General features: G+C 53.1%; 106 protein-coding genes and 2 tRNA genes (1 of these 108 only partly in view). 64 read left to right on the top strand and 44 right to left on the bottom strand.

Translation table 11 applies throughout. The features are described 5' to 3' along the window. The first annotated feature begins 43 nt into the window (after positions 1–43). The 4 genes from hemC to RAL90_RS14630 are packed head-to-tail and all read left to right on the top strand — an operon-like array spanning position 44 to position 5,059. Positions 44–1,021 carry a hydroxymethylbilane synthase gene (hemC, locus tag RAL90_RS14645; RefSeq protein WP_306251936.1) on the top strand — a complete coding sequence of 326 codons (978 nt, stop codon included), beginning with the start codon at positions 44–46 and terminating at the stop codon, positions 1,019–1,021. Between the two features lie 8 nt (positions 1,022–1,029). Further along, positions 1,030–1,728, top strand: coding sequence for a uroporphyrinogen-III synthase (locus RAL90_RS14640; protein WP_306251934.1), 699 nt, complete (start codon positions 1,030–1,032; stop codon positions 1,726–1,728). Positions 1,729–1,778: 50 nt separating this feature from the next. Next, positions 1,779–3,461, top strand: a complete 1,683-nt coding sequence (locus RAL90_RS14635; RefSeq protein WP_306251932.1) for a COG4223 family protein — start codon at positions 1,779–1,781, stop codon at positions 3,459–3,461. Positions 3,462–3,505: 44 nt separating this feature from the next. After that, positions 3,506–5,059: a heme biosynthesis protein HemY gene (locus tag RAL90_RS14630; RefSeq protein ID WP_306251930.1), complete on the top strand. Its 1,554-nt coding sequence runs from the start codon at positions 3,506–3,508 to the stop codon at positions 5,057–5,059. Here the strand turns inward: RAL90_RS14630 and RAL90_RS14625 are convergent. Together RAL90_RS14625 and RAL90_RS14620 are read right to left on the bottom strand one after the other, a co-directional pair. Then, positions 5,040–5,834, bottom strand: coding sequence for a glutaminyl-peptide cyclotransferase (locus RAL90_RS14625; RefSeq protein ID WP_306251928.1), 795 nt, complete (start codon positions 5,832–5,834; stop codon positions 5,040–5,042). The genes RAL90_RS14630 and RAL90_RS14625 overlap by 20 nt on opposite strands. A gap of 65 nt (positions 5,835–5,899) precedes the next feature. Further along, the gene (locus RAL90_RS14620) at positions 5,900–6,175 is read right to left on the bottom strand and encodes a hypothetical protein (protein ID WP_306251926.1); all 276 of its coding nucleotides are present in this window, start codon (positions 6,173–6,175) and stop codon (positions 5,900–5,902) included. Positions 6,176–6,268: 93 nt separating this feature from the next. Here RAL90_RS14620 and RAL90_RS14615 point away from each other — a divergent pair, with 93 nt between their 5' ends. Then, positions 6,269–7,909 (top strand): O-antigen ligase, encoded by a 1,641-nt coding sequence (locus RAL90_RS14615; protein WP_306251924.1) that lies wholly within the window; start codon positions 6,269–6,271, stop codon positions 7,907–7,909. Between the two features lie 31 nt (positions 7,910–7,940). Beyond that, positions 7,941–8,744: an SDR family oxidoreductase gene (locus tag RAL90_RS14610; RefSeq protein ID WP_306251922.1), complete on the top strand. Its 804-nt coding sequence runs from the start codon at positions 7,941–7,943 to the stop codon at positions 8,742–8,744. Positions 8,745–8,848: 104 nt separating this feature from the next. On the opposite strand, the gene RAL90_RS14605 is transcribed toward RAL90_RS14610, so the two are convergent. Next, positions 8,849–9,058, bottom strand: a complete 210-nt coding sequence (locus RAL90_RS14605) for a hypothetical protein (RefSeq protein ID WP_306251920.1) — start codon at positions 9,056–9,058, stop codon at positions 8,849–8,851. A 307-nt stretch (positions 9,059–9,365) separates the two neighbouring features. On the opposite strand from RAL90_RS14605, the gene RAL90_RS14600 reads away from it, so the two are divergent. Continuing rightward, the gene (locus RAL90_RS14600) at positions 9,366–9,734 is read left to right on the top strand and encodes a hypothetical protein (protein WP_306251918.1); all 369 of its coding nucleotides are present in this window, start codon (positions 9,366–9,368) and stop codon (positions 9,732–9,734) included. 64 nt (positions 9,735–9,798) lie between these two features. Here RAL90_RS14600 and RAL90_RS14595 read toward each other — a convergent pair whose 3' ends face one another. Further along, positions 9,799–12,102 carry an NADP-dependent malic enzyme gene (locus RAL90_RS14595; protein WP_306251916.1) on the bottom strand — a complete coding sequence of 768 codons (2,304 nt, stop codon included), beginning with the start codon at positions 12,100–12,102 and terminating at the stop codon, positions 9,799–9,801. Positions 12,103–12,229: 127 nt separating this feature from the next. On the opposite strand from RAL90_RS14595, the gene RAL90_RS14590 reads away from it, so the two are divergent. The 5 genes from RAL90_RS14590 (at position 12,230) to rimI (ending at position 14,928) form a co-directional block, all read left to right on the top strand. After that, positions 12,230–12,814, top strand: coding sequence for a NifU family protein (locus RAL90_RS14590; RefSeq protein WP_306251914.1), 585 nt, complete (start codon positions 12,230–12,232; stop codon positions 12,812–12,814). Positions 12,815–12,878: 64 nt separating this feature from the next. After that, the gene (locus tag RAL90_RS14585; protein ID WP_306251912.1) at positions 12,879–13,094 is read left to right on the top strand and encodes a dodecin; all 216 of its coding nucleotides are present in this window, start codon (positions 12,879–12,881) and stop codon (positions 13,092–13,094) included. A 5-nt stretch (positions 13,095–13,099) separates the two neighbouring features. Next, positions 13,100–13,714, top strand: coding sequence for a malonic semialdehyde reductase (locus RAL90_RS14580; RefSeq protein WP_306251910.1), 615 nt, complete (start codon positions 13,100–13,102; stop codon positions 13,712–13,714). 15 nt (positions 13,715–13,729) lie between these two features. After that, positions 13,730–14,398, top strand: coding sequence for a tRNA (adenosine(37)-N6)-threonylcarbamoyltransferase complex dimerization subunit type 1 TsaB (gene tsaB, locus RAL90_RS14575; protein WP_306251908.1), 669 nt, complete (start codon positions 13,730–13,732; stop codon positions 14,396–14,398). Between the two features lie 92 nt (positions 14,399–14,490). Beyond that, complete coding sequence (gene rimI, locus RAL90_RS14570) at positions 14,491–14,928, top strand: ribosomal protein S18-alanine N-acetyltransferase (RefSeq protein WP_306251906.1); 438 nt, start codon at positions 14,491–14,493, stop codon at positions 14,926–14,928. On the opposite strand, the gene RAL90_RS14565 is transcribed toward rimI, so the two are convergent. Beyond that, positions 14,900–15,298, bottom strand: a complete 399-nt coding sequence (locus RAL90_RS14565; protein ID WP_306251904.1) for a hypothetical protein — start codon at positions 15,296–15,298, stop codon at positions 14,900–14,902. The genes rimI and RAL90_RS14565 overlap by 29 nt on opposite strands. Before the next feature lie 131 nt (positions 15,299–15,429). Between RAL90_RS14565 and RAL90_RS14560 the strand changes: the two genes are divergently transcribed. Continuing rightward, a complete protein-coding gene (locus RAL90_RS14560) occupies positions 15,430–15,846 on the top strand; it encodes a Fur family transcriptional regulator (RefSeq protein WP_306251903.1) in 417 nt (138 codons plus the stop codon). Positions 15,847–15,980: 134 nt separating this feature from the next. Further along, positions 15,981–16,337, top strand: a complete 357-nt coding sequence (locus RAL90_RS14555) for a DUF4870 domain-containing protein (protein ID WP_306251901.1) — start codon at positions 15,981–15,983, stop codon at positions 16,335–16,337. Between the two features lie 57 nt (positions 16,338–16,394). On the opposite strand, the gene bfr is transcribed toward RAL90_RS14555, so the two are convergent. After that, complete coding sequence (gene bfr / locus RAL90_RS14550; protein ID WP_306251899.1) at positions 16,395–16,886, bottom strand: bacterioferritin; 492 nt, start codon at positions 16,884–16,886, stop codon at positions 16,395–16,397. 103 nt (positions 16,887–16,989) lie between these two features. Further along, positions 16,990–17,211, bottom strand: coding sequence for a bacterioferritin-associated ferredoxin (locus tag RAL90_RS14545; RefSeq protein WP_306251897.1), 222 nt, complete (start codon positions 17,209–17,211; stop codon positions 16,990–16,992). Positions 17,212–17,325: 114 nt separating this feature from the next. Here RAL90_RS14545 and miaB point away from each other — a divergent pair, with 114 nt between their 5' ends. The 7 genes from miaB (at position 17,326) to metK (ending at position 24,802) form a co-directional block, all read left to right on the top strand. Further along, the gene (miaB, locus tag RAL90_RS14540; protein ID WP_306251895.1) at positions 17,326–18,726 is read left to right on the top strand and encodes a tRNA (N6-isopentenyl adenosine(37)-C2)-methylthiotransferase MiaB; all 1,401 of its coding nucleotides are present in this window, start codon (positions 17,326–17,328) and stop codon (positions 18,724–18,726) included. After that, positions 18,726–19,772 (top strand): PhoH family protein, encoded by a 1,047-nt coding sequence (locus RAL90_RS14535; protein WP_306251893.1) that lies wholly within the window; start codon positions 18,726–18,728, stop codon positions 19,770–19,772. The genes miaB and RAL90_RS14535 overlap by 1 nt, the downstream gene beginning before the upstream one ends. Continuing rightward, positions 19,705–20,268: an rRNA maturation RNase YbeY gene (gene ybeY / locus RAL90_RS14530; protein WP_306251891.1), complete on the top strand. Its 564-nt coding sequence runs from the start codon at positions 19,705–19,707 to the stop codon at positions 20,266–20,268. The genes RAL90_RS14535 and ybeY overlap by 68 nt, the downstream gene beginning before the upstream one ends. Then, on the top strand, positions 20,268–21,251 hold the full coding sequence (locus RAL90_RS14525) for a hemolysin family protein (RefSeq protein ID WP_306251888.1): 984 nt from the start codon (positions 20,268–20,270) through the stop codon (positions 21,249–21,251). The genes ybeY and RAL90_RS14525 overlap by 1 nt, the downstream gene beginning before the upstream one ends. Before the next feature lie 9 nt (positions 21,252–21,260). Then, the gene (lnt, locus tag RAL90_RS14520; protein WP_306251885.1) at positions 21,261–22,973 is read left to right on the top strand and encodes an apolipoprotein N-acyltransferase; all 1,713 of its coding nucleotides are present in this window, start codon (positions 21,261–21,263) and stop codon (positions 22,971–22,973) included. Positions 22,974–23,060: 87 nt separating this feature from the next. Beyond that, positions 23,061–23,492 (top strand): helix-turn-helix domain-containing protein, encoded by a 432-nt coding sequence (locus RAL90_RS14515; RefSeq protein ID WP_306251883.1) that lies wholly within the window; start codon positions 23,061–23,063, stop codon positions 23,490–23,492. A gap of 143 nt (positions 23,493–23,635) precedes the next feature. Continuing rightward, positions 23,636–24,802 (top strand): methionine adenosyltransferase, encoded by a 1,167-nt coding sequence (gene metK / locus RAL90_RS14510; RefSeq protein WP_306251881.1) that lies wholly within the window; start codon positions 23,636–23,638, stop codon positions 24,800–24,802. Here metK and RAL90_RS14505 read toward each other — a convergent pair. Next, positions 24,799–25,095 carry a hypothetical protein gene (locus tag RAL90_RS14505; protein ID WP_306251879.1) on the bottom strand — a complete coding sequence of 99 codons (297 nt, stop codon included), beginning with the start codon at positions 25,093–25,095 and terminating at the stop codon, positions 24,799–24,801. The genes metK and RAL90_RS14505 overlap by 4 nt on opposite strands. Positions 25,096–25,177: 82 nt before the next feature. Between RAL90_RS14505 and trmB the strand changes: the two genes are divergently transcribed. The 5 genes from trmB to infB all read left to right on the top strand — a co-directional run bounded on the left by trmB (position 25,178) and on the right by infB (position 31,510). Then, the gene (gene trmB, locus RAL90_RS14500) at positions 25,178–25,891 is read left to right on the top strand and encodes a tRNA (guanosine(46)-N7)-methyltransferase TrmB (protein ID WP_306251877.1); all 714 of its coding nucleotides are present in this window, start codon (positions 25,178–25,180) and stop codon (positions 25,889–25,891) included. Positions 25,892–25,994: 103 nt separating this feature from the next. Next, a complete protein-coding gene (gene rimP, locus RAL90_RS14495) occupies positions 25,995–26,516 on the top strand; it encodes a ribosome maturation factor RimP (protein WP_306251875.1) in 522 nt (173 codons plus the stop codon). 67 nt (positions 26,517–26,583) lie between these two features. After that, a complete protein-coding gene (nusA, locus tag RAL90_RS14490; protein ID WP_306251873.1) occupies positions 26,584–28,182 on the top strand; it encodes a transcription termination factor NusA in 1,599 nt (532 codons plus the stop codon). Further along, entirely contained in the window at positions 28,139–28,822 is a 684-nt protein-coding gene (locus RAL90_RS14485; RefSeq protein WP_306251871.1) for a DUF448 domain-containing protein, read from the top strand. The genes nusA and RAL90_RS14485 overlap by 44 nt, the downstream gene beginning before the upstream one ends. A 96-nt stretch (positions 28,823–28,918) precedes the next feature. Further along, positions 28,919–31,510 (top strand): translation initiation factor IF-2, encoded by a 2,592-nt coding sequence (gene infB / locus RAL90_RS14480; protein ID WP_306251870.1) that lies wholly within the window; start codon positions 28,919–28,921, stop codon positions 31,508–31,510. Between the two features lie 34 nt (positions 31,511–31,544). On the opposite strand, the gene RAL90_RS14475 is transcribed toward infB, so the two are convergent. Beyond that, positions 31,545–31,796, bottom strand: coding sequence for a DUF1674 domain-containing protein (locus tag RAL90_RS14475; RefSeq protein WP_306251868.1), 252 nt, complete (start codon positions 31,794–31,796; stop codon positions 31,545–31,547). 72 nt (positions 31,797–31,868) lie between these two features. On the opposite strand from RAL90_RS14475, the gene htpX reads away from it, so the two are divergent. The 3 genes from htpX to RAL90_RS14460 all read left to right on the top strand — a co-directional run bounded on the left by htpX (position 31,869) and on the right by RAL90_RS14460 (position 34,698). Beyond that, positions 31,869–32,771: a zinc metalloprotease HtpX gene (gene htpX, locus RAL90_RS14470; RefSeq protein ID WP_306251866.1), complete on the top strand. Its 903-nt coding sequence runs from the start codon at positions 31,869–31,871 to the stop codon at positions 32,769–32,771. Positions 32,772–32,846: 75 nt separating this feature from the next. Further along, the gene (locus RAL90_RS14465; RefSeq protein WP_306251864.1) at positions 32,847–33,746 is read left to right on the top strand and encodes a DUF3445 domain-containing protein; all 900 of its coding nucleotides are present in this window, start codon (positions 32,847–32,849) and stop codon (positions 33,744–33,746) included. 31 nt (positions 33,747–33,777) lie between these two features. Beyond that, positions 33,778–34,698 (top strand): glutaminase, encoded by a 921-nt coding sequence (locus tag RAL90_RS14460; protein WP_306251862.1) that lies wholly within the window; start codon positions 33,778–33,780, stop codon positions 34,696–34,698. Positions 34,699–34,710: 12 nt separating this feature from the next. Here the strand turns inward: RAL90_RS14460 and polA are convergent, their stop codons facing one another. The 4 genes from polA to mdh form a co-directional block, all read right to left on the bottom strand. Beyond that, positions 34,711–37,503, bottom strand: coding sequence for a DNA polymerase I (gene polA, locus RAL90_RS14455; protein WP_306251860.1), 2,793 nt, complete (start codon positions 37,501–37,503; stop codon positions 34,711–34,713). Between the two features lie 60 nt (positions 37,504–37,563). After that, positions 37,564–38,880, bottom strand: a complete 1,317-nt coding sequence (locus tag RAL90_RS14450; protein ID WP_306251858.1) for a polyhydroxyalkanoate depolymerase — start codon at positions 38,878–38,880, stop codon at positions 37,564–37,566. A 312-nt stretch (positions 38,881–39,192) separates the two neighbouring features. Beyond that, on the bottom strand, positions 39,193–39,783 hold the full coding sequence (locus tag RAL90_RS14445) for a peroxiredoxin family protein (protein ID WP_306251856.1): 591 nt from the start codon (positions 39,781–39,783) through the stop codon (positions 39,193–39,195). Between the two features lie 146 nt (positions 39,784–39,929). After that, positions 39,930–40,892 carry a malate dehydrogenase gene (gene mdh / locus RAL90_RS14440; RefSeq protein ID WP_306251853.1) on the bottom strand — a complete coding sequence of 321 codons (963 nt, stop codon included), beginning with the start codon at positions 40,890–40,892 and terminating at the stop codon, positions 39,930–39,932. Between the two features lie 164 nt (positions 40,893–41,056). Between mdh and RAL90_RS14435 the strand changes: the two genes are divergently transcribed. Together RAL90_RS14435 and RAL90_RS14430 are read left to right on the top strand one after the other, a co-directional pair. Then, positions 41,057–42,103 (top strand): DUF3667 domain-containing protein, encoded by a 1,047-nt coding sequence (locus RAL90_RS14435; protein WP_306251851.1) that lies wholly within the window; start codon positions 41,057–41,059, stop codon positions 42,101–42,103. Next, positions 42,100–42,552, top strand: coding sequence for a DUF3291 domain-containing protein (locus RAL90_RS14430; RefSeq protein ID WP_306251848.1), 453 nt, complete (start codon positions 42,100–42,102; stop codon positions 42,550–42,552). The genes RAL90_RS14435 and RAL90_RS14430 overlap by 4 nt, the downstream gene beginning before the upstream one ends. Positions 42,553–42,559: 7 nt before the next feature. On the opposite strand, the gene RAL90_RS14425 is transcribed toward RAL90_RS14430, so the two are convergent. The 3 genes from RAL90_RS14425 to RAL90_RS14415 all read right to left on the bottom strand — a co-directional run bounded on the left by RAL90_RS14425 (position 42,560) and on the right by RAL90_RS14415 (position 45,690). Further along, the gene (locus RAL90_RS14425) at positions 42,560–43,537 is read right to left on the bottom strand and encodes an isoaspartyl peptidase/L-asparaginase family protein (protein ID WP_306251846.1); all 978 of its coding nucleotides are present in this window, start codon (positions 43,535–43,537) and stop codon (positions 42,560–42,562) included. Between the two features lie 11 nt (positions 43,538–43,548). Then, entirely contained in the window at positions 43,549–44,070 is a 522-nt protein-coding gene (locus RAL90_RS14420; protein WP_306251844.1) for a hypothetical protein, read from the bottom strand. Positions 44,071–44,265: 195 nt separating this feature from the next. Next, positions 44,266–45,690 carry a sodium:alanine symporter family protein gene (locus RAL90_RS14415; RefSeq protein ID WP_306251842.1) on the bottom strand — a complete coding sequence of 475 codons (1,425 nt, stop codon included), beginning with the start codon at positions 45,688–45,690 and terminating at the stop codon, positions 44,266–44,268. Positions 45,691–46,078: 388 nt separating this feature from the next. Between RAL90_RS14415 and putA the strand changes: the two genes are divergently transcribed. Continuing rightward, complete coding sequence (gene putA / locus RAL90_RS14410) at positions 46,079–49,192, top strand: bifunctional proline dehydrogenase/L-glutamate gamma-semialdehyde dehydrogenase PutA (protein ID WP_306251840.1); 3,114 nt, start codon at positions 46,079–46,081, stop codon at positions 49,190–49,192. A 9-nt stretch (positions 49,193–49,201) separates the two neighbouring features. Here putA and RAL90_RS14405 read toward each other — a convergent pair whose 3' ends face one another. The 3 genes from RAL90_RS14405 to RAL90_RS14395 form a co-directional block, all read right to left on the bottom strand. After that, the gene (locus tag RAL90_RS14405) at positions 49,202–50,704 is read right to left on the bottom strand and encodes a M20 family peptidase (protein WP_306251839.1); all 1,503 of its coding nucleotides are present in this window, start codon (positions 50,702–50,704) and stop codon (positions 49,202–49,204) included. Positions 50,705–50,725: 21 nt separating this feature from the next. Beyond that, a complete protein-coding gene (locus tag RAL90_RS14400) occupies positions 50,726–51,253 on the bottom strand; it encodes a tetratricopeptide repeat protein (protein ID WP_306251837.1) in 528 nt (175 codons plus the stop codon). Between the two features lie 62 nt (positions 51,254–51,315). After that, positions 51,316–51,759 carry a hypothetical protein gene (locus RAL90_RS14395; protein WP_306251835.1) on the bottom strand — a complete coding sequence of 148 codons (444 nt, stop codon included), beginning with the start codon at positions 51,757–51,759 and terminating at the stop codon, positions 51,316–51,318. 116 nt (positions 51,760–51,875) lie between these two features. Between RAL90_RS14395 and RAL90_RS14390 the strand changes: the two genes are divergently transcribed. Together RAL90_RS14390 and RAL90_RS14385 are read left to right on the top strand one after the other, a co-directional pair. Further along, positions 51,876–53,048 carry a PQQ-dependent sugar dehydrogenase gene (locus tag RAL90_RS14390; protein WP_306251833.1) on the top strand — a complete coding sequence of 391 codons (1,173 nt, stop codon included), beginning with the start codon at positions 51,876–51,878 and terminating at the stop codon, positions 53,046–53,048. Positions 53,049–53,256: 208 nt separating this feature from the next. After that, positions 53,257–56,640 (top strand): autotransporter outer membrane beta-barrel domain-containing protein, encoded by a 3,384-nt coding sequence (locus RAL90_RS14385; protein ID WP_306251831.1) that lies wholly within the window; start codon positions 53,257–53,259, stop codon positions 56,638–56,640. 82 nt (positions 56,641–56,722) lie between these two features. Here the strand turns inward: RAL90_RS14385 and RAL90_RS14380 are convergent, their stop codons facing one another. Together RAL90_RS14380 and RAL90_RS14375 are read right to left on the bottom strand one after the other, a co-directional pair. After that, the gene (locus RAL90_RS14380; protein ID WP_306251830.1) at positions 56,723–57,586 is read right to left on the bottom strand and encodes an alpha/beta hydrolase; all 864 of its coding nucleotides are present in this window, start codon (positions 57,584–57,586) and stop codon (positions 56,723–56,725) included. 75 nt (positions 57,587–57,661) lie between these two features. Further along, complete coding sequence (locus RAL90_RS14375; protein ID WP_306251828.1) at positions 57,662–57,916, bottom strand: PGPGW domain-containing protein; 255 nt, start codon at positions 57,914–57,916, stop codon at positions 57,662–57,664. Between the two features lie 237 nt (positions 57,917–58,153). Between RAL90_RS14375 and ada the strand changes: the two genes are divergently transcribed. Continuing rightward, the gene (gene ada, locus RAL90_RS14370) at positions 58,154–59,215 is read left to right on the top strand and encodes a bifunctional DNA-binding transcriptional regulator/O6-methylguanine-DNA methyltransferase Ada (RefSeq protein WP_306251826.1); all 1,062 of its coding nucleotides are present in this window, start codon (positions 58,154–58,156) and stop codon (positions 59,213–59,215) included. 9 nt (positions 59,216–59,224) lie between these two features. Here the strand turns inward: ada and RAL90_RS14365 are convergent, their stop codons facing one another. After that, the gene (locus RAL90_RS14365; RefSeq protein WP_306251824.1) at positions 59,225–61,024 is read right to left on the bottom strand and encodes an acyl-CoA dehydrogenase C-terminal domain-containing protein; all 1,800 of its coding nucleotides are present in this window, start codon (positions 61,022–61,024) and stop codon (positions 59,225–59,227) included. A 103-nt stretch (positions 61,025–61,127) separates the two neighbouring features. Here RAL90_RS14365 and RAL90_RS14360 point away from each other — a divergent pair, with 103 nt between their 5' ends. The 4 genes from RAL90_RS14360 (at position 61,128) to RAL90_RS14345 (ending at position 64,958) form a co-directional block, all read left to right on the top strand. After that, a complete protein-coding gene (locus RAL90_RS14360; RefSeq protein ID WP_306251822.1) occupies positions 61,128–62,063 on the top strand; it encodes an L-threonylcarbamoyladenylate synthase in 936 nt (311 codons plus the stop codon). 61 nt (positions 62,064–62,124) lie between these two features. Then, positions 62,125–63,033, top strand: coding sequence for a hypothetical protein (locus tag RAL90_RS14355; RefSeq protein WP_306251820.1), 909 nt, complete (start codon positions 62,125–62,127; stop codon positions 63,031–63,033). A gap of 76 nt (positions 63,034–63,109) precedes the next feature. Further along, a complete protein-coding gene (locus tag RAL90_RS14350) occupies positions 63,110–64,513 on the top strand; it encodes an FAD-binding oxidoreductase (RefSeq protein WP_306251818.1) in 1,404 nt (467 codons plus the stop codon). A 34-nt stretch (positions 64,514–64,547) separates the two neighbouring features. Continuing rightward, positions 64,548–64,958 carry a DUF2780 domain-containing protein gene (locus RAL90_RS14345; protein WP_306251816.1) on the top strand — a complete coding sequence of 137 codons (411 nt, stop codon included), beginning with the start codon at positions 64,548–64,550 and terminating at the stop codon, positions 64,956–64,958. 52 nt (positions 64,959–65,010) lie between these two features. Here the strand turns inward: RAL90_RS14345 and RAL90_RS14340 are convergent, their stop codons facing one another. Then, complete coding sequence (locus RAL90_RS14340; protein ID WP_306251815.1) at positions 65,011–65,349, bottom strand: glycine zipper domain-containing protein; 339 nt, start codon at positions 65,347–65,349, stop codon at positions 65,011–65,013. Between the two features lie 328 nt (positions 65,350–65,677). Here RAL90_RS14340 and RAL90_RS14335 point away from each other — a divergent pair, with 328 nt between their 5' ends. From RAL90_RS14335 to RAL90_RS14325, 3 genes are all read left to right on the top strand, one after another. Next, positions 65,678–66,457, top strand: a complete 780-nt coding sequence (locus RAL90_RS14335; protein ID WP_372340482.1) for a 3-hydroxybutyrate dehydrogenase — start codon at positions 65,678–65,680, stop codon at positions 66,455–66,457. Between the two features lie 16 nt (positions 66,458–66,473). Next, positions 66,474–66,716 (top strand): patatin-like phospholipase family protein, encoded by a 243-nt coding sequence (locus RAL90_RS14330; RefSeq protein WP_306251812.1) that lies wholly within the window; start codon positions 66,474–66,476, stop codon positions 66,714–66,716. A gap of 81 nt (positions 66,717–66,797) precedes the next feature. Continuing rightward, positions 66,798–67,532, top strand: a complete 735-nt coding sequence (locus tag RAL90_RS14325; RefSeq protein WP_306251811.1) for a patatin-like phospholipase family protein — start codon at positions 66,798–66,800, stop codon at positions 67,530–67,532. Between the two features lie 11 nt (positions 67,533–67,543). Here the strand turns inward: RAL90_RS14325 and RAL90_RS14320 are convergent, their stop codons facing one another. The 3 genes from RAL90_RS14320 to RAL90_RS14310 all read right to left on the bottom strand — a co-directional run bounded on the left by RAL90_RS14320 (position 67,544) and on the right by RAL90_RS14310 (position 69,738). Then, a complete protein-coding gene (locus RAL90_RS14320; protein ID WP_306251810.1) occupies positions 67,544–68,020 on the bottom strand; it encodes a YciI family protein in 477 nt (158 codons plus the stop codon). A gap of 100 nt (positions 68,021–68,120) precedes the next feature. After that, a complete protein-coding gene (locus RAL90_RS14315) occupies positions 68,121–68,798 on the bottom strand; it encodes a DUF938 domain-containing protein (protein WP_306251809.1) in 678 nt (225 codons plus the stop codon). Positions 68,799–68,805: 7 nt separating this feature from the next. Further along, on the bottom strand, positions 68,806–69,738 hold the full coding sequence (locus RAL90_RS14310) for a radical SAM protein (protein WP_306251807.1): 933 nt from the start codon (positions 69,736–69,738) through the stop codon (positions 68,806–68,808). Positions 69,739–69,922: 184 nt separating this feature from the next. Between RAL90_RS14310 and RAL90_RS14305 the strand changes: the two genes are divergently transcribed. Then, positions 69,923–69,996 (top strand) — tRNA-Gly (locus RAL90_RS14305). A 146-nt stretch (positions 69,997–70,142) separates the two neighbouring features. Beyond that, positions 70,143–72,263 (top strand): S9 family peptidase, encoded by a 2,121-nt coding sequence (locus tag RAL90_RS14300; protein WP_306251805.1) that lies wholly within the window; start codon positions 70,143–70,145, stop codon positions 72,261–72,263. Positions 72,264–72,272: 9 nt separating this feature from the next. On the opposite strand, the gene RAL90_RS14295 is transcribed toward RAL90_RS14300, so the two are convergent. Beyond that, positions 72,273–74,147 carry a hypothetical protein gene (locus RAL90_RS14295; protein ID WP_306251802.1) on the bottom strand — a complete coding sequence of 625 codons (1,875 nt, stop codon included), beginning with the start codon at positions 74,145–74,147 and terminating at the stop codon, positions 72,273–72,275. Positions 74,148–74,271: 124 nt separating this feature from the next. Here RAL90_RS14295 and RAL90_RS14290 point away from each other — a divergent pair, with 124 nt between their 5' ends. Then, on the top strand, positions 74,272–76,200 hold the full coding sequence (locus RAL90_RS14290; protein ID WP_306251800.1) for a S9 family peptidase: 1,929 nt from the start codon (positions 74,272–74,274) through the stop codon (positions 76,198–76,200). Between the two features lie 31 nt (positions 76,201–76,231). Here RAL90_RS14290 and RAL90_RS14285 read toward each other — a convergent pair whose 3' ends face one another. Beyond that, on the bottom strand, positions 76,232–78,127 hold the full coding sequence (locus RAL90_RS14285; RefSeq protein WP_306251798.1) for an ABC transporter transmembrane domain-containing protein: 1,896 nt from the start codon (positions 78,125–78,127) through the stop codon (positions 76,232–76,234). A gap of 433 nt (positions 78,128–78,560) precedes the next feature. On the opposite strand from RAL90_RS14285, the gene RAL90_RS14280 reads away from it, so the two are divergent. From RAL90_RS14280 to obgE, 5 genes are all read left to right on the top strand, one after another. Continuing rightward, positions 78,561–81,152 (top strand): zinc-dependent metalloprotease, encoded by a 2,592-nt coding sequence (locus tag RAL90_RS14280; RefSeq protein WP_306251796.1) that lies wholly within the window; start codon positions 78,561–78,563, stop codon positions 81,150–81,152. Positions 81,153–81,303: 151 nt separating this feature from the next. Beyond that, positions 81,304–81,948 carry a 50S ribosomal protein L21 gene (gene rplU / locus RAL90_RS16375; protein WP_372340384.1) on the top strand — a complete coding sequence of 215 codons (645 nt, stop codon included), beginning with the start codon at positions 81,304–81,306 and terminating at the stop codon, positions 81,946–81,948. Between the two features lie 6 nt (positions 81,949–81,954). After that, complete coding sequence (rpmA, locus tag RAL90_RS14270) at positions 81,955–82,218, top strand: 50S ribosomal protein L27 (RefSeq protein ID WP_306251794.1); 264 nt, start codon at positions 81,955–81,957, stop codon at positions 82,216–82,218. 71 nt (positions 82,219–82,289) lie between these two features. After that, the gene (locus RAL90_RS14265; protein WP_306251792.1) at positions 82,290–82,835 is read left to right on the top strand and encodes a GNAT family N-acetyltransferase; all 546 of its coding nucleotides are present in this window, start codon (positions 82,290–82,292) and stop codon (positions 82,833–82,835) included. Continuing rightward, positions 82,832–83,872, top strand: coding sequence for a GTPase ObgE (gene obgE, locus RAL90_RS14260; protein WP_306251790.1), 1,041 nt, complete (start codon positions 82,832–82,834; stop codon positions 83,870–83,872). Before RAL90_RS14265 ends, obgE begins: the two co-directional genes overlap by 4 nt. Before the next feature lie 20 nt (positions 83,873–83,892). Here the strand turns inward: obgE and RAL90_RS14255 are convergent, their stop codons facing one another. Then, a complete protein-coding gene (locus RAL90_RS14255) occupies positions 83,893–84,867 on the bottom strand; it encodes a complex I NDUFA9 subunit family protein (protein ID WP_306251788.1) in 975 nt (324 codons plus the stop codon). Positions 84,868–85,137: 270 nt separating this feature from the next. Here RAL90_RS14255 and RAL90_RS14250 point away from each other — a divergent pair. The 10 genes from RAL90_RS14250 (at position 85,138) to hsdR (ending at position 100,999) form a co-directional block, all read left to right on the top strand. After that, a tRNA-Leu gene (locus tag RAL90_RS14250) sits at positions 85,138–85,224 on the top strand. A 194-nt stretch (positions 85,225–85,418) separates the two neighbouring features. Then, positions 85,419–86,606: an integrase arm-type DNA-binding domain-containing protein gene (locus RAL90_RS14245; protein WP_306251786.1), complete on the top strand. Its 1,188-nt coding sequence runs from the start codon at positions 85,419–85,421 to the stop codon at positions 86,604–86,606. A 67-nt stretch (positions 86,607–86,673) separates the two neighbouring features. Then, positions 86,674–87,387 (top strand): hypothetical protein, encoded by a 714-nt coding sequence (locus tag RAL90_RS14240; protein WP_306251784.1) that lies wholly within the window; start codon positions 86,674–86,676, stop codon positions 87,385–87,387. Positions 87,388–87,561: 174 nt separating this feature from the next. Continuing rightward, complete coding sequence (locus RAL90_RS14235) at positions 87,562–87,780, top strand: AlpA family transcriptional regulator (RefSeq protein WP_306251782.1); 219 nt, start codon at positions 87,562–87,564, stop codon at positions 87,778–87,780. Further along, positions 87,770–88,210: a helix-turn-helix domain-containing protein gene (locus RAL90_RS14230; RefSeq protein WP_306251780.1), complete on the top strand. Its 441-nt coding sequence runs from the start codon at positions 87,770–87,772 to the stop codon at positions 88,208–88,210. Before RAL90_RS14235 ends, RAL90_RS14230 begins: the two co-directional genes overlap by 11 nt. A gap of 175 nt (positions 88,211–88,385) precedes the next feature. Then, positions 88,386–94,388 carry an ExeM/NucH family extracellular endonuclease gene (locus RAL90_RS14225; RefSeq protein ID WP_306251778.1) on the top strand — a complete coding sequence of 2,001 codons (6,003 nt, stop codon included), beginning with the start codon at positions 88,386–88,388 and terminating at the stop codon, positions 94,386–94,388. A 227-nt stretch (positions 94,389–94,615) separates the two neighbouring features. Next, positions 94,616–95,716 carry a tyrosine-type recombinase/integrase gene (locus RAL90_RS14220; RefSeq protein WP_306251776.1) on the top strand — a complete coding sequence of 367 codons (1,101 nt, stop codon included), beginning with the start codon at positions 94,616–94,618 and terminating at the stop codon, positions 95,714–95,716. Positions 95,717–95,930: 214 nt separating this feature from the next. After that, positions 95,931–97,379 (top strand): N-6 DNA methylase, encoded by a 1,449-nt coding sequence (locus RAL90_RS14215; RefSeq protein WP_306251774.1) that lies wholly within the window; start codon positions 95,931–95,933, stop codon positions 97,377–97,379. 229 nt (positions 97,380–97,608) lie between these two features. Further along, entirely contained in the window at positions 97,609–98,577 is a 969-nt protein-coding gene (locus RAL90_RS14210) for a restriction endonuclease subunit S (RefSeq protein WP_306251772.1), read from the top strand. 109 nt (positions 98,578–98,686) lie between these two features. Beyond that, complete coding sequence (gene hsdR / locus RAL90_RS14205; protein ID WP_306251770.1) at positions 98,687–100,999, top strand: EcoAI/FtnUII family type I restriction enzme subunit R; 2,313 nt, start codon at positions 98,687–98,689, stop codon at positions 100,997–100,999. 159 nt (positions 101,000–101,158) lie between these two features. Here the strand turns inward: hsdR and RAL90_RS14200 are convergent, their stop codons facing one another. Beyond that, positions 101,159–101,620, bottom strand: coding sequence for an ABA4-like family protein (locus tag RAL90_RS14200; RefSeq protein ID WP_306251768.1), 462 nt, complete (start codon positions 101,618–101,620; stop codon positions 101,159–101,161). A gap of 113 nt (positions 101,621–101,733) precedes the next feature. On the opposite strand from RAL90_RS14200, the gene RAL90_RS14195 reads away from it, so the two are divergent. Beyond that, positions 101,734–102,318: a hypothetical protein gene (locus RAL90_RS14195; protein ID WP_306251767.1), complete on the top strand. Its 585-nt coding sequence runs from the start codon at positions 101,734–101,736 to the stop codon at positions 102,316–102,318. 27 nt (positions 102,319–102,345) lie between these two features. Here the strand turns inward: RAL90_RS14195 and fabB are convergent, their stop codons facing one another. The 3 genes from fabB to RAL90_RS14180 all read right to left on the bottom strand — a co-directional run bounded on the left by fabB (position 102,346) and on the right by RAL90_RS14180 (position 104,798). Further along, positions 102,346–103,563, bottom strand: a complete 1,218-nt coding sequence (gene fabB / locus RAL90_RS14190) for a beta-ketoacyl-ACP synthase I (RefSeq protein WP_306251765.1) — start codon at positions 103,561–103,563, stop codon at positions 102,346–102,348. A 70-nt stretch (positions 103,564–103,633) separates the two neighbouring features. Next, the gene (fabA, locus tag RAL90_RS14185; protein ID WP_306251763.1) at positions 103,634–104,161 is read right to left on the bottom strand and encodes a bifunctional 3-hydroxydecanoyl-ACP dehydratase/trans-2-decenoyl-ACP isomerase; all 528 of its coding nucleotides are present in this window, start codon (positions 104,159–104,161) and stop codon (positions 103,634–103,636) included. Between the two features lie 106 nt (positions 104,162–104,267). After that, positions 104,268–104,798, bottom strand: a complete 531-nt coding sequence (locus RAL90_RS14180) for an SH3 domain-containing protein (RefSeq protein ID WP_306251761.1) — start codon at positions 104,796–104,798, stop codon at positions 104,268–104,270. A gap of 80 nt (positions 104,799–104,878) precedes the next feature. On the opposite strand from RAL90_RS14180, the gene RAL90_RS14175 reads away from it, so the two are divergent. Then, positions 104,879–105,865 carry a D-glycerate dehydrogenase gene (locus RAL90_RS14175; RefSeq protein WP_306251759.1) on the top strand — a complete coding sequence of 329 codons (987 nt, stop codon included), beginning with the start codon at positions 104,879–104,881 and terminating at the stop codon, positions 105,863–105,865. 2 nt (positions 105,866–105,867) lie between these two features. Here RAL90_RS14175 and RAL90_RS14170 read toward each other — a convergent pair whose 3' ends face one another. From RAL90_RS14170 to RAL90_RS14135, 8 genes are all read right to left on the bottom strand, one after another. Beyond that, entirely contained in the window at positions 105,868–106,500 is a 633-nt protein-coding gene (locus tag RAL90_RS14170; protein ID WP_306251757.1) for a YceI family protein, read from the bottom strand. A gap of 29 nt (positions 106,501–106,529) precedes the next feature. Then, complete coding sequence (locus RAL90_RS14165) at positions 106,530–107,285, bottom strand: molybdopterin-synthase adenylyltransferase MoeB (protein ID WP_306251755.1); 756 nt, start codon at positions 107,283–107,285, stop codon at positions 106,530–106,532. A 6-nt stretch (positions 107,286–107,291) separates the two neighbouring features. Then, positions 107,292–107,750, bottom strand: coding sequence for a dUTP diphosphatase (dut, locus tag RAL90_RS14160; protein ID WP_306251753.1), 459 nt, complete (start codon positions 107,748–107,750; stop codon positions 107,292–107,294). Positions 107,751–108,124: 374 nt separating this feature from the next. Further along, complete coding sequence (locus RAL90_RS14155; protein ID WP_306251751.1) at positions 108,125–108,895, bottom strand: enoyl-CoA hydratase/isomerase family protein; 771 nt, start codon at positions 108,893–108,895, stop codon at positions 108,125–108,127. 78 nt (positions 108,896–108,973) lie between these two features. Continuing rightward, positions 108,974–109,615: a lysoplasmalogenase gene (locus tag RAL90_RS14150; RefSeq protein WP_306251750.1), complete on the bottom strand. Its 642-nt coding sequence runs from the start codon at positions 109,613–109,615 to the stop codon at positions 108,974–108,976. Beyond that, a complete protein-coding gene (locus tag RAL90_RS14145; RefSeq protein WP_306251748.1) occupies positions 109,615–110,484 on the bottom strand; it encodes an ABC transporter six-transmembrane domain-containing protein in 870 nt (289 codons plus the stop codon). Before RAL90_RS14145 ends, RAL90_RS14150 begins: the two co-directional genes overlap by 1 nt. Before the next feature lie 184 nt (positions 110,485–110,668). After that, positions 110,669–111,157, bottom strand: a complete 489-nt coding sequence (locus tag RAL90_RS14140) for a DUF2937 family protein (protein WP_306251746.1) — start codon at positions 111,155–111,157, stop codon at positions 110,669–110,671. Positions 111,158–111,249: 92 nt separating this feature from the next. Beyond that, positions 111,250–111,780 (bottom strand): GNAT family N-acetyltransferase, encoded by a 531-nt coding sequence (locus RAL90_RS14135; protein WP_306251744.1) that lies wholly within the window; start codon positions 111,778–111,780, stop codon positions 111,250–111,252. 111 nt (positions 111,781–111,891) lie between these two features. Here RAL90_RS14135 and RAL90_RS14130 point away from each other — a divergent pair, with 111 nt between their 5' ends. Beyond that, on the top strand, positions 111,892–112,314 hold the full coding sequence (locus tag RAL90_RS14130) for a DUF1330 domain-containing protein (protein ID WP_306251742.1): 423 nt from the start codon (positions 111,892–111,894) through the stop codon (positions 112,312–112,314). Next, positions 112,311–112,526, top strand: a complete 216-nt coding sequence (locus tag RAL90_RS14125) for a hypothetical protein (protein ID WP_306251740.1) — start codon at positions 112,311–112,313, stop codon at positions 112,524–112,526. Before RAL90_RS14130 ends, RAL90_RS14125 begins: the two co-directional genes overlap by 4 nt. On the opposite strand, the gene RAL90_RS14120 is transcribed toward RAL90_RS14125, so the two are convergent. From RAL90_RS14120 to RAL90_RS14110, 3 genes are all read right to left on the bottom strand, one after another. Next, positions 112,506–113,423, bottom strand: coding sequence for a LysR family transcriptional regulator (locus tag RAL90_RS14120; protein ID WP_306251737.1), 918 nt, complete (start codon positions 113,421–113,423; stop codon positions 112,506–112,508). The two genes, RAL90_RS14125 and RAL90_RS14120, sit on opposite strands and share 21 nt — an antisense overlap. 300 nt (positions 113,424–113,723) lie before the next feature. Further along, complete coding sequence (locus RAL90_RS14115; protein WP_306251734.1) at positions 113,724–115,088, bottom strand: MATE family efflux transporter; 1,365 nt, start codon at positions 115,086–115,088, stop codon at positions 113,724–113,726. 217 nt (positions 115,089–115,305) lie between these two features. Continuing rightward, positions 115,306–115,343, bottom strand: partial view of a hypothetical protein gene (locus tag RAL90_RS14110; RefSeq protein ID WP_306251732.1) — the end only. Its footprint extends 289 nt past the window's final position; only the last 38 of its 327 coding nucleotides appear in the window; its start codon lies beyond the right edge, outside the window; it ends in the stop codon at positions 115,306–115,308.

Below are 115,343 nucleotides of genomic sequence, written 5' to 3'. Positions count from 1 at the left end.
CGCTGGCAAGTTTGTTTCGTTTATGAAGTATCGGGCCGCCTGAATGTCAGCCGAAATATCTCTCAGACTGGCTTCAAGGAAGTCTCCCCTGGCGGTGCGTCAGGCCGTGTTGATGCGATCAAAGCTAGCGCGGCATTTGAGCATATCCGAAACAGACTATAATGATCGTTTGGCTATCAAAACATACGTTACGCAAGGTGACAGACGGCTGGCTGGTTCGTTGGCGGCTATAGGTGGCAAGGGCCTTTTTACAAAAGAGATCGAGCACGCATTATTGAGCGGTGAGGCTGACATTGCTGTGCATTCCATGAAAGATATGCCGGCTGAAATGCCGAAAGGTCTCGTGACTGCTGCAGTTCCGGCGCGGGAAGACCCGCGCGATGCTTTCATTTCCGAGATGGCAGATAAGCCATGGGATCTACCAGAAAATTCGGTATTTGGTACATCTTCTGTGCGCCGTGCTGCGCAGCTTCTTTACCGCCGTCCGGATTTGCGCATTGTTCCCCTGCGCGGCAATGTGGACCGCCGATTACAGAAGCTGAAGGAAGGCCAGGCTGATGCAACGCTTCTTGCGGAGGCGGGCTTGCGGCGCCTTGATAAGGTTGACCTAACAAGGACCGTTCTGGAGCCGGAAGAAATGCTACCCGCTGTTGGTCAGGGGGTTCTCTGTGTCCAGATGCGTGAAGGCGATGACCGATTACCGCTGGTTCAGGCAGCTCTTGCCTGTTTGGATACAAGCATCGTCAGCAGTGCGGAGCGGGCGTTTCTCCATCGTCTCGATGGCTCATGTCAGACTCCCATTGCCGGGTTGGCCATTATGTCAGGGCATCAGCTTAATTTCACGGCACAGTTGCTCACGTTGGATGGTCAGCAGGAACTGACGCTTCGCGAAAGCCTGACACTCGAACGGTCAACCGTGGCTGATCAGCTTGAAGTGGCCCGGAAGTTTGGCATCAGTCTGGCCGACAGGATTTTCGCTGAGGCCCCGCAGGCAATACAGGAAATCGTCAGGGCAGCATGAAAGTTCTGGTGACCCGCCCAGAAACGGATGCGGCAGCATTTTCTGCGCTATTGCAGCAGCATGGTATGATTCCGGTTCACGCGCCGATGATCACCATCAACTTTCAGCCGCAAGCCATACCGGATTTGTCCGACACATCTCATCTTGTTTTTACATCCTCAAATGGTGTGAGGGCTTTTTGCAGGATCATACAGGAACGTATCTGGCCGGTTTTCGCTGTTGGCAGCACAACGGCTGATGCGGCCAAGGCAGCAGGGTTTGATCTGGCCGGTATTGCACAGGGATCGGTTGAAAGCCTGTCAGATGTTATCATCGAAGAGACAGACCCAAATGCCAGGCTCACGCACATAGCAGGCACACATATCGCTGGTGACCTTTCCAGCGCGCTTGAACGTGGCGGGCGACATTATGAGCGTGCAATATTATATGAGGCCGTTGCCAGTGAAAGTCTCGCTGAGGACATTCAGGGCATGTTGCGTGGGCAGAAGCTTTTTGCGGCGACATTCTTTTCGGCAAGGACTGCGAAGATATTTCTGTCCCTCCTGCAAAAATATGATCTGATAGACACACTGCAGCACATCAGGTTGGTCGTCATAAGTGAAGCGGTGGCAAAAGTTTTTCCGGATAACGCGGCCCCGCAAATTTTGATTGCCAGTAGCCCGGATCAACACGCCATGATTGACATTCTGAATCCAGCCCGCACATAAGTTGCTCAACTGCAAACCATCACCTTAGAACCATCTCAAAGAGAGTTTTGATGAGCAATTCCGACACCCCGAAGAAAGACGATAACGGCAACACTGATGATCAGCCGGAACAGGTAGAAGCTGAGATAATTGACTCGGATGATACAGACTCCGGCGAGGAAGTAACTCGTCTTGAAGGCGAAACGGTCGTTGAAGATGAAGCCCTATCGGACACTCATGAAAATGCCGGTGATGAGGAGGAGAAATCTCCGCAAAGCTTCGTTACGACAGGGGTCATCCTGCTGGGGGTTATGGCGCTGGCTCTGATTGTGTTTTTCCTGATGCAAGGGGGCGAGGAGGAACTGACCCCGCAAACGGCAATGGTTGAAGAGCAGGATTTACTGGCAGGTACACCAGTTGCAGCTGAAAATAGTGAGCCTGAGGCTGATAACCCAGCGGTGGCTGGTAATGCTCTGGCAGATGCCGCAGAGACGGTCTCAGAAGCGGCAGAAGAAATGAGCAAAGCGACAGTCACCACAGCCACGCAAGCTGCTGAAATCGTAGAAAATAAAACTGCAGAAATTATCGATCAGACTGGGGAAGCCGTTGACTCAGTCGCATCGGTTGTCAGTGGTGCTGCTGAGGAAGTAGCGGAGACAGCGGAAGAAATCGTCACGGAAGTTCGTGAGGAAGTGCAGTCTCTGAACCCTCAAGACAGTGTTGAGGCAGATGCTGCCCGTCAGGCCGCGATTGAACGAAATCGTGCGCGCCGGGAAGCGCGTTCGGGGCGTTCTGACGGTAGTGAGCAGGATCAAGACATTGCCACACCAACTGAAGATATAACAACGACACAATCTGAAGGGGCAACGATTGAAAACCGGACCGAGCCGAGTAAGCAGAATGGAGAGACGACCTCCACGCCTGCGCCTGTCGCAGATGCTGCGACGCAGGCCGCTGCCGACAGCAAGATCGACAATGCCGTGATTGAGACTGTCAGAGCGCAAGCACAGGATGCGCAGGGTGTCGTTTCTGAAGCTCAGCTTGAAGACAAGCTGGAGTCAATTCGGGAAGATGTGCTGGCGGAAACACAGGCTGCCATGGCAGCGGATCAAAAACGGATCACAGAGCAGAGTAGTGAAATTGATCGGTTGCGCCGGGAAATGGACCAGGCGCTCGCCGAACAACAGAGACGGGCAGAGCAGCTGGAAGCACGCCTCGATACGCTGCAAACGAGAGATGTGGCCACAGCAACAAAGCAGGCGGCCCTCTCAATAGCTGTAACGAACCTTCAGCGCCAGATTGGTGCAGGCCGACCATTTGCTGAACAGCTGAATGTGCTCGAGCAACTTGCGCCCAATACCTCGGGCCTGCGCGATCTGGAACCGTATGCTGAAGAAGGCTTGCCAACTGTTACCAGCCTGAGACTGCGTTATGCTGATGATGCGCGCAAGGCGCTCGCTGCAGCAAACCGCGCCTCTGAGAATGGTTTTTGGGGCGAACTCGGCGCTCGTTTCTCTGGCCTTTTTTCCGTCAGGAAAACCGGGCTCGTTTCTGGCGATTCTCCATCTGCGATCATCTCGCGGGCGGAAGTCAGCCTTGATGATGGTGACATATCTGGCGCTTTGAGACAGCTTGACGCCCTGGAAGGGGAAGCTGCTGAGGTCATGGCGGGCTGGATGGAAGAAGCCCGTTCTCTGGTTTCTGCAGACCAGCTTCTGGATGAAGTCAGCAACCGTGTGCTCGAAACGCTCTAGGGAAATTCCCTGAAAGCCAGAACGTCGCAAAGTTCAGAGGCCCCATGATACGTCTTCTTATTTATCTACTGGTGATTACGGGGCTTGCAGCTCTTATCACCATGTTGCTGAGCATAGACGGCGCATTGGAGGCGGATGTTCGCGGCTATAACGTCTATGTTGAAGTCGGCGTACTGCTCATTCTTGTACTGATGTCTTTCCTCGCCTTTGGCGGACTGGTCTGGCTGATCAGTTACCTCATGCGGCTGCCGGGTAAACTTGCGGCCCGCCGCCTTGAGGGCAAGCGTCAACGAGGTATGCTCGCGTTAACACGTGGCCTCGAGGCTGTTGCTGCGGGCGATCCGGAAGATGCACAACGTCATGCGCGTAACGCGCAGAAGCAACTGGACGAGCCTGCACTGACAAGACTGCTGACAGCTCAGGCGGCCCAGCTTGCCGGTGATGATGAAACCGCAGAAGAGAGTTTTGCCGCAATGCTGGATGCGCCGGAGACGGAGTTTCTGGGCTTGCGCGGTCTCTATTTACAAGCATTGTCTTCGGGCGATAACAAGAGTGCGAAAGGCTATGCTGACCGTGCCTTCAAATTGCGCCCGAATGCCCGTTGGGCTTTTGAATCGGTCTATCAGCTTAGCATTGATCGTGGCGGCTGGGGCGAAGCACAGAACGCCTTGAAGCTCGCGGCGCGTAATGGTCTGGCTGAAGGCGAGCATGTTCGCCGCAAGGAAGCTGCTCTGCTGACCGCCAGAGCCTATACATCCCATAATAGTGGAAACAGCGAAGAGGCGTTGAAAGACCTAAAGGTCGCTTTGAAGCAGGCACCGGGCTTCGCGCCAGCTGCCGTGCTTGCCGCTAATCTTGAAGGCGAGAAAGGCAACACGAGTCGTGCTGCGCGAATTATTGAAGAAGCCTGGTCAATCGCGCCGCATCCTGCTTTGGTAAAGGCATATGAAACTCTTTATAATGATGAAGATCTGAAAAAGAGAACGGATCGACTGATCCGGCTAGCTGAAAAAGCGCCAGACAGAGACGAAAGTCGCTTGCTGACAGCACAGCAATATATCTTGCGCGAAGAGTGGGAGACAGCAAAGGACATGCTGGAGCCTCTTTTACAGCGGACCCCAAATGCACGTACATTCAACGCCATGGCAGAAGCCATGCGTGGCCTGTATGGTGAAGTTCAGGCCAGGCCGTGGTTTGCCAAGGCTGCCTCCGCGCCTCTTGAGCCTGTGCCTGGAGTGGACGGTGAGTTTCACTTTACAACGGAAGGCTGGCGTCGATTGGTGGTTGAGTATGGTGAGCATAACAGGCTTGCACCGCCGCCGCTTGAGGAAGTTTCCGGCGCTCTTGGTGCAGATGAAATAAAACTTCTAACGGCCCCTCCACCTGAACCCGAAGTCTCAGAAAACAATGAGGTCGATGAAGCGGATGCCCAGGCCGTGGAGAGGGACGAGACTGAAGAAATTCCGGCCGAAGAACCCGAAAGCAAGTCGGACCAGGAAGAGGTAAGGGATAAGGGGGCCGCTCCTGCGGAGCTGGAGAAGGCAAACAAAAAAGACCCACCGCCACCAGATGCGGTTGTTACTGGCTTGCCTGACTAGGACTTTGCTGCTCAATCAGTCTGACCTCAAACAATTTTGGCCAGCGTTTGCCGGTCACAAACAGCCGGTCATTTTCGGCATCATAAGCGATACCATTTAAGACATCTGTGTACCCCGGCGTGTAATCTTCTTCAGGCAACAGGCCGGTTAGATTGATGACACCCGTTACGACACCGCTTTCCGGGTTAATTATTGCAATGAGGTCTGTGGTGTAGATGTTTGCCAAAATCTCTCCATTGACCCATTCCAACTCGTTCAGTGCACGTAGCGGTTTGTCATTATAGGTGACGGTTATCCGATTTTTTTCTTTCAGGGTTTCTGGGTCCAGCAATCGCAGTTCTGCGGTGCCGTCGCTCATGAACAGCGTGTCTTCATTTCTTGTCAGCCCCCAGCCTTCTCCTGAATAGGCGAACGTATCCCTGACCTCAAAATTCTCAATACCAAAAACAAATCCCATCCGGCTTTGCCAGGTAAGGCCAATAAGTTGATCCTGCCATGCGACAATGCCTTCGCCGAAGAAGCGGTCCGGCAAGCCTTCGATTTGCAGGACATCGCCAGTTGTCAGATCGACCTTTCGGACAGAGGATTCTCCCCGCAGGCCGGTGCTCTCATAAAGGTAACCATCCAGAAACAGCAGACCCTGGGTAAAAGCTGCCTGATCATGCGGATATGTGTTGACGATTTTGAAGCCGTAAACAGGCACATCTGCTTCGGCACGGTTGCAACCCGCACTGACAGTAAAAAGGGCCAGCAAGATGAATAGACGCGTTATCATAAATCGTACTCGTTGATGCTGAGATACTATCCAGCAAAAACGGCAGAACGCCAATGGGTGTTTCGTTAATCCAGCTTCAGATAAGATTTTGCATCCCGCGTATATGCCTTGCCCTCGCGCTCCAGATAAACCGGGTCTTCTTCCTCCGGGCGATCCAGTTTCACTTTGCCCTCAACTGTTTCGGCTTCTGTTTTCTCGTCAGTATCAGCTTCAATCGGGTCGCCGATATTCAGGCCGAGAAGGCCGAATGTGCCTTCATCGCCGCGCTCAAGGTTGCGGATATACCAATAGGCAAGGAAGGTGAAGCTCGCCAGCATTATCAGAAAGGCTATACCACTCATGGGTTTCTCCACGCTCGTAGGTGATCCGGGCTGTGACTACCGTACTTAATCACGGTTAACCAAATCTCATTCTCTATCTGCTTTTTTCTGGTCATGAGTGTCTGGCCGCAACCAGATCGCCCCGGTATCGTCCAGGGGCCCGGTGCCGTTCGGGGCTATCTGGTTCCGCTGGTATTTTGCGGGATTCTCAGCACCTATATTTTTCTTGCAACAGCGATCAGCATTATTTTTCCGGCATTTTTGCTGCTCGCAATAGCACCCGTTCTGCCGTTACTTATGCTGGCGGCTTCAGACATGAAGCCCGTACCGTTGCGTTTTACGCGGCGCCTTGTGTATCTCGGCGCGCTGTTGATGCCACTTTGGCCAGTGTACCTCCATGTCAAACTGGGGCCGCTGCCAATCATCACTCCGACGCGAGTTCTTTTCTACTCGATAATTGCCATCTGGCTGTATGAGATGGCCTGTGTGCCACGCAGGCGCGTGCAATTCGTTTCTGCCATGCGCCGTGTGTGGCCCCTGTTTCTGGTTATTGCGCTGCTTTTCGCACACAAGTTTCTGACTGTGCCTCTGGCAATGGGCAAGGGCATTGCCGCCAAGGAATTCATTCGGCAGTCCATGATCTGGCTACTGCCGTTTCTGGCTGTGATGACATATGTGCAGCGTCGGCAAGTTTTTGACCGCGCGCTCAGTCTGATCATTTTCTCCAGTACGGTTGTCGCGCTCATCGCACTGGTGGAGTTTGTCACGCAGACACATTTTGCAGAAGTTATCGCGCCCTTGATGGGCGATGTGGAATGGCTGCGTCAGGTTTTGCAGGATAAAGTGCGCGATGGTGTTTTCCGCTCGCAGGCAACCCATACACATCCTCTTTCGCTGGGGGAGCATCTGGCGATGATCATCCCGTTCGCCATGTACAAGATTTATCGCGGTGGGAATTTTGGCAGGCGGCTTTTCTACGGAGGTGTCCTGATCATACTGGTCAGCGCTGTCTTGATGTCAAACTCTCGCGGCGCATTGATCGGTGGCATGATGGCATTCAGCGTGACGGCCTTCCTGATGCTGACAACATGGCTGCGCAAGCCTGAAAGTCTGCCGTTCCGGCCACTTGCGGGCATGGCGATAGCCTTGGCGATACTGGCATCACCTATTGTTATTGGCGCGGGGTACAAAGTGGTTGTCGGCGATGATGGCACAACCGCCTCGGCGTCATCGCAGGCGCGTATTGCGCAAATGGAAACAGCTTGGCCGAAAATCATCAAGCGCCCTTTGTATGGCTATGGCAACGGACGGGCAGCGCGGGTTCTCGGGTTCTACGGCGGCCGACTGACCATCGATAACTATTATCTCAATCTCGCCCTGGAACTTGGTTTTCCGGGCCCAATCCTGTTTTTTGGCAGCTTTGCCATGTTGGCATGGTATGGCTGGCGATGGGGAACAGACCTTGGGGATGATCCATATGCAGGTCTTTATATCGCGGTCGCCGGTATGGCGATTTCCTTTGCTGTGACCCGTTCCATCCTTTCAATCACGACGAATATTGAGTTGTTCATGTTACTGGCAGCGCTGATGATTGGTACTTGCGGGCGTACAAAGTATCTTCTGGCCTTGAACAGGAAAGATAACATACCAACTGAAGTCGGCGATTTCGCACCAGTCCTGACGGCAAAGCAGTTTGAGCAGCACCGGGAGCGTGTGCTGAGTGGCAAGTCGCTCTGGACGCCGGTTGCCAGATAGAATAGCCCTTTGGGCAAAGAGGAGATCAGACATGGATTATCGGGGCAAATGGGCGCTCGTCACAGGCGCATCGGCTGGTATCGGTCAGGAATTCGTGCGCCAGCTGGCGGAAAGCGGCGCGAATGTTGTCATGGTGGCCAGACGGGAAGACCGGTTGAAGGAGTTGAGCGCCCTGTTGCAAAGTCACGGCACCCGGACAGTACCACTGGCGGCAGATCTCTCAGAAGGTGACGCGCCGGAAAAGATTGTGGCGTTTCTTCAGGGGCAGGGCATTGATATTGATATTCTTGTCAATAATGCAGGTTTTGGACTGCCCGGGAAATATGTCAGCACCAGATGGGAAGAGCAGGAGAAATATCTCCAACTGATGGTCAGTACTTATGCTGAGCTCAGTCACAGACTGCTGACAGGAATGCAGGAGCGTGGCTATGGGCGTGTCATCAACGTCGCATCTGTCGCTGGCCTTGTGCCACCTGCTGCAGGTCACACTCTTTATGGGCCGTCAAAGTCCTTCCTGGTCAGTTTCTCTCAAGCGCTGGCTGCCGAGTATGATGGTACAGACATCAATGTCTCAGCACTTTGCCCGGGGTTCACCTATACTGAATTTCATGATGTGAATGACACCCGAGAGCAACTCAACCAGATGCCTGATTTCATGATGATGCAGGTCGGAGAGACCGTAACTGGTGCGCTTAAAGCTGTGGAGAAAGCGCATACTGTATATGTGCCAGGGCTTCAGTATAAATTTCTTGTCTGGTTGACCGGCATCTTGCCGCGCGCCTGGGCCGAGCGGATAGTAAAGGGCTCCGGCAAAAACTATCGTGACGCACATTAGCCCAACGAAAACTTGCTGATTTTGTTATTGCAAAATTTTGCGGAAGGCTTGGCAGGACGCGTCGCACGCCTGCGAGTTCCTTACCTTGTCAGCCTGCTCCTTGATTAGAACAGAAAGCTGAACAGTGCCTGCGCCCCTTCAATGATTATTGCCAGGTTTCTGATAAGCTCAAAAACAATGACAAGCGGCGCTAAATGTTTCGCGTAATGCGCAAAATTCTGAAACCGCGTTGGTTCGCTTATTTTGTACTCACGCCTTTTTCTAAGAATTTTTTCTAACTCAACCGGGAATTCTTCAGGTTCAAACCCGTCCATTTTTCCCTCCTTTGTCTAGCTTGTGTTCATAAATCCCGTCCTCTGTTTCCGGGGGTGGATGTATTCTTGACCATTACCGTCTCCTTTCTGGTTACGCCGGCAATTTGCGACGTGAATAAACAAGAGTCAAATGATATTACTTTTGCATACTTCATAAAACTAGGTATGATGATATGCGCTTATCTACATACAAGCTTGACAAAAAAGAATCAAAAACATAAAGTCACACTTCCACTAGGCACAGCCTCGACGCGCACGGCGCGGCTACGGCGTGCCAGTCTTTTTTGAGTTCCGACAGGAGATCATTGTGTTTTCAAGTGATAAAGAGCACGCCGAGGTCGCGCCTTCCGCTGACTGGCCAACTGCTCAACCCGCCCCCGGCAAGACCAAGATGGCTGCAACAGGCCATGACAACCCTCACGAAGATGCAGAAAAAAAACCGGCTTATCGTCAGAAGCGTATGAGTTTTCTGTTCGGCGCTGACTCAATTGAGCGGCTCGAAGAAGTTAAAGAAATAACCTCAGCCGCCACATATTCTGAAGTGCTGCGCCATGCGCTTCTCCTGTATGAGGACTATGTCAAATCACCGCAGGAAGGTTTCGAATATTACAAGCGGCGGGTCGATGCCGACAATCGCGCCGTATTGTTTCCGATAGCCAGCAAAGCACATCGCTAACCAATTCAGGCCGGGCGTGATTTTTAACACCGTGTTTTACAGGCAGAAAATTCTGGATCCTGCTTTAGCGGTTTTTCGCCCAGTCTCTATGTTCCTGATCCAGTTCATAGGCGGCAAGGGCTGCAAGGGTAACAACATCCCCGGCTTTTGAAGCTGTCTGAACAATCTGGACAGGTTTTTCCAATCCAATCAGTACAGGGCCAATAACAACGGCCCCGCCGATCTCCGACATCAGTTTGGTGGCTACAGCCCCGGAGTGGATGCCGGGTGCGATCAGAACATTGGCAGAGCCGGTTAGGCGGGAGAACGGATAGATACGCCGGTTCTCTTCGTTCAGGGCCATGCGAGGTGTCATCTCGCCTTCATATTCAAAATCGCAATCGCCGCGCCGGTCAAGTATGCGAACGGCTTCGGCTACACGTTCAGAATGCTCCGAGCGCGGATTGCCGAAATTGGAGTATGACAGGAAAGCAACTTTTGGTGTGAACCCAAGGCTGCGCACCGCGTGGGCCGCCTGCACAGCTATATCTGCCAGGCGTTGTGAATCTGACACCTGCGTTGATGTGGTATCCGCCATGAAAATGGCACGGCCTTTGGCCAAGACGGCGGAAAGGCCGATAACACGTTCTCCCGGGCGAGGGTCGAGCACCAGCCGTACATTGTCCATTACAACATTGTAGTGTCGCGTAACACCGGTGACCATGCCATCTGCATGATTCATTGCGAGCATACAGGCACTGAAGACGTTTCTGTCATTGTTTACGAGACGCTGGCAGTCCCGATAGAGATAACCCTGTCGTTGCAGGCGTTCATAGACATAATCTGTGTACTTCGGTGTGTTGGCAGAGGCGCGCGCATTCCAGATTTCCATATTGTGGCTTTGCGGCAGGCCCAGACGCTGCATGGAGCGCTGAACCTGATCGTCCCGTCCAATCAGAATCGCCTGCCCCAGATTCTGCTGCTGGAAAGCATAGGCGGAGCGAATGACTGTTTCGTCTTCACCTTCGACAAAGACGATGCGCTTCTTGTCATTACTGCGGACAGTCGAGTAGATTTTCTGGAGGAAGGACGCAGACGGATCAAGTCGCGTTTCGAGTTTTGCCTCATAGGCAGGCATATCTTCGATGGGTTTACGGGCAACACCCGTATCCATTGCTGCTTTGGCAACAGCTGGTGGAATGCGGCTGACAAGGCGCGGATCAAACGGCGTCGGGATGATATAATCACGGCCGAACTGCAGGCGCTTGCCATAGGCAGCAGCAACTTCATCGGGCACGTCTTCGCGTGCCAGTGCGGCCAATGCCTGGGCACAGGCAACTTTCATTTCGTCATTGATCGTCCGTGCCCGCACATCCAGTGCACCACGGAAAATATATGGGAAGCCAAGCACGTTGTTGACCTGATTTGGATAATCTGAGCGCCCAGTTGCCATGATGGCATCGCTGCGAGTTTCGTGTACTTCTTCAGGCAGAATTTCTGGGATCGGGTTGGCCATGGCAAAGATGATCGGGTCTTTGGCCATGGATTTTATCATCTCAGGTGTAATAGCGCCGGCGGCAGAAAGGCCAAGAACCACATCCGCACCATCAATGGCTTCGGCCAGCGTGCGCTTGTCAGTCTCAACAGCGTGGGCTGAGCGCCATTGGTCCATCCCGTCTTCGCGCCCTTGATACAAAACGCCTTTGCGGTCGCAGATCAGGGCATTTTCATGTGGCAGGCCCATGGCTTTAATCAGACTGATGACAGAAAGGGCAGCCGAGCCGGCGCCCGAAACGGCAACGCGAATGTCCTTCATGCTCTTGCCGGTTATTTCCAACGCGTTGAGCAACCCGGCCGCGGAGATGATTGCTGTGCCGTGCTGGTCGTCATGGAAAACTGGAATATCCATGATGTCCTTGAGAGTCTGCTCAATGACGAAACTGTCCGGTGCCTTGATGTCTTCGAGGTTGATCCCGCCAAATGCTGGCCCCAGATATTTGACACAGTTGATAAAGGCTTCAGGATCACTGGTGTCTACTTCGAGATCGATAGAATCGATATCCGCGAAGCGTTTGAACAGGACAGATTTACCTTCCATGACTGGCTTGGAGGCGAGGGCGCCAAGATCCCCAAGGCCGAGAATGGCCGTGCCATTGGAGATGACGGCGACCATGTTACCTTTGGACGTATAGTCATATGCGAGATCAGGGTCTTCTGCGATGGCTTTGACCGGTGCGGCGACCCCTGGGGAATAGGCCAGAGAGAGGTCTCGCTGTGTCGCCATTGGCTTTGTGGGCGTCACCTCCAGCTTGCCGGGCTTGCCGCGCGCGTGAAACGATAATGCTTCTTCGTCAGAAACCTTTGTATTGTTGTCTGAGGAAATGGCCATTGTCAGGGTCTCTCTCTTATCCGGCTTCAATGCCTTTGAAGCTGATTGTCACTGGGCTCGCAAGGGGCATGGTTGTATTTGCTGCGCTGGCCCGCCATATCTTGCAAAACGTGATGAGAGATTACCCATGTTCATTCAGACGGAAGATACACCCAACCCACAATCCATGAAATTTATCCCCGGCCAGGCCGTTCTCGGTGCTGGCAAAATGGGCATGGATTTCCCGACGATTGAAAGTTCAACAGGCTCTCCATTGGCACAGGCCCTGTTTGATGTGGACGGGGTAACCGGTATATTTCTTGGTGCTGATTTCGTAACCGTAACAAAAGACGAAACCACAGAGTGGCATCATATCAAGCCCGCGCTTCTTGGTGCCATCGCAGATTATCTCACAGCAGGACTGCCTGTTCTGGCAGAAGGTGCTAGCCCGGAAGATCTCACAGCTGGAGCGCTTGAGGACTATGAGGGTGAAGACCGTGAGATTGTCGAGCAGATCATTGATTTGCTGGACACACGGGTGCGCCCTGCTGTTGCACAGGATGGCGGGGACATTATTTTCCACAAATTTGTACCAGGAGACGGGATTGTGTTTCTGACGATGCGCGGTGCCTGTGCCGGTTGTCCGTCTTCAACCCTGACCTTGAAGTCCGGTATTGAAAATCTGCTCAAGCATTATGTGCCGGAAGTCACGTCTGTCGAAGCCGTGATGTAAGCGCCGGGAACTGCAGATGGATCCGCGCGTCATTCAGTTACGATAACCTAGGAGAGTATGAAGCATGTCAGATAATGTCTATTCCGTTACGAAACTTGTCGGCACATCTAAAAAATCGATCGAAGATGCCATCGAGAACGCTATCGCCACAGCAAGTCAGACTTTGAAAAACCTGGACTGGTTTGAAGTCAAGGAGACTCGGGGCTACATCGAAGACAGCAAGGTCGCTTACTATCAGGTTACGCTGGAAATCGGCTTCCGCTACGACAGGAAAGATTAAGATACATGGTCGAAAAAAAAACTGACAACAAGCCGCTGAATGATCACGCGCTGGACCAGCTCTTTCGTGAGGCGCGCACGTTCAATGCCTGGGAAGACAGGTCAGTACCCAAGACTCTCATTCAGGCGCTTTATGATCTGATGAAGTTCGGGGCGACATCGGCCAACTGTTCGCCGGCAAGGTTGCTCTTTCTCACGTCTACCGAGGCGAAAGAGCGTCTCAAGCCACATCTGGGCGAGGGGAATGTCAAGAAAACCATGTCAGCGCCGTGCGTCGCGGTTATCGGGCATGATCTTCAGTTCCATGAGCATTTGCCAAAACTCTTCCCGCATACTGATGCCAAAGCGTGGTTTGAGGGCAATCCGTCTCTGATCGCTGAAACAGCTTTTCGCAATGGTACTTTGCAGGGGGCGTATCTGATGATTGCTTCCAGGGCACTGGGTCTGGATTGTGGCCCCATGTCCGGGTTTGATCAGGAAGCCGTTTCCAAAGAGTTCTTTTCAGACGAGCCTGGCGACATTCGTGTTAATTTCCTCTGCAATCTTGGGTATGGCATCACAGAAGACATGTTTGAGCGGTCACCCCGTTTTGCTTTCGATGATGTATGCAAGGTCTTGTAATATAATGAAAAATCAGTGGCCATACTCGCAATAGATACATGCTTGCAGTCCTGTGGCGTGGCCATATTGGCAGGCGAGCAAGTCACTAGCCACAAAGAGGTGCGCGAGCGTGGACATGCAGAGCGCCTTGCGCCGATCGTATCTGAAGTATTGTCAGATGCAGGTGTAACGCTTCGTGACGTTAAGCAAATAGCTGTGACGCGCGGTCCGGGTTCATTTACTGGAGTTAGGGTTGGCCTTGCATTTGCGCGCGGGCTGGCTGTTGGCAGAAACCTGCCAGTGACGGGCATCACGACTTTGCAGGCTCTTGCCTGCGGGCTCAAAGGGCGAACAGCTGATAAAACAGTTCTGGTCGATGCCCGTCGAGGACAGGTTTACGGGCAGGTGTTCAGCCATGATAATCTGGCCAAGTGCGATCCTTTTATTCTTGCAACGGAAGAAGCAGCTGAGCGGTTGCCATCGCCGGGGCCACTTGATGTTCATCACATGGCCGGCACGGGAGTGCCTCTCGTCTATCCTGATCTAGCTGGAGAGGAGCGCTGGCAAGGTCATCAGCCTGATCCGGTAGATATAGCATATCTCGCCCAGGTAGCTCCAATGTCGGAAGTCCCGCCATCTGCTCTTTACCTGCGTGCTGCCGATGCCAAACCAGCTAAAAAAATTCTTATTACTGAAGCTTTGTAAGCGGTAATTGTGGTCACAAAGCGCACCAGTTTGCACAAAATTTGCCAACCGCATCACTCAGGGCAAAATGCACCTGATACGGGAATCTAAGCATGACTTTTCGGATCAGGACCGCCAAGCTAAAAGATACAGAATTCCTGGCTCGTCTTCATACCGAAATATTCCCGGAAGATGCCTGGACCAGAGAGTGGTTTGCTGAAAAAATCCGTCAAAAAGGTGCCAGAATACTGGTGGCGGAACTGCAAGGCGCGCCTGTGGGGCTTGCTGTAATATCTCATGTGCTTGATGAGGCGGAAATCCTCACTATAGGGCTTTTGCCAGAATTACGCGGGCAACGATACGGGCAGTTATTGCTGAAGGCTGTCCTTGAACAGCCTGGATGTCATTTTTTTCTCGAAGTGGCTGAGGATAACGCCGCCGCCATCGGTCTCTACAAATCAGCGGGTTTTATAGAGTCGGGTCGCAGATCAGCCTACTATAGGGGAGGCACTGACGCGCTGGTTATGGTGAAGTCTGTTCCCGCTCTTTGAGGTAAAGGAAGCGCGCCAGCATCGCCAGCAAGCCGATGCAGCCGGTGCAGATGATAAAAATCAGCCATGGAAAAAGCCTCATCCCAACCGCTTTGGCCCGAGGTGCCAGCAGGAAAAAGCTGACCCCGATTGCCAGCAAAAGATCAAACCAGATCTGGTTGCCCCACATGTCACTGATATGCTCCGTCCAGAACCCTAACGGCCCTTCTTGGAATACAGTAAGTGCTGAGTACATAAAGAAGACAAAAGATAAACATGCTGGTATCATCCAGCTCGTGGCTCCCCCTTTGTCTGCCCTCGCAGCAATAACACTTGTGAAAATAATAAACAGCACTGCAGCGCTGGCAGCGAGAATTTGCAGGATCGACATGTTCTGCTCCTTTTATAAACGCCACGTTAGATGGCCTATGCAGCAAAACAATTACCTCTGGCGTAAGCAGCGATGGAGGTTTGAGCCAGGGGCAGAATTCCCCTATAGGGTGCCCTGTCAGGAGATTGCACATGAACAGCATCGAAAAACTTTGCCTCGAAAAAGGTCTGCGGATGACCGACCAGCGCCGCGTTATCGCAAGGGTCGTTTCGGGGGCGGAAGATCACCCTGACGTTGAGGAAATACATCGCCGGTCGAATGAAATTGATGACAGGATTTCCATTGCAACTGTCTATCGCACCATGCGCCTGTTCGAAGACTACGACATTGTGGAGAAGCATGATTTCAATGATGGTCGCTCACGATATGAGGAAGTGCCGGATGAGCACCATGATCATCTGATCAACTTACGCACTGGTGAGGTGATCGAATTCATGAACGAGGAGATCGAGCGTCTGCAGGAAAAGATAGCACTCGAGCATGGGTTCAAGCTGGTCGACCACCGGCTGGAATTATACGGCGTGCCTTTGGATGAGAAAAAAACCTGACCTGTTCCAGAACTCCATTCTGAGTATCTTTTGCGAATTTAAGATGCGGCGGTTGCCTGCCTCACATTAGCTTGCAATCAGTTGGCGCTATCAACTATGATGCTTACGGGCGTGCAACCGAAAGGGGAATTTGTATGAGCGACTCTTCTGAAGTCTCTGCAAATCCAGGCGTGACCGGCAACGCCAATATCATCTACATTCTTTATCTCGTCGGCATAGCAACATGCATCACCACGATCATTGGGGTGATAATGGCATATGTTGCAAAGGATGAAGCGCCGGACTGGCTGAAAACACATTATCACAACCAGATACATGTTTTCTGGAAGCTGATACTTTACTCAATCATATGTGCTGCTCTGACTCTGGTCGTGATCGGGCTGCTGCTCTTTGTCGTACTGTTGATCTGGTACATTGTACGATGCGTGAAGGGCCTCCAATACGCCTCACGCGGCGAGGCATACCCAAATCCCTCCGGTTGGGGGTTTTAAGGGTAAAGGTATTTGGGAACGGCACCTCTTTGAGGTGCCGTTTCGCATTATGAAATATCAACCCTGAGCCGATGCGGCATTCGGTTTGGTCTGCAAATGAATGAAGTGTTCAATGCCCATGCGATCGATCAGCCCAAGCTGGGTTTCGATCCAGTCAACATGTTCTTCCTCATTATGCAGAATTTTGCCGAAAAGATCGCGTGACACATAATCTCTTTGTTCTTCGCAATACTCGATCGCATCGCGCAGAAGAAGGATAGCATCATGCTCCAGTTGCAGGTCGCATTCCAGAATCTCTTTCACGTCTTCGCCGATGCGAAGTTTTCCGAGATCCTGCAGGTTGGGCAGTCCTTCCAGAAACAGAATACGATCAATCAGCCAGTCGGCGTGCTCCATCTCTTCAATGGACTCTTTGTATTCCTTTTCAGCAAATTCCGACACTCCCCAGTCCTTCAGCATACGCGCATGCAGAAAATACTGATTGATGGCTGTCAGCTCGTTCTTGAGTGCCTTGTTCAGAAACTCGATAACCTTTGCGTCGCCTTTCATGTGCATTCCTCAAACTCTGTTATGATAAATTGAAATAGCGATGGTTAGTCAGCAGGGCCACTATTTTCCGTGCAAGTGCCTCGCACTAGCGCAAAAACCTAATCTACTCGGCTGCCATCATGACAGGCTCTGGTTGCTGGCCTTCAGTAAGAGAACTTTCCGGGATCGACGTTTTGCTCAGCATGTTACAGATTTCAGGGCGACATTTGCCGCAATTAAATCTCGTTCCGTGATGGGCGAGCACACAGGCAGGTGTTGTTGCCCCTGCCTTGATGGCGGTTTCCACTTTCTTGGTATTAAGACGGCGGCAAACGCAAATGATCATGATTCTCATATGCGCCAATTAAGAATGATTGTCAATAGTAAAATGCCGGATTAGGCTTGCGTGAAAGCCCGTCGAGCGAATAGAAGCGCGTTCTGCTTTTGCTGGATTGATCAGATGAAGAGTGAGACCGAAACAACGAGTGGCCAGGCCAGTGAACAGACAAAGAAGCTGTTCATTAAAACATACGGCTGTCAGATGAATGTCTATGACTCAGAGCGTATGGCCGGATTGCTGAAGCCATTAGGATACACACAGACGGCTGAGCCGGAAGATGCCGATCTCGTGATTTTGAATACATGTCACATCAGGGAGAAGGCAGCAGAGAAAGTCTATTCAGATCTGGGGCGAATTAAGAAGAACAAGGAAAGAAAAGAGCAATCCGGCGGTGAGATGAAAGTGGCTGTTGCTGGTTGTGTTGCGCAGGCCGAGGGCGCTGAGATCACAGCGCGCGCGCCCATCGTCGACATGGTGTTCGGGCCACAGACATATCATCGCTTGCCGGAGATGATCGCCAGGGCGAGCCGGGAAAATGGTGATGTGCTGGAAACAGACTTCGCCGTTGAAGAAAAATTCGACACATTGTCAACCGACAGGGAAATAGAGGGTTATTCCGCCTTCGTAACGATACAGGAAGGTTGCGACAAGTTCTGTACCTTCTGTGTTGTGCCCTATACGCGGGGCGAAGAAGTATCGCGCCCGGTAGATGCGATAACTGCAGAAGTGCGGATGCTGGCAGCCAACGGTCTGCGTGAGGTGACCCTGCTCGGGCAGAACGTCAATGCCTGGCACAGCGCGCCACCAGCGGGCACAGCCGGAGACGGCTGGGGCCTTGGTGAACTTGTTCGGCATCTGGCCAGGATTGATGGTATTGAGCGTATTCGCTTCACGACATCTCACCCTCGGGACATGGATCATGGTCTCATGGCCGCTCTGGGCGAAGAGCCCAAACTGATGCCATATCTCCACCTGCCCGTTCAGGCTGGGTCTGACAAAATCCTGAAAGCCATGAACCGTGGCCATACCGCAGACCATTATGTCCGGCAGATAGAGGAAATCCGGAAAGCACGACCTGACATTGCCATTTCTGGTGATTTCATTGTCGGCTTCCCTGGCGAAGGAGATGACGATTTTGAGGCGACAATGCAGATCGTTGAAGCGGTGGGGTATGCCTCAGCCTTCTCGTTCAAGTATTCCCGTCGTCCTGGCACGCCTGGGGCTAGTATGGCCAAGCAAGTTGCAGAACCCCTGAAAACAGAGCGGCTGGCGCGGCTGCAGGCCCTGCTGGAGCAGCAAAAGCAAGACTTCAACAAGGCGCAGGTTGGCAAGGTATTACCGGTACTGCTTGAGAAAAAAGGGCGTAATCCAGGCCAGCTTGTGGGGCGTTCTCCCTATCTGCAGGCTGTACATGCAGATCTGCCCGAGCGGCTGCTGGGACAGATCGTTGACCTCAGGATTGTTGATACTTTAAGCAACTCCCTTTCCGCACAGGCTCTTGATGACAGGATTTCCACCTGATGCCGCGCAAGGTGAAACGGGTGGCGGGCACTTTAGCCGGAGCTACAGATCAGGTGACAGAGACGCTCGACTTTGACGACAATGCGCTCGTAAAGGAGCTGTGTGGTGTAACTGATACCAACCTTTTGCTGTTGGAACAGCAGCTGGATGTGCGCATTGATGCCCGGGGAAACAGGCTGGTTCTGACGGGCACGCAGGATGCATGCGGGTACGCACGTGAGGTCCTGATGCGGCTGTATTCTCAATTACAGCAGGGCAGAACCATAACGCCAGGTGACGTGGATGCGGCAATCCGTCTTACGGCACTGTCTGCGCCGTCATCCTCTTTAACAGCAGGAAAATCAGTAACGCTTTCGCTACCAAAACGATCTGTCAGTCCTCGCTCAGCTACTCAGGCTGCTTACCTGAACGCCTTGCAAGATAGTGAGCTCGTTTTTGGGGTCGGTCCGGCAGGGACTGGCAAAACCTATCTGGCTGTCGTTCATGCCGCTCACATGCTGCTGCGAGGAGAAGTCGAGCGTATCATCCTGTCGAGGCCGGCGCTGGAGGCTGGTGAGCGGATCGGTTTTCTGCCGGGAGATATGAAAGAGAAAGTGGATCCTTTCCTACGCCCTCTTTATGACTCCCTCTATGATGTGCTGCATACCGATTTTGTCGACCGGCGTATTGCTTCAGGTGATATCGAAATAGCACCGCTTGCTTTTATGCGGGGGCGGACTCTTTCCCGTGCGGCCGTCATTCTTGATGAAGGGCAAAACGCCAGTATCTCACAAATGAAAATGTTTCTGACCAGACTGGGTGAGGGCTCGCGTATGGTGGTCACCGGTGACCCATCACAGACTGACCTGCCTGTCAGTGAGCCGTCGGGACTGGCAGATGCTCTTAGCCTTCTGAAAAACGTAGAAGGCGTCCAGACAATCAGGTTCAAGCCCGAAGACGTGGTGCGCCATGCTCTGGTGGCACGAGTGGTGAAGGCATATGATGCCCGCGACAAAAGCCGACACGCCAAGAACCACTCAAAAGTGGATAAAAAGAGTGACGCTTGAGGTAAAAAACCCTCAACAGCTTGTGCCTGATATCGTCCGGGATGAACCGGCCTGGCCTGATCTTGGCACGACGGTGCAGAAATGTTTTGATACCGTAACAGAATCTGATTTACATAACCTATCACCGGGAACTATTGCAGTGCTGTTTACCGGCGATGCGGAAATCAGCGCCCTCAACAGAGACTATCGCAGTAAAGGACAGCCAACCAATGTGCTCTCCTTTCCGTCCGGGCCGAGGATGCCGGGACTGCCGGAAACACATTTGCATCACCTGGGCGATATCGTGCTGGCTTATGAGACATGCATTAAAGAGGCTGAGGGCAAAGCCATCAGCTTGCAAGATCATACAGCACATCTGATAGTGCACGGGATTTTACACATATTCGGTTATGATCATGAAGAGGATCAGGATGCCGAGATTATGGAAAAGCTGGAAACGAAAATACTGTCAGGCATGGGTATTACCGATCCCTACAGTGAAAATGGAGAAAATTGATGGCTGACGGGGCCAGGCCAAACGGCACCACCACTGAGTTGGACGTTGAAAATACTGACGATGATATTCAGGAAAATCTGACAACTGTTGAGCGTGCGCCAGGGGTCATGTCCAAGTTGCGAGGCCTTCTTAGCAATGGCAGTCATGCAAATGGGCTAGTGACGGATACGCGAAACGGAACCGATGCCGTTACGGACTCGCGCCGGGAAATGATTGAACGCGTTATCGCTTTTGACTCGAAGCAAGTAGTGGATGTCATGATACCGCGCGCCGACATTATCTCGGTGGAGGAAAATATCCTGCTCAACGACCTTCTGAGAGTCTTTTCTGAAGCTGGCCATTCACGCCTCCCTGTTTTCAGGGGCGATCTGGATGATCCAATCGGAATTGTGCATATCCGAGATTTGGTAGGTATCCTTGCGGATCCGAAACCAAATGCATCGAGCACATCTCAGCCAATACTTGAAAAACTGGTACGGAAACTTCTCTATGTTCCGCCGTCGATGCCAATTACCGATCTGTTGCTCAGGATGCAGGCAAATCGTATCCACATGGCGCTCGTGATAGATGAATTTGGTGGCACTGATGGCCTTGTGACGATTGAAGATCTTGTCGAAGAAATCGTCGGCGATATTCAGGATGAGCATGATGAAGAAGGTGCCAGTTTCCTGAAATCACTCTCTGCCAACGTCTGGGAAGCCAATGCACGCCTGCCAATGCAGGAGCTTGAGGAGGCAATTGGCATAACCGTGAAAATTGACGGTGATGAGGTCGATACGCTCGGCGGACTGGTATTCAGCCTGGCGGGCCGGGTTCCCTTGCGCGGCGAAGTGCTGCGGCATGAAGCGGGTATCGAGTTTGAGGTATTGGAGGCAGACCCGCGGCGGATCAGAAAGATAAAGTTTCGCAAGCTGACCGCAGATGAAATCGCACGGCTTGCCGAGCCAACAAGCGTTTCTGAAGAAATTCTCTCAGACAGGTAACCTGACCGCATGAGCAAGCTCCGCAGTCTTCTGATTTCAGCGCATGCTTTTAGCGCCGGACTATCTGGCTGGCGCAGATATGGCCTGGCGTTCCTTTTGGGGGTGCTGACGGCATTAACAATGGCGCCATATTATCTTCTGCCGCTGCTGGTTGTTGGTTTCAGCGGATTTGTCTGGCTGATGGATGCCGCCGGCAGAGCGCCAAGTGTGCGCCGGGTCAGTTTCATGCTAGGCTGGTGGTTTGCCTTCGGATATTTGTATCTGAGCCTGTACTGGATGGCATTTTCATTCGTACACACGGCTTCAGACAGTTCCCAGGCCGTTCTTCTGCTGGTAATGGGATTTGCAGGCGTGGCTGGCCTTGCGGGCTTTATTGCTCTTTTCTATGGCGCTGCGGCGCTTGTGATGCGGCAGTTCTGGACGGATGACTGGACGCGCGTTCTGGTGCTGGTCGTGCTTTGGTCAATCGCTGAATACGCACGCGGACATGTTCTGACCGGTCTGCCCTGGAATCTGACCGGACAGGCCTTTGCGGGCGTGCCTGCTCTGGCGCAGCCTGCGGCCTGGATCGGTCCTTATGGCCTGGGTGTGCTCGTCCTGATGCTGGCTGTCCTGCCGGCCTTGAGTGTCGGCAGGTCTGGATCAGAATCTGACTATCAACATCTGTCCGTGCAGGTGAGCTTTCGCCCCATAGCCATTGTTGCCGCGGGTTTTTCGGTCATGCTCATTTTCGGCATCACGCGGCTGGCCCTCAATCCAGTGGTGTATCACCCGGATATCAAGGTGCAGGTGGTGCAACCCAATGTTGCGCAGGCAGACAAGATCAATCCTGCCTTGTTTCCGCAGAATTTTCTGGCTGCTTTTAATCTTAGTGGAGGGGAAGCGCTGGAGAGGCTGGAACCGGATGAAGAACTCTACATTATCTGGCCCGAGAATGCAGCCTACGATTATTTCCAGAGAGATCAGACAGCGCTCGATCTGTTGCAAGAGGCGCTGCCGGTGAATGCTGTGCTGGTGTCCGGGGCGATCCGGATAGAGCAAAAAAATCCGGATACAGAGCGTTTCTATAACAGCTTGCATGTCATTCGCGACATGCCGGTGCCAGATAATCTGGCACGCAGCCAGCTTCAGGAGCTGGGCATGGAGACGCGCCGCCGGATGATTGTCAATTCGTATGACAAGCATCATCTGGCGCCTTTTGGTGAATATGTCCCGCTCATAGGACTGTTCAGGGCGCTTGGCATCGACAAGCTCGTGCCCCTGAATAACGGTCTTTCGCGCGGCAACGGGCCATCGGTTCTGAACATCGGCAAAACACTCATGGCACCTGTGATCTGCTATGAGACTATTTTTCCTGGTCGGATGTATCCTGAAGGTCAGCGCCCTGACTGGATGGTAACCGTGACAAATGATGCGTGGTTTGGGGACAGTGTGGGGCCGAAACAGCATCTCGCTCAGGCGCGGCTCCGGTCAATTGAGACCGGTTTGCCTATGGTGCGCTCTGCCAATACGGGCATTTCCGCCATAATTGGTCCGGCAGGCAGAATTCTGGACAGAATACCGTTGCAGGAAAGCGGCACTGTTTTTTCGCGCCTGCCGCAAGCGACGGGACGTACCCTTTATGACCGGCTGGGTGATATTCCCTATTTTCTGATGATCCTCATTCTCTGCGGTGTCGTTCTCCGGTATCGGCTGGCGGCAAAACAAGTCAATAGCGCTTGACCTGTTGCTATAAGCAATTACTTGCAAAAGTCACAATCTCCGTTATGTAGTGACCATTACAGGGAAGAAATTGCACAGCAGGTGGTTATGAGTGAAGCGAGCCGAAAGGCGCCTCACCCCATTGACGTACACGTAGGCAGCCGGGTGCGCTTGCGTCGTATGATGGTGGGCATGAGTCAGGATAAGCTGGCCGATGCCTTGAGCCTGACATTCCAGCAAGTTCAGAAATACGAAAAAGGTATTAATCGCGTTGGAGCGAGCCGGTTGTTCCAGATATCAAAAGTGCTTAATGTACCGGTCCAGTTTTTCTACGATGACTTTGGTCAGGAAGATGAAATTGCTGTGGCCGGATTTGCTGAAGATTCAGCAGAAGACACGTCTGCAAGTGAGTTTATGGAGCTTCTCTCTACACCTGAGGGGGTGCAGCTGTGTAAGTCCTTCTCTCAAATTCAGGACGTTACGGTACGCCGCAAACTGCTGGATCTGATCAAGGCATTGGCGGAGACCCATCGGGCCTGAACATTTGCCTTAATTCATAACAGCATGAATTTCAGACCCAGCGTGCAACTTGGATGGCTTTGCCGTGGACATTTGAGATGCCTTTCGCTATGTCAGCGCCCGAACATATAAACTTTTCTTTATATCCTTGAAGGTGGGTCGCCATGTCATCCAGTAATTATCTCTTTACATCCGAAAGTGTTTCCGAAGGCCATCCTGACAAGGTTTCCGACCGGATATCAGACGCAATCGTTGACCTTTTCCTGCGCAAAGACAGTCAGGCGCGCGTGGCAGTCGAGACGTTGACCACCACTAACCGGGTTGTTCTGGCAGGCGAAGTTCGGGCCCGTGAAGAAGTGACCAGCGAAGAGATGATCGACACGGCGAGACAGGCGATCAAGTCGATCGGTTATGAGCAGGAAGGTTTTCACTGGCAGAATGCAGAAATATCCTGCTTTGTGCACGGACAGTCAGCGGAAATTGCCATGGGCGTTGATGCTGCGGGGGACAAGGATGAAGGTGCCGGCGATCAGGGTATCATGTTCGGCTATGCTGTTGATGAAACACCTGAACTGATGCCAGCGCCCATCGCCTATTCTCACAGCATAGTCAAAGCCCTGGCTGAGGCGCGCCATGCTGGCCTGCGCCCTGAATTTGCGCCAGATGCAAAAAGCCAGGTGACGCTTCAATATGAAAATGGTCGTCCCGTAGGGGCAACTTCGGTTGTTGTGTCTACACAGCATACTGAAGGCCTGTCACAGTCTGACATCAAGGAGCTTGTCCGTCCTTTCGTTGAAGAAGTTTTGCCAGAAGGCTGGATGTGTCCGGAAGAAGAGTTCTACGTGAACCCAACAGGTCTGTTTGTCATCGGTGGCCCGGATGGTGATGCTGGCCTGACAGGACGTAAAATCATCGTCGACACTTATGGTGGTGCGGCCCCGCATGGCGGTGGTGCTTTTTCAGGCAAGGATCCGACCAAGGTTGACCGGTCTGCGGCATATGCTTCGCGCTATCTTGCAAAGAATGTTGTTGCTGCCGGTCTTGCCCGGCGCTGCCTGATACAGCTTTCCTATGCGATTGGTGTTTCACACCCGCTGTCTATTTATGTGGATACGTATGGCACAGGTGAGGTGCCGGAAGATCGTCTGGCAGATATTTTGCCTCAGGTCATGAACCTCACGCCGCGCGGCATCCGCGAGCACCTGGCTCTTAACCAGCCTATTTACGAACGCACGGCAGCTTACGGACATTTTGGCCGTACGCCTGACGCTGACGGCGGTTTCTCCTGGGAAAAAACTGATCTGGTTGATGCGCTGAAGTCAGCGATCTAATCGCCAGTCTTGCAGCCGTGATGAAGCAGTGCGGCGCGTCTTTGCGCGTCGTTTCCAGGCCGGTAAACAGTGACGGTGTTATCTGTCTGTTCGGGCACATTATCCAGAAAAGTGTCGCAATCTCTGGCTGGCGTGTCTGCGTTAACCTGTATGGTTTTGGGCGGTGCTTTTGGCGTCGATACGCTTGTGCTGCCACCTGAAAACAGTAAGAAGCTCCCGGCGACGCCTGCAAGGAACAGTCTTGCAAACCCGGTCACGGCAAAGAATCCAACAATAGTCAGTATTTTCTTCATGGCTGTTTCTACCCAGATATGAGTTTTGATTTTAACCTGACGACGTAAAAGTCTGATTAAACTCAGGGAACCGAGAATTAAGATGTCAGATAAGGCATTTCCTGATTACAGATTGTTCGGGCGCCGTCAGGATCGTCCCCTAAAGCTGCGCCAGCAGCAGCTCATGGAGACGTTGCTGCCCCGGGTAGCTGTGACAGAAGCAATTATCGAAGATGCAGCAGCAGTATCTCGCCCCGTCTGGCTTGAAATCGGTTTTGGCGGAGGAGAACATCTTGCCTGGCACGCGGCGCGAAACCCTGATGTTTTGATGATCGGAGCGGAACCGTTCATCAATGGTGTGGCAAAATTGCTTACGCAGATTGACGAACAAGGCCTGCAGAATGTGCGTATATTGCACGGTGATGCGCGTGACCTTTTACAAAAACTGCCGACGGGACTTTTGTCGCGCCTCTTCATTCTGCACCCTGACCCCTGGCCGAAAAAGAAGCACTACAAACGCCGGATTGTTTCTCCGTTGGTACTGGCAGAGGCAGCACGCCTGCTAAGGCCCGGCTCAGAGATGCGTATTGCATCCGATATTCCTGACTATATCCGCTGGTCGTTGATGCAGGTGCAAGCTCATAACAGGAAGTCACAGGATTTCCTCTGGACGGCGCTAAAAAAAGAAGACTGGACACACCCGCCGTCGGATTGGCCACAGACTCGCTATGAGGCAAAGGCTATCCGCGAGGGCAGGTTGCCAACCTATCTCAGTTTCTGCCGCATGCCCTGTTCGGAAAGGCAAGAAAATAGCTGACAGACACATGAAACTGTGCTTTATGGCATCTAATAGCATTTCGAGATAATCGGAAGCGGCCAGCGAAAGCTGAGCCGTTTTTTTTGTCACCAAGGAACACCTTTTGGATCACCTGACGGAGAAACTGGTAGCTCTTGTAGAGCCTGTCGCAGAGGCAGAGGGCTTTGAGCTTGTGCGCGTGCGCCTTACCGGTTCGGGCAAGCAGACCTTACAGGTCATGGCAGAACGGCCAGACGGTACGATGACAGCCGAGGAATGTGCCAGCCTGTCTCGTGCCTTGTCGCCTGTGCTGGAACTGGCTGATCCGATCAGTGGGGAATATGTTCTTGAAGTATCCTCGCCAGGCATTGATCGTCCGCTCACGCGCTTGATCGATTTTGAGCGCTGGGAAGGATATGAAGCCAAGCTTCAGTTGCGCCAGATGATCGAGGGGCGCAAGAGATTTCGCGGCATTCTTGCCGGTGTTGAAGAAGATAGTATCTGTATTGATCTTGAGGGTGAGGAAGAGACGGCGTTGATCCCCTTCTCCCTTCTTGATGAGGCAAAACTGGTCCTGACGGATGATCTGGTACGGGATTCTCTGAGGGCTGCAAAAGAGAGTGAAGCGGCCAGCGAAAATAACTGACGTCCGGGGCGCGAAATAAAATGCATACAGGAATGATTAAGGGAGTTAATCACCATGGAGACTAAAAATGGCCGTTAGCCACAACAGGCTCGAACTGATTCAAATCGCTGAGGCTGTTGCCCGCGAAAAATCCATTGATAAGGCAATCGTTGTCGAAGCACTGGAGGATGCGATGGCGCGCGCAGCGCGCTCGCATTACGGGCACGAGACGAATATCAAGGTGGAGATCAATCCAGATACTGGCGAAACACGCCTGTGGCGTTTGATGGAAGTGGTTGAAGAGGTCGAGAACGAGTCAGCAGAAATTTTGCTGTCAGATGCGACGGCACGTAATCCTGAAGCGGAAGTCGGTGACTTCCTTTCAGACCCTTTGCCGCCAGTTGAGTTTGGGCACAAGGATGCGTCCAGCGCCAAGCAAGTCATCACACAGAAGGTGCGAGATGCTGAACGTGAGCGTCAGTATGAAGAGTATAAAGACCGGGTTGGGGAAATCATCAGCGGTATCGTGAAGCGTATAGAATACGGTCATGTGGTTGTTGACCTTGGTCGCTCTGAGGCTGTTCTGCGCCGGGATCAGCAACTGCCGCGCGAGGCCGTTCGGCAGGGTGATCGTATCCGCAGCTATATTGCAGATGTACGCCGTGAGCAGCGAGGCCCACAGATTTTTCTCTCACGTACACACCCACAATTTATGGCGCGCCTGTTTGAACAGGAAGTGCCAGAAGTCTATGATCGTGTGATCGAGATCAAGGCAGTCGCAAGAGATCCCGGGAGCCGGGCTAAAATCGGCGTCATGTCTCATGACGGATCGATTGATCCTGTTGGTGCCTGTGTTGGTATGCGTGGTAGCCGTGTACAAGCGGTCGTGAATGAACTCGGCGGCGAGAAAATTGATATTGTGCCGTGGTCTGATGACATTGCGACATTTATTGTGAATGCCCTGGCGCCTGCGGAAGTCAGCAAGGTTGTGCTTGATGAAGAGTCCGAGCGTATCGAAGTTGTGGTGCCGGATGAGCAGTTGTCACTTGCCATCGGTCGGCGTGGGCAGAATGTCCGGTTGGCGTCGCAGCTTTCCGGTTTTGAAATCGACATCATGACGGAAGAAGAAGAATCCGCCAAACGACAGAAGGAATATGCTGTCCGCTCCGAGCGTTTCATGGAAGCGTTGGACGTGGATGATATTATTGCTGGCCTTCTGGTTTCGGAGGGTTTCTCACGGATTGAGGAACTTGCCTATGTGGATCTGGGAGAAATTGCTGTCATCGAAGGCTTCGACGAAGAAACCGCAGAGGAGCTCCAGGCCCGGGCCAATGAATTCCTCGACAAGGAAGCGCAGCAGTTGAACGAAAAACGTCTTGAGCTTGGGGTGGAGGACGATCTCTACCACATGGACGGGCTGAGCGCGAAAATGGTCATCGCGCTTGCCGAAGAAGGCGTTAAGAGCGTTGAAGACCTCGCGGGCTGTGCCTCGGATGACCTCACGGGCTGGACCGAGCATGTTAATGGCGAGAAAAAGCACTACGAAGGTATGCTCGAAGAGTTCCGTATCAAGCCTGATGCTGCAGAAGAGTTGATCAACAAGGCGCGACGGGCTGTTGGCTGGGAAACGCAGGCTGACCTTGATGCCAGGGCAGCAGAAGAGGAGGCCGCGACTGAAAACGCCTGATACCATCGCACGACCGGCCAAAGGGCGTCACAATGACAGGAAGTGCATTGCCAGTGGCGAGGCACTTTCGCCCACTGCACAGTGTATAAGGTTTGTGCTCGGACCGGACGATCACGTGGTGCCGGACCTTGCAGGCAAATTGCCGGGGCGTGGTGCCTGGACAACAGCCAGTGAAGTGGCCGTCCGGCAGGCCGTCAAAGCCAATGCTTTTTCGCGCAGCTTTCGCGGACAGGCTAAAGTGATCGAAGGGGCTGACGGGCTTGTGGATTTGATCCGGGCCGGGCTGGAAAAAAGAGCGCTCAACGCTCTCGGTCTAGAGCGGCGATCTGGTAATCTGGTGATGGGCTTTGAAAAAGTGAAGGAAGGGCTTAAAAAATCGGACTTTGTTGCCTATATCCACGCATCTGACAGTGCAGCGGATGGTCGCGACAAGATCCTGAAGATCATTTCGGCTATGCCTGGAGCTTGCACGGTTGTGAGCAGTTTTTCCGGGATGCAACTGGATCAGGCCCTTGGGAGCACGAATTCCGTGCATATTGGCCTGAAGCGAAAAAAAGCGCTGAGTACCTTCCTGAAGGAAGTTGAACGGCTCGCAGGCTTCTTGCCTGCGTATGAAGAACATGGGGGAAACCCCGAATAAAACGGTGAAGCGCTGTAGACCCTGCCCGGCAGGGGCGCTATGTCCTTCACCTCTAATTTGGAAAGTCTGCCCGCATGTCGGGTAGCTGGAGACTTGATGAGCGAAGAAACAAAAGACGAAACGTCAAAGCCGAAGCGGAAGCCGCTGACCCTGCGTAAAACAGAAACAGGTTCTGTGAAGCAGAGCTTTTCGCATGGGCGCTCGAAGACGGTCGTTGTCGAGACCAAGAAAAGACGCACAATTGCGCCCAAAATTGGTGCAGCGCCTGCGCCGAAAGAGGTCAAGCCGGTTGTTGAAAAGCCGGCACCCAAACCTGCTGCTCCTGCAGTGGATCCAAAGAAAGATGGCAAGGTTTTGCGCACGCTCTCTGACACAGAGAAGAAGCGCATTGAGGTTGCCTTGAAGGCTGCAAAGGTTCAGGAGCAGGAAAAACGCCAGCGAGAAGAAGCTGAGCGCGCTGCGCGTGAAAAACGCGAGAGCGAAGAGCGCGAAAAACTTGAAGCAGAGCGCAAGCGTGTCGCTGAGGAAGAGGAAAAGCGTAGCCGCGAAGCAGAGGCAAGAGCCAAAGCTGAAGCTGAAGCACGTGAGTCACTCGAGCGCGAAGAGGAAGAGCGCAAAAAGCGCAATGCCTCTAAAACAGATTCACGCCCCAAGGGCCGCGAAGAGCCGAAAGAAAAAGAAGGCCGCAGCTTCGAGAAAGACGCGGATAATCCGCTTGCTGAGCTTGGCGGGCGTATCAAGACAAAGCGTAACTTTGACAATGAGAGCCGTACTCAGGCGAAGCCAAAGGAAAATCGTCGACGCACCGGTAAGCTGACCATCGCCAACGCGCTTGATGACGAGGAGCGGCAGCGCTCTCTGGCATCCGTGCGCCGGGCGCGTGAACGGGAAAAGCAGGCCCGCCAGACACGTGGTTCCGATGGATCCAAGCAGGCGCGTGAAGTTATCGTGCCTGAAACCATTACTGTGCAGGACCTGGCGCAGCGCATGGCAATGCGTGCCGTTGACCTCGTCAAGGAGCTGATGAAGCAGGGTCAGATGGTGACGGCAAATGCCATTCTTGATGCAGACACGGCTCAGTTGGTCGTTGAAGATCTTGGCCACACAGTGAAGCGTGTTTCCGAAGCTGATGTTGAAGAAGGCCTGGAAGGCGATGCTGACCGGGAAGAGGATATGCATCCACGTCCTCCCGTGGTCACTATTATGGGCCACGTGGATCACGGCAAGACATCACTTCTCGATGCGCTGCGTCAAACTGATGTTGTTGCCGGTGAGGCGGGTGGTATCACCCAGCATATCGGTGCCTATCAGATTGAAATTGACAGCGGGCAGAGGATTACTTTCCTGGATACTCCAGGCCACGCAGCCTTTACACAGATGCGTGCGCGTGGCGCAAAGGTCACTGACATTGTCATTATTGTTGTGGCCGCAGATGATTCTGTCATGCCCCAGACAGTTGAGGCAATCAGCCACGCCAAGGCAGCCGAAGTACCTATCATTGTTGCCATCAACAAGATTGACCGACCTCAGGCTGATGCTAACAAGGTGCGTACAGACCTTCTACAGTACGAACTGCAGGTGGAAGGTATGGGGGGTGAAGTTCAGGATGTGGAAGTTTCCGCTCTTGAGAAGATCAATCTTGACGGCTTGCAGGAAGCCATCGTTCTCCAGTCAGAGCTGCTAGAACTCAAGGCCAATCCTGATCGCCCGGCAGATGGTGCTGTCGTTGAAGCCCAGCTTGATAAAGGGCGCGGTCCTGTAGCGACACTTCTTGTGCGTCGCGGCACACTCAAGCGCGGTGATATTCTTGTTTGTGGTGCAGAATGGGGTAAGGTGCGTGCCCTGATCAATGATAAGGGCCAGCAGATCAAGGGGGCTGAGCCTTCCATGCCGGTTGAGATTCTCGGTCTTAATGGCGTGCCAGAGCCCGGTGACCAGTTTGTGGTGGTTGATTCTGAGGCGCGTGCGCGTGAAGTGGCTGAATTCCGCCAGCGGCAGCGTCGTGAAAAATCCAACGCCAAGTCATCTGGCACATCTCTCGAATTGATGATGTCGCAGCTGAAAGACGCAGAAATCAAGGAGCTGCCGGTTGTTATCAAGGCAGATGTTCAGGGATCTGTTGAAGCGATTGTCGGCGCGCTTGAAAAGATGTCCACTGATGAAGTGCGCGTCAGAGTGCTACATACCGGCGTGGGCGGTATTTCGGAGAGTGATGTTATTCTTGCAGAAGCATCCAATGCACCAGTGATCGGCTTCAATGTGAGAGCTAACAAGCAGGCGCGGGGTGAAGCTGAGAAATCGAATGTAGAGATTCGCTATTACTCAATCATCTACGATCTGCTGGATGACCTTAAAGGCGCTCTTTCAGGGATGCTGGATCCGGAGATTACCGAGACCTTCCTCGGCAATGCAGAAATTCTGGAAGTGTTCAACATCTCCAAATTTGGCAAGGTTGCAGGTTGCCGCGTGGTCGAGGGCATGGTCCGCCGCGGCGCCAAGGTGCGCCTCATCCGGGATGATGTTGTCATCCATGAAGGAGAACTCTCCCAGCTCAAGCGCTTCAAGGATGATGTGCAGGAAGTGCCTATGGGGCAGGAATGCGGCATGAGCTTCGCCAATTATGATGACATGAAGTCTGGCGACATCATCGAGTGTTTTGCCGTCGAGAAAAAAGAGCGCACCCTCTGATACAGGGTTTCGTTACTATCAAGCGGGTGGTTGGCTAGAAATCTATCACCCGTCCGTCTCGTTCCCAGTCGCCATAACGGGTGGGCTCCATACCTTTAGGGCCATTGATTTCTCTAGGCCGACCTTGGCTGATGCTGGTTTCCTGGTTTTTACGGTCCCTTGCCTCTCGCAGGGCCTGAATGGCTATATCACTCAAGCGTTCCCCATTCACCACGAGCGGAATGCCGTCCGCTGTGCAGGGTGTGTCTGTCATGCTGTCTTGCGTGTCATTTTTGTTATCTGTCATGAGCGATATTGAAAACCGGTTTGTCTAAATTATCTCTTATACAATAGGTAATCCTGACGGAGCAGAAAACAAATGAGTTCGGTAATCAAGACCGGCATTCTGATGGCCGCATTGACGGCTTTATTTGGTATTATCGGTGCCATGATTGGGGGGAAGGGCGGCATGATGCTGGCGTTGCTTTTTGCTGGCGGGATGAACCTGTTCAGCTACTGGAACGCCGACAAGATCGTTCTGCGCATGTACAAGGCGCAAGAGGTCGACCCTCAGACATCTTCAGGGGCCATTCGCCGCTATGCTGAGCTGACATCGGCATTGGCTGCGCGTGCTAACATGCCGCAGCCAAAGATCTATGTGATCGAGAACGATCAACCGAACGCTTTCGCGACAGGTCGCAACCCGGACAATGCGGCTGTCGCTGCAACAACCGGTCTCCTGCGTATATTAAGCGAGGAAGAGATTTCCGGCGTCATGGCGCATGAGCTTGCGCACGTTAAAAGCCGCGATACACTCACCATGACAATTACAGCGACCATTGCCGGTGCGATCACCGCATTGGCAAATTTCGCCATTTTCTTTGGGGGCAACCGCGATAATGGTGGGTTGATCGGTGCGATTGCCATCATGCTTCTTGCGCCGCTGGCAGCAAGCCTTGTGCAGATGGCGATCAGCCGGACACGGGAGTATGAAGCTGACAAAATGGGCGCAGAAATTTGTGGTCAGCCACTATGGCTTGCTTCTGCCCTGGCGAAAATCTCCAACGGCGCTGCCCGGGTAGTCAATGAGACTGCAGAGCGTCATCCGGCGACCGGCCAGATGATGATTATCAATCCACTGCATGGCCAGCGCGCAGATAACCTTTTCTCGACCCATCCCAGCACCCAGAACCGCATTGAGCGATTGCAGGCTATGGCGAGCCAGATGGGGCAGAGCGGCTATCAGCCCCAGCCTGAGCATGCAAAGGGGCCATGGGGATAGGCAATCTGCTCCATGTATTGTGTTGGCAAGAGTCGGCTGGCTGCATTTTTCTTCTGGCTCCTCTAAACTGCCTGGATGAATGATTTTCGCTACACACCATATGATGGCAGTGCGCGCCCCTTTACGATGGGCCTGCACCTTTGTACGCCTGAAGACTGGATAGAAATTGATGATAAACTCCCCGTACAGCTTGCCCGGAAGGCAGCGCTTTTAAGTAAAAATCGGGAAGATGTTTACTTGAGCTTGCCCGGCGCTCATGATGCAGAGCACGAAGTCCTTGACGTTCTTGTACAGCATTTATCACAGAACTTCCCTGATATTTATACGTATAAGGAAGGTGAAGTAAGCATCAAGCCAACAGGCCAGACTTATCGTCTGGGAGATTTTGATGACGCACCGCTCACCTTGGCAGGGCGTCTTGTTCAGGAAGATTTCTGTATTATCCAGCAGGCTGACGAAAGCCATGTCCTTTCTGCCGCATGTCTGTGCTTTCCATCTTCGTGGCGTTTGGCTGATAAAATAGGCAAACCGCTCGAGCAGGTGCACGCACCAGTGCCAGGTTATGCACAAGTGCTTGCCCGGAAAGTGAATCTTGTTTTCGATCGGCTACTGCCGGGAAAAATCCTCTGGCGTCAGAATTGGTCGCTTGATGAAGGGCCGGAACTGCATCGCCCGGCGCCGCATAGTCATGCGGACTGGTTGCAATCAGGGGACAGTCCTGTGGATCACCTTTTTATTCGTGTGGAGCGCCAGACGCTGAGACGGCTGCCAAAAAGCGGTGCAGTGCTTTTTAGCATTCGGATTCACACAGACAGCTTGTCCGCCCTTGCGGAAAATCCGAAGGCAAAGCACCTTGCCGCTGGCTTGATGCGTCAGTTGGAAGAAATGACTCCAGAGGAGATCTCATACAAAGGCCTGGCACAGGCTGTGGGCCCAATCATCCACGAGCTGAAAAGGCTGATGATGCCCGGTTGATTTTTACAGCTCGCTCTGTCACCAGCCAGATATGAAATGGCAAAAGATACTCAACGAAATCCGACAAGAGATTCAGCCCGAGCTTGGAAATGGCAAGGTTGCCAATTATATACCAGCACTCTCTGAGGCTGATCCGAAAGCCTTCGGTATGGCCGTGGTCACAACAGATGGTGAGATTTTTACCGCCGGAAATGCCACAGAGCCCTTTTCCATACAATCAATTTCAAAAGTCCTGACCCTGACACTTGCGCTGGGTTTTGAGAACGAAAACCTCTTTGAGCGCGTGGGGCGAGAGCCATCCGGCAGTGCGTTCAACTCTATTGTCCAGCTTGAGCAGGAAGGTGGGATTCCGCGTAATCCATTTATCAATGCTGGCGCTATTGTCGTGACTGATACGATCATTACTCACTGTAACCGGCAAAGTGGTGCGGACCTGATCCTTGACCTTGCCAGAAAACTTTCCTGCTCTGGGCGTGTGCGGGTTGATGATGAAGTTGCCAGATCAGAAGCCCTATGGGGCAATCGAAATCGCAGCCTTGCATATTTCATGAAGAGTTTTGGTGTCCTGAAAAATGACCCCGAAGAAGTCTTGCAGGCATATTTTTGTCAGTGTGCTCTTGAAATGACTTGCACGGAACTAGCCCGTGCCGGGCTTTACCTCGCAAATGACGGTGTGGACCCTGTTTCAGGCGAGCAAGTGGCCACGCATGCACATGTTAATCGCATCAACGCATTGATGATGACCTGTGGTCACTATGATATGAGCGGTGATTTTGCATTTCATGTCGGGCTGCCGGGGAAATCCGGTGTGGGTGGCGGCATTTTGGCAATCGTGCCGGGTGTCTGTGCCGTTGCGGTCTGGTCCCCGGCCTTGAACAAGGCAGGAAATTCTCTCGCGGGCACTCTGGCCCTTGAGTTGTTCAGTGAAAAGACCAGTCTAAACCTGTTCTGACAGTTTCTGTCCTTAATGCGCTTCGTCCCAGTTCTGGCCAACACCTGTTTCAACGACCAGCGGCACGTCAATTTTAGCAGCTGGCATTGCGGCGGCTTCCATGACCTCTTTGACAAGAGCGCAGGTTTTCTTTGCTTCCGATTTTGGGCACTCGAATATCAGTTCATCGTGTACCTGAAGCAACATCCGGGCAGACAAACCGTTGGATTGGATAGCTTGCGGCATACGGATCATGGCACGACGGATCACATCCGCAGCTGAGCCTTGTATCGGCGCATTGATCGCCTGTCGCTCGGCATAACCACGCTGGGCTGGTATTTTGAAATTAGGAATATGCGTGCGCCGCCCAAATACAGTTTCCACGAATCCCTGCTCTTTCGCGCTGGCGATAGTCGTATCCATATATTGTTTGATGCCGGGAAATTTCTCGAAATAGCTGTCAATGTAGTCTTTGGCCTCCCCGCGAGAAATGCCCAACTGGTTTGCTAGGCCAAAGGCCGAAATGCCGTAGATTATCCCGAAATTGATAGCTTTGGCCCGTCGCCTGACCATCGGGTCCATACCCTTGATTGGCACCCCGAACATTTCAGAAGCTGTCATGGCATGAATATCTATACCATCAGCGAACGCCTGCTTCAGTGAATCAAGATTGGCGATATGTGCCAGCAGACGTAACTCAATCTGACTGTAATCTGCAGAGATCAGAACATTTCCTTCATCTGCAATAAACGCTGTGCGGATCTTGCGCCCGTCCTCAGTCCGGATCGGTATATTCTGGAGATTAGGGTCGTTTGATGAAAGGCGTCCGGTCGGTGTTGCCGCGAGAGAATACGATGTGTGCACACGGCCTGTCTCATTATTTATCCTGCCCGGTAAAGTATCCGTATAAGTACCTTTTAGTTTGGATAGTTGCCGCCAATTATGTATTTCCTGGGCAACTTCAATTCCTTGTGCGGCCAGTCCATCCAGAACATCCGCGCTGGTTGACCAGGCGCCGGTTTTGGTTTTCTTACCGCCCTCAAGGCCCATCTTGTCGAACAGAATTTCGGAAATCTGCTTCGGGCTGCCAAGGTTGAAATTCTCACCGGCCAGGCCATGAGCGCTGGCTTCATGTTGTGCCATGCGCTGTGCGAACTGGCCCGAGAGACGTGAGAGCACTTCCCTGTCGACCTTAACCCCTTCACGCTCCATGCCGGCGATCACCTGCACCATAGGCCGCTCCAGCGTCTCATACATGGTTTTCTTGCCCGCTGCGACAAGGCGCGGGGCCAGTCGTTGGTAAAGGCGCAAGGTGATGTCCGCATCTTCTGCCGCATATTTTGCAGCGTCAGCAATCGGGATCTGGTCAAAGGTTTTCTGCTTTTTGCCGGTACCGGCAAGGGATGAAAAACTAATGCACTCATGGCCCAGATGTTTTTTGGAAAGTTCATCCATCCCGTGCTTGTTCAATCCACACTCAACTGCATAGGAAATAAGCATGGTGTCATCGACTGTGCTGACATTGACGCCATAGCGCTGGAAAATGAGGAGGTCATATTTGAAATTCTGGCCCACCTTGAGAACGGAGGTGTCTTCCAGCATGGGCTTTAAGATCTCCAGCACTTCTTGTGTATCCAGTTGCTTTGCGGCGTCCGGATCGCTGAGATCGAGGTCACCTGCACCGTGGGTCAGGGGTATGTAACAGGCATCGCCGGGCGCGGTGGCAAGGCACAGGCCGACGAGCCGCACTGACATGGCATCTAGACCTGTTGTTTCTGTATCAACTGCGACAACGCCGCGCGCATGTGCTTTGGCAACCCACTCCTCAACTTCTTTCAGTGTATAAACTGTCTGGTATGAACTGGTATCAATAACGCCTTGATTGGTAACTGGCGCCGCGGCGGCAACAGGTGCCTTGCTTCCGCCAGCGGCGCGCACCCGCTTTGTCAGTGTCGTGAATTCCATCTGCTCAAGAAAAGCGACGAGCTGGTCATGCGGCATAGGCGTGACAGCAAACCCGCCTGCTGGCTCAACATTCGGTACGTCGGTTTTGAGCGTGACAAGTTCCTTGGACATGCGCGCATCTTCGGCAAATTCAATAAGGTTCTCGCGGCGTTTCTTCTGTTTGATACCGCCAGCCTGCTCTAGCAGTGTTTCCAGCGTTTCATATTCATCAAGCAACTGCGCTGCCGTTTTAGGCCCAATGCCGGGAACGCCCGGTATATTATCAACCGAATCTCCGGTCAGCGCCTGAAGGTCGATCATCTTTTCCGGACCAACACCAAATTTTTCAACGACTTCGGCGCGTCCGATTTTACGCGATTTCATGGTGTCATACATGGTCGTATGATCGGTGATGAGTTGCATCAGGTCCTTGTCGGAGGAGATGATAACTGTTTCTGCGCCAGCCTTGTCAGCTTCAACAGCATAGGTCGCAATCAGATCATCTGCTTCATATCCCTCCATCTCAATACAAGGCAGCCCAAATGCTCGCACAGCATCCCGGATGAGGCTGAACTGTGGGCGCAGGTCCTCCGGTGGTTCATCCCGATTGGCTTTGTACTCACTATAGAGATCATTTCTGAATGAGTGCGAGGAATGATCGAGGATAACGGCGAAATGTGTAGGGGTGCCCATCTCTTTCACGGCGTCATCATTCACATCTGCGAGCAATTTCCACAGCATGTTGCAAAACCCGGATACGGCCCCGACGGGCATCCCGTCCGATTTGCGGGTCAGTGGTGGCAGAGCGTGATAGGCGCGAAAAATATATGAAGAGCCATCGACCAGATACAGACGATCACCCTTTTTGAGTTTTTTGGACATGCAGAACCCCGGACCGGTAGTGTTTTACCGTACCCTAGGCCCAGCCGTGGGCCGGGGCAATCAGTCGCTCTTAACGAGTTTCAGATGATTTGCAGTGCGGCCTGCCTGCACTTTCTTTTCAAGTGCTGCATCATGGTTTTTCAAAATGAAATCGCGCAGACGTGGCTGAATTTCCGTGCGCCATCGCGATCCGTTGAAAACGCCGTAATGGCCAACGCCCGGCTGAACGTAGTCCTGCTTCATGTCGTCAGGAATACCTGTGCAGATCGTATGCGCTGCCTGCGTCTGGCCAATACCGGAAATATCATCCAGTTCACCCTCAACAGTCATGAGGCCCACACGCGTGACTTTGCTGGGATCAACCAGATTACCGTGATGGCGAAACGCGCCTTGCGCCAGGGTGTATTCCTGAAAGACTTCGCGGATTGTTTGCAGATAGAATTCCGATGTCATGTCACATACAGAGAGGTATTCGTCATAGAATGTGCGGTGCTTCTCGGCGTTATCCCCGTCTCCCTGAACCAGATGATTGAAATAATCATGATGCGCTTGCATGTGGCGTTCAGAATTCATCGACATGAAACTGAATAATTGCAGGAAGCCAGGATAAACCCGGCGGAAAATACCGGCATAGGGTGCCGGGACGGTCTGGATCATGTTGCTTTCGAACCATTCGAAAGACCGCTGCTCCGCGAGCTGGTTGGTCACGGTAGGGGATTTGCGCGCATCAATTGGGCTGCCCATAAAGGTCATTGTGGCCGGCAGATCAGGATGATCCTGCTCACTCATGACGGCGATCGCAGCGAGCAATGCCGGGCCTGGCTGGCACACGGCCATGGTGTGCGCGCCAGGACCAATGGTGCTGATGAATTCCATCAGGTAGTCGATATAGTGGTTAAGATCGAAATTACCGGACGTGATGGGCACATTGCGCGCATCTGACCAGTCAGTGATATAAACTTCATGCTCGGGCAGCATCGCTTCCACGGTGCCGCGCAACAAAGTTGCAAAATGACCGGACATGGGTGCAACAATCAATACGCGTGGGTCAGGCGCTGCCTTTGCGCCTTTTGCCTTCTTCAGGGCCTCGGGGTCTCGGCGAAAGTGCAGCAGCGAGCCGAAATCTTTGGTCAGCTCAGTCTCTACTGTGACGGGCACGCTGTGGCCCTTGATTTCTGTAAAATCCAGTCGCCATTCAGGCTTGGCGTAATGACGTGTTATGCTGTCAAATACTGCAAGCGAGGCTGACGCATTGCGCCCTAGCCAGCTGTCTTTGGCAAGATTATAGGGAGATTGCCAAAAGTCAGCTCCGGCCTGCGCAGCTGCCCGCCAGGGGCGCATTGCATTCCGGCTCATTTCATACGCTGTATATAACATGGAGCCCCGCTGCGGCAGGTCAGCCTGCCTGATTACACTACTTCGAGTTGCATAATATATGTAACTTTCTTAAAAATACCTAGTGTGCAGTGCAAAAAAGTTAGGGCTGTTGAGGCCTCTGGTAGATAGCAGAAGCAACTATGAGTTGCATGTGCGACTAAAATCAATTTATCGGGATATGGTTGCGTCAGTATAGCCACCATCCTGACCCCTTCCCCCCACCCCACGGATGGTCGGCATAGTAAAAACCCGCGAAGTCGGATCCACCGGATTTCGCGGGTTTATTATTTTTCGCTCGTTCCGGGGTTTTGCCTACCCGGCAGCGCCAATATCATCAGCCGTTTCCAGAATTATGTCGAGAGCGGGCCTGTTCTGATAAGAACGACGATTCTCAAGATAGTCTTCCTCGTAGAGTTTTGCCTGGATGACGCCGTCAGGGCTGACAAAGAAAATTGCCGGATGCGGTGCGCCATGGGCAAAGTGTTCTTCGTCGTAATCAGTGTTGCGCAAACCGAAGGCATCAATGATTTCTGAATTGGTGTCAGACACAAATGTGCCGTTCAGGTTCTTGCTGGTCCTGAACTGTGCCTGATCTGCCGCCGCATCGTAACTGATATAGATGAGAGAGCGGCCCCGCGCCTCAAATTCTGCCGCGTTGGAAGAAATATTGATGACCTGATTTTTACAATATGGGCACCAACTGATAGAGCGTACAAAGAAGATTACCGCACCTTTTTCTCCTGTCAGCTCACTGTAGGCTGGTTGACTGTTTACGCTGAGATCATGTGGCAGGGCATCACCGACAGCCGGGCCAAGTTTATCCATTTCGCCGGACAAGGCAGCAGTACCTGAAAAAATCAGGATAAAGCCTGCGATAAGAGAAAGCATGAATTTTAGGCGCATAGGTCAACTCCACAAATTTGTGCATGTACTATGCGAGCAGAGGTGAGTTGCATACTCACATCCCCACACCGGTCATCACAAATGGATGAGCACAAAAAAAGGCCGGTCACCGACCGGCCTTCTGCATTCCATGCGATTACCTGATATCAGTTGAGGCTGGGGTCAATCTTTTTGCAGGCTTGGACCAGGTCCTCTACCGCCGCAACGGAATGATCGAACATGGCCTTCTCTTCAGCATCAAACTCGACTTCCAGAATGCGCTCGGCACCGTCTGATCCGATCACGATCGGCACGCCGACATAGCGGTCATTCACACCATATTGTCCATCCAGATATGCAGCACACGGCACGACAACTTTCTTGTCATTGAGATAGCTCTCGGCCATCTGGATCGCAGAAGCAGCTGGCGCATAATAGGCTGAGCCTGTTTTCAGCAGAGCGACGATTTCACCGCCGCCTTTCCGGGTGCGGTCAACAATCGCGTCAATCTTTGACTGCGTTGTCCAGCCCATTTTGACCATGTCAGGCAATGGGACCCCGGCGATTGTGGAATAGCGCTCAAGCGGCACCATGGTATCACCATGGCCGCCAAGAACGAACGCAGAGACGCTTTCGACGGACACATTGAATTCTTCGGCCAGAAAATAACGGAACCGGGCAGAGTCAAGAATGCCAGCCATGCCAACAACTTTCTGTGCCGGGAGACCCGAGAATTTCTGCAGCGCCCATACCATCGCATCAAGCGGATTGGTAATGCAGATCACAAAAGCATTCGGGGCGTGTTTGGCGATTCCCTCCCCAACAGACTTCATGACTTTCAGGTTGATTTCGACCAGGTCATCGCGGCTCATGCCGGGCTTGCGGGGCACGCCGGCCGTCACGATGCACACATCTGCACCGGCAATATCAGCATAGTCCTGCGTTCCTGAGAGGGCACAGTCATAGCCATCCACAGGCGAGCTTTCTGCAATATCGAGGGCTTTGCCTTCGGGAATGCCCTCGGCAATGTCAAAAAGCACAACGTCTCCCAGTTCTTTTTGGGCAGCGATATGGGCAAGCGTGCCGCCAATCATGCCAGAGCCAATCAGCGCAATCTTGTTACGGGCCATAGGTTTATCTCCTTCGTATTTTTCGGGCTGAAGCGCAGGCGCAAAGTGCGATGCGCAGGGGTAAATCCAGCACTCTCTAGCCTGCGACGGCTATTGGGGCAATGCGTCTTTCAGCGCAGGCCCGGATGTGCGATTATGGGGCTATGTTCTGATGAGGGGTAACGATGTCAGAAACTGATGTCCTGGAAGACGGGGCCGTCACCGAGACGGCGCTTGACCGTAACAAGGCAGGCAAAGCCGACCTGCCGTCGGATTGTTTTGCCTGCGGGGCAGATGTCGTCGGCACATTCTGCTATAATTGCGGCCAGAAAAATGATGACTGCCGACGCAGCATCCTGTCGCTTGGAGGTGAGACGCTGACTGGCGTATTTTCGATCGATTCAAAATTCTTCCGAACACTCGGGGCGATGATTGCAAGGCCGGGGCATTATGTGCGTGAATATGGAGACGGCAGACGCTCCGTATTCACGCCGCCGATCCGCTTTTTTCTGGTCATCAGTTTTGTGTTTTTCACAATCATGGCCCTGACCGATACGTACTTTTTGACATTGAAACCGCGCCTTGCCGACCCCACCGAAGATGCCGGGCAGATAGCTGCCATGTTCGAGACAGAATCCGGGGAAATACAGACGGTCAACTTTGACTTCCTGTTCCTGACCAGGGCGTCAGAAGCTGAGTACACTGCAAAAGAAGCCGAAATTTTTGTCAACTTCATCAATGAGCGTGTTCTGTCAGATGCAGACGAGACAGATGAAGAGGACGTTGCCGTCGCTCAGCAAGTCTCGTCCATAGCGGACAGGATCAATGAGGTTGCCCTGAATCCCAAGCCCTTCAATATTGCGCTCAACAGCTGGCTGCCAAGGCTGATGTTTGTAATGGCGCCATTGATGGCGGTGCTGGGTCTGGTCTTTGTGCGTGGCAAGGATGCACTGGTTTACGATCACCTCATCCTGTCACTGAATGTTCATGCCGTCATGTTTCTGGCCCTGATCGTGGCTGTATTTGCCGCCTCACTGCTGCCTGGCAGCATCGTGTCACTGGTCTTTGTGATGGTTCTGTTCGTCTATTATCTTCTGACGTTGAAGGGTGCCTTCAAACGTGGCTGGGTGAAAACCTTTTCAGCCTCCATATTTGTTTTCCTTGTTTATGCCATCGTCATGTTTGCGTCCCTGATGACCGTCTCCATCATCGCGATCAGGGATACCACATGAGCGCTTTCCATCTTGCACAGATCAATATCGCCGCGCCCTTATTTGAGATGGATGATGACCGTATGGCAGGCTTTGCCAATGCCATTGAAGCTGTGAACGCTTTTGCCGAAGCAAGTCCCGGTTTTGTCTGGCGTTTGAAGGATGATGATGGGCCGGGTACGCAGAGCTTTGATCCTTATGGTGACGGTACGCTGATAAACCTGAGCGTTTGGGAGGATATGGAAAGCCTCAGAGCATTTGTCTATCGCACCGGGCACGCTGTCTTTGTGCGGCGAAAAAGCGAGTGGTTTCCAAAGCCTGCCAGGGCGCATATGGCATTATGGTGGGTGCCACGGGGGCATATACCTTCGCTTGAAGAAAGTACAGGAAAGCTCGATATGATAGACCGGCAAGGACCAGGCCCTGCTGCCTTTACCTTTGCGAATAGTTTTCCGCCAGCATCAACCTAGCGCGTGTCTATTCCATTTCATCGAAGGCGCCTGCCACCGGCGCCTGCGTGTTACTGGCGATACCGCGGACCATGCCGTCAGAGGAAAATGGCATCGCAAAATTACCTTCGGTGTCGATAGCAATAAGGCCACCACGGCCGGCACCATCTTCACCAGCTGCCGCCATTTCATCGATAGTCGCCTGTGCTGCATCCGTCACGGATGCGTTGCCATATTCCATCCGTGCCGCGATGGCGCGTGTTGCTGTAAAGCGGATGAAGAATTCGCCATGTCCTGTAGCTGACGCCGCCATGATACCGTTCTTGGCATAAGTGCCTGCACCAATGACCGGGCTGTCACCAACGCGGCCCGGAATTTTTGCGTCATACCCGCCGGTCGATGTGCCAGCCGCGAGATTGCCGCATCGGTCGAGGACTGCCGCGCCAACGGTGCCGTGTTTTTCCGGTTCATCATGATGCGCATTATTAACGAAATAATCCGCCGTCACCTTTTCTGCCCCAAGGTCATTAACTGCCGCTTCACCGCGATCTCCCACCATCATGACGTGACGTGTTTCATCCATGACAAGCCGGGCTGCCCGGATCGGATTGCGGACCAGTTTAAGTGAGGCGACAGACCCGGCCTTCATTGTTTTCCCGTCCATGATGGAAGCGTCTGTTTCCACAAAGCCACCCGCATTGTTGATTGCGGCCTTGCCAGCGTTGAACAGACCGGAATCTTCCATGGTTGCAACCAGTGCTTCAACCACGTCCAGCGCCTCTGCGCCGCGCTTGAGATCGGCTCTGGCATCGGTCAGAATTTCGCGCATAAAGCTGAGGCGTGCTTCGGGTACATTTCCTGCCTTGGCCGTGCCGCCATGAATGATCACGCCAAAGGTCTCTTGCGCGTCACAGGTTTCGGCAGTGGCAGGCGATACCGCCGCAAGAGTCGTGGAAAAGGCCATGGCCAGTGTCGACGCGACTGTAACAGCATTTATTTTTTTCATCTGGTGTCCCCTCAGGATTTTGGCCCGGTTTCGCCGGTTCTTGGCGGCTTGATCGTGGGCTTGGGTATGGCACAGCCATGTTCGGCCGCCCAGCCTTTCAGATAGGCGCGCCGCATCTGGCCTTTGAAATAGGCCTGGGCAATTTTCTTTTTGTGACCATTGGCACCTGAAAGATGCCTGATGATGTCATTGAATGGAATCAGGGATGTCACCGCAGATTCGATTGCGCCACTTGGATCTAGTGTCAGGACATTTTCCTCTTCGCCATCAGCATTGATGACCGTGTCAGGGCCAAGCACGGCGGAGAGCAGCGCGACCTCTGCCTTCATGTTCAGGCAGGAAGGCTCTTCTGGTGGTGCATAGACGTTTTCAATACTGGCAAGCGGTTTGGGTATTTCGTCACGCTTGATGTTGAAGTCGTAGAGCGGGGACTCTGCGGCGCGGCGCATGTCACGGCGATCAACGGCAACTTCGACCCGATCCGGCGTCAGTTCTTTCACCCGGTCTCGGCTCTTCTCCATTGAGCCTGGCATGGAACTGCACCCTGTGCAGGTCAGCAAGACCAGCCCGATCCCCCCCAGGAACAAAGACCGCAGTTTCATAACAGCCTAACCCGGCACATCGAGACCGGTTGCATGACTAATTGTAAAAAGAAATCTACCAGCGAAGTCAGGCTGAAAACAGCCCTAAAATAGGGCTGTTTCGAGGCAATGTTTCTGACATTGGTCCTATTTCATTTTCGCGAAATATTCCTTCGTCAGCTTGAACACCAACGGCGACAGCAGGAGCAATGCGATCAGGTTTGGTGTTGCCATCAGGCCGGTCAGGGTGTCTGCAGCAAGCCAGGCAAGGTTCACGATATTTGTCACTTCACCTTCCAGCATCAGCACGGCTGACCCCAGCAGGACCATCACGACCCAGCTCAGCTTGAACGGCAGGATAATTTTCTCTCCGAACAGATACGCAGCACATCGCTCGCCATAATAGCTCCAGCCGAGAATGGTCGTGAACGCGAAAAAGACAAGACCGATCGAGACGATATGCGCACCAATGCCGGTCAGCACCGCCTCAAAGGCTGCCGCCGTCAGGGGCGCGCTGGTATCGCAACCAGCAGCCTGAACCCCGGCCAGTAATTGCTCGACACTTTCTGGTGTCGGCAGGCATTGGGGTGCAACGGCACCAGATGTCAGAATGACAAGCGCAGTAATTGTGCAAACGATCAGCGTATCAATCACCGTGCCGAGCATGGCGACGATGCCCTGGTTTACAGGGTCTTTGTTCTTGGCTGCCGCATGGGCAATCGGGGCAGAGCCCTGTCCGGCCTCATTTGAGAAAATGCCGCGGGCCACACCCTTTTGCATCGCTAGCATCAACAGGCCGATAGAGATACCCGTTGTTGCTTCGGTCATGCCGAAGGCACCGGCGAAGATCATGCCGAACGCTGCCGGTATGGCATCAATCTTGATCACGAGCACGATCAGGCCGGCAGAAATATATGCAAGGGCCATAAATGGCACCAGCTTGGAAGCAACGCTGGCAATCCGTTTGATCCCGCCAAGGATTACCGCCGCGGCCCCTGCCGCCAGCACAACGCCAGTGAGGAGATGAGGAATTTTATAGGTGCTGTTCAGTGTATCGGCGACAGCATTGGATTGAATATAAGCGCCGGTTCCCCACGAGGCCAGCACCCCAAATGTCGCGAAAACGCCGCCCAGCCAGACCCATTTCGAGCCAAGGCCGTTCTTGATGTAATACATCGGCCCGCCCACATGGTTGCCGTTTGCGTCGGTCTCGCGGAACTTCACCGCCAGCACACCTTCGGAATATTTGGTCGCTGTCCCGAGAACCGCCGTCATCCACATCCAGAAAACCGCGCCAGGGCCGCCAATGGCAATGGCTGCGGCAACGCCGCCGATGTTGCCCGTGCCGATGGTTGAAGAAAGAGCCGTCATCAGGGCCCCAAAAGGGGATACATCACCCTCTGCCTGCCCGGAGCGTTTGCGGAACAGTTGCCCGAATGCGTAGGGAATACGAATGATGGACATGAAGCGCAGGCCAATGGTGAGATAGAGCCCGGTCAGCAACAGCAAGCTGAGCATCGGGATGCCCCAGACCTGCGCATTCACCCAGCCAATAAGACCTTCAATATCCATGTCATCGCCCTCTTAAATGGAAAACCAATGGACGACCTTATGCGGGCCATAAGGATGTGTCCAGTTTGAACCTTGCTCGCCACAACTGCGTGGGTCAGTGCGGGTGCCTGCATGAGGAAGGCGGTGAAAAAACTTATGGGCCTGGTCTGGCGGGCATAAGGTGCTGTTTTTGCGGGAAAATCACATAATCTATGGGCCTGCCTGTCGGTTGACCTACTATGTTGCGTAGATCGCTGTGAAGCGAAAGGCGGCAAGCAGGACGAGAACAGCGTGATCGGAGGATCCAGTTTTCACACAAAACATGACGTGTGCTGGCTCTTCAACTAAACGGATGAGGAAATAATGTCATTGTTCTATAAGCTGCAGCAAAATGATCAGGGAAACATAAATGGCTGAGATGCATCCACCTTTTTGCGCCGACTATGCGCCTGATGAAACCCGGGTCGTGGAAGATCTGCTTGAGCGTAACCAGTTCAGCGAAGAGCTGGACCAGAGCATCAGAAAGCGGGCCGAGCGATTTGTGGCAGGTATCCGTGACAAGTCTATCGCTGGCGGTGGTGCAGGGCTTGAAGAGTTCATGCAGGAATACTCTCTGTCCACGAGAGAAGGCCTTGCCTTGATGGTGCTGGCAGAGGCACTGCTGCGCGTTCCTGATGCCGTTACCCAGAACAGACTGATTGAGGAAAAATTATCCGACGGTGACTGGGATGATCTTGATGGTGATGAAAGCTGGCTCATTCAGGCCGCAAGCTGGGGCATCGGCATGTCATCCTGGGTCATGCAGCCGGGTCAGACGCCTGCGGCCATTCTGAAAAAAATGACCAAGCGTCTGGGAATGCCGGTCATCCGCACAGGCACCCGGCAGGCCATGCAGTTCCTTGGCCATCACTTCGTACTGGGCCAGACGATCGGGGAGGGCTTGCGCCGGGCCCAAAAAGAGCGGGCAAAAGGCTTTCGCTTCTCCTTCGACATGTTGGGGGAAGGTGCCCGCACAAGTGCAGATGCCGAAAAATATTATCAGGCTTACGAGGAAGCTCTGTCTGCCATCGGTGAAGATGCGCGCACTCGGGATACGGCCCTGCCTGACCGCCCGGGCCTTTCGGTCAAGTTGTCCGCGATCCATCCGCGCTATGAGTTGCGCCAGCAGAAGCGGGTCATGGCTGAACTGGTGCCAAAACTTCTGAAACTGGCGCAGCAGGCCAAAACCCACGATCTGAATTTTACAGTGGATGCCGAGGAAGCAGACCGACTTGAACTGTCATTGATGGTTTTTGAAGCTGTTGCCAGCGATACGTCACTTGCCGGTTGGGACGGGTTCGGGCTTGCCATTCAGGCATATCAAAAGCGTGCCCCGGAAGTGATCGAGTGGGTCGATAAACTGTCGCAGAAACTGCGACGCCGTTTCATGGTGCGCTTGGTCAAGGGCGCTTATTGGGATACTGAGATAAAACGCGCCCAGGAGCGCGGTCTCGAAGGTTTCCCGGTTTTCACCAAAAAAGCTGCGACCGATTTGTGCTATCTGGATTGCGCCTGCAAGTTGCTGGCGGCGCGCCCGCGCTTGTTCCCACAATTCGCCACACATAATGCACACACGCTGGCCAGCATTCTGGAAATGGCTGGCGATACGCAAGGATATGAGTTTCAGCGTCTGCATGGCATGGGCGAAGCCCTTTATAATCTTGAAATGACAATCGAGGGTGTGCCTGCCCGAATCTATGCACCTGTCGGGGGGTACAAGGATTTGCTGGCCTATCTTGTGCGGCGTCTTCTGGAAAACTCAGCCAATTCTTCATTTGTCGCTCAAGTTGCAGACGACAAGGTTTCCATGGATGAATTACTGCGCTCACCGCAGGATGAGTTGAGCGAATTGATCTATCGTGAAGGTAGCGCCCGGCAGAAACTGATCCGCCTGCCCGCGCAGATGTTTGAAGATCGCCCGAATTCCAAGGGGGCGGAGCTTGGCTACGCGCCGCATCTTCAGGCGCTTTCGGCAGCAGTTAGTCAGTCGGTAAGCGATCTTTCCGTATCATCGGTTGTCAATGGAGGCCCTTTGTTCAGCGCCGACACGCGGCAGGATGAGATCATCAATCCCGCGACAGGCGTATCGCTCGGGTCAGCTGCCAGCCTTGGTCAGATGCAGACAGATAAAGTCTTTGCCGCCGCGAAAGCAGCTCTTGTCAGCTGGTCTGCGACACCCGTCAAAGACCGTGCCGGGATTTTGCGCCGGTTTGCTCACCTTCTGGAAGCAAACCGCGACAGGCTGATGTCCCTCCTGACCGCAGAGGCCGGCAAGACGATGGATGATGCCCTGGCTGAAATTCGGGAAGCGGTGGATTTCTGCCATTATTATGCGGTAGAAGCAGAGCAACTCTTTGGTGCGCATGCCGGGTTGCCTGGTCCGGTAGGTGAAGCAAATACTAGGCATGTTGTGCCGCGCGGTGTATTCGTGTGCATTTCACCATGGAATTTTCCTCTAGCCATTTTCCTTGGCCAAATCACGGCAGCGCTTGCCTGTGGCAACACAGTTGTCGCCAAGCCAGCTGAGCAGACACCGCTGATTGCCCATGCCGCCATGACTTTACTGAAAGAAGCAGGTCTTCCCGATGGCGTGTGCAATCTGGCAATCGGTGATGGTGAAATCGGGCGCAAGCTTGTTGAACATCCGGCTGTTTCAGGCGTGGTTTTCACGGGGTCCACGCAAACGGCGCGCAATATCAACAGAACGCTTGCTGCCAAGGAGGGGCCCATCGTGCCCCTGATTGCAGAAACAGGCGGCATAAACGCCATGATTGTTGATTCAACAGCCCTGCCCGAACAGGTGGCGGACGATGTGGCCATGTCCGCGTTTCGCTCTGCGGGGCAGCGTTGTTCTGCCTTGCGGCTTCTCTTCCTGCAGGAAGATGTCGCAGACCGGATGCTGGAGATGATCATCGGGGCGGCAGAAGAGTTGCGCCTTGGTGATCCGGGCGTGCAGGCAACCGATGTGGGGCCGGTGATTGACCAGGAGGCGCAAGCGAACCTCAACGCGCATATTGCCAGCATGAAAGAAAAGGCCCGGTTGGTCTGGGCTGGCGATCTGCCGACAGAACCAAATGGATATTTCGTGCCACCGCATATTTTTGAGTTATCATCGTTTGATGATCTGCAGTCAGAGGCTTTCGGGCCAATCCTGCATGTCTGTCGCTGGCGTGCCAGTGAACTTGATAATGTGATCAAGGCGATCAATAACACCGGGTATGGCCTGACATTCGGGTTACATTCGCGTCTGGAGACGCTTGCTGATTATGTTGTGCCACGCATTCATGCGGGCAATATCTATATCAATCGAAATACGATCGGGGCGATTGTTGGTGTACAGCCTTTTGGCGGTATGGGCCTTTCCGGTACTGGTCCCAAAGCTGGCGGGCCGCTCTATCTAACGCGCTTTGTGGAGGAGAAAACTGTCTCAAATAATACCACAGCAGCTGGCGGCAATGCCAGCCTGATCGCAATGTCAGATTGAGCCAGTCTTTCAGGGAGCGTCCATTGCCAGGATGATCTGGCTGTACCCGCGAACAAGCTGGCCCATATTTTCAATCGAGATACGTTCATTCGTGCCGTGAAACCCTGCCAGATCTTCCGCTTTCATGACCATCGGGGCAAAACGGTAGACATTATCGGTGATCGCCGTGGCATAGCGTGCGTCTGTTGCGCCCAGAACGAGAAAGGGAGCTACCGGCGCGCCACCAGAAACATTGGTCGCAACGCTGGACAGGACAGCATAGGCACGGTTGTCTGTTGGAGAAACAGCAGGCGCGCTGGTGCTGTCTATGCCATCCGTAAGCGGCCTTACTTCTATGCCGGGTATGTCCTGCGTCACATCTTTGATGTGAGCCACAATACTCTCCGCGGTATCATTCGGGTGTATGCGGAAATTAACAACAGCGGTCGCGCGCTGTGCAAGTACATTTTCTTTTGCGGACCCTGTGAGCATGGTTGGTGCCGTGGTAGTGCGGATCATGGCATTTGCGCTGGGCGAGACAGCCATCTGTTTCTCGACTTGCCCACCAAAGAGCCATAAATTTGCCAGCGCCATGCGCGTCTGGAATGGTAAATCGGGTGCCGCTGTCTGGAACAGATCGGAGACGGGCGGTTTTGAAAAGTCAGCGGGCAACTGGTTTTCGTCTAGCGCAACCACGGCCCGCGCAAGGCGCACCGCAGCACTGTCACGCGGTGGTGTGGATGAGTGACCGCCGCGACCAAGGGCTGCAATCTCAACGCTCAGATACCCTTTTTCGGCGATGCCGATAAAGGCCATGGGCTTGCCGGTGAGTGGAGACTTGTCAATGACAAGCGCCCCCTCATCCAGCGCCATGACGGGCTTTACACCGCGAGCTTGCAACAGGGATATGGCTGCTTCAGCACCACTGCCGGATACTTCCTCATCGTGACCAAACAGAAAATGTATCGTCCGTTGTGGCGTAAAACCGTCGCGAGTCAGACCGTCCGCCGCTTCCATCAGCGCAACAAGAGAGCCTTTGTCATCAATCGCACCGCGGCCATAGATATAGCCATCTATGATCTCTCCGCTGAACGGTTGACCTGTCCAGTCCTTCTCTGTGCCGATATTCACCGGCACAACATCCTGATGAGCCATCAGGAGCAGTGGATCGAGGTCAGGGTTGCTGCCCTGCCACGTGTAGAGCAAAGTGAGGCCGCCTGGCACAATTTCGCGTGTCATCACATTGTGGTCAGCAGGATAAGTTTCTGTCAGCCACTCATGCAAGGCTAGCCACGGGCCTTCCTGCCCCGGGCGCGGATCGCCTGCCATAAGCGTAATCGTTTTGAACTGTATCGCTTCAGCCAAATGTTGTGCTGCCTGCTCAACATTTATGGCGGGTACGTCAGGCAAGTTGACCTGTTCACTATCTGCACTGACGCCATCACCATAAGTGAAGGTGCGCACAAGCATGATGCCAATGATCAGGGCCATGACTGCCAGCATGATGACTGCGCCGGTCAATACTTTCCGCATGATTTTGACCCTTGTTGTTTGTTATCTCAGTCTCGGACCAAGCTCATCGCAGGCCAACTGGTAGTTGCGCTCGCAAGCCTTGATGAAAAAATCCAGGGCAGCGCCTTCATCTTGATATGTTCCCTCACCTCTTCGATGCAGGTAGCCAGCCAGGAAGCATCCTTCTGCATCACCAAGCTGGCAGGATGTTTCAAAGTAATAGACCGCCAGTTCCGGATCTTTAGGCTCGTTTTCACGCAATCGCGCCCCAAGATACCGGCAGCCGGAGGGTATCTCGCCATCGCAAGCCTGGCGGTAATATGCGCGCGCGCGCGTGGGGTCCGGATTTGTAGCAATGCCATAATCGACCATAAGGGCGAAGTTGAAGCAGCCGCCTGGTTGTCCGCCAGCACATGCTTCCTCGAACAGGCGATAGGCTTCGGCAAAGCGTTCTTCTGCAAAAGCCTTGCGGCCGGCAGCAAAGGCCGCGGCCGGATAGTCGCTGTTCGATTGGGCGTGTGATGGTGCAGCAAAGGCTGGCAGACAAAACAGAAATACGCTTGTCATCATGAGCATTACTCTACTCGCCGACATGATTGTTCCCTCTTCTGCTGTTTATCCGTAAATTACTTTTATGATGACGCATCTTTTTTGGGTCGTAATGCTTCAAAGGCAAGACCGCCCAGTCCGCCGGCAAAGACCTGAAACAAAAAGCCGAGGTCTGTCTGCGCACCGATGACGGGGATGATACCGAAGTTTATCTTCATCAAACTCAGTGCAGCAGCAATAGCCGCAGCGCCCGCTACGGGATAAGCGACTCTGGCCAGGAATGGGATATAGGCTTTAACAAGCGATGCGATAAAAAAACCAACTGCAAAAGCAGCAAGGACTACAACAAAATACTGCCATGCCCCTAAAATGTCTGACCACGTTGAGGACACTCTCTGTTCAACAGTAATTGGTGCGCCAAGCGCGGCTAGGTCCTGTAAAACAAACTGTGTTGAAAAGCTGCTCGCCAGCACATAGCCAATGCCGCCAGCAATCAGCCAGGCAAACATATTCCCGAAAAATCTCATAATACTGGACCCCTTCAACCGCTTTGACAGCCATCGCTTTTTTCTGGCCACATGCTAAGTCATTGTGCAGGTTAAACCAATAGTAGAACGCAATCAGGAACTCAAAGGCGGGGTTTATGAAAAACCATCTCACAAAATCGGCCATCGCGCTTGTCAGTGGTCTCTCTGTCGCTTGTGCAGGGTTTTCCGCCCTCGCCGAAACAGATCGGCTCAGCCAGGAAATTGGGGATGCGCCGGCGGCACCCGTTACCTATGAGATAACAGAGATAGCTGGCGGCCTTGAGACGGCCGCTGCGATGGCGTTTTTGCCGGATGGCGACATGCTGGTCGCGGAAAAAGCCGGCCGTGTGCGCGTCATCCGTGACGGTGAGTTGGTTCAGGCGCCCGTTTCGGGCATCCCCGAGGTGCACTATAGCAGTCAGGCGGGTTTGTTTGATATCGCGTTACATCCTGATTTTGCGGAAAATGGCTTTATCTACCTCTCTTATGCGCATGCAGAAGGACGCAGAAATACGCTGCGCCTTGCCCGGGCGCGTTATGTGCCTGATGCCGAAAGTGGGGCGCTTGAGAACTTTGAGGTGATATTCACTGGCGAGTCATGGCGCACCACGTCAGCGCATTACGGTGGGCGCATTGCTTTTCTGGCTGACGGGACACTCCTGCTGACCACCGGCGACGGATACCGCCATCGGGATCAGGCGCAGAAGCTGGATAATCATTTCGGCAAAATTGTAAGGCTCAATGACGACGGGTCTGTACCGGCGGATAACCCTTTCGTGGGTACAAGCGGGGCTCTCCCTGAGGTCTGGTCATACGGGCACCGTAACCCACAAGGTCTGATTTATGATGCGCAAAGCAACATTGTGTACGCGCATGAGCATGGGCCGCGCGGTGGTGATGAGGTAAACATCATCGGGAAGGGTAAAAATTACGGGTGGCCGGTGATCTGCTACTGTATTGATTACTCTGGTGCGCAAATTACGCCTTTTTCCCAGTTGGAGGGCATGGAGCAGTCAGTTGTGCATTATGAGCCATCCATTGCGCCTTCGGGTTTTGCCATCTATCGCGGCGATAAATTTCCTGATTGGGAGGGTGATCTTTTCATTGGCGCGCTGGCGCATGAGCATGTTCGCCATATTGACCTCCAGAACGGTATGTTTGGGGCTCAGCAGGAGTATCTCGGCGAACTTGGGAAGCGTGTACGGGATGTCAGGGTTGGCCCTGACGGCTTTTTATACGTGCTGACAGACAAATCTGGCGGCAAAGTATTGAAAGTTTCGCCTCAATAGCGGCCGTTAACCCGGCCTGACAGTTACGTAAGGTGTGGTTTAACAGTCGGTTAACCACTTGCATAATGCGCTTTTCTGGGCGAGACAGACCTGACGTAATTTTGCGTCCAATGAATGGTGGGGTGAGGGGACTGATGTTTGTTTCAGGGCCTCTTTAATCTGTCGTAAAGTTCGACAGCACCTCTGAGAGCATTAACGGGAGTATCTGATGACCACAGTCCGTCACCAGTCAGCAGGAATGATTTCTAAAAAAAATGGCACAGCACGCGCCCTTCGCATCGCACTTCTTTGTGGGGCAAGTTTTACTATTCCGGCGATGTTCATCACAGCACAGGCGCAGGTGACAGAGAGTGGAGACAGAACGACTCCGATCAATACATCCACAGCCGATGACGGCGCAGCAGCAGATGTTATACTCGACGGTACGGTCACGGTAGACGAGGGAACGGCAGTTTCCGTCGACTCAGACAACACGTTTACAAATAACGGTACGATCGCTGTTAATGCGTCCGACGATAGCGTCGGCGTACTGCTCGGCGCTGGGTTCTCAGGCGGGTTCACCAACTCCGGCACGATAACGATGGAACAAAGTGACGCGCAAAGCGAGGGAGATCCGGATAGCGATCTGCTTCCTGATTATAATGATAATCGCGTCGCTGTGCTGGTTGCGCAAGGTGGCTTGTTTACAGGGGATATTATTTTAACCTCAACCAGTAATATTACCGTTTTTGGAGATGCGTCGGCAGGCTTTCGAATAGCAGGAGATTTGGTCGGCACAACACAAATTGATGGTGACTTCACAATCACAGGGCGAGATTCACAGGCGATAGCAGTTTCTGGCGATATGACTGGCGCATTTGTGGTGGGATCAACAAGCAGTATCAATGTTGTCGGTGCCGGCAGCACAGGTATTCTTATTAATGGAGCCTTGGACGGTGCTTTCGTGTTTGGCGGCGCAATGCGTGTTACGGGTTATACCGACATTATACCGGACGCCGATGATGTAGAAGATAATGATAATGAAGCTCAGTTAGCTCAGCAGGGTGGCGCTGGGATTGACATTAATGGTGACATCTCAGGCGGTGTTTTGATTGATGGTCCCGTTCCTAGCGGGCAACTTCGAGAAGCGGAGGAGGGTGAAGATCCGGTAGTGAATCCACCTAGTGCAGGTATTACGACTTTTGGTGCCAGCCCTGCCTTGCGAATAACCGGAGCGACGGTTGGTGCTGTAGACACATCCGCCCTTGCGGACCCAGATTCTTATGGTGTGTTTGGGTTGATTAACAGAGGTGTTCTCAATAACGAAACTATATACGGTGGTCTTGAAGCTCTGGCGGTCCTCATAGACTCAGCTACCATTAACGGTGGTATTCGTAATGATGGAACGATGCGTAGTTTTGGTCAGGAGGGGGATGCTACAACTCTTCTGATTCGCGATAGTAGTGTTCAGACTTTTTTCAATAGTGGCATAATAGAGGCTCAGTCTTTTGGGACATCTGACAATATCCCATTCTCAGTGGTGGGATTACTGATCGAAGGTGCTTCGACTCTAGAATCCATTGTTAATACTGGTATTATCAATACGATTATTACAGGTGATAACGGCGAAGTTGTTGGGGTAAGAGACACCAGTGGTTCTGTGGCTGCTTTTACCAACAGTGGTGTTGTGGCGGCGCGTTCATTGGATGATTTAAGCAGAACAAATTTAGATACAGACATTCCAGTCAGTACCATCGCAATCGATTTTTCAAACAATACTGGTGGTGTTACAATTACGAACACAACACCCGGTGACTTTGATGGCAGCTTAGCTGATCGTGCGGCTTTTGGAAATGTAATTGGTGATGTCTTTACAGGGTTTGGTGATGATGTATATATAGCTGATGCAGGCTCTACTGCTGGGAATCTGTTTCTTGGTGCTGGGAATGATTTAGTCGATTTGTCTCTATTAGCCTCAATTGAGGGTGATATCCATTTTGGTGATGGAGATGACAATCTTACTCTATCTAATGCTTCAGTCATAGGGGATGCATTTTTTGGTGTCGGTGCTGATGTACTCAACCTTTCTGACCAATCCACATTTAATGGGACTTTGAATGATGCAGATGGTGTCTTGAGTGTAAATGTGGCAACAGATTCCGTGCTGAATATCAATAACGCTGATTTAATTGGAATATCTTCGCTATTTGTAGACGCAACCTCCACTCTAGGTATAGCAATCTCTGACCAAGGGCTTGGTTCAACGATACTTGATGTCGCCGGTCTTGCGAGCTTTGATACAGGCGCTACGATTAAACCGATTTTTCTCGGTGGTGTGCCGTCTGCGAATGTGAATACATTTGATATTATATCTGCTGGTACACTTGATGCAGATATTGCGGATCTGAACAGTAACCTCCAGAGTAGTGCTGATATACCCTTCCTTTTCAATTTCAGCCTTGATAATCCTGACGGCACAAATGATCTTGTCCTTTCGGTTAACAGAAAGACTACAGAAGAAATTGGTATTTCTGCTGGCCTGGCGCCAGCGCTCGACCCTACAATTGATGCTTTGAATCGTGACCTTGATCTTGGCGTGTTGATTTTCAATCTGTCTACGCAGGAAGAATTCCAGGAAGCCTTTGGCCAGCTCGTGGCCGGGCCACTGGATGCGCCGCTTGCTTACGCGCGTGCACAGACCAATTCAGTTACCAGCATCATCACGCAACGTCTTGATATGGCGCGCAATAGTGGTGAATATGGCCGTACGTTCTGGCTTCAAGAGGAAACATATTTTGTAAACCGGGACGAGGATGAGGCTTCCAATGGATTTGATGGTGGCGGTTTTGCTATCGCTGCTGGCGTTGATGCAAGCTTGAACGATACGATTGATGCCATTGGCCTCAGTGCGTCTTTCTCGTCCGCGCGTTACGATGAGCAAACCGGCGAAGATTTTCCCTTCAATCGTGTAACCTATGGTTTGGGTGCTTACGGTGCTGCTTCCATGGGCAAGCTGCAATTTGATGCCCGTGCTGAGTACTCGTGGGCCGATAGCGATTCTGAGCGGAATGTTATCATCGGAGGTGTTCGGCGGCGCGCAGATGCTGAGTGGGAGGGTACGCAAATCGCTGCCAGTGGCCGCGTTTCGTACGAAACAACGATGAGAGGGTATGCGGTAGAGCCGTTTGCAAGCCTTGATTATCTCTCACTCGAAGAAGATGGATATACCGAGACTGGTGGGCAGGGTATCAATCTCGTGGTTGCTGATCGGGAGGCGGATAGTTTGAGAACCAATATTGGTGTGAAAGCCGGTAAGGTATTCGAGATAGAGCCGAACGCTTATGACACCGGTATACCAGGTACAATCCATCCTCAGTTTACGTTAGCCTGGTCACAGGAACTGGTTGATGACGATATTGAAGCTACCTACACTTATGAAAGTGGCGGTGAAAGCTTTACGTTGTTATCAGAGCCTGAAGATGGTGCTGCAATTGTTGGTGCAGACGTCGCCTATGAAAATGAATATGCCAAAGTCCATATCGGTGCATCAGGTACGTTTGGTGACACAACTGACGTATTCATACTGCGGGCTGGCGTTGGCCTGAAATGGTAGATTGTTTTAGGTTCTGGCAATTTTAATCTCTAGTCTGCAAGCTTACTGAAAGCAGGCTGTACCGGGTTATAAAATCGCGACCTTACTTCGTCATTGTCTCATCAATGTTTATGAAGAACCCGGTGATGTCATCCAGCACCGGGGCTTTTTTGCGAAAGGTTACCGATAAAGCGGTGACAGGCTCAATGTGGTCAAGCCCTTCGTAAAGCCTTGTTTCCACGCGTATGCTATTTTCCTGCAGTGCCTTTTCCAAGGCAGGGATGTTACGTGGAAAGACAACTGTATCATCCGTACCCATAACTAACAGCATTGGTGGTGCGTCAGGTGTTGCAAGATTGATTGGCTGTGTAATGTCAGGGTCCTGGATATGACCGAAGGCATCTATCGTTGCCGCCACATCATAGGGAAAGAAGTCATAAGGGCCGGCAATTCCGGCAACGCCGTCTACAGTGTCGGAATCGAGACCAACAGTAGCTAAATACTGTGGATCAAGCCCCAGCATCACGGCATTATAGGCTCCAGCAGAGTGACCGACCAGATAAATTCGGGACGGGTCCCCATTCCAGTCAGTGATGTTTTCTGAAATCCATTTCACTGCCAGTGCGCCATCTTCGACAAATGTCGGGAAAACAACCTCGGGCACTTTTCGATAATCTGCAATCACTGTGATAAAGCCGCGAGCTGCAAAAGCGCGACCGACAAAGTCGTATCCATCCTTGTCACCGTTTTTCCATGAACCGCCATAAATGAACATCAGTACAGGGTCCTTACCTGTGCTCTCCAGTGGGACATAGATGTCCAGCGCTTGCTCACTCAGGGGGCCGAATGAAATGTTGCGGTTAGCAACACGAGATTCGCGATCTTTCGGGCCGAGATTGTCAAAAATGGTTTGTACCGTGCAGGCATGCAAAAGCAACAGCAGTGGCAGTAGAAGTATTTTGTTCATGGGAGATGTTATCCGGCTTCGATTTATGCTCTTTAGCAAAGCCAAAACCGGACGGCTGCGCAAGCTATTTGCGACTTAAGGATGAGTGCGATCAATGGTTTTCTGGATGACCGGCGGAAACTTTTCGCGCCAGCGAACCAGTTGATTATTGAGCTTGGTATTCTTTCGGCGCAGGGAGCGTACCAGATTTTGTACCGGAATGATGTACGGTGCCAGTAAGGCCAGGCCAATCACCAGCATCAACAACCCAAGCGGGATAGGAAGGGGTAGGACAACGATACCGGCCACGACCAGCACACTTCCCATTATCTGATGAAAAATCGCGAGCATCGCCGACAGACTTTCCTTTCACCTCAGCCATTAACCCAAAACATTGATATATCACTGGCGGCTTGATTGACAATATCACAAAACCCACAACGGCTGGTTAACTGCACCTAGCAGGGTAAATTTACCCCGAATTTTAAGCTTTTGCAGTTTTGAAAGCAAAAACCGGGAAGCAATGAGCCATTATAGAGTGCTGTAATGCGGCAATTAAGGCGGTACGATGCAGGATAATTACGGCATATGAATGGCAGTAGATTCGATTGTGATGAAATGCGCTGGCAGGCATTTGTAACACGCAATAAGCAAGCTGAGGGTGCCTTCTGGATTGCTGTTAAAACAACAGGCATCTATTGCCGCCCAGGTTGCCCGGCCCGCACGCCAAATCGGGAGAATGTTGAGTTTTATGCTTCACGTGGTGCCGCGCGCGCTTCTGGCTTCCGCCCGTGTCGACGCTGCAAGCCCGATGCTCCCTCTCTGCTTGAGCGTCAGGCATCGACTGTTGCCGCTGCGGCAAAAATAATCGCTGAAGCTAAATCACCTCCAACCTTGGCAGCTTTGAGCACGGCTGTTGGCATGAGTGCTCACCATCTACACCGGTTGTTCAAAAGGCATCTGGGTGTAACCCCTAGGCAATATGCAGATAGCCTGCGGGCAAGGCGACTGCGATCTGCTCTCGCCCGGCAAGACCGGGTGACAGATGCCATCTATGACGCAGGGTTCACTTCCCCTTCCAGAATGTATGCACAGGCACAATCCCGGCTTGGCATGCCTCCCCGCCAGGCACTTAATCAGGGCAAGGGAGAGGATATTCGCTATACGCTGGCGAAGAGCTGGCTCGGGCGCACATTGGTCGCAGCGACTGACAAGGGCATCTGTGCGGTGCAGTTCGGCAAGAGCAATGCAACCCTGTTGGCTGAATTGCAGGGCCGTTTCCCTGGGGCCAACCTGACAAAAGCAGAGCCAGGTTCCCCCTATGAGCAATGGGTGAGCGAAACGCTTGCTGTTATAGATGCGCCCGCGTCCTCCCCCTCGATGCCGCTTGATGTTCGTGGCACTGCTTTCCAGGAACAGGTCTGGCGCGCGCTTATGCATGTCCCATCTGGATCAACGCAAAGTTATAGCGATATTGCTGCGGAAATCGGCAAACCCAGCGCTGTCCGCGCTGTTGCGACTGCTTGCGGTGCCAATAAACTGGCTGTGATTATTCCGTGCCACCGCATTGTCAGCAAAGCCGGGTCTCTGTCCGGTTATCGCTGGGGGTTAGACCGCAAACAGAAACTGCTTAACAAGGAATCGGGCTGAGACAGTTCATCAACTGGCAAGCAGGTCGGGCTCCATTGTGGCGACAGTTTCTGCTCCGGCGGTCGCTGCTGGTATCAATCCCTCTGCTCGTGGCAAAAGATTATCCGCATAGAACCTGGCGATAGCGATTTTGGTTTCATAATATGCCTTGTCGCCGTCACCCTGCTCAATCAGTTCTGCGGCGGCCAAAGCGCCGCGGGCAAGATAGTGCGCACCTGCCACATATCCGAATTGATCCTGATACGGCGTAGCACCGGCAAGAGCGTCTTGTGGGTCACGCGCCATTGCCTCAATCATCCAGTTTGTCGTCATCTCAAGGGAGTTAGCCGCAATGCCAAGGCGCCGGCTGATTGCTTGCAGATCCGGGTGCGACGCACTTTCCAGTGCTGATACACCTTCACGTAATTCCGCAATGAAGTCGCGCGCCAGTTTGCCGCCGCCCATGCCGAGCTTGCGGCCAATCAGATCAATTGCCTGAATACCGTTAGTACCTTCATAGATCGTAGCGATACGGATATCTCGCATATGCTGGGCTGCGCCGGTTTCTTCAACAAAGCCCATACCACCATGAACCTGTACGCCAATCGAGGTCACTTCATTGGCTCTGTCAGTCGCAAAAGACTTCGCAATCGGTGTTAGCAGTTCTTCTCGCTCCTTGGCGATTTTTCTGGCGTTTTCATCAGGTGCATGTTTGGACAAGTCATGCGATACCATGGCCGCATAGCACAGTGCGCGGGAAGCATCTGTCAGTGCGCGCATAGTGTAAAGATTACGACGCACATCAGGATGCTGATAGATGTCTACCGGGTCACCGGATTTAACCCCAAAAGCACATCCCTGTTTGCGTTCTTGCGCGAACGAGAGCGCTGCCTGAAAAGCGCGCTCTGAAATTGAAGCCCCTTGCTGCCCGACATCAATGCGCGCTGCATTCATCATGACAAACATGTTCTTCAGGCCTTCATTCTCCGTACCGACAAGCGTGCCGTAACATTCACCCGCTTCGCCATAAGCCATGGAACATGTGGGGCCACCATGTTGGCCGAGTTTTTCCTCAAGCCCTGTGCACTTAACATCATTTCGACTGCCGAGTGACCCGTCAGGGTTCACATGAAACTTCGGCACAAGGAACATTGAGATCCCACGAGTGCCCTCTGGTGCATCAGGCAGTCTTGCCAGCACAAGATGGCAGATATTCTCAGCCATATCGTGCTCTCCGAAGGAGATATAAATCTTGTTGCCGCTGATCTTGTACTGGCCATCCCCTACAGGTTCTGCTTTCGTCCGCAGGCTGGAAAGATCGGAGCCTGCGTGTGGTTCTGTCAGGTTCATGGTGCCCGTCCATTTACCAGAAACCATTTTCGGCAGATAAAGCTCTTTCTGCTCATCTGTCCCAAAAGCCAGCAGCGCCTTGACGGCACCGGTTGTCAGCGTTGTGCAGAGTGACCAGGTTATGCAGGCGGAAAAAAGCGCGTCAGAGACGGTGAGGGCGAGGGATTGCGGCAATCCTTGTCCACCGACGTCCTCAGGAAAGGCAAGAGCGTTCCAGCCGCCTTCCACATATTGCTGATACGCCTCCTTGAACCCGTCAGGCGTACGAACGACACCATTCTCAAGTTTGGCGCCCTGCTGATCCTGTGGCCAGTTCATCGGGGCAATAACATTATCTGCCAGTTTACCGGCTTCGGACAGCACAGCTTCTACAAGGTCATCATTCAGGTCGTCGAACTTGCCGGTTTCCTTCACGGCTTCGAACCCAACCATGTGGTTCAGTACAAACTGTATATCGCGGACGGGCGTTGCGTATGTCATCTGGTCGCTCCTTCAATCTTGCTCTCTATATGGCGTGGCATGATACATTTTTGTAGCGCCCAGTGCAGTGATGGCCCATGAAAAACGACGAATGACACAGATAATGCCATATACACCTGATACCGCCCGAGAAACGGCAAAATTGCTGGCGCAGGGCGGTCTTGCCGTGGTGCCGACCGAGACGGTCTATGGCCTTGCGGCGGATGCCACGAATGATCGTGCCGTTGCCCGTATCTTCGAGGCCAAGGGGCGACCATCGTTCAATCCGCTGATAATACACGTTGATAGCGTGGAAATGGCGAGGCTTTGGGCAGAAGTCCCACCGCTGGCGGCAAAGCTGGCCGCAGCATTCTGGCCGGGACCACTTACGCTTGTTCTGCCACGACGGTCTGACACTACCCTGTCGCATCTGGTCTCTGCCGGCCTTGAAACGGTTGCCGTGCGATTTCCGAAAGCAGAACCGGCGCGCGCTATATTGCATCATCTCGGGCGCCCTTTTGCGGCACCCAGCGCCAATCGCTCCGGTAGGATCAGTCCAACCCGGGCAGATCATGTGGCGAAGACGCTGCATGGCAAGGTGGACCTGATACTTGATGATGGACCTTGTATCGTCGGCGTAGAGTCCACCATTATCAAGGTCGAAGACGACCGGCTCTTTCTGCTCCGCCCGGGAGGTATCCCCATAGAGGATATAGAGACATCCCTTAGCGTCACACTGGATCAACCTGATATGACCGACATTCAGGCGCCGGGAATGTTGCAGAGCCATTATGCGCCAAACGCGCAGTTGCGACTGGATGCGGATGCGCCAGAGGTGGGCGAGTTATTTCTGGGCTTTGGACCGCCATCAGATGGTACTGTGCCCACAGAAAATCTGAGCGAACAGGCCGACCTGACTGAGGCGGCTGCAAACCTTTTCAGGTTATTGCATGAACTTGATGAACCAGGCCGGCGGATTGCAGTTGCCCGGATCCCTGAGTGCGGTCTTGGGCTTGCGATCAATGACAGGCTGCGTCGGGCTGCAGCGCCAAGGCCGTGATATAAGCCGTTGAAGAAATTTCCAGACGAACTTATTTTACCGCAAACACAGGAGTGATCCCATGAAGAAGCTGATAGCATCAGGTCTGCTGTTCGTACTGGCGGCGGCATGTACGGCAGAAAAAAGTGGTTCCGATATGTCGGAAAAGGCTACCGGCGTCGCACAGCCAGGAGGGTCTGCCGCCGATGGGGCTGAGAACACCCTCGGCCTAGATGATAACGCTGCAATAGATGCAAATGATAGTCTCAGTCCGGCGGCGCGTGCGAACAGGCCGGACTATGCGGCTATTCTGGCTGCTGAAGACAGACCTCAGGCAGATCGTCAGCTTGATGCGCTGCGTAAGCCGCTGGAGGTCATGGAGTTTATCGGCTTGCAACGTGGCTGGACTGTTTTGGAGCTCGAAGCAGGGGATGGGTACTATACGGAACTTTTCTCACGCGCGGTACGCCCCGCTGGCGCCGTCTATATGCATAACCCTGAGGAGTTTGATAATTTCCTCGGCGACGCCGTGACCAACCGGCTCGCGGGAAATCGCTTGCCGAATGTGCGTGTATTGAAGTCAGACTTTGACGAGGTGCCGATATCTTCCGAGACAGCTCAAATTATCACCTGGATTCTAGGGCCACATGAACTGTGGTTTCAACCAGATAACAAGCCGGAAGGCTTCGGGGACCCGCTGGAAACCTTCACCAGAGTAAAAGAGATGCTCACGCCCAACGGGCAGCTGATCATTCTTGATCATGCTGCTGCACCCGGCACACCAGAGATTAGCGGTGGCACGACGCACAGAATCGATCCGGCTGTCATTATTGCTTTGGCTGAACAGGCCGGCCTTGGTGTCTACAAACAAAGTGATGTTCTGCGTAATCCGGAGGATGATTATACCAAACCTGTCTTTGATCCGGAGGTAAGGCGCAAGACTGATCGTTTTCTCATCAGTTTCAAGAGGAAAGAGCGTCTGTCAGAGTAAAACCAATTCATGTTTTCGTATAAGTCATTCCCAAACGGAAAGTTTTAATGGTAGCGTATAGTTCCGTGGAGAGCAGATGGCCATAGCACAACATCATCTATGTGCGCTTGAAAGTATCGCAGGCGAGAAAGCCGTTATTCCAGCAAGCGTCAGCCAGGCGCATCTGACCGAATGGCGCAAGAAGTGGCCGGGGCAATCACCTCTGTTGCTGGCCCCAGGCACAACTGAGGAAGTTTCTGCTATTGTCCGATATTGCCACGAACACAGCATAGGTATCACGCCCCAAGGCGGAAATACCGGTCTTGTCGGCGGTCAGATGCCTCAAGGGCAAATTCTGATTACTCTGAAGCGTATGCGAAAGGTCCGGGACGTATCACCCCTGAACAATGCGATGACGTTGGAAGCGGGTGTGACACTGGCAGAGGCGCAGAATACTGCAAAGGAAGTAGACAGACTATTTCCATTATCAATCGGTTCGGAAGGCACCTGTCAAATTGGTGGCGTTGTCTCTACCAATGCTGGAGGAGTGAATGTCATTCGCTACGGCAATATGCGTGACCTCGTGCTCGGTATTGAAGCTGTCTTGCCAAATGGTGAAATCTGGAACGGTCTCACTGCTTTACGCAAGGACAATACAGGGTACGATGTGAAACACCTTCTTGTGGGAGGAGAAGGTACTCTGGGTATTGTGACTGCCGCAACGCTGAAAATCTATCCACGCCCGCGTGAAACAGTCACCGCTTTCGCGGCCCTGAAAAGCCCACAATGCGCTGTGGATCTACTCAACTTTATGCAAGGCCAGACAGGCGGACTGGCTTCAAGTTTCGAGTTGATGTCTCAGCCGCTCATGACGCTGGTTAGCCAACATTTTGATGGCCTCAAATCTCCACTGGAAACTATCACGCCTTGGTATGTGCTGATGGAGTTTTCTACCGGACAGGAAGGTCAACTCAGAAGCGGGATTGAATCCGCCCTTGCGGAGGCGCATGGAAAAAACATGATCCTTGATGCAACTATTGCCGAAAATGAAATGCAGGCAGAGCGGCTATGGGCACTTCGCCATCACGCTGCACCGGCAATGGCCCAAGACCCGGCGAGTGCCGTCAAATGCGATATTTCCGTTCCAATTCACTATATTCCAAACTTCCTTCAGAGTGCTGATGAAGTTGTTGCTGCGCAGCAACCTGCGTCAAGGGTCATTGCTTTTGGTCATATGGGGGATGGCAATATTCACTATGATGTGCTGGGTCCGTCTGATGCCGCGCAGAGCGATTTCGAAGCGGCGAGGCCCAAGATGCAACTTGAAATACATGACATTGTCGCCAGTCTGGATGGTTCTATTTCTGCCGAGCACGGCATTGGTATTTTCAAGCGCGATGAGTTGAAAATACGCAAATCTGAAACAGAACTCGCCATGATGAGGGCAATCAAAAATGCACTGGACCCGAAAGGCATTATGAATCCCGGGAAACTTCTGTAAAAGGCCTTGTGAAAAAGAGGAAAGGATCTCTCACATGATTGACCAGCTTATCCAGCAAATTGCCAGCAAGGTCGGTATTGATGAAAGCATGGCCCGACAGGCTGTTGGCGTTGTCATGGGCTTTCTAAACAAGGAAGGTGACCCATCTGCTGTGGGCAGCCTGTTTGAAAAAATTCCGGGCGCAGCAGAGCTTGCTGGTCAGTTTGAGCCAGGCGCCACGGGCGGTCTTGGCGGCATCATGGGCAAAATGGGTGGCATTCTCGGCGGCAACAAAGCCGGCGACGCCATGGCCGCAATGGCTGCATTCAAGGAAACCGGCCTGTCAATGGATCAAGCCAAAGACATGATGCCGGTCGTCAAGGACTTCATTTCTGAGAAAGCAGGGCCTGATGTGATGGCGCAGGCTATAAACTCTGTGCCTGCTCTGAAAGGCCTTCTCAAATAAGAGCACGCCTCCAAGGCAGGAGGAGTGCTGAAAGTTTAGTGGTGTCGCTCAATTATGAGCGGCGCTCGCCATTCTGCCAGTACGTGTTTCCATACTGATCGACATAGTAATAACGCTGAGCACGTTGGTCGAAATAGAGCTGTTGCTGGCCTTGCTGGCGCTGATCCATCTCACGCCCACGCTGTGCACCAGCGGCACCGCCGACAACGGCACCGATCGCTGCACCGGTTTCAGCATCACCATCACCAACATTGTTGCCGATGATAGCGCCAACCAGTGCGCCAGCAGCAGCACCGCCAGCAGCATTACGTTCTATATTGCCTGACTGCGTACAGCCTACTGCCAGTAAACTCATGGCAGCGATGGCAGCGGTTGTTTTCAAATTCATCATGTCAAAACTCCTCGGGATATATCCCTTTCTGGTTCGTAGCGCTTTCAAAACGCATGATCGATTAAAGGGTTCAAATGTGGCCAATGATTGCGAAAAATGATCCTGCAGGTCACGAAGGCGTGAGGCCGTACCCATCTGTTTTTACAGTCTAATTTTGAATAACCAGAGTATGGGAGCTGCGGCGGCGTAAAAATGTGGCAACAAGGTGTTGGCCCCAATCTCTGCCCGTGCTTTATCGCCAATGGTTCATTAGCCGCCACGCAATCGGGCAAAGCAAGTCCCGTTGCCTAATTTTGAAGGTACCACCACAGGAGTTTTTCATATGAGCATGCTTCAGGGCAAAAACGCTATCATCACAGGCTCAACTTCCGGCATTGGGCTTGGTTTTGCGCAAGGGCTTGCTGCCCAAGGCGCTAACATTGTCATGAATGGCTTTGGCGATGCTGACGAGATTGAGAAAAATCGCCTGCAGCTTGAACAGCATGGCGTAAAGGCAATTTACAATGGGGCCGATATGACGAAGCCAGCTGAGATCGCTGCGCTGGTCAGTGAGGCAAAGGAGACATTTGGCAGCATTGATATTCTTGTGAATAACGCTGGTATACAGAAAGTTTCGCCTATTGATGAATTTCCTGATGACAAGTGGGATGCTATTATTGCCATAAACCTTTCATCAGCATTCCATACAATCAAACACTCTGTTCCAATCATGAAATCACAGGGCTCCGGGCGCATAATAAACCTTGCCTCAGTTCACGGATTGGTTGCTTCCCCTTTTAAGTCAGCTTACGTGGCGGCAAAGCACGGTATCATCGGTCTGACCAAGACCGTAGCGCTTGAGGTTGCCGAATATGGTATAACCTGCAACGCTATTTGTCCCGGCTATGTTGAAACGCCCTTGGTCGCGGGACAGATAACAGATACGGCAAAGGCGCGTGGCATGACGGAAGAAGAAGTCAAGAATAATGTTATGCTGAAAGCACAGCCAACCAAGCGCTTTATTACCTATGACCAGTTAAATGGACTGATTGTTTATCTGTGCTCGGAGGCTGGCGCTGGTGCCAATGGTGCTTCTATCAATATCGATGGCGGCTGGGTCGCTCAATAAGTCAGGACAAGGTGGCATGACCAAGTCAAATACAAAACGACTGGATATTGCCCTGCAAGGGGGCGGCGCCCATGGCGCCTTCGCCTGGGGTGTGCTTGACTACCTGCTGGAAGATGGCCGTGTCGAATTCTCCAGTATCACAGCCGCTTCGGCAGGCGCGATGAACGCCACGATCATGTGCTACGGAATGACGCTGGGCGGGCCTGAACAGGCGCGCCAGTGCCTGCACAATTTCTGGGAAGATATTGGCAAAACCTAACTCAGTTGGGATCAGTTTCTGCCTGAAGTCATTTATGATATGTACCCGCATCTGCAGGACATAAAGGAATGGTCTCATTACATGATGATGGGGACATTCACACAGGCCGTTTCTCCGTACCAGTTCAACCCTATGAACATCAATCCGCTCAAGGATATTCTTGAGCGACATGTGAATTTTGAAAAACTGCATGAGGGCAATACTTCCAAGCTATATATATCTGCAACTAATGTGCGCAGCAGCAAAGTGAAGGTTTTCAGTCGTGAAGAGGTCACGGCTGACGTTGTCATGGCTTCCGCTTGTCTGCCCAACCTTTATCAGGCTGTTGAGATTGACGGCGAGCACTACTGGGATGGCGGCTTTACCGGTAATCCGCCGCTCTGGCCTTTATTTTATGATCGGGAAAGCCGCGACGTATTGGTTGTGATGCTGAACCCGATAGAGCGTCAGGAAATTCCAAAGACAGCCGCGGAAATCCATAACCGCGTTAACGAAATTTCTTTCAACTCATCTCTCCTGAAAGAGATGCGGGCGGTGTCATTCGTTCAGAAACTTATCCGGAAGGATATGCTGAAGGAAGAGTATCGTGACTCATATGTGGACATACTGTTTCACAATATCCGCGCGGACCAGTATTTGCAGGACCTGTCAGTGGCTACCAAGTATAATACGGACTGGACTTTTCTGAAGTCTCTGCGTGACCGTGGTCGCACTTCTGCCCGTCAATGGCTGAACAGAAATTATGAAAAACTCGGTGTTGAATCAACGGTCAGCCTGCGTGATGAATTTTTTGAGAGACATGCAGGACTTGATTGAAAGCACAATGCTTATTCAATTTTTGTTTTCTGAATTGTGCCGTGAATATCGTTGATCATTTTCAAGGCAGCCGACCCGTAATACTTCGTGTACTCAGCTTTGAAGATGCCTGCCGCCACAGCAGGATCGGTTTCCACCAGTGACTGAGCTTCTTCAACCGTCTTGACATCAAAGATGAAAAGCCCACGCTTTGGCTCTCCTTCAATGAAGGGACCCGCCAGAACCAGTTTTCCGTCCTCCGCCAACTTCGCCATATTGGAAAAGTGCCCCCGAAACAGCGCGTTGCGTTCGTCTGCGTCAGTTATCTCGGCTGGGCCAGTCAATAAAGTGACGAACACATATGAACGCATCCCATATTCATCCGCCCCCAATTTTTCTGCAAGATCTGCGTTATATGGACTGTCCTCAGGTTCCGTCGCCATGCTGTGGCTGCCAGCTAGCAAGGCTAAACTTGCAATGCCCGCCATAATCTGAAAGCTGATTTTCATGTTGAAACTCCTGTAATAACTATTCTGCCGGCCTTTGCCCCGATATATCCTTAATCTGAGGCCGTGCCGACCGAATGTCAAAACACGGACTTCACTGCAATCACTCCCTGGAGAAGATAACAGCGAGGTTGTTGGCGGGCATCTGGATGACTTTTTGCAAGGACAATCCGGCCCTGCGCGCTAGCGGCAATATATCCCGGTCGAGGTCACGCACGCCCCAGCGGGGGTCCCGTGACCTCAGACTTTCGTCAAATGCGTGGTTAGAGGGTGCCGTCTTTCCCTCCCTCAGGAAAGGACCATAAAGGAATAATCGTCCCTCTTTCTGGAGCAAGGCACCAGCCCCCGCGAACAGACCCTCGGCGGCTTCAAACGGGGCAATATGGATCATGTTGACAGACATCATCCCGATCAGTGGTGTTGGAATGTCTGGCCGCTTGAACCAGTCGGCGTGTGCCACATCCAGGTCAAGGGGCGCGTGAACATTGGTAAGGTTCAAATAATCTGCCCACGCAATAATACTGCGCCGTGATGCCGCATCAGGGTCGGAGGGGGTCCAGGTAAGGTCAGGCAGTCTGCGAGAGATATGTACGGCGTGTTCGCCGGTACCAGAACCGATTTCCAGCACTGTGCCCATATCCGGCATGTGATCACAGAAGACATCACGAATGGCATCGCGATTACGCGCAACGGAAGGAGATGAGAGGCGCTCGGCTTCGCTTGCCCGCGCTTCCAATGCCAGCTCCTTGCCGGCATGATCTTTCTGATAGTCCTCGGCCATCAATTCGTCAGGAGCAAGAGCCGCCGCCCAGTACACAGAATGTTGCGCAATGGGGATGGTTCAGTTTTACAGGCTGGGATGCCTCTTCAAGAGAGCCGCCAAGGTTGAACTGCTGGTCATAAGCTAAAAGCGTGCAGGCCTGCACTTCTGCCCGTCCGGCCCCTTTGTGTCGCACGACCATGCGTGATGTTGCACACATAATGTCTGATGGCTTCTTGTTCAGTATGCCCCAGCATTCTACAGTAATTTCCGGCGGGTCTCCCCCATCATTCATTTCTGGAAACAAGACAAGCGCTTCCGGGTCAGTTACATCAATCTGTACGCCAATGGAATCGAACACCTTTTTATACCCCTGCCGGGCTTCGGACTCATCCTCGCCCCAGCAGGTGCGCCCCGCTGCAGTCATGGTAAAGCCGTTCTCTGCCAGCCACTGCATCCCGTCCAGAGCGGGTTGATAAGTGTCTTTGCCACGCTCTTTCTCGTGCAGTTCCTTTGAATAATGATCGAGGCTGATGCGCAGTGTCAGCTGACTGCCAAAGCGCTCTTTCAGGTCAAGCAGGCCTTCCTGTACGCGTGGGCGCATCAACGGTTTCATTGCATTGGTCAACACCAGCGTCTGAAAGCCGTGTTCCAGAGTCATTTCAAGGATGCGAATAATATCCTTGTTCATCATTGGCTCGCCGCCGGTGAAGCCAATTTCCTGTGTCCCCATCTGCCTGGCTTCCGCAAGATAGGGGGCCACGTCTTCCGGCGTCAGATAGACAAGTCGGTCATTGGTTGGCGAGCTTTCAATATAGCAATTGACGCATTCGATATTGCACAAGGTTCCGGTGTTGAACCAGAGCGTCTCAAGCTGTTTCAAGCCCACAGCTGCGCGCCGCGTGCCATCAGCCGTGAAATCCGGATCGCTCCATTTGTTGATTGCCGTCCCGTCAGCCATGTCTCTGCCCTGCCTTGTCTGCCTTGGTCGCCCGTCTGGCCGGACGCTGTTGTTGGCAAAGACTAAAGCAACCGGGCGCGGTTGCAAACGGTGTATCCGCTATCCCGGGTAAACTCGTCGTGATCCCGGAATACAGGAATTCTTGACGCATCAGCCCGTCAAGGCCCATAAGTTGTCTTCTAGGGCGGGTATGGTGAAAAGGTATCACGCGAGCTTCCCAAGCTTAAGTTACGGGTTCGATTCCCGTTACCCGCTCCATGGTTTCTTTTTGACCTTAAAACGATAAAGCAGAATATGGTCTGTATTAGCGGCTAGAGGCGAAATCATATTTTGCCATGGAGCTGGGTCAGATGACCTGATATTGCTATTGTTGAATTTCCAGCCAGTCACGAACAATCACGACGATGAAAAAACCAGATTTATCCTCCCCAATCAACGCGCCTGCTGCGCGCAAGGAACCAGTTGAAATTATTCAGCATGGTGAGAAGCGTATCGATAATTATGCCTGGATGAAAGATGAGAACTGGCAAGAGGTGCTTCGGGACCCGTCGGTTCTGAAGCCAGATATCTATCAGCACCTGGAGGCGGAGAATAATTACTATGAATCTATGACGGGTAACCTTGAGGAGCTTCGTCAGCAGCTTGTCGCAGAAATGCGTGGGCGGATTAAGGAGGATGATGCATCGGTGCCAACGCCTGATGGGCCGTATGCTTATTACACCAAATTTCGACAGGGGGGCAATTACCCTGTTTACATGCGTTCAGATCGTGATGGTGGCGCTGAGAAGGTCCTGTTTGATGGCGATGCCGAAGCTGGAGACAGTGAGTTCTTTTCGATAGGGTGTGTCGAGAGTTCGCCAAACCATAGGTATATTGTCTGCGGCGCTGATCGACTTGGTTCAGAATATTATACGTTGCAAGTAAGGGATGCGGACACAGACCAGATTCTTGACGGTCCGATTGCAAATACTGATGGCGAGGCTGTGTGGGCTGCTGATTCAGGCAGTTTCTTCTATATTGAACGGGATGATAACCAGCGCCCAAGACGCGTTAAGCGCCATGTTTTGGGCACACACCCGCAAGAAGACGAACTTGTCTACGAAGAGACAGACACTGGTATGTTTCTCAGTGTGGGGAAAACCACAAGCGGTGTCTATATTATCATTCATATTGGAGACCAGGTAACAACGGAGACACTTTTCATTCCCGCAAATGCGCCCTTTTCAAGGCCGGTTGTTCTTGCCCCGAGAAAAAAGGGAGAAGAATATTATATCGATCATTATCAGGACTGGTTCTATATCAGAACAAACCGGGATGGTGCGGTTGATTTCAAGATGATGCGTACGCTGCTCAGTGCGCCAGAGCGTGAAAACTGGGAAGATGTTATTCCCTATCAGGCAGGTACGTTGATCAGCGATTTCACGAATTTCAAAGATTATACGGTGCGCCTCGAGCGCAAAAATGCCCGCCCTCGGATTGTGGTCGGTCACTATGACGGGCATGAGGAAGAGATTGCGTTTGATGAGTCGGCATATAGCGTCTGGTATTCCCAGGGGCGTGAGTATGAAACGGATACGCTTCGGTTCTATTACGAAAGCATGTCCCGGCCTACAGAGACGATCGATTATGACATGAAAACTGGTGCGCGCCGTTTGCGTAAACGACGCGAAGTGCCCAGTGGGCACAACCCGGAACTGTATGTAGTCGAGCGCCATGATGCTGTTGCGCAGGATGGTTCAGGGATTCCGATGGTTACCTTGCGGCTAAAAGAGACACCATTGAATGGCTCTGCCCCTGTTCTGCTGTATGGGTACGGATCATACGGCGCATATATTGATGATGGGTTCTCCCCCAATGTGCTTTCCATGGTGGACCGGGGGGCGATTTACGCGCTTGCCCATATACGCGGTGGTTCAGCCAAAGGACAGCAATGGTATCTTGATGGCAAGCTGAGCAAGAAGATGAACAGTTTCACAGATTTTGTGTGCTGTGCAGAAAGCCTTGTAGAGAAAGACTATACCTCTGCGGGCCGCATCGTCGCTTATGGCGGATCAGCTGGCGGATTACTGGTTGGCGCGTCAGTAAATTTGCGACCTGACCTGTTTGCTGGTGTGCTTGCTGCTGTTCCATTCGTTGATGTGCTGAATACAATTTCTGATGAAAGCTTGCCTTTGACGCCGCCGGAATGGCCAGAATGGGGCGACCCCATTCACGACCCTGAAGGGTATAGGTGGATTAGGGACTATTCTCCTTACGAGAATATACAAAAGTCCCGCGACTATCCGCCCATTCTCGCGACCGGCGGACTGACAGATTATCGCGTTACTTATTGGGAAATGGCCAAATGGATTGCGCGTCTTCGGGACGAGGCAACGGGTGGACCTTTCCTGCTCCGGATGAATATGTCGGCTGGTCATGGCGGGTCTGCAGCGCGTTTTGAGCAACTGGAGGAGCGTGCACATCTTTACGCATACGCCCTTCATCTCTGGGGACTGCGGGATGCGGACCCCGTCAGCCACAAGTGATCCCGTAGTTCAGGTACAGTTGAAATCTGTTTCGCTGATGCGCGCGCATTGGTCAGGCCATCCAAATTCGTCCCAATAGGTCACCAGACCAATGTCACGGGCAAATGGTTTGAATGCAGGATGCTGGCGGGCGCCTGCTCCGTAGCTTGACCATATATTGCCCAGGGATATCTCGTTCCAGAGCGAATTGATCTTTTGGAAAACATCGAATGCCTTCTCGGTCTCTCCCAGCCTGACGAGAAAATAGGGGATTAAGCCTTCCTTGAGGGGTTTGCCGCTGCTTAAATGCTGGTCAATGATGTCCAATGCCTCTTGTTTTATGGCAGTGTCCTGACTTAGAGAGCCAGCAAGCAAAGTATCAATTTCCTCGGCAGAAAATTCTCTGATAACGCCAAGTTTGAATATCGGCCCGATCAATCGTTGAGCCCGCTCCGTATCGCCGCGAATCGCCGCAGCTTCACCCAGCATCACGTTCGCAGGCAAAAAGCCCAGCATCAGGGCCTGACGGGCAAGGTTCTCACCCCGGTCAAGATTATTCTTCATAATGTTGAAATAAGCCAAGCCGTTGAGACCGTAAGGGAATTTGGGGTCCAGCACCACAATGCGCTCAAAATACTTTTGCGCCTCATCAAGGCGCCCTACTTGCAGCAGGCCAAGGGCATAGTAATGAATAATTTCCACATTCTTCGGATCCAGCGCGATAGCGCGGTTGAGGCTTTCCTGCATCAGCACATATTTGCGCTGCTGCATATACACAGCTCCTAGTATGGCGTGTCCATCAGCAAGATCAGGATCAATGCTGATGGCGCGCAGGGCGCTTGTTTCTGCCTTGATCCAATGTTCTTCCAGATTCACATCGCGATAAGTCGGCATCTGCATGTAAGCTTCCGCAAGGGCTGCCCAGGCGCGGGCGAATTCAGGGTCTTCCTCTAATGCTGCCTCATAGAACGTGACTGCTTTTGGCAAGGCATCCCCAACCCGCGGTATGCTTGCGGCATGTCCCTGAAGATAAAGCGCATAAGCTGCCGCACTCATTGTGGGTGTTTCTACCAGACGCGTACCGTCCTTATTGTGCAGGATGATCTCCAGTTCATCTGAAATTGACCGCGCAATCTTCTCCTGTACGTCAAAGATGTTCTCAGATACTTCGTTATAGCTCTCAGACCACAATACGTATCCATCCGAGATCTCAATGAGCTGGACTGAGATACGAAATCGCCCTTCTTGCTCCCGGATTGATCCGGTCAGGATGTGGTCAACATTTAACGAGGCGCCGATCATCTCAGGATTGGCGGCAGAAGCTTTCATCGCGAAAGAGGATGTGCGCCCTGCGACACGCAGACCATCCAATCGGAAAAGGGTGTTTAGAAGTTCCTCAGCGATGCCATCGGCAAAATACCCCTGATCCTTATTTTGGCTCAGATCTGTGAACGGTAACACGGCGATTGAGATATCATCTGTGCCATGAAAGTGCCCATCATCAGCTGTAGCCGCTTCCCCGGGCGGGACTGTTCTGTAGGCATTCTCTACTAACTGCTTCTGGCTGGTTTCACCGATCCGCCGATCCTTTGTCATCAGATCGGTGCCGATCAGAATCATGACAATGCCAGCCGCTCCATAGATGACGTAATCAAACTTGAAGGTTTTTTTGCTGTCTTTGGCGTCCTTGGAGCTGTCCGTGGATGCTTTGGACCAGAAGCTCCAGTTTATGAGCAGCACCACAGGAAAAAAGGTGATCAACAGCAGGACCATCGCTGAATTTACCCAGTCTGGCATATTCAACGCAGGTACCATCACTTCGGCAATCTGCATGATAATCCACGCGACCATCAGGTAAATGACGATCACCCGGGTGATGGGTCTGTCTGAAAGAGCAGCTAGCATTTTTCCATGGGTGTTATGTTATCCCGTCAATGGTGCGTGGGGCAAGGCATTGCTACCTACCCGGTTTTCTTTCAATCTTGATGGTGCTAGCCTGCCTAAATGAAGGGTCAATATGGGGTTTATAATGGGCAATATACGTTCAGTTTTGATTGCAGCTATCGTGCTAGCTACTGGAAATGCTGCAGCATTACCGCCGATTGAAGCATATGGTGAACTGCCTTTCATCAGTGATGTGTCGATCTCACCTGACGGAGAAAAGCTGGCTTATCTCGCCAATGTTGACGGTATTGACCTGATGAGTGTCTTCAAGTTGGGTGAGGGGACTATTATGGCCGTGAATACGGATAATACAAATGCGCGTTATGTTCGCTTTGCAAATGACAGATATGCTATTGTAGGCGCTTCAGAAGCTACTCGTGCATATGGGGGCAGGTTTGATTATTCGGCAGCTTTCTCAGTCAATCTGGAAAAGCAGGATTTTGTTCAGCTGTTGCGGACTAATGACGAGTTATATCCGGCGCAATCCGGTCTTGGAAAAATTGTCGGGCATGTTGCTGGAGAAGACCGTGTTTTTATGCCTGCCTATATGCGTGGCGGCGGTGATCCTATTTATAGCCTTTTGAAAGTTGATCTCGATAACGGGCGATCAAGAAATTTTGTGCGTGGGCGAAGCACGACGATTGACTGGTTTGTTGACCAGAATGGTAAAATCCTCGCACGCGAAGATTATGATAATCGGCGAAACGAGTATAAGCTTTGGACCAGACCGGGGCGTGATTGGGAACTGGTTTATGAAACTGAGTCTGAGTTCGTTCCGTTTTCAGTTGTAGGTGTCAAGCAGGACAAGTCTGCCCTGATCGTGATTGGTAAAAGCCGCAATGGCTATGACGCCCTCTATGAACTCAGCTTTGATGGCAACTTTTCGCCAGAAATTTTTGTCCGTGAAGATGCAAGTGTTGAGCGCGTCATCACTGACGCCAATCGCATTGTTTATGGTGTTGAATACGGCGGCATGCGTCCTTCCTATGATTTCTACGATGCAGATCTCACTCAGGCAATGCAGCGTGTTCAGAATACATTTGCAGACAGCGCTGTTTACTTCATGGGATGGGGAGAGGAGTTCGATACCTTTTTGATTTTCGTGACTGGTGGTGGCAGTTCTGGTGAATATTATCTGTATGATCGCGTAAATAATGAGCTAAAGCGCACCTTGGGCGCGCGACCGAAGATAACGCAGGAATTTGTCGCACCCGCTGATGTGATTGAATATAAAGCGCGTGATGGCCTGACGATCCCGTCCATTTTGACGTGGCCTTTGAATCGTACACCGGAAGAACGGCAACAGATGCCGTTGATCGTCATGCCACATGGCGGGCCCGAAGCTTACGATAGCGTCCGCTTTGACTGGATGGCACAGTATTTTGCCAGTCGCGGTTATCTCGTTCTGCAACCAAATTTTCGCGGTTCTGATGGTTTTGGCGTAGATTTTCTTCTGGCCGGGCGCGGTGAATGGGGCCTTAAAATGCAGGATGATGTTACTGATGGCGTGCAGGCATTGATCCGCGGCGGATATGTTGACCCGGAGAGAGTTTGTATCATTGGCGCAAGCTATGGAGGTTACTCGGCTTTGGCCGGAGGCGCGTTCACGCCCGATCTTTACCAGTGTGTTGCGGCCATAGCGCCTGTCAGTGATTTGCCGCGTATGCTGGATGACGAGCGCCGGGACCGCGGGCGCGATCACTGGGTATATTCCTACTGGCAGGCGGTGATCGGTGATCGTAGAGAGGAGCGCGAAAAGCTGGACCAGATATCACCTGCAAACCATGCCGCCTCCTTTATGGCACCGGTCTTACTTATCCATGGGCGTGATGACACAGTTGTGCCCATACGCCAGAGTGAAATCATGGAACGCGCCCTGCGGCGTGAGGACAAAAACGTCAGGCTAGTTTGGTTGCGCGGTGAGGATCACTATCTGTCCTCCAGCGAAACGCGGTTGGAGACGTTAAAGCTGCTTGATGCCTTTGTGCGTGAGCATCTGGGGCCAGCACTTTAGGTTTGGACGAAGTCCTGACCAGAAGATCATTTTATCCGCTAAGGGCAGCCTCTGTTTCACGCGCCTGATCGAACTGGAGGCGCGCAAGACGCGCATACAGACCATTTTGTGCAACCAGTTCCGTATGAGTTCCCTCTTCCACAATACAGCCCTCATTCATGACGATAATTCTGTCGGCGGAAAGGACTGTGGCAAGGCGGTGGGCGATAACGAGCGTTGTCCTGTCGCGTGAAATTTCGGTGAAGGCGCGTTGAACTGCCTGCTCGCTTTCTGCATCCAGCGCACTGGTAGCTTCATCCAGCAAAAGCACAGGAGCATTGCGCAATATGGCGCGGGCTATGGCAATGCGTTGGCGCTGGCCGCCGGAGAGGGTGGTCGCGCGCTCGCCCAGGTCAGTATTATATCCATCAGGCAGACGGCGAATAAATTGATCAGCATAGGCGGCTTTTGCTGCTGCAATAACCTCATCATCTGTCGCTTCTATGCGCCCATAACGGATGTTTTCCATTGCAGAGCCTGAGAAGAGGGGCGTTGCCTGCTGAACAATCGCGAATTGCTGGCGTATGCTGTCGGGTGATAGTTCTCTATATGGAATGGTATCAATGCTGATGATGCCGGAGGTGGGGTCATAAAACCGCAAAAGGAGTTGAAAAATTGTACTTTTGCCGGCGCCGGACGGCCCCACCAGTGCGACAGTTTCGCCAGGTGCAACCGTAAACGAGACGCTATCGAGGACGCTATCACTGGCGCGAGAGGGATACGCAAAACTGATATTGTCAAATCGGACTTCACCATGCGTCTTGCCAAGCGTTCTTGCCTCAGGCGGGGCGGCAATATCCGGTGTCTCGTCAAGTAATTCCATCAGGCGTTCAGTGGCCCCGGCAGCACGGAGAAACTCAGCCCAGGTTTCGGTCAGAAACCCTGCCCCGGAGACGGCAAAGAAGGCGAGCATCGAAAACTGAAGAATTTCTCCTGCGCTGATGTTCCCTTTTGTCACTTCGGTTGCGCCATACCAGAAGATAAAAATCATCGCGACGAGGCCGCCAGAGAAAATCACCGCCGTCATGAAACTTCGCGCCAGGAGCCGGGCACGGTTTGCTGTGAAAGTGCTCTCGGCCGTGTCGCCGAAAGCGGCGCGCTCATCATTTTCTCTTGTGAAGGCTTGAACGGTCTGAATGGCGCCAAGGCTTTCTCCCGCTCTGGCAGAAGCATCCGCAAGCCGGTCCTGACTGTCGCGGGAGAGCCGCTGGATGCGGCGTCCCAGAAAGATAGCGGGCAACACTACAACCGGACCGATGGCAATCACCATCAGCGTCAGTTTCCAGCTGACAAGCAACATCAGAATAAGGGCGCCGAGGGTTGTCGCGATAGAGCGCAGCGCAAATGAAACGGACGACCCGATCACTGTTTCAATCAGCGTGGTATCTGTTGTCAGGCGGGAGAGGACTTCCCCGGTTCGGATGCGCTCATAGAAAGTCGGGCTCAGCGAAAGAAGATGGTCATAAACGGCGCGTCGCAAATCTGTAATGACGCGCTGACCAAGTACACTAACATAATAAAACCGCAGCGCGCTGGTAAGGCCGACAAGTATCGCGAGAATTACCGCCAGCCGAAAATAGGAACTGATGGCGGCGGGGTCGCCCAATGCAAAGTTCTTGCAATAGGAAAGTGCCGCGGTGTTATCGCCAAAACCGCAATCTACCAGCAGGCGTGCCGCCGATGGCAGGGCAAGGCTGAGAAAAGCAGCAACGACAAGGAAAAACAGGAAAATGGCAATTTTGCCGGGGTAGCGTGCCACGAAAGGCCATAACCGGCTTAATGGCTTGAGGGAACCGGATTTGTCACGGTGTTCCTTGTCGCGGTTGAGCTCCGCCATGAAGCCTGCGCCAGCGCCGCGGCCGGAGGTCTGTGATGATGTGTCTGACATAGGGAAGTCTCCTCAAGCCGGCGTATATGCGAGAATTCTGTTGAGGAACAGCGTGGCTGTCAGTCAGCGCAATCCCGAAGGCATAGGTTCGTGTGTACAGTAACGTGGAGAGGGCGGTACGCACCGGGGATGCTTACATCAGGATCTGCCACAATGTTGACCAAGACTTACGGCTTCTACCTTTCAATATTGCAATCAAATATAAGAACAAATATAGAACATTTGTGCCTTGATGTCAATACCCAATGCGCCTGATTATCGTCGCTGAGTGTGGCATATATCGTTTGACGCTTGCCTTTGGGGCCTTCTGCATGCCTCCCGCCAGGGGGTAATCCTTACCTTACCAATCAGTCATGGGCTTCATATTGCCTTGCCACTTTTGGCCATAATCGGCATTGTCGTTGCAAAATGGGTCGTAACGAGGGGTTCTTCCATGCGCAATTCACGCCTTGAACAGCTATTGCTGTCTTCCAATCATGCCTGGTTTATGGCTGCTTTGGGGTCATTCTCACTGCTTCTTGCTACCGCGGCACCTGCCCTGGCGCAGGATGATGAGGACGATGAAGAAGACGATGCTGAAACTATTGAGGAATTTACAGAAGATTTCGATGTCATAGTGGGGATTTTTCCACTCTATCAGGATCCTGAGGATGGTTCACTCTACATGGAGATTTCCGAGGATCAGCTTGGTGAAGAGTTCATCGTCTATTCCCATACGGAAAATGGGGTCTTGTCGGCAGGCACATTCAAGGGCGCTTATCGCGACCAGCGTATCATCAGCTTCGAGAAACACTACAATTCCATCGAAGTTGTCGAAAGAAATACGTCTTTCTATTTCGATCCGGAGAATGAGCTTTCCCGTGCGGCAGATGCAAACATCTCTGACGCCATCCTGTCTGTCGTGGATGTGGATGCTGAAACTGAAGCCGTTGAAGGTGATGATGCGGCGCCTGCCAGCTATCTGGTCAAGGCTGATGGTCTGTTCCTTTCAGAGGATCTGCATCAAGTAAAACCGTCTCCAAATCCCGAAGCGCCGCCATTCAGTTTTTCTCTGGGCGGCCTTGCCAGCGATCGTACGAAATATGATGACATCCGCAACTACCCCGAAAATCTCGATGTCGTCGTGGATTATGTGTACACAAATCCGGCGCCGATTGCCTTTGGCAGCGAGGCCGTAACCGATGCTCGTGCGGTCACTATCAAGGTACAGCATTCCATTCTGGCGATGCCGGAAGAAGGGTTCGTGCCGCGTTTCGACGATTATCGCGTGGGCTATTTCCTGGATCGGGTGACAGACCTGACGGACCCATCATCTACACCGTATCGTGATCTTGTTAATCGCTGGCGCCTCGAGAAGCAGGACCCTGATGCGGCTGTTTCTGATCCGGTTAAGCCAATCACATGGTGGATTGAAAATACAACGCCTGAGGAGTATCGCGATACTATCCGTGATGCCACTCTGGCCTGGAACGAAGCTTTCGAGAAAGCCGGATTCTCCAATGCTGTTGAAGTCAAGGTGCAGCCTGATGATGCAGACTGGGATGCCGGTGACGTCCGCTATAATGTGTTGCGCTGGACATCCTCTCCTATTCCACCATTTGGCGGGTATGGGCCAAGCTTTACCAATCCGCGCACAGGTGAAATTCTGGCCGCAGACATCATGCTGGAATATGTGTTCCTGACGAACCGCCTCTTCTTCACCAGCCTTTTTGACACTGAGGCAAATGCTTCAATGTTTCCGTCTCATTCTCATGACGACCGGAACTGTGAATTCGGGCATGTGCTGCAGCAAAACTTGATGTTTGCCAGTATGGCTGCCATGCGCGACGGCATGACGGCTACTGAACAAAGTGAGTTGGTTGATCAGGGTCTCTACTATCTTATCCTGCATGAAGTCGGGCATACGCTCGGGCTTAATCACAATATGAAGGCGAGTATCCTGCATGGGCCACGAGAAGTGCATGATGCGTCTGTCACAAATGGTATCATAGCAGGCTCTGTGATGGACTATCCTGCCCTTAATGTCGCGCCACTTGGCATGACACAGGGTGACTATACCAATACGCGCCCCGGACCTTATGACGACTGGGCAATCATTTTCGGCTATGCGCCTGAAATGGATGACCCTGCACAACGTAAGGCGCATCTTGAGCGCTCGCTTGAGCCGGGTCTTGCTTTTGGTAATGATGCTGACGATATGCGCGCCTCTGGTGGCTGGGGGATCGACCCCCGGGTCATGATTGGTGACATGTCCAATGACATGATTGTCTATGGCCGTGACCGTGCAGAACTGGCGCGCGACCTGATGGGACGCCTGCTCGACAAGTATGATGATGAAGGCAGCAGCTATCAGGATGTTGTGTCCGGATATCTGACTCTGACCGGTCAGCAGTCTTCGATGGCGCGTTCCGTGTCTCGCTATATCGGCGGCATTTATGTGGAACGTGCAGCACAGGGACAGTCTGGTGCAACGCAGGCCTTCACGCCCGTACCCCGGGCGCGACAGGAAGCCGCTATGGCTTACCTGGCTGAGGAACTCTTCGCTCCAGAGGCTTTTGCCGTACCTGAAGAGCTGGCCGCCATGTTGCAGAGCCAGCGTCGTGGCTTTGATTTCTTCGGCGTGACTGAGGATCCGAAAATCCACGAGCGGGCACTTGGCATTCAGCGTGACGTTCTGACACATCTGACAAGTGCCGCGGTTTTGGATCGCATGACGAACTACCAGATCTATGGTGGTGAGTATTCCGCCGCCGAGATGCTGCTAGATCTTAATGAGGCCGTTTTCGGTGGAGACCTGACCGGCAACCCCAACACCTTCCGCCAGAACCTGCAGGTGCTTTACACCGGGCAGTTGATTGCGGCGCTTGAAGCGGGCGCGCACAGCAATGTGTCCCGCTCAGCTGCGCTCGGTGCCATTATGGATATCAATAACCGTCTTGGACTGATCGCTTTCGGTCAGAGCGCCGATGCAAAGGCACACCGCGCGCATATCCGGGCGTTGGTGAACAGCGTACTGGACGACTGAGCGGGCGATATTCCCCTTTAACTGGGGGCATTTCAAGTTGACGGCGTCATGATTTGTCATTATGACGCCGTCTCTTTTCAAAACCCTGACAGAAGTTCCGGGAATAAAAAGGATCCGTTGAGGCAAGACCTCGTAAACAAGGAAATCGAATATGTATGCAGTCGTGAAGACAGGCGGCAAGCAATATAAAGTTGCTGCCAATGATGTTATCAAAGTCGAAAAACTGAGCGGTGAGCCGGGTGATGTTGTGACACTCGACGACGTTCTCATGGTCGCGGGAGACAGCGGTGTAACGGTTGGCAGCCCACGTGTTGATGGCGCTGCTGTCGCCGCAGAAATTCTTGAGCAGGCCCGCACCAAGAAGATTGTGGTCTTCAAGAAGCGCCGTCGCCAGACATATCGTCGCAAGGCCGGGCATCGCCAGCACTTAACAGTCTTGCGTGTTACCGACATTTTGACTGGTGGTGCAAAACCATCAGCCAAGAAGAAAGCGGCACCGAAGAAGGAAGCAGCACCAGCTGCAGACGCGCCTCAATCTGATATCAAGGATGATGTGTCCTTGATCGGCGGCGTCGGCCCCAAGCTGAAAGAGAAGCTTGAGGGTTACGGTATCTCGTCACTTAAGCAGATCGCTGAAATGGATGCCGCTGCTGTGACGAAAATGGACGAAGAACTCGAATTGCGTGGCCGCGCGGAGCGTGAAGAATGGGTCGAGCAGGCACGCGAGTTGCTTGCCGGTAAACCGCCACGGGCAAAAGTTGATCAGGCCGCTGCGGCGAAATCTGAAGAGGAGTAAAGACTAATGGCACACAAAAAAGCAGGCGGCTCATCCCGTAACGGTCGCGACTCCGAAGGTCGGCGCCTTGGTGTGAAGAAATTTGGCGGGGAACTTGTTATTCCTGGCAACATCATCATCCGTCAGCGCGGCACAAAATTTCATCCTGGCGATAATGTTGGTATGGGGAAGGATCATACGATTTTTTCCAAGGTTACGGGCAATGTCTCCTTCCGTCGCACGCGTGATGACAAGAGCATCGTGAGTGTTGACCCCATAGAAGCCGAATAAGCTCCAGTTATTTCCTTTAGGAACACGAAGGAGGGCTGCGGCCCTCCTTTTTTATTTTGAGCGTATAGAAAATGACTGATGTGATCAAAACCGCAAGACTGGAACTGCGCCCGCTCACCATGCAGGATGAAGCGGCGTATTTCGCTGTCGTTAATGACTATGACGTGGTGAAGATGACGGCTTCATGGCCGTGGCCTGTTTCGCGCTCCTATGTTGCTGACAGGCTAGAGCAAGCTGCAACGAGGGACCCGTCACGCAATGCAGGCCTTGGTATCTTCGCGAATGGCGAGTTGGCCGGAAATATGGGGGGGCACCTTGAGGCCCATCATGTGACCGGTGAAGAAGTGATCTGGGTTGGATTTATGCTGGCCAGGAAATGGTGGGGAGCTGGCCTGATGACAGAGGCTTTGTCCGTATTGTGCCCATATTTATGGCGGAGGCTTGGATTTGTGGATATCTATGGTGAGCACTATACTGATAATCCCGCTTCTGGCCGGGTAATGGAAAAGGCAGGGTTCACATTTGTAGGACCTGCGCAGGAAGTCTGGTGCGCGGCCCGTGAAAAGCACCTGTCTGGCCGCCAATACCGTCTAGCCGCAGAAGGAATGCCGTCATGAAATTTCTCGACCGTGCCAGAATATTTATCCGCAGTGGTAACGGGGGCGCGGGATGCGTATCCTTCCGCCGTGAAAAATTTGTTGAGTTCGGCGGGCCTGATGGGGGAGATGGTGGCCGCGGTGGGCACGTGTTTGCCGAGGCTGTTGAGAATCTCAACACACTGATTGACTATCGCTATCAGCAGCATTTCAAGTCCCAAACTGGCGTGCATGGCATGGGGCGCAACCGTACGGGTGCTGATGGCGGGGATGTCATCATCAAGGTGCCTGTTGGTACCGAGATCTATGAGGAAGATGAAGAAACACTGATTGCTGACTTGACGGAACCGGGTCAACAGGCCTTGCTGGCCAAGGGCGGTAACGGCGGTTTTGGGAATGCTCGCTTCAAATCCTCCACATCACAGGCGCCGCGCCATGCAAATCCCGGCCAGACTGGTGAGGAGCGAACGATATGGTTGCGGCTGAAGTTGATTGCGGATATTGGTATTGTCGGCCTGCCCAATGCAGGCAAATCCACTTTCCTTTCTGCTGTTTCTGCTGCAAAGCCCAAAATTGCTGATTATCCGTTTACGACCCTTCATCCCAATCTTGGCGTCGTGCGCCTGGGTCCGGGGCAAAGTTTCGTCATGGCGGATATTCCAGGCCTGATAGAGGGGGCGCATGAGGGGCATGGAATCGGAGACCGTTTTTTGGGCCATGTAGAACGCTGTGCAGCCCTCCTTCACGTGGTTGATGGCACTCAGGATGATGTTGCTGGGGCGTATCAGATTATCCGCCGGGAACTGGAGGCGTATAGCCAGCTTCTGGCTGCCAAGGATGAATTGGTCATCCTGAACAAGGCTGACTCAATTCCACCGGACCAGCTGGAGACGCAGTGCCAGAAACTGACCGATATATCAGGTCAGAGAGTGCATGTGGTCTCCGGCGTGACACAGGCCGGTGTGCGCGATGTGCTCGGATTACTGATGCAACAGGTCACCATGGCACGGCGCGGCGGCAAGACGCTGGATGAGGACATATCTGACTGGCAACCATGAAATCTGTACAGGGATTACCGTCAGACAGTTTCTGGCGAAAACTGTCCGTATTTGCGGAAGCGCACCAGATAGCCCGGCAGAATGGACTCGAGTGTTTGAGGTGTAATACCGAGATCCTCAATTGTGCCAATAGTGTCTTCACCGGAAATGCCGACAATATTGTCTGACTTCAGAAGTTCGACCTGATCTGCTGTCAGCGGCGCTGAAACGAAAGGCAGTTTGCCGAGGTTCTGGCCAATGGTGCCCATGGCGGCGGCAACCGGAAACGGCAGAGGCACCAAAAGGCGCCGCCGGCCAATCACCTTCAGCATGTATTCCATCAGTTCCCTGAAGCTATAGACACCAGGCCCACCCAGTTCATAGGTTTTGCCGCTCGCAGATGGGTTTTCAAACGCCGCACAAACGCTGTCTGCCACATCATCCACATAGACAGGCTGGAAGCGGGTCTTGCCGCCACCAATCAGGGGCAGGGCGGGAGACAGCCTTGCCATATCTGCAAAACGGTTGAAGAAATCATCGCGCGGCCCGAATACAATGGAAGGGCGCAGGATGGTTGCCTGTGGCATATGCGCCCGCGTGGCGGCTTCCCCCTCCGCCTTGGTACGAGCATAGACACTCTCACTGTCCGCAAGGGCGCCAATGGCAGATACATGCACGGCCTGCGCAACGCCTTCACTCGCCGCGAGAGAGGCAATGGCACGTGCACCATCTGCCTGAACAGCCGAAAAGCTCTGATCCCCTTCTTCTGCCAGAATGCCAACCAGGTTGATTACCGCATCCGCGCCCTGCAGGGCCTCGGCAACGGAACCGGCGTGGCGCACATTGGCCTGAAACAGCTGAACTTGTCCGACAGCCCCCATGGGCCGCAGAAACTGCGCCAGATGTGGACGCCGGACAGCAGCCCGCACTCGCCAGCCGCGGCTTGCCAGTTCACGCACGACATTGCGGCCGACAAAGCCGGATCCGCCAAAAACAACCGCCAGTTTACCTGTCACACTCTGTCTCCTTGAAAGGTGGCCTCGGCGTAGCGGAATTGCCTCCCGTTTTCAATCCGCCAGCATCCACTGGCTGGCAAAACAGGCATGGCGCTTGCAAGGTTACCGGGAGATTTACAATACTGACTCCAAGGCTTCTTGCACGGCCATCCAGTCACGTGACTGACCCTTCACCGTTTTCCCCGGTGGAGGGTTTTCTTTTGTGCGGCAGCGCTTTCTGGTTTGACAACGTCGCGATGCCCGCCTAGATACGCTCTCTTTCCGAAGCCTGCCCAGGTGGCGGAATTGGTAGACGCGCTAGCTTCAGGTGCTAGTGCCCTTATGGGCGTGGAAGTTCGAGTCTTCTCCTGGGCACCATTTGTTCCTCCGATACAGTCCGGCAGGACCTAAAATGTAAAATAAAATCAATAATATAGGTTGGTTTAGCTTTGCCGTTTGTCCGGTTAAGTCCGCCCAAATGTGTTGGTATCCAGCGAATTTATTGGTTGATTTGTTGGTACATTGGAGGTGAGGTGATATTCGCCGATCCCCGGTACCAACAGGCGGCGCTAATGCCTTTAAATGATACGCAAATTCGGAAATTTAAATCCACAGACAAAGCTCACCGGCATGCTGACGGTGGTGGTTTGTTTCTTGAGGTAAGACCTACTGGATCAAAGTTATGGCGGCTCGCTTACCGGTTCGACGGCAAGCAAAAGTTGATGGCGCTCGGCTCTTACCCTGAAGTGACGCTTGCCAAAGCACGGGAGCGCCGACTTGCAGCACGGACATTGCTGGCGGACGGTGTTGATCCGATGGTGAGGTCGAAAGAAGAGAAAGCAAGGGCAAGGTCTGTCAATGAAAACACGTTTGGCCGGATTGCAACTGAACTCTTAAAGAAACATGAGAAGGACGGTCTGGCAGAGCGAACGCTGACCAAAAAGCGGTGGTTGCTGGGACTGGCCGAACAGGAATTGGGCACGCGACCAGTTGCTGAAATCAGTGCTGCGGACGTTCTGGGTGTACTGCGAAAGGTAGAGGCTAAGGGAAACTACGAAAGCGCCAAGCGCATGCGCTCGGTTATTGGTCAGGTGTTTCGTTATGCCATCGCCACAGCTCGGGCAATCGATGACCCGACCTACGCACTGCGCGGCGCCTTAGTAAAAACACAAGTGACACACCTAGCAGCATTGACCGATTGGGAAAGCTATCGCGAATTAGTTCGTGCGATCTGGCAGTACGAAGGTGGAACGCCGGAAACCAGAAGCGCGTTGAAATTAATGGTGCTTTTGTACCCCCGACCTGGTGAGTTGAGGCAGGCGCGTTGGGATGAATTCGATTTGCAAGCCGGTGTCTGGACCATCCCGAAAGAGCGCATGAAGATGCGCCGGGAGCATGTGAAGCCACTGGCACCGCACGCCATCGAAATCCTTAAGGAATTACGTGCCCTGAATCTGGAAAGCGATCTTGTCTTCCCATCGGCATGGGTGCAGGGCAAGCCGATCAGTGAGAACACGTTGAACACCGCCTTGCGGCGTATGGGATTCACCAAGGAAGAATGCACCTCGCACGGCTTCCGCGCCAGCGCCTCCAGCCTGTTGAATGAAAGCGGTAAGTGGTCGCCCGACGCTATCGAGGCCGAACTTGCCCATATGGGCAAGGACGAAGTGCGCCGTGCATACCACCGCTCGAAATACTGGGGAGAACGGGTGCGAATGGCGGACTGGTGGGGAAAAGAAATCGTGGAGATAGCTGGATAGTTGCTTGACGCAATAAGGCGCCACCGGACGAATCGGGACTTATTATAGGCAACGAAAGGTTGCCGCAATGCAGGATATCGATTTTTGGAAGTTGAGCGACGAACTCACCATTGTTCAGGCGGCGCTATTGGTAATTGGTGTAAACCCTGATGATCATCCATTTGTAGAGAGCGGTAATCTGGCAGACAGACCGAGAGGTTACGAGGCGGCAAAGCATGCCATTTTCACGAGCCTCAAAGCCGAGCGAATACGGGGAGAAATCAAATACTTCGTAGACGAACGGGGCGATTATGATCCTTATCCGTCCGACACAGACTCCACCGTAGAAGTGGCAAGTCTTAAACAGTGGTTGAAAGGCAAAGGAATGACGCAACATTTCTTTTTCTTCCCGGAGAGTGCTGTCAGCGAATTTATGGACACTGAACACCCGCGCTACTCGAGGAAGCTAGCGGCGGTGGTGGCAGCTTGGCAGGCAATGGATAACCCTGACCGTCTGAGGTCAAAGACGGTTAAGCAGGCTGTGGAAAAATGGTTACGTGAAAACGCATCCCAATATGGCCTGCTTAACGAAGACGACGGGAGCCCCCAGGAATCCGTAATCAAGCAATTAGCGAAAATTGTAAATTGGCAGACAGAAGGCGGCGCACCGAAAACCGCTTCCGCCGAAAATGAGATGAAAATTTTGCCAAAGCCTGACGGAATACTCTCGGTAAAAGCCCCTGCTTCATCACCCGCCAAAACTTCTAGCACCTTCGATTTGGACGAGGAGATACCATTCTAAGTTATTCAAAATATTGACCGAATTTCCCATCCGCCCAGGGCTTGGGTCAGGTTTCCATATAACCTGACCCAAGTTGACCTTAAAATATGAGCAGGTAAATTCAAACTTGCCCTCCTATTAATCTCGCCACGGATGATGAAGTTTGAATGCGACGCAATCAAACGGAGTCGCATTATGCAAGACTTGCATCTCATCCCGGCAACTGGCTTTGTCCGCCTTAAGCAAATCCTCGCGCCTGTCGGGCCGATACCTGTCTCCAAGTCGACATGGTGGGCAGGCATCAAAGACGGGCGCTTTCCCAAACCGCTGAAGTTGGGCGCGCGGGTAACGGTTTGGCGGGCTGAAGATATTCACGCGTTGATTAAAACGGGCGTGCCTGTCGATGGCGCGTAAGCTCAAAGGGCACGCCTTCAGTATCCACCGCGCCTACACCGTCAGCGAGATTGCCGATAAGCTGCAAGTGCATCGCCAAACCGTCTTGCGGTGGATCAGGGCGGGGGATTTACAGCCGGTCGATGGAAGCCGCCCGATTCTCATTGAGGGGACAACGCTGAAAGCCTATTTCGCCACGCGCCAGCCCAAGAAGCAGAAATGCGGCGTTGACGAATGGTTCTGCATGAAGTGCCGGACCCCGCGTAAGGCCGCTTTCGGTGAGGCAGAAATCGTAACTGCCAATCGGGTGACCTGCAATGTCCAAGCGCTTTGCGAGGAATGTGCGACGCTCATGTTTCGCCGGTTCTCCCATACCGATTTGCCCCTGCTTGCCGCTTCCATGACCATCACAGCGCCGCATCGTCTCGAACACCTAAAATTGTGCAGATAACGAACTGTTACGGAACTGTCCTAAAAATATTATCTGTACGTTGCATAACTGACATGATTACCGAATAATTTCCCGACCAAGAGTCACTATTTCGTGGGAGAGTCTTGGGCGTGGGGTCTGAGAACTTCTTTCTGTTTTTGTAATTTAAGTAATGACAAGAGGAGCTTCTTGGGTCATGGCAATACTATTTACTGAAGAATTTGAAGACGATGGTAACGGCAGCAGATATACGCTGAGGGATCTGAACACGGGTCTTTCGCTTACGCAATTCACGGATAATGGTGGTGATTACTTTACCCAAACAGACGGCAGTAATATTTCAGGCGTCTACACTGGCCCGTCTGGCACATCATTCTTTGCCGCCCAGGATACAGATGGTGAAACACCAAACTCTGATATGCTGCGTATCGAGTTTAATCAGTTTGATATTTCCGGTTTTGAAAACCTCTCGTTCGCAGGACTGTTTGCGGAAGATACGGCGAACGATGGCAATGAGGACTGGGATGCTGACACACTAGTTTATGTTGAAGCCTCTATTGATGGCGGCGCCTTCACCAAGATCCTGCAATTCGCTTCACAGGGCGCAACGAACACGGAACCCGGATTGGATACAGACTTTGACGGTATTGCAGACGGCACAGCCCTGACAGATACATTCACCGAGTTCACCGCGGCGATTTCTGGCACTGGCTCAACGCTGGATCTGCGTATTACTATGGAAAACTTGGACGCAGGTGATGAAGACATCGCTTTTGATAATGTGCGGGTGACAGGTGATGCTGCAGGCCCTGTCATCGTTTCAGTTCTTAATGAAACCTTTGATGATACAAGCAATTTCACAATTGCTGATGCTGCAGGCACTCTCTCGTTCTTTTCTGATGGGGGCGGGGATTATTTTGGCCTCAATGATGGCCTCGGTGGTGGTAATTACGGTGCAGGTGCTGCGCCTTCTGGGGCGAAAGCCTATACGGGCGCAGATGGCAGCTATCTTGAAGGCCAGGACCTTGATGGTGAGGGGGCAACATTGCCCGTCTCGATTTTGTTTTCATCACTCGATATTTCAAATCTCACTAATTTGAGTTTTTCTGGAGACTTTGCAGAGTTTTTTGATTCTCCTGTAGACATCGATAGTACAGATTTCCTGCTTGTTGAGTATCAGATTGATGGCGGTGGCTTCCAGAACCTGCTGGCTTTTGAAGGTGCGGACTTCACATCGGGCTCTAGTAATGGAAACTTCCGTCAAGATACCGATTTCGACGGCGAGGGTGATGGCACGACGCTAACGGATGCGTTCCAGACATTTACAGCAGGTATTGCTGGTACAGGGGCATTGCTCGATCTGCGCTTCTCTGCGTCCGTAAACGCCGGTGATGAAGACTTTGCCGCAGACAATTTTGTCATCACGGGTGAGCAAAACGGTGGTGGAGACGTAACGGCGCCAACGCTCCAGGCATCCACACCGGCAGATGATGCGGTGGATGTTGACCCGGCTGCAGATCTCGTTCTGTCTTTCGATGAGACAGTCCAGGCAGGAACTGGAAACATTACAATCTTCGCCTCAGCTGATGACAGCGTGATTGAGACAATTGATGTGACTGGGATGAACGTCAGTTTCAACGGAACTGATGTCACCATCAACCCAACATCAGATCTTGCAAATTCTACCAGCTTTTATGTTCAGGTTGACGCCACAGCAATTGAAGATGCTGTGGGTAATGCATTCGTTGGTATCGCCGATGAGACCACGTTTAATTTCACCACTGCGGATGCTGCGCCTGTTGTTGCTGGCCTGATTAGTGAATTCCAGCCAAACCCGGCAGGATCAGACCCGGCAAACCAATCCTTTGAGCTGAGCGGTATTGCTGGCGAGACTTTCTCCGGCTGGATCCTGAGTATTGAGAGTGATCCCGGCAGTCAGGGTACGGTAGACCGGGCAACTCAAGTTTCAGGAACTTACGACGTAAATGGCTTGCTCACGGTTTCTGTGCCAGACCTTGAGAACCCATCCTTCACTGTGGTCCTTACAGACAGCTTCACAGGAACAGCTGGCTCAACGGATATCGATACGGATGATGACGGTGTCGCAGACGATGTCTCCACGATCGGAACCGTTTTCGATGCGATCGGTGTTCCAGACAATCAATCTGATGAGGCATTCCTTTATGGTTCAGACCTCGGCGGCGCGGACTTCGCTTTCACCGGCGCTGAACCACAACTGATCTTCCGCGATGCCTCTGTAGGTGATCTATATGCTGTAAATATTGCGGGAGATTCAAACGGGGCCGTATTCGATGTTACTGGCACAGATGTGACGGCAGACATATTTGATGTGGATCCAACAGCAGCGACCGACACATTCGGTGCCATCAACCCAACCACCGCGGTTTCTCCGCTGATCAGTGAATTCCAGCCAAACCCAACAGGCACAGACCCTGATCCGGCGACAGTTGAGCTCAGCGGTCAGGCTGGTGAGGCATTCTCCGGCTGGATCATCAGCATTGAAAGTGACTCATCCAGTTCAACCGGACTTGTGGACAGAGCTGCTCAGGTATCAGGTACATTCGATGCGAATGGTCTGCTAACAGTATCTATCCCGGATCTTGAAAACCCATCATTCACGATTGTATTGCTTGATGACTTTACAGGTACAATCGGTGTGACGGACATTGATACAGATGATGATGGGGTCGCAGACGATCTTTCATCATTCGGTACCGTGTTCGATGCGATCGGCACGCCAGACACTGCAGGAGATGAGGCTTTCCTTTACGGGGCACAGCTGGGTGGTACAGACTTCGCTTTCACAGGTGATGAGCCACGCCTGATCTTCCGCGAGGGCAGTTTTGGTGATCTATACGCGATTAATGATCCGGATAATGGTCAGGTATATGATGAATTCGGTCTTGATGTAACACCACAGGCGTTTGATGCCGATCCGACGCAGGGAACAGACAGTTTTGGGGCATTAAACCCGAACCTGATCCCGGATGTGATAGCGCCATCACTTGTTTCAACAACGCCTGCTGATGGTGCGGCAAATGTGTTCACCGGTTCTGACCTGGTGCTGACGTTCGATGAGCGTGTTGTCGCGGGTTCCGGAAACATCACTATTTTTGATGCTAGCGACGACAGTGTCTTTGAAACTTTTGATGTAAATGGTTCGAATGTGTCATTCGATCCGTTGAATTTCAGCGTCACCATCGATCCAACAACCGACCTGGCAGCGGCAAAAGACTTTTATATGCAAGTTGATAATGGCGCCATCACAGATAATACCGGCAATGCATTTGCTGGTATCCTTGACACAGTTTCCTTCAACTTCACCACAGATGATGGCATCTTGCAGATTGGCGATATTCAGGGGTCTGCCGCAACTTATCTGCCTGGTTTTGGCTCACTCACAGATGCATCTCCGTTTGAAGGGCAGACCGTAACTATTTCTGGAATCGTTATTGGCGACTATCAGGAAGGCAATGGCGCTGATGGTGATCTCAATGGGTTCTACATTCAGGATCTCGGGGACGGTGATGCCGCATCTTCTGACGGTATCTTCATCTTCACTGGTGATGCGTCCATACCAACAGATGTCAGCCATGGAGACACCATCACGGTGACCGGCCTGGTCGAAGAATCGTTTGGTTTGACGCAGATAGATGCCACCGTGGGCTCGTTCACAATTGACAGTTCAGGTTTCGACATCCGTCAGCTGGTGACAACGGTTGACTTCACAACGATTGGCACACGTACAGATGACAGTGGCAATCTGATCTCCGACCTCGAAGCATTTGAGGGTATGTTGATTGATTTCTCTCAGGACATCACGGTCGTGTCGAACTTTAATCTGGACCGTTTCGGTGAAGTTCTGGGCTCTGCTGCCGGCCGCATCAGCCAGTTCACACAGGACAATCTCCCAGATGTTGCGGGTTACGCTTCTTATCTGGAAGCAGTCGCGCAAAACACGTTCATCATTGATGATGGTTTTGACGGCAGTAACAATCCGATCCAGAGACCAGATGGGTCATTCTCTGAGGCAGACGAGTTCCGCTTGGGTGATACAAGCTCTGATCTGTTCGGCGTGCTGGATTATGACTTTGATCAATATCGGCTGCGTCCGGTAGACTTGGATGATAACGGCAATGCCTATGATGACGTAACCTTTGACAATACTAATCCGCGCCCGCTGGATGCTCCAGAGGTTGGCGGCACACTGCAGGTTGCTTCCATGAACGTTCTGAATTTCTTCACAACGCTCGATGAAAACGGCAATCAAACGTTGCCGGGGTTCACTCCTTTCGGTGCTGACAATCAGTCTGAGTTTGATCGCCAGCTCGAAAAGCTTGTCAACTCTATTCTGGATGTTGATGCCGATGTCACCGGCCTGATTGAAGTTGAAAATGACTTTGATGGATTGCCGAATGCGAGCGGCGACAATGCACTAGACCCAATGCCTACTCTGGTTGCGGCGCTTAACGCAGCTGGCGGAACGCCAGGACAATATGCTTTTGTTGACCCGGGTGTGAATTCCGTCAGTGATGGTCCTATTTCAAGCGCATTCATCTATGATACGACGAAAGTAAAAATTGCTGATGGAACGACGGTTGCGATACTGAATGACAGCGTGGTGCAGACACTACCTGGTTTTGCTGGCTCCCCAGCGATCTTTGAAGGCCGAAGCTCAAACCGTCCTCCAATTGCTGTGACGTTTGAAGAGTTAGCAACCGGCGAACAGTTCACAGCAGTGATCAACCATTACAAGGCAAAAGGTCCAAGCTCAAATGCTGTTGGGGACAACGCAGACAGTGGAGATGGGCAGAATACCTTTGTTGGTACGCGTTTACGTGCTTCTCAGGCATTGGCGGTATGGCTCGAAACCAACCCAACCGGTACGGATGATGGTGATGTTCTCCTTCTTGGTGATTTCAACTCATATGCAATGGAAGATCCAATTCGTGAGCTGGAAGCAAATGGCTTTACCAACCTGACAGCAGGTAATGGTGCAGACAATTACAGCTTCACATTTGATGGTCAGCTGGGTCAGTTCGATTATGGTTTCGCAAACGAATTGCTCCTGAACCAGGTCACTGGCGCAGCCCACTACCATATCAATGCTGATGAGCCAGATGCTCTTGATTACAACACTGACTTCAATGATCCGGCATTGTTTGATGCAACTTCGTCAGTTCGTCATGCGGATCATGATCCGGTTGTTGTTGGTCTTCGCCTGACGAACGTCATTGATACGCCGACGGAAGGTAATATTTACCAGGGAACACCGGATAACGATGTGATCGTCGGTTCATTTGCTGCAGAGCAGATGTTTGGTGATGCCGGTGACGACGTGATCGAAGGCAAGGGCGGCAATGATGAAATCTTCGGTGAAGACGGAAATGACACAATCATGGGCGATGCTGGCCGTGACTTCATCAGTGGTGGCCTCGGCAATGACGATCTGAACGGTGGCGCTTCTGGCGACGCCATTTACGGCGGGGAAGGTAATGATATCCTCAGAGGCCGTCGCGGCTCAGACTATCTGGATGGTGGAGCCGGTAATGACAAAATTTGGGGTGATGGTCTGGATGATATTGCCCTTGGTGGTACAGGCGACGATTTCATCAATGGCGGCGGTGGCAATGACCGTCTGAGCGGCGATGAAGGAGCAGACTTTATCATTGGGGGCGCAGCCCGCGACCAGATCTTTGGTGGCGATGGTGATGACCGCTTGGAGGGACGTCGTGGATCGGACCTGATTGACGGTGGTGCAGGTAATGACCTGATATTTGGTAACGGTCTGTCTGATGACCTGTTCGGCGGGACAGGAAATGATACGCTTCTTGGCGCTGGCGGCAGTGATGCCCTCTTCGGGGAAGCGGGCGATGACATACTCTCAGGTGGAGCGGGTAACGACTTCCTCTCTGGCGGTGCTGGTGTGGATGTTCTCACCGGTAACCGTGGGGCTGACACTTTCTTCTTTGCCACGGGAGATGAGCAGGATGAAGTAACGGACTTCCAGAACGACGTCGATACAATTGACCTGACTTCATTCGGGTTTGCGTCTGTTGATGATGTAACGGCCCTGATGAGTGAAATAAACGGCGATGTCATTTTCGCTTCCAGTACTGACACACTGACAATTCGCAATACAACAATTGCAGATCTGACTGACGACATCGCGTTCTAAAGAACAAAGCCCCTGTCGGTAACGGCAGGGGCCAGGAATTGAAAAAGCACGAGGGTTAATCTAGCGCTTTGCGAGGAATGTTCGACGCTCATGTTTCGCCGGTTCTCCCATACCGATTTGCCCCCGCTTGCCGCTTCCATGACCATCACAGCGCCGCATTGTCTCGAACACCTAATAGATAGTTATCACCCCTGCCTGAATGTTCACTACAGAGAGGATGGCAAGACATGCCGAAATCGCCCGCTAAAAACACACGCCTGAAGCGCGATTACCTGACTTGGCTGGAAGGCGCAAAAGGCCAGGACGAGAAGACAACGACGCAAGTTGCAGCGGCGCTGTCTCTCTATGAAAAGTCCATCGGCCACCGCGAGTTTGCGCCCTTTCATTTTGAACAGGCGCGCAAATTCAAGCGTGATCTGGAGTCGGCAAGTAACGAGCGCACCGGCAAGCCCCTGTCGCAGGCGACCATCCGCTCACGCCTGAATGCGGTGAAGGAATTCTTCCGCTGGCTCGCCATCCAGCCGGGCTATCGCCAGAAGGTCAGCTATGCCGACACCGAATATTTCAACATGAGCCGCAAGCAGGAACGGGTGGCCACCGCGAATCGGGGCAGGCTCGTCCCGACCCTTGACCAGATACGCCATGCCCTTGCCACCGCCCCTGCTGAAACGGCGGTGGAGCGGAGGGACAGGGCGCTCCTTGCCTTTGCCATCCTCACCGGCATGCGGGACGCGGCCATGGCGTCCCTGCCGCTTGGCAATGTCAGCATCGAGCAACGGGAGGTGTTTCAGGATGCGCGCCTTGTGAAGACCAAGGCGTCCAAGACCATGCGCACCGTCTTCTTTCCTGTCGGCGAAGACCTTGTCGCCATCGTTACGGATTGGGTAGCCTATCTGAAGACTGATCTTCTCTATGCCGAGACCGACCCGCTGTTTCCCAAAACGGCAGTGGCAAGCGATGGCGGCCTGTTCGCGGTGGCGGGTGTGAAGCCCGAATTCTGGAGCGATGCCAGCGCGATCCGGCGCATCTTCCGCGAGCGTTTTGAGGCTGCAGCCTTGCCCTATTTTAATCCGCACAGCTTTCGAAAAACCCTGATAAAGCATGCTTATCAATTGAATCTGGGGGCGAGGGAGTTAAAGGCATGGAGTCAGAATTTGGGCCACGAGGGTGTGCTGACGAGCCTGACAAGCTATGGAAATTTGCATGACTGTGAGATGCAGGAGATTATGCAAACGCTTAAAGGAAAAGCTGAATCGGGCTGCAAGCCCAACGCTTCTGAGAAGATTATCGAAGACATGCAGGATGTCCTTCGCAAATACTGTGCTTGAAACGTCTGAATTAGTGACTATGTCCAGCCTGCTAACGGTGGGGGGGTGGCTTGATCTCAAAAGCCTATCTGGTGCGTACCGCCCCGGAAACTTAATCCGCGCTAATGGCCTCTGTTTTCAAATTGCGATCTGGCACCCGCATAACAGCCAAATTTTGCACTTTTGCAAAACGGCTTATGCCCATCTATGCGATTGACCATGCGAGGAGACGAGAATGTACGAAAACGCATTTAACAAGATCGAACGTGACCTCAGGGCCGAAGAAGGCATCGCCAATGAACTGGACTATGTGGAACAGACCTCGTGGGTGCTGTTTCTGAAATACCTGCACGACCTGGAAACAGAGCGACAAGATCGCGCAGAACTCGACGGCGAGGACTACACACCAATCATTGATGGTGCATACCGATGGGATAGGTGGGCTGCACCCAAGGTTGATGGCGCATTCGACCATAACACCGCCCACATCGGTGACGACCTGATCAAGTTCGTTGATCAGGAGCTGTTCCCCTATCTAGCATCCTTCCGCCAGTCTGCCACCAGCCCTGACACCATCCAGTATAAGATCGGCGAGGTCTTCACCGAACTGCGCAATAAATTCCGCTCGGGCTACATCCTGCGTGACGTGCTGGAAGCCGTCGATGGTTTGTCTTTCAACACCCAGGTCGAACGGCACGAGCTATCCCAGCTCTACGAAACCCGCATCAAGCGCATGGGCAACGCAGGCCGAAACGGCGGCGAATACTACACACCGCGCCCACTGATCCGCGCGATGATCAAGGTGACAGCGCCCAAGATCGGCGAGACGATCTATGATGGTGCGGTCGGTTCCGCGGGCTTCCTTTGCGAGGCCTACGACTACCTGCGCACCGACACGCTCTCCGCTTCCGAATACGAGACCCTGCAAACTCGCACCTTTTATGGACAGGAAAAGAAGGGCCTCGCCTATGTCATCGGGATCATGAACATGGTCCTGCACGGGATTGAGGCCCCGAATCTGATCCACGCCAACACCCTCAATGAAAACGTGATGGATATTCAGGAGAAGGACCGCCACGACATCATCCTCGCCAATCCCCCCTTTGGCGGTGGCGAGCGCAAGGAGGTGCAGCAAAATTTCCCAATCCGCACGGGCGAGACGGCCTACCTGTTCCTGCAACATTTCATCCGCAAGCTGCGCGCTGGCGGGCGCGCCGCCGTGGTGATCAAGAACACCTTCCTCAGCAACACCGACAACGCCTCTGTCGCGCTGCGCAAGGAATTGCTGGAGGCGGCGGAGCTGCACACCATCCTCGATTGCCCGCAAGGCACCTTCCAGGGCGCGGGCGTGAAGACCGTGGTGCTGTTCTTCGAGAAAGGCGCACCGACGCGAGACATCTGGTATTATCAGCTTGATCCGGGCCGCAGCCTTGGCAAAACCAACCCGCTGAACGACGACGATCTGGCGGAGTTCATTGAACTGCAACGCACCCGCCCGAACGGGCCGAAAAGCTGGATCGTCAACCGCGCCGATCTGGACGAAGACACCTACGATCTGTCGGTCAAGAACCCCAACGCGCCCGAGGCCGAGGCGCTGCGCAGCCCTGAAGACATCATCGCCGACATGCTGGCGCGGGATGCCGAGACGGCGCAAATCCTCGAAGACATTCGGGGGATGCTGTGAAGGATTTCCCGAATTCTGGTTGGGCCGAAAAGCAGCTTGGTGAAGTCGTTACAGTCACCAAAACTAAAGGTGGCAGCAGACCTCTCCCCTACGTGGGACTGGAAGACATATCGTCCGACGGCACTGGAGAGTTCACAGGTTCCTTGGTGCCGCAAGGTGACAAAAGCACAACCTTCGAATTTGGGCCAAGACACCTGCTTTACGGACGCCTGCGGCCTTACCTAACAAGGTGTATCGCCCAGATTTTGAAGGACACTGCTCATCGGAAATTTTTCCGATGCTTCCCGATGAGTGCCTTGATCGTGGCTACCTCTTTCATTGGATAACAAGTGATCAGGTTGTCGAGAAGATCAACGCTACAAGCACAGGCGCGCGAATGCCGCGTGCTAATGTGAAGGAAATTCTTCAGTTCCCAATCCCACTCCCGCCGCTCGAAGAACAACAGCGGATAGTTGCGGTTCTGGACGAGGCCTTTGAGGGTCTGGCCCGCGCCCGCGCCCACGCCGAAGCAAACCTCCAAAACGCGCGGGAGTTGTTTGAATCAGCGGTCGAGGCCGCCTTAGAAAGAGCTGGCGGGGAACCTGTTTCACTGCAAGAGATGATGGACACAGGTATGATCACCAGTCATCTTGATGGGAACCACGGCAGCGATTATCCTCGCAAAGCTGAGTTCGTTTCAGAAGGCGTTCCTTACATTTCGGCGAATTGCATCGCTGACAACGAGATCGACTTCGGTCGTTGCAAGTATCTGACACTGGAACGCGCGAGCGGATTGCGCAAAGGCGTTGCCAAAAACCGAGATGTATTATTCGCACACAATGCGACGGTTGGTCCAGTGACTCTTCTTAAGACGGAAGAGGAGAAAGTGATCCTCAGCACTTCTTTGACCTATTATCGCTGCAATGAGAGTGAATTGATCCCTGAATTTCTTGTCTGTGAAATGCGTAGCGCTGGTTTCCGTAGACAATATGAGGCTGTCATGGCGCAAGCGACGCGGAATCAAGTGCCGATTACGATGCAGCGAAAGTTTACGCACTTGATACCGCCTATTGCGGAACAGCGACGAATTGCCGAGCTTGGGGTGGAGTTGGAGGCGAAGTGCAATTCAGCAGAAAAAGCCTACGAAGCCTCTCTCAAAGATTTGGACGACCTTCGCCAATCCCTTTTGCAGAAAGCCTTCGCGGGCGAATTAACATGACTTATTTGAGAACGCGCATCTTATCCGAAAACCGGTTCCCGTTCTGCGCCTCGCTTGAACCAATGGCGCGAGGCTTGAACTTCGGGATGCGCTTGAGCGAGCAGAGAAGATGAGCATTCACGACGAAACCGAAGCCGATACCCGCGCCGAGCGCATAGATCCCGTCCTTGCGGCGGCGGGCTGGGGCGCGAATGGCTCGAAGGTGCGTCGTGAGGTCATCTGCCCTGGGCGCATCCAGTCAGGCGGCACGCGCGGCAAGGGCCTGTCTGCCGACTACGTGCTGATCCACAAAGGTCAGAAGCTCGCTGTTCTAGAGGCCAAGCGCGCAGGCGTCAGCCACCGCAACGGCGTCGGTCAGGCCAAGGACTACGCGACCCGTCTTGGCTCGCGGTATGCCTACGCCTCGAACGGCCTGAACTGGTATCAGATTGACATGGCCAATGGGGCCGAGGGCGACATGGACTTGCCCTTTCCGACGCCCGATGAGCTATGGGATCGCACCTTTGCCGATCACAACGACTGGCGCGAACGCTTCGGCGCTGTGGATTTCGAAACGGATGGCGGCAAGTGGGAGCTGCGCTACTACCAGCACAACGCGGTCAACGCTGCACTTGAGGCCTTGGCCAAGGGCGACCGCCGCATCCTGCTGACTCTCGCCACAGGAACGGGCAAGACCTCCATCGCCTTCCAGATCGCGTGGAAGCTGTTCCAGGCGAAATGGAACCTCTCAGGCGAACCTACACGCCGCCCGCGCATCCTGTTCCTCGCCGACCGCAACATCCTCGCCGATCAGGCCTACAACGCTTTTTCCGCCTTCCCGAACGATGCCGTCACGCGGATCGACCCCGAGACGATCCGCAAGAACCGAGGCAAGCCGCCGAAGAATGCAAGCTTGTTCTTCACGATCTTCCAGACCTTCATGACGGGCGAAGACGAACCGGTGTACACGCAGTATTCGCCTGATTTCTTCGACTTCATCGTGATCGATGAATGCCACCGTGGTGGCGCGAATGACCAGAGCGAGTGGCGTAGGCTGATGGAATATTTCGAGCCGGCTGTACAGCTTGGCCTTACTGCGACACCGAAACGCAAGCATAATGCTGATACTTATGATTATTTCGGCGAGCCTGTGTACACCTATGCATTACGCGACGGGATTGAAGACGGCTTCCTGACGCCCTTCAAAGTGCGCCAGATGGCCAGCACCATTGATGAATACGTTTATGACGGGACGGATGACGTTGTGGGGGGCGAGGTTGAACTTGGCCAGGGTTTCAGCGAAAGCGACTTCAATACCCGGATTATTATGGAAGAGCGTGAGAAGAGCCGTGTGCTTGAGTTCATGTCCCAGGTGGACCAACGCCAAAAAACACTGGTGTTTTGCGCCACTCAGGAACATGCGGCGCTTGTCCGTGATTTGATCAATCAGGTGAAGGACAGCAGCAACCCTAATTACTGTCATCGGGTGACGGCAGATGACGGGGCGGTAGGGGAGCAGCACCTGCGGGACTTTCAGGACAATGACAAGTCGATTCCAACGATCCTGACAACATCACGCAAACTTTCTACAGGAGTGGATGCACGCAATGTGCGGCATATCGTTTTGATGCGCCCCATCACGTCTATGATCGAGTTCAAGCAGATTATTGGGCGTGGTACCCGGACATATGATGGCAAGGACTTTTTCACGATCTGGGATTTCGTCAAGGCGCATGAGAATTTTCAAGACCCTGAGTGGGACGGCGAGCCGGAAGACCCGGTACCACCAGGACCATCGCCCGGTCCCGGGGTGCCGCCAGATCCTCCACCCGATGATCCTCCCGGTGGCACGCCGGAGCCCCCCGCGGAAAAGGTTGAAATAAAGCTGGCAGACGGTAAAGCGCGGCAGATCAGGTATATTGCCTCAACAAGTTACTGGTTTGACGGTAAACCCTTATCAGCGCGCGAGTTTCTGGACCGTCTTTTTGGCGACCTCAGTGCCCTGATAAATGGGGAAGATGAGTTGCGGCAGAAATGGAGTGACCCTGAGTTGCGGGCCCGGTTGCTGGAGGTGCTTGCGGAACGCGGCTATGATCGAGACCGGTTGGCGGATATGCGCTTACTCGTTGATGCGCCGGATAGCGACATGTTTGATGTACTGGCCTATATCCGATTTTCACTTGATCCCAAGACCAGACAACAGCGCGCCGACTACGCGCGTAGTTCCGGATTATCTGGATACGAAGAAGAGATGCATGATTTCCTGAAAGATGTTTTGAGTAGCTACGAGCGCAATGGCGTTAAGGAGTTGGAATACGGAAGCATCAAGAATTATCTATCTGCGCGATATGGGACCCTCGGAGATGCACGGCAAAAACTCGGGGATATGAAGAAAATCAAGGCCGCATTTGCTAACGTGCAGTCGCATTTGTATCGGGAGTAATAATGCTAGGCTCCGACAATGATGCAAATTTGTTGGTATATTTGTTGGTATCGAAAAGAATCGAAACTAGAATTCTTTGTAATAACAACACATTAAAAAGCAATTGTGATGCCTCTCCTGGCACCATATATCTCTTCGACACAATACAGCTCCGGGTCGTTACACCTTCTGGCTGCTCTTCCCGAGGGCTTTTGTGCCGCCTCTGACGAGTTGGAAGGCGAGGTAACCGGCTGGGCCGAACATCAGTGTCAGGAGCAGGAATGGTACCTGCAGGATTCTGTTCATGCCAATATCGTCGGCCTGACGTGCGATGATGGTGCCGACGACCAGGTCGAAAGCGAGATAATGCAGCCAGCCGGCCAGAAGGGCAGCGTCACTGGTGAAAAGTTGTCGCACCCCCGCAAGGGAATTGAAATCTCCGCCACCTGAGCCGCCGAGGCTGGTGGCAATGAGAACAACATAGGCAATGGCGACAAGGGACGGTACGATCAGCGCTGGTATAACTTTGGCGGCCCACCAGCGACGGGGGAGCAGGACAAGAACTGCCCAGCCAATCAGTGTGATCAGCCCCATGAGGCTGAATATCTGTTCCAGTGTTGCGGTGTCCCATTCCATTGTCATGACAGGCCTCCTCTATTTTCTGACAGGTTAGGGCAAACAGTCTTTTCTGGCCAATCCCCGTGACAATAAGGATACGGGAATGGTAAAATAGTCTGGGCGTTGGGAGGATTATCATGAGCGAATATCGTCGTCGGCACAGCTTTCTGGACCGCGTGGAGCGGGTTTACCGTCTGGAAGAAGAGGCGGTCATTGAGATACGCCCACAGAAAAAGATTGAAATCCGGTTGGATGATGTTGTCGAATTCCGGCTTTGCCACCTGCCCACAACCGAAAAACCAAATCGCTACATGACGACGATCAAGAACAGCAAGGGTGAGTGCATTCAGTTTGACAACATGCATTACCGCGCCAAAGGCGGCCTCGAAGAGCGCTCACTTGCCTATCGTGATTTTGTTGAGCCGCTCGTTGCGGCCCTGCGGGCGGAAAATCCAAACTTGCTGGTACGCTCCGGTGGTGCGCGCTGGTATTATATTTTGCGCATGATGGAAGGGTTGGGTCTTGCGCTGGCTGTTATGCTCGGGATCCTTTTCATCCCCATGACTGATGGCTGGTTCTCTGCGATCGGAATACTGAAGATTGTGGCAGTGCTGGCGCTCCTGCCGCTGGCTGTGCGCTGGGCCATCAAGATCAGGCCGAAGCTCTATCCGATCCTGAACCTCCCAGCCCGGGTTTTGCCCAGTGAAGGACAGGCCGCGTAATCTCGCGATACGGCAAGTGCTTTTTGATCAGCTATACCGGTTGATTGCCAGGCAGGCATTTGTACCACCGAAACCAAAAGAGTTGGTGATAAAACAGTTCAGGCCTGCATTATCGATACGCTCACGCACGATTGGCAGATCGGAAAATTCAGGATCAATCTCAGCAATATGTGCGGATGCGGTGATGAAATCTTCCTGCATCATCAGAAGGGAAAAGACGGTCTCCTGTGCGCCAACAGCGCCAAGCGAGTGTCCGGTGAGTGACTTTGTGGAAGAAAAATGCGGGATATTATCACCAAATACTTCACGGATAGCGCCAGTCTCCTGCTTGTCGCCAACAGGCGTTGATGTGCCATGCGTGTTTATATAATCAATGGGCTGATCAACAGTCGAAAGTGCCAGATTCATGCAGCGTACGGCACCTTCCCCGGACGGTGCCACCATATCATGCCCGTCTGAATTGGCGCCATAGCCGACAATCTCGCCATAGATTTTCGCCCCGCGTGCTATCGCCCGCTCAAGTGATTCAACTACCACGACAGCGGCACCGCCTGCGATGACAAATCCGTCGCGCCCAGAATCGTAGGCGCGTGATGCGGTGCCGGGCGTGTCATTATATTTTGTGGACATGGCTCCCATAGCATCAAACAGGTTGGAAAGCGTCCAGTCCAGTTCCTCACCACCACCGGCGAAGATTACATCCTGCTTGCCCATGGCAACCTGTTCATAGGCGTGGCCGATACAATGCACAGATGTCGCGCAGGCTGAGGAAATTGAATAATTCAGGCCCAGAATCTTGAAGGGCACTGCAAGCGTGGCCGAATTCGTGGAACTCATCGCCTTCGGGACCGCGAAAGGTCCGATCCTTTTGGGCCCTTTTTCCTGCGTGGTTGCCGCAGCTTCGACAATCGCTTTTGTAGAGGGGCCGCCAGATCCCATCACAAGGCCGGTCATCGGATGGCTGATCTCGGCTTCTTCCAGTTGTGCGTCTTCAATTGCCTGCTGCATGGCAATGTAATTCCAGGCAGCGCCTTCGCCCATGAACCGCAAAGCGCGTTTGTCCACGTGGTCCGCAAGGTCTACCTCAGGCGGTTTGCCATATACCTGACAGCGGAAGCCAAGGTCTGCATATTCTTCCGATCTCGTGATGCCTGAAGTACCATTACGCAATGCTTGCGTAACATCAGCAGCATTGTTGCCGATTGATGATACAATGCCCAGGCCAGAAATAACGACGCGCCGCATAAAGTTCTCCCGTTTTCCAATCAGTCTCGGTGATGTTCAGCATCCGGCAAAGGGCTGTCACATCCGGTTTTTAGAGAGCACCCGCCTGGAGTGCTTCCTGTGAGAACAAACCAACGCGCAGATCCTTGGCTGTGTAAATATGCCTGTCGTCCACGAACATCTTACCGTCGGCAATGCCCAGCACCAGTTTGCCGCGCATCATCCGGCGCATGTTGATTTCGTATCTCACCAATTTCGCATGTGGCAGAACCTGCCCGGTGAACTTGATCTCTTTTGCCCCCAGGGCGCGACCGGAACCGGGTTCGCCGGACCAGGTGAGGAAGAAGCCAACCAGCTGCCACAGGGCGTCAAGACCAAGACATCCCGGCATGACCGGGTCTCCAGGGAAATGGCAGTCAAAGAACCAGAGGTCTTCGCGGATATCCAGTTCGGCTGTGATGTGGCCCTTGCCGTACTCACCCCCATCAGAGGTGATTGACGTGATGCGGTCAAACATCAGCATTGGTGGGACAGGCAGTTGTGCTGTGCCTGGGCCGCGCAGGCCATTCATGCCGCAGTCAATGAGTTCGTCCTTGGTGAAGCTGTTTTTGGTGGTCATCCGTTGTCTTCCGGGGAAAGTGAGGGCTTGAAACAATCTGAAACAAACTCATACCGGTCGCTGACATCAGCGTCAATCAATCCATCAGGCTGAGAAAGGGCAGGGATCAGTCCTTTGAAAGGCCCCAGAGTGTGGCCTGTGGCACCCAGCCGCGATACCCCCCTGTGCGCACCTGACACCAGCCTCTGTCACATCCCTCTGCCTTGACGATGAGGCCGTGGGCAAGCTGCGCGCGGGCATCAGCCTGTGCGGCGGGCTTGCGCAGAAGCGGAATCCCGCCTTCATGCCGGATCATGACCATATCTGCGCTGATCAGTTGTGAGCGGTGCACCCATGCAGTGGCGCCTTCCGGGTCTTCAATCTGGCGCCAGACATCATCGCGTGTTTCGGCAATGACTTTGACGGGCAGGTGCTTGCGCTGAAATGTGTATCGGATTTCACCATCGAAGGATGGGCGCAGGCGGCCCCAGGTCTCATCATTTTTAAGGTTGACGAAACGTGGCACTGGCAAGCCTGAATGACCGATACGCGGCTCCTGCGCGTTGGCGACAGAGAGCGTGGAAAAGATCAGGACCATGCAGGAGAGGGTGAGGGCGACTTTATGCATCTGGCGACGGTTGAATTCTTTACGAAACATGAAACCTGTCGCTACAAACACCACAAGGGGTTTAATGCCCGGTTAAGAACCTGCCCGTGATCGGGAGGATTGGGATAAAAATGACAAGCCAGCCTTTGAAAGTCATCCTGACGCGCAAGTTGCCTGAGGAAGTTGAGGCGCGATTATCAGACCTATTTGATGTTATGCCGTATAATGATGACTCCCCCATGTCTCAGTCGGCATTATTGGCGGCGGTGCAGGGGTGTGACGTTCTTGCTTGTACACTGGGCGACAGGATCGACGCTCAGTTGCTGGCGCAGGCTGGTCCTCAACTGAAACTGATTGCGAATTTCGGGGCCGGTGTTGATCACATTGATGTGCAGGCTGCCGCTGCACAGGGGATCACGGTCACCAACACCCCTTCTGTGCTGGCCGAGGATGCGGCAGACATGGCGATGGCGCTGATCATGGCTGTACCCCGCAGGTTGGTGGAGGGTGTCGAAGCGCTGCGCCAGGGGCGCTTTGTTGGCTGGTCGCCCACATGGATGCTTGGTCACCGGGTGCGTGGCAAAAAACTTGGCATTATCGGACTTGGCCGAGTGGGGCAGGCCGTGGCGCGACGGGCGCGAGCCTTCGGGTTATCTGTACACTATCATAACCGTAACCGGATCAATCCGCATGTGGAAAATGAACTGGAAGCTACCTATTGGGAAAGTCTCGACCAGATGCTTCCGCGGGTTGATATTGTCTGCGTGAATTGTCCGCAGACACCTGCAACCTATCATCTTCTGTCCCGACGACGACTGGAGCTGTTGCATAAGGATGCATATATCGTGAATGTCTCCCGCGGGAATATTATTGATGAAGAGGCTCTGGCAGACATGATTGTCGAAAAGCGCCTAGGGGGTGCCGGGCTTGATGTTTTCTCCAGAGAACCTGCCGTCAATGAAAAGCTGATGGCGGCACCAAATGCTGTACTCTTGCCGCACATGGCATCGGCAACTGTTGAAAGCAGGATTGATATGGGTGATCGTATGCTGATCAATATCAAGATGTTTGCGGATGGGCACAAGCCGCCGGACCGGATTATTCCGGAAATGCTGTAGATTTATTGCCGGATAAATTCTCCATAAAACTCAAGAGTTACTTCATCTGATAACAGGCCCTGATAACGGTCTATACCAAAATCCATCCTGTTGATGACCATTTTCCCTTCAAAGCCAACTGTATAGCGCTGGGTAATATTGTTCCGGGCACCTCCAATAAATGTCACGTCCATGGTTGCCGGCCGTATGATGCCTTTGAGAGTAAGGTCCCCGCGCGCAACGCCGGTGGTCTCTCCCGTCAGGGTGATGCCGGTCGACACGAAACGAGCTTCCGGGTGAGATTGCGTGTCAAACCAGGCCGGGCCGATCAGTTTTTCCGCGAATGATGCGTCGTTCACATCAAGCGAGCGAACATCAACACTGGCTTGCAGTCGGGCATTTTCAGGCTTGGCCGCGTCAAAGTCGAGACTGGCGCTGAAATCATTGAAGCGCCCGACATAGGTTGAAAGTTCCAGATGACCGATCTTGAAAAGCAGCGTCGCATGTGCCGGATCAAGCGCGTATTCGCCATCACGAAGAGCGCTGGCGTCTGTCTCCACATCTGGCGCCAGCACACTGGCGCAGGAAGAGACGACAAGAGCCAGCGTGGCCAGCAGAGCGGGTGTGAAGGCGGGGCGGATAATTTTTTGTTTCATGAAGACTGTCTATCACAAATATGCGCCACTCACAGATCACATCTGTGTGCCGGGCAGGCTGGGTCGCGGGGCAGCTTCACGCGCCGTGTTTCGCCGGATAGCCCGTTGTAAATGAGGATATGACCAGCAAGATCTGAGGCAAGACCGGTAATGACCTTGATGGCCTCCATCGCGGCAAGGTTGCCGACTGTCCCCGGTACAGCGCCGACCACACCTTCCAGCTCGCAATTGGCAAATTCAGCTGGTGTCTCCGGCACGAAACACTGATAGCAGGGTTGGCCCTCTTCATATCCCCTGAAGCTCGCCACCTGACCGTCAAACTTGCCGATAGCGGCGCTGATGAGCGGTTTTCGCGCGGCAATGCAGGCGTCGTTCAAGGCATACCGGCTGGTAAAATTATCGACCCCTTCGAGTATGAGGTCATAGCCTCGCACAAGGGATTGAGCATTATGCGCTGTCAGTCGCTGCCTGTGCGCGATAAAGTCTATGTCTGGATTGAGTGCGGTGAGGCGCGAAATTGCTACGGACACTTTCGGCTGGCCAATATCATCAGTCGTGTAGAGGGTCTGGCGTTGCAGGTTGGACAAGGCAACAGTATCATCATCACAGATACCGATGGTGCCAACGCCCGCTGCCGCCAGGCAGGACAGGACAGGACAACCAAGCCCGCCCGCGCCAATGACAAGCACTTTTGCCGCCAGCAGTTTCTGCTGACCCTGGCCGCCAATTTCCGGCAACAGGATATGGCGTTTATAGCGCTCGATCTGGTCCGGCGTCAGGGACATGCCGATTTATATGCCGGTCGAGCCGAAGCCGCCAGCGCCGCGCGCCGTGTCATCCAGTTCTGCCGCCTCTTCAAAATGCGCCTGCCAGACCGGGCAGATCACCATCTGGCCGATGCGGTCACCCCGATTGATAACAAAATCCTCCGCTCCATGATTGATCAGGATAACTTTCAGTTCACCACGATAATCCGCATCAATCGTGCCAGGGGCGTTGACGCAAGCAATGCCATGTTTTGCGGCGAGGCCGGAGCGAGGTCGCATCTGCGCTTCCCAGCCGGGGGGCAGGGCAATGGCGATGCCGGTTGGCACCATGAAGCGCTCGCCGGGTTTGAGAGTCAGCGGCGCCTGATCGGGTAAGGCGGCCCGCACATCCGCGCCAGCGGCAAGTTCTGTTTCATAAGAAGGCAGGGCCAGCCCTTCGCCATTCGGCAGGCGCTTGACTTTGACCAATGGAGATTCGTTCATTATTTTCATCCGTATATCGCAAGGAATTTGCAGTAACCTGTGTGGCTTATAGTCGGCCGATCACACAGTTTAGGCAAGCATGATTTTCCCGTCACAGCTGCTGGCTTTGCAGGGCAGAGGATGCGAAGTTTGGAGAAAAGGGAGGGCGAGAGCATCCGTATCTCAATAAGTTTTGGTTACGTTGAATAAAGCTGAACCTTATCATTTTCATGTCGGAATCCTCCTCCTCTTATAAATGGGCCTGATGCGCATAATAAGGGCATGTCGGAGGGGGCATATAAGTTTTTCCGAGGCTATTAGACAAACCTTTCTTCCCACCAAAGCAGAGTCATCCCGGATGCTCTACAAAGGTGCAGGCCGTTTGGACTTGCCTGTTACCGAAACCCGGCGAGGCGTTCTTCGGTGTCCGTGATGTCTGGATATTCGCGGGCCTGTTCTTCGGCGATGGCCTCTTCCATCGGTCTGTTTTGCAGTGCGACCTGATGCAAGTCCTTGTAGGCAGCGATGACAGCGCTGGAATTTGCGGCGATTTCGCTTGCGCGCTTTGCGACAAGGGCGTCGAGCGCCTCTTTGTTGTCGCAGGCTTCATTGGCGAGGCCCCAATTGGCGGCATCCGCGCCAGAAAAGGTTCGTGCTGTGAAGGAAAGTTCACGGGCGCGGCGGATGCCAACAGCGCGGGGCAGCGTTTGCGTCATGCCCCAGGTTGGGCGGATACCGAATTTCGCGTGGGTGTCGCCAAATTTCGTGTCTGCGGTGGTGTAGATAATGTCGCAATGCAGGGCGATTTCTAGCGCCCCTGTGAAGCAGGCACCATGCACCTTGGCGATGACTGGCAGGTTGCATTGGCGGATGGCGGTTGCTGCCTCGTAGGCTGGCTCATCGAAGATGCCGCTGATCTTGCCTGCAACGGGGGTGACGCCTTGCAGAACTTTCAGATCTACCCCTGCGGAGAATGCGCGGCCTGCACCTTCCAACACAATGACCTTTGTTTCGCCGTCAGTTTGTGCCGCGCGGAAGACATCGCGCAGGGCGTGAAGCATCTCCGGGCGGAAAGCATTGAGTGCGTCTGGCCGATTCAGCGTGACGCTGCGGATGCCGCCTTCCACGCTGCTGGCGATCATTTCTGTGGCGTCTGTATCTGTCATGTTGCTTCCTCATTTGTTTTACCTGTGGTCGCATATTCGAACTGGCAAAACCAGACCGGCTGACAAGGCTGTAGCCTGTTACGGTGCGACAGGCTGGTTTCTGGCCTGTACCAGACCAAGGGCTAGAAGGAACTGTGCGGCTGCATAGGTGAGCCATATGCTACCAGGTGGAGCGGTCATGTCGCGATACAGGCCGAAGGCGATGAGCGTATCAGACAGCATGAACAGCACGGCGCCAATTTTGGCGCTCAACGGCGCATTGGAGAAAAAACTTGTGACAACCATCAGGGTAATGATCGCCTGATAGGCCAGGCCCGGAATGAGCAAGTCGCCCATGCCAGGCAAGAACCAAACCAGCGCTAATACAGAATAGGCAAGCAGGCCTGGCAATACAGGCAGGCCCTGAGGGTCGCGCCCCTGCTGCCGGATGAGGTGCCAGAAGGCGAGAGTGTACAGAATATGGGCGGTGCCGAAAAAAGCCATGCCAGCAATAAAGTTCGGCTCCGGCAGGGCCAGGGCGATATCACCAGCGGCAGAAAACAACAGTCCTGTCGCAGCAATGCGCGCGCCATTCCACAGTGCATACAAACCAAAGAGGATAATGCCCGCCGCTTTCCAGATCGCTACGGCCGGGAACGGCACGGCGATAAACTCGGTTACAAGATAGGTTGCGGCGACTGCAACGCCGCAATAGAGAAGAATGTCAGCCGTATTTTTCATCAATCCCTGTCCAATCTTCCGCTGATCTCACTGGTGCGGATAAATTCCTGATACGTATATGGGAGCATCACCACAGCGTCGGTAAATTGAAGCACATAAGTCAACGCCGCAAAAGCTTCGCCCACAGTCTTTTGTTCAACCGCAATCAGAATATAGATAGCCCCACACAAGAGCGCCAGAGCGAAAAAATAGGATGCGCCATAGGTGGCCGCTTCAAGATCGGAGAGACGTATCCTCCAGCGCTCCAGTGCAGACAGGTGACGGCGGATCCGATCTGGCTGACGTGTTTCCAGCACATCAACCTGGCGCTCCATCTCGTCATTGACGCCCTTGTTCAGACGGTCAATGCGCCCGCGACATAAGAAGAATACGGTCGCGACAGTCAATGCCGTCATGATCGTCAAGATGCTGAGTAATGGCGAAATAATCGCGAGCATGATGATCGCACCGAAAAGCGTGATGCTGGCCGTCAGGCCCATTGGCAACATGAGTTCGAAAAACTGGGTGAACTCATGCACGAAATTGATGCGTGCGGTGAGGCGCGATGTTGGCGCATCCTTTGCAATTTCCCTGCTTGCAGTCTCGCTCGCCTTTTCGCGGTAAATGCGCCCGTAGGCTCTGGTATCGTAAATCCTGCGGCCTATGCCCGTGGCGAGCAGCAGGAAAATAACGCCGGCGAACCCCCATAAAGGGGAAGTGTCGCCGGTGATCAGGCCGTCAATAGCGCGGCCCATCAGATAGGGGATGAGTACTTCGAGGATGTTCTCAAAGACGAGCAGTGTAAGCGTGACGGCGATCGTTAGCCTGTAGCGTCTGAGGATGTTGCCATGCGTAAGTGTATTGGTTGAACTGGATGATGTGGAGGTCATAGGTGAAATTGATCCGTATAATATGAGGTGCCATGCGCAGCTTGCCTGAAGTGTAGCGCGGCGCTTTAGGGGAGGCGGTAGTTTATATTACTGGATCATAATGCATGTATTCTGCCACAGGACTATGACCTGCGCAAGTCTGCCTGGAATAGAACAGATCAGTGTGCTTCCATCCTTACACAGGTCAGTCCCGGCGTCGGAATGGCAGGGTGATAATGGCAAACAGCAGCGAGGCCAGCAACCAGACGGTTACAAAGCCACCGCCAGCATAGGCAGCGCCGGTCATGGTACTTGGGACGGCGGGTTTGAATTCTTCCCTGACGCTCTCCACAATATCTTGTTTGAAGGTTCGTGCGAGTTTTACGGGCTGCATGTAATCTTTTTCGCTGCGCAGTTCGGCATAATGAACCGATAGATCTTCATACCGCATCACAGCGCTGCGATAGCTGTCACAAAGAGCATTCAGCAGGCCGGTTGATGTGGCGCATTCGGCCATGGCTTGATCGCGGGTATAGCCGAAGCGCGCGACATCTGCGTCAAATTTTTCCACAAGCGGTTTTAACTCATCAATGCGTCCGTTCAGGTTCTGCATATATTGTAGCGTGAAGCCCGGTGCCTGTGAGGCACCAACAGCGCCTGCGACGCCAAGCAGGAATGCGAAAAATCTGGTCATGCGAATTACCCCAACTGTTACCCCTGCGCGCCCAAGACGCTGATGATCAGGTTAGGGCATCGAGGTGGCTTTGTTGAGTTATTTTTTTGGAGTCATCCCTGCCAGTCCATCACCAGCGAAGGCTCGCCCTTGAAATTGCCGATACAGCGTTTGATGAAACTGCATTTCTCGCCAATGCGGATAGAAGCTGCGTTATCCGGATGGATCAGGCAGGTGATCGGCAAAGCCGGGAAATGATCGCGTGACCAGCCAATGGCTGCAGAAACGGCCTCCGTCGCAAATCCTTTGCCGTGGTGATCTGGTGTGAGCACCCACCCGGCTTCCATCGAGCCGGTGACACTCGGCTCGTGATCGCGGTAGAATTCACTGAAACCGACTTCGCCGACAAAGCTGCCCGTTTCCTTTTCTTCGACCAGCCAGTAGCCCCAGCCCATCAGTGCCCAGTGCCCGGCAAAGCGCATCAGCCGCGCCCAGCATTCTGCCTTGGTGCCGGGCTGACCGGCAATGAAGCGATAGACTTCCGGTTCATTCCACATGGCCATCGAAACATCGAGATCGGTTGCCTGATGGCCTCGCAGGCGCAGGCGATCGGTTTCAACAACAGGTGTGAGAGTAGTGGCCATGGTGTTAATGTCCTGACAGCAGGTGAAACGGTTGCTCTTGCCGGGCAATGTTTTAGGCTGTCTGTGGCTACAGGCAATATGCGTCAAACCAAGGGAGGGCTTGCCCCAATCATGAAAAATGCAATGCAACCAACAGGTGACCAGATCAAGGGCTTTCAGAGCCGCACAACCGGCGCGCCGATTTTCATGCTGAATCTGCTGAAATTCCGGGACAGGGCGAAATATGAAGATGGTCGGGAAACCAGTCTTTCCGGCAAGGAAGCTTATGCTCTTTACAGTGCGGGGATGCAGAAAATAATACCGGCACTTGGCGGCAGTTTCGTTTTTGGCGGCGAGGTGCGGGGTATGCTGATTGGTGAAGTAGCTGACATGTGGGACGCAGCAGCTATCGTGCAATATCCTGACACGGCAGCCATGATGGGCATGATGGCAGACCCGGCCTATCAGGAAATTCATCCGCACCGGGAAGCAGGCCTAGAGGGGCAGTTGCTGATCGAATGCGCGAAGGGTTTTTCTTTAGGTAGTGCGGCGTGAGCTGGAACCTGTTCATTGGCGGCGGTATCATCCTGCTGGGGCTTTTCAATTTGTGGATGACTTTTGCGCAGCCTTCCTTTTTCGACCAGCTGGAGAAGATGAAACAGGCTTATGGCGAGGTGCCGGGGCTGATCGGCCATCTGGTAATTTACGCGGCTCTGCCGGTTATCGGTGGTCTTGCCCTGATTGTTTCAGGGCTTCTGTTTGGATGACTGGGCGTTACGGGTCGTCCGGACTAACTCCAGGAAGGTCTGCCTGAACCAGTGATAGGCAGGATGGCTCGCAAGCCGTCGGTGCCAGATCAACTGTAGCGTGCCGAATTGCGCTGGCCCTGTTACAAGGGCCGGACGCTGAACGAGATTATAGGCGGGCCCGTAGGTGTCGGCCAGTCCCTTGGGAACCGTCAGTACCATATCCGTTGCGGCAAGAATTTGCGGTGTCATGGAAAACTGCGGCACCGTCATGGCGACACGCCGGGTCAGGCCATGTTCTTTCAGTGCATCATCCACAAATCCGGTCGCCTCACCCCGCACTGACACAAGCAGGTGTGGATAGGAAACAAACCGCTCCAACGTCAGCTTGCCGCTGGCCAGCGGATGCCCTGCCCGCATCAACAGCACGAAAGTTTCCCCACCAAGCGTTTCAAACTCGAACCGTTCCGGGGGGTTGGGCATGGGGATCAGGGCAAAGTCCGCATTGTGACTGTCGAGTGCTTCCAGCGCCTCATCAGGTGGCAGCATACGGAGGTTAATACCCGGCGCGCGCTCGGTCAGCTGATCAACGATCCGGGGCAGGATTACTGATGTGGCATAATCCACAGCGGCCAGCTTGAAAGACCGGTCTGATGTTGCGGGGTCGAATTGTGGTGGGTCGAGCACTTCTTCCAGGTTATGCAGCGCTGTGCGGACAGGCTCTGCCAGTTCCAGCGCACGCGGGGTCGCTTTCATACCTTCCGGAGAGCGCAGGAAAAGTTCGTCTTTCAGATGATGCCGCAACCGGCTGAGTGCATTGGAGACAGCAGGCTGCGAGAGGCCGATTGTATCGGCAGCGCGCGTGACATTACGCTCGCGCATCACCGCGTCAAAGACCAGAAGCAGATTGAGATCCATGCCTGCTAAATTCATGAAATGAATATTACATATATTATCTATCCATTTCAATGATGAAATAGGATGCTCTATCTTCAGATCATCAGAGATTGAGACCCAAAGGAGATCTGACATGACAAAATTTTTCGCAACCAGCTTCCTGACCGTCACTGGCATTTTTGCAGCCCTGTCTGCCGCACCGATTTATGCAGCCGTCATGCTTGGTTGATCTGACAGGACGAACTCGCAGGTTTGTGCTGTAAGCCCGACCGCTTGCCACCGCTTAGCTGACGGCTGCGGCCGGCAGTTAGGGGCAAAGGCTCAGGTCGCTTCTGGCAGACCCCTTTCCAGCACAAGGGCAAAGCCGGGCCACGCAAGGGCGAGTGTTGCCGCTCTGGCAAGCATATAGGTCAGGAAGGCAATCCATAATCCGTGATTGCCCCAGGCCGGTATCAGCAGCCCGATCAGCAGCACATAAAACAGGGCAGAGACGATCATTGAATTGCGCAGGGCGCGCGAGCGCGTTGCGCCAATGTAAATCCCGTCAAACTGGAAGGCTGCCGCCACGGCTAGCGGGCTGAGCGAAATCCAGATGAAATATTCCCTTGCGACGCTGTTGATGGCCCCGGCAGGCGCGACTAGATTCAGCAGCAGATCATCCAGAATAAAGTATCCGCCACACAGCAGGCAGGCCCCGGCGGCACCGATAACGGATGTTTTTATGACAGCGTCCCGGAATTCCTGGCGGCGCTGCGTGGCAGATTTGCGACCAAGAGCCTGACCGACCAGAGTTTCCGCTGCAATGGCTGGGCCGTCCAGCGCCAACCCGGTGACCAGAAAAAACTGCATCAATACCTGATTGGCCGAGAGCGTCAGATCACCAAAGACGCCGCTGCGCTGAATGAAATAGACATAGGAAACGGACAGGATGAAAGTGCGGATGAAAATGTCCAGATTGACTGAGAGTAATCGTTTGAGCGCGCGGGCGGAGAAATAATCCATGCCCTGCCAATGGGCATGGACTCCGCCAGAGCGATGCAGGAGGAGAAGGATGGCGGCTGCAGAAATCAGGGCACTGAAAATTTCTGCAACAAGTGTCCCCGCGGCGATGCCAGCTGCGCCCAGGTCATAATGTAGCACCAGGAGCGCATCGAGCCCGGCATTGAGCAGTGTGGTGAGAATGGCAATAACCATCAGCAGGTCAGTGCGCCCCCGTGCTGTCAGCCAGCCTAGCATCCCGGATGTTGCCAACACGAAAGGTGCGCCCCAGATGCGGATGGCATAATAGTCTCTGGCAGCCTCAATGGCATCGGGCACAACGGTTGCTCCGCGCGTCATGAACCAGAAACAAAGATCGCCCATGGGCTTTTGCAGGACCAGCATCGCAAGGCCAATTAGGGCGCCAAGGCCAACAGACTGGGCGAGCGTGCGCCGGGCGCGGGCTTCGTCACTGGCACCGATGGCCTGTGCTGTCAGTCCGGCTGTGGACATTCGCAGAAATCCAAATGTCCAGAACAGCAGCGAAAAAATTGCCGCGGCAAGACCGACAGCGCCGACATCCAGCGGCCTTGGCGAATAGCCCAGCACGGCAGCATCTGTCAGCCCGAGAACAGGCGTTATCAGCGAGGCGATGCTTGCTGGCAAGGCAAGCTGAAGGGCTCGTTTATATGTAACGGGGTCAGACAATCAGGAAATCCAAAAAAAGCGCCATCCAATGGCGCTTTATCTCATAAGGCCTGCTGTCTGCAGATGCTACTCAAACTTCCGCGTAGCGTCCACTGCGCCAGTGTTGTTCGATGAGATCGCCGAACTCATGAGGCGCCATACCATATCTGTTCAGCAAACGAATTGTTCTGACTTTTTTGTGACCGGGCTCATCCCCGTCTACATGGCGAATCTCAACTCAGCTGTTGAAAATGCGGATATTCTGCACTTTTTTCC

It is taken from the genome of Parvularcula sp. IMCC14364 (assembly GCF_030758415.1).
GTDB lineage: Bacteria > Pseudomonadota > Alphaproteobacteria > Caulobacterales > Parvularculaceae > Aquisalinus.
The sequence above is the reverse complement of the archived record's forward strand: the minus strand, read 5'-3'. Positions and strand labels throughout refer to the sequence as shown.

Excerpts from the sequence above, each read along its gene's own strand:
- RAL90_RS14280 (WP_306251796.1), top strand. The coding sequence starts at position 78,561 with ATGCGCAATTCACGCCTTGAACAGCTATTGCTGTCTTCCAATCATGCC.
- polA (WP_306251860.1), bottom strand. The coding sequence starts at position 37,503 with ATGTCCAAAAAACTCAAAAAGGGTGATCGTCTGTATCTGGTCGATGGC.
- RAL90_RS14170 (WP_306251757.1), bottom strand. The coding sequence starts at position 106,500 with ATGAAACAAAAAATTATCCGCCCCGCCTTCACACCCGCTCTGCTGGCC.
- RAL90_RS14535 (WP_306251893.1), top strand. The coding sequence starts at position 18,726 with ATGCCGCGCAAGGTGAAACGGGTGGCGGGCACTTTAGCCGGAGCTACA.
- RAL90_RS14620 (WP_306251926.1), bottom strand. The coding sequence starts at position 6,175 with ATGAGTGGTATAGCCTTTCTGATAATGCTGGCGAGCTTCACCTTCCTT.
- RAL90_RS14545 (WP_306251897.1), bottom strand. The coding sequence starts at position 17,211 with ATGATCATTTGCGTTTGCCGCCGTCTTAATACCAAGAAAGTGGAAACC.
- RAL90_RS14515 (WP_306251883.1), top strand. The coding sequence starts at position 23,061 with ATGAGTGAAGCGAGCCGAAAGGCGCCTCACCCCATTGACGTACACGTA.
- RAL90_RS14445 (WP_306251856.1), bottom strand. The coding sequence starts at position 39,783 with ATGCGCCTAAAATTCATGCTTTCTCTTATCGCAGGCTTTATCCTGATT.
- RAL90_RS14340 (WP_306251815.1), bottom strand. The coding sequence starts at position 65,349 with ATGATGAATTTGAAAACAACCGCTGCCATCGCTGCCATGAGTTTACTG.
- RAL90_RS14475 (WP_306251868.1), bottom strand. The coding sequence starts at position 31,796 with ATGACAGATAACAAAAATGACACGCAAGACAGCATGACAGACACACCC.
- RAL90_RS14625 (WP_306251928.1), bottom strand. The coding sequence starts at position 5,834 with ATGATAACGCGTCTATTCATCTTGCTGGCCCTTTTTACTGTCAGTGCG.
- RAL90_RS14395 (WP_306251835.1), bottom strand. The coding sequence starts at position 51,759 with ATGAGATTTTTCGGGAATATGTTTGCCTGGCTGATTGCTGGCGGCATT.
- RAL90_RS14450 (WP_306251858.1), bottom strand. The coding sequence starts at position 38,880 with ATGTTATATACAGCGTATGAAATGAGCCGGAATGCAATGCGCCCCTGG.
- RAL90_RS14345 (WP_306251816.1), top strand. The coding sequence starts at position 64,548 with ATGATTGACCAGCTTATCCAGCAAATTGCCAGCAAGGTCGGTATTGAT.
- RAL90_RS14175 (WP_306251759.1), top strand. The coding sequence starts at position 104,879 with ATGACAAGCCAGCCTTTGAAAGTCATCCTGACGCGCAAGTTGCCTGAG.
- RAL90_RS14180 (WP_306251761.1), bottom strand. The coding sequence starts at position 104,798 with ATGTTTCGTAAAGAATTCAACCGTCGCCAGATGCATAAAGTCGCCCTC.
- trmB (WP_306251877.1), top strand. The coding sequence starts at position 25,178 with ATGTCAGATAAGGCATTTCCTGATTACAGATTGTTCGGGCGCCGTCAG.
- RAL90_RS14460 (WP_306251862.1), top strand. The coding sequence starts at position 33,778 with ATGAAATGGCAAAAGATACTCAACGAAATCCGACAAGAGATTCAGCCC.
- RAL90_RS14300 (WP_306251805.1), top strand. The coding sequence starts at position 70,143 with ATGAAAAAACCAGATTTATCCTCCCCAATCAACGCGCCTGCTGCGCGC.
- RAL90_RS14420 (WP_306251844.1), bottom strand. The coding sequence starts at position 44,070 with ATGCCAGGCTCAATGGAGAAGAGCCGAGACCGGGTGAAAGAACTGACG.
- obgE (WP_306251790.1), top strand. The coding sequence starts at position 82,832 with ATGAAATTTCTCGACCGTGCCAGAATATTTATCCGCAGTGGTAACGGG.
- RAL90_RS14585 (WP_306251912.1), top strand. The coding sequence starts at position 12,879 with ATGTCAGATAATGTCTATTCCGTTACGAAACTTGTCGGCACATCTAAA.
- RAL90_RS14130 (WP_306251742.1), top strand. The coding sequence starts at position 111,892 with ATGAAAAATGCAATGCAACCAACAGGTGACCAGATCAAGGGCTTTCAG.
- htpX (WP_306251866.1), top strand. The coding sequence starts at position 31,869 with ATGAGTTCGGTAATCAAGACCGGCATTCTGATGGCCGCATTGACGGCT.
- RAL90_RS14590 (WP_306251914.1), top strand. The coding sequence starts at position 12,230 with ATGTTCATTCAGACGGAAGATACACCCAACCCACAATCCATGAAATTT.
- rplU (WP_372340384.1), top strand. The coding sequence starts at position 81,304 with ATGTATGCAGTCGTGAAGACAGGCGGCAAGCAATATAAAGTTGCTGCC.
- nusA (WP_306251873.1), top strand. The coding sequence starts at position 26,584 with ATGGCCGTTAGCCACAACAGGCTCGAACTGATTCAAATCGCTGAGGCT.
- RAL90_RS14225 (WP_306251778.1), top strand. The coding sequence starts at position 88,386 with ATGGCAATACTATTTACTGAAGAATTTGAAGACGATGGTAACGGCAGC.
- RAL90_RS14140 (WP_306251746.1), bottom strand. The coding sequence starts at position 111,157 with ATGACCAGATTTTTCGCATTCCTGCTTGGCGTCGCAGGCGCTGTTGGT.
- RAL90_RS14385 (WP_306251831.1), top strand. The coding sequence starts at position 53,257 with ATGACCACAGTCCGTCACCAGTCAGCAGGAATGATTTCTAAAAAAAAT.
- hsdR (WP_306251770.1), top strand. The coding sequence starts at position 98,687 with ATGAGCATTCACGACGAAACCGAAGCCGATACCCGCGCCGAGCGCATA.
- RAL90_RS14150 (WP_306251750.1), bottom strand. The coding sequence starts at position 109,615 with ATGAAAAATACGGCTGACATTCTTCTCTATTGCGGCGTTGCAGTCGCC.
- RAL90_RS14555 (WP_306251901.1), top strand. The coding sequence starts at position 15,981 with ATGAGCGACTCTTCTGAAGTCTCTGCAAATCCAGGCGTGACCGGCAAC.
- miaB (WP_306251895.1), top strand. The coding sequence starts at position 17,326 with ATGAAGAGTGAGACCGAAACAACGAGTGGCCAGGCCAGTGAACAGACA.
- metK (WP_306251881.1), top strand. The coding sequence starts at position 23,636 with ATGTCATCCAGTAATTATCTCTTTACATCCGAAAGTGTTTCCGAAGGC.
- bfr (WP_306251899.1), bottom strand. The coding sequence starts at position 16,886 with ATGAAAGGCGACGCAAAGGTTATCGAGTTTCTGAACAAGGCACTCAAG.
- fabB (WP_306251765.1), bottom strand. The coding sequence starts at position 103,563 with ATGCGGCGCGTCGTTATTTCTGGCCTGGGCATTGTATCATCAATCGGC.
- ada (WP_306251826.1), top strand. The coding sequence starts at position 58,154 with ATGAATGGCAGTAGATTCGATTGTGATGAAATGCGCTGGCAGGCATTT.
- RAL90_RS14595 (WP_306251916.1), bottom strand. The coding sequence starts at position 12,102 with ATGGCCATTTCCTCAGACAACAATACAAAGGTTTCTGACGAAGAAGCA.
- RAL90_RS14295 (WP_306251802.1), bottom strand. The coding sequence starts at position 74,147 with ATGCTAGCTGCTCTTTCAGACAGACCCATCACCCGGGTGATCGTCATT.
- lnt (WP_306251885.1), top strand. The coding sequence starts at position 21,261 with ATGAGCAAGCTCCGCAGTCTTCTGATTTCAGCGCATGCTTTTAGCGCC.
- RAL90_RS14195 (WP_306251767.1), top strand. The coding sequence starts at position 101,734 with ATGAGCGAATATCGTCGTCGGCACAGCTTTCTGGACCGCGTGGAGCGG.
- RAL90_RS14230 (WP_306251780.1), top strand. The coding sequence starts at position 87,770 with ATGGCGCGTAAGCTCAAAGGGCACGCCTTCAGTATCCACCGCGCCTAC.
- RAL90_RS14605 (WP_306251920.1), bottom strand. The coding sequence starts at position 9,058 with ATGGACGGGTTTGAACCTGAAGAATTCCCGGTTGAGTTAGAAAAAATT.
- RAL90_RS14240 (WP_306251784.1), top strand. The coding sequence starts at position 86,674 with ATGCAGGATATCGATTTTTGGAAGTTGAGCGACGAACTCACCATTGTT.
- putA (WP_306251840.1), top strand. The coding sequence starts at position 46,079 with ATGGCTGAGATGCATCCACCTTTTTGCGCCGACTATGCGCCTGATGAA.
- RAL90_RS14390 (WP_306251833.1), top strand. The coding sequence starts at position 51,876 with ATGAAAAACCATCTCACAAAATCGGCCATCGCGCTTGTCAGTGGTCTC.
- RAL90_RS14560 (WP_306251903.1), top strand. The coding sequence starts at position 15,430 with ATGAACAGCATCGAAAAACTTTGCCTCGAAAAAGGTCTGCGGATGACC.
- RAL90_RS14365 (WP_306251824.1), bottom strand. The coding sequence starts at position 61,024 with ATGACATACGCAACGCCCGTCCGCGATATACAGTTTGTACTGAACCAC.
- fabA (WP_306251763.1), bottom strand. The coding sequence starts at position 104,161 with ATGACCACCAAAAACAGCTTCACCAAGGACGAACTCATTGACTGCGGC.
- RAL90_RS14335 (WP_372340482.1), top strand. The coding sequence starts at position 65,678 with ATGCTTCAGGGCAAAAACGCTATCATCACAGGCTCAACTTCCGGCATT.
- RAL90_RS14320 (WP_306251810.1), bottom strand. The coding sequence starts at position 68,020 with ATGAAAATCAGCTTTCAGATTATGGCGGGCATTGCAAGTTTAGCCTTG.
- RAL90_RS14315 (WP_306251809.1), bottom strand. The coding sequence starts at position 68,798 with ATGGCCGAGGACTATCAGAAAGATCATGCCGGCAAGGAGCTGGCATTG.
- infB (WP_306251870.1), top strand. The coding sequence starts at position 28,919 with ATGAGCGAAGAAACAAAAGACGAAACGTCAAAGCCGAAGCGGAAGCCG.
- RAL90_RS14380 (WP_306251830.1), bottom strand. The coding sequence starts at position 57,586 with ATGAACAAAATACTTCTACTGCCACTGCTGTTGCTTTTGCATGCCTGC.
- RAL90_RS14525 (WP_306251888.1), top strand. The coding sequence starts at position 20,268 with ATGGCTGACGGGGCCAGGCCAAACGGCACCACCACTGAGTTGGACGTT.
- RAL90_RS14355 (WP_306251820.1), top strand. The coding sequence starts at position 62,125 with ATGAAGAAGCTGATAGCATCAGGTCTGCTGTTCGTACTGGCGGCGGCA.
- RAL90_RS14325 (WP_306251811.1), top strand. The coding sequence starts at position 66,798 with ATGATGATGGGGACATTCACACAGGCCGTTTCTCCGTACCAGTTCAAC.
- rpmA (WP_306251794.1), top strand. The coding sequence starts at position 81,955 with ATGGCACACAAAAAAGCAGGCGGCTCATCCCGTAACGGTCGCGACTCC.
- RAL90_RS14375 (WP_306251828.1), bottom strand. The coding sequence starts at position 57,916 with ATGCTCGCGATTTTTCATCAGATAATGGGAAGTGTGCTGGTCGTGGCC.
- RAL90_RS14155 (WP_306251751.1), bottom strand. The coding sequence starts at position 108,895 with ATGACAGATACAGACGCCACAGAAATGATCGCCAGCAGCGTGGAAGGC.
- mdh (WP_306251853.1), bottom strand. The coding sequence starts at position 40,892 with ATGGCCCGTAACAAGATTGCGCTGATTGGCTCTGGCATGATTGGCGGC.
- RAL90_RS14200 (WP_306251768.1), bottom strand. The coding sequence starts at position 101,620 with ATGACAATGGAATGGGACACCGCAACACTGGAACAGATATTCAGCCTC.
- RAL90_RS14135 (WP_306251744.1), bottom strand. The coding sequence starts at position 111,780 with ATGGCCACTACTCTCACACCTGTTGTTGAAACCGATCGCCTGCGCCTG.
- RAL90_RS14405 (WP_306251839.1), bottom strand. The coding sequence starts at position 50,704 with ATGCGGAAAGTATTGACCGGCGCAGTCATCATGCTGGCAGTCATGGCC.
- RAL90_RS14580 (WP_306251910.1), top strand. The coding sequence starts at position 13,100 with ATGGTCGAAAAAAAAACTGACAACAAGCCGCTGAATGATCACGCGCTG.
- RAL90_RS14145 (WP_306251748.1), bottom strand. The coding sequence starts at position 110,484 with ATGACCTCCACATCATCCAGTTCAACCAATACACTTACGCATGGCAAC.
- RAL90_RS14435 (WP_306251851.1), top strand. The coding sequence starts at position 41,057 with ATGTCAGAAACTGATGTCCTGGAAGACGGGGCCGTCACCGAGACGGCG.
- RAL90_RS14505 (WP_306251879.1), bottom strand. The coding sequence starts at position 25,095 with ATGAAGAAAATACTGACTATTGTTGGATTCTTTGCCGTGACCGGGTTT.
- RAL90_RS14360 (WP_306251822.1), top strand. The coding sequence starts at position 61,128 with ATGCCATATACACCTGATACCGCCCGAGAAACGGCAAAATTGCTGGCG.
- RAL90_RS14465 (WP_306251864.1), top strand. The coding sequence starts at position 32,847 with ATGAATGATTTTCGCTACACACCATATGATGGCAGTGCGCGCCCCTTT.
- RAL90_RS14400 (WP_306251837.1), bottom strand. The coding sequence starts at position 51,253 with ATGATGACAAGCGTATTTCTGTTTTGTCTGCCAGCCTTTGCTGCACCA.
- RAL90_RS14485 (WP_306251871.1), top strand. The coding sequence starts at position 28,139 with ATGCCAGGGCAGCAGAAGAGGAGGCCGCGACTGAAAACGCCTGATACC.
- RAL90_RS14635 (WP_306251932.1), top strand. The coding sequence starts at position 1,779 with ATGAGCAATTCCGACACCCCGAAGAAAGACGATAACGGCAACACTGAT.
- RAL90_RS14235 (WP_306251782.1), top strand. The coding sequence starts at position 87,562 with ATGCAAGACTTGCATCTCATCCCGGCAACTGGCTTTGTCCGCCTTAAG.
- RAL90_RS14215 (WP_306251774.1), top strand. The coding sequence starts at position 95,931 with ATGTACGAAAACGCATTTAACAAGATCGAACGTGACCTCAGGGCCGAA.
- RAL90_RS14290 (WP_306251800.1), top strand. The coding sequence starts at position 74,272 with ATGGGCAATATACGTTCAGTTTTGATTGCAGCTATCGTGCTAGCTACT.
- RAL90_RS14565 (WP_306251904.1), bottom strand. The coding sequence starts at position 15,298 with ATGTCGATCCTGCAAATTCTCGCTGCCAGCGCTGCAGTGCTGTTTATT.
- RAL90_RS14630 (WP_306251930.1), top strand. The coding sequence starts at position 3,506 with ATGATACGTCTTCTTATTTATCTACTGGTGATTACGGGGCTTGCAGCT.
- RAL90_RS14165 (WP_306251755.1), bottom strand. The coding sequence starts at position 107,285 with ATGTCCCTGACGCCGGACCAGATCGAGCGCTATAAACGCCATATCCTG.
- hemC (WP_306251936.1), top strand. The coding sequence starts at position 44 with ATGTCAGCCGAAATATCTCTCAGACTGGCTTCAAGGAAGTCTCCCCTG.
- RAL90_RS14330 (WP_306251812.1), top strand. The coding sequence starts at position 66,474 with ATGACCAAGTCAAATACAAAACGACTGGATATTGCCCTGCAAGGGGGC.
- RAL90_RS14615 (WP_306251924.1), top strand. The coding sequence starts at position 6,269 with ATGAGTGTCTGGCCGCAACCAGATCGCCCCGGTATCGTCCAGGGGCCC.
- RAL90_RS14415 (WP_306251842.1), bottom strand. The coding sequence starts at position 45,690 with ATGGATATTGAAGGTCTTATTGGCTGGGTGAATGCGCAGGTCTGGGGC.
- dut (WP_306251753.1), bottom strand. The coding sequence starts at position 107,750 with ATGAACGAATCTCCATTGGTCAAAGTCAAGCGCCTGCCGAATGGCGAA.
- RAL90_RS14265 (WP_306251792.1), top strand. The coding sequence starts at position 82,290 with ATGACTGATGTGATCAAAACCGCAAGACTGGAACTGCGCCCGCTCACC.
- ybeY (WP_306251891.1), top strand. The coding sequence starts at position 19,705 with ATGATGCCCGCGACAAAAGCCGACACGCCAAGAACCACTCAAAAGTGG.
- RAL90_RS14350 (WP_306251818.1), top strand. The coding sequence starts at position 63,110 with ATGGCCATAGCACAACATCATCTATGTGCGCTTGAAAGTATCGCAGGC.
- RAL90_RS14310 (WP_306251807.1), bottom strand. The coding sequence starts at position 69,738 with ATGGCTGACGGGACGGCAATCAACAAATGGAGCGATCCGGATTTCACG.
- rimI (WP_306251906.1), top strand. The coding sequence starts at position 14,491 with ATGACTTTTCGGATCAGGACCGCCAAGCTAAAAGATACAGAATTCCTG.
- RAL90_RS14430 (WP_306251848.1), top strand. The coding sequence starts at position 42,100 with ATGAGCGCTTTCCATCTTGCACAGATCAATATCGCCGCGCCCTTATTT.
- RAL90_RS14120 (WP_306251737.1), bottom strand. The coding sequence starts at position 113,423 with ATGGATCTCAATCTGCTTCTGGTCTTTGACGCGGTGATGCGCGAGCGT.
- RAL90_RS14610 (WP_306251922.1), top strand. The coding sequence starts at position 7,941 with ATGGATTATCGGGGCAAATGGGCGCTCGTCACAGGCGCATCGGCTGGT.
- RAL90_RS14245 (WP_306251786.1), top strand. The coding sequence starts at position 85,419 with ATGCCTTTAAATGATACGCAAATTCGGAAATTTAAATCCACAGACAAA.
- RAL90_RS14220 (WP_306251776.1), top strand. The coding sequence starts at position 94,616 with ATGCCGAAATCGCCCGCTAAAAACACACGCCTGAAGCGCGATTACCTG.
- RAL90_RS14285 (WP_306251798.1), bottom strand. The coding sequence starts at position 78,127 with ATGTCAGACACATCATCACAGACCTCCGGCCGCGGCGCTGGCGCAGGC.
- RAL90_RS14425 (WP_306251846.1), bottom strand. The coding sequence starts at position 43,537 with ATGAAAAAAATAAATGCTGTTACAGTCGCGTCGACACTGGCCATGGCC.